Here is an 86,871-nt window from a genome sequence, read left to right on the forward strand (position 1 = left end):
TCACAAAACTACATCTGTACACGAAAATGTGTTTGAGATATAAAGCTCGAAGAGGAAATTAATATACTGACTTTCAAACAAAGGGCAGTGGAGAGCACACGTGCTCTTTATTTATAGAGGAAATATAGTAAAAAAGATGATTCCTGAACAATCTTAGACAATATCAAACATAGAAATCAAGGCTCACCTATACCTTTGCAATGAAGACAAGCTAAGAATGGGTAGCAGGCTCCTCCCGAAACAAAACGCCGCCTTTCTTCCCATAAAACCTGAAGTTCAACTAAATAAATAGTTTTACATCAGAATTGCTACGATTTATCAATGCTAATAGAGGTAAATATAGTCTTTAGGCTATCAGATTTAGGCCAAAAAAAGAGGGTGTCTCAGTGATGAAACATCCTCTTCTTCTTTTATATAAATTCCCAATAATTATCTCAGGCGGTCCAAAGAACGAACCAGCGCTTCATCCGCTCCGATGTTACGAATAGCCAGATAATCCAGAATCAGGCTAACCAGCGGGAAAGAAAGGGCGATCTTCAGGCTCAATGACAAAGGATCAATCCGGCTGTTCAGATTCCAGCAAAAGAAGGCAAACAGGCCATAGAAACCCAACATTAAAATCGCGTTAAATATACAAAGGCGTATTTGAAGGATTCTTTTCTTAAACAGGAAGATCGTCAGAAGAGCCAGCAAAGAGATCACGACTGCCAAAGCAAACAATCCCCATGTAGGATAAATAAGTTCCGGCTGGGCTGCCATCGTACTGACGCCGGTCGCATCAAAAGTAAACAACTGGTCACCCGACTGCAACACGGCAAGCGGCAAGAACAGCAAGGCGGTCGTCAATGCCACTATAACAAGCAAATAAACAGTTTGTATTCTCTGTAACATGATAATTGAAAAATTGAAAATTGAAAACTGAAAATTGAAAAATACAGAGCGCATGGGGCACCCGATAATTTTCAATTCTCAATTCTCAATTTTCAATTCATTATAGGTTATTCTTTTCTTTTGCAGGGTTCTTATGATACACCTTACCATCTTCATACTCCTTAGCTGCGATCAAAGTCGGTTTCGGGAGCTTTTCATAGTAACGTGAAATCTCGATCTGCTCTCTGTTTTCAAAAACTTCTTCCAGATTATCATTATAGGAAGCAAATTCCTGGAGTTTCTTTTCCAGATCCTGTTTCATCTCAACAGAAATCTGATTAGCACGTTTACCAATGATTGCAACAGTTTCATACACATTGCCCGTATCTGCCGACAGCTTCATCATGTCGCGGGTAACTGTATTCGACGGAGCGTTTGTCTTTCTGTAATCCATACTTACTTTATTGATTAGTTGTTTCGTTAATACGTATCTGTTATTCGCTTGCTGGCATAGTCGTAGAACTTCTGAACCTGTTTTACATACTTGCCTTCGGGATACTCGTTCATGTAGTTGTAGTATTCATCCACAACTTCGCGGTAACGTCCCTGCAACTTTTCTTCCACACTCACTATCGCCAGTTCATATTTGGAACGGATGATATAGAACATGAACTCTTCCCTGTACTTTGAATACGGATAGTTCTTAAGTGCGTTTTGCGCGGTAATCACACATGAAAGATAGTTGTTACCCATATAGGTACCCAGGTTGAAATACAACCGGACTGCCAGCAACTCCTTATAGGCGAGCTTTTCCTGCAGTTCGAACATGATGTTCTGGGCTTCCTTGGCCCGTTCGCTTTGCGGGTAATACTCCAAATACAATTGCAACTGGTTAATGGCTTCGTAGGTTTGTGCCTGGTCCAAGCGGGGGTCCGGTGAATCCAGATACAATCCATACCCCGAATAATAACGGGCCAACTCGGTGTACTCGCCTTTCGGATAAGTCGTATAATAGGTATTGAAGTATTGCGAAGCTGTCTGATAGTCTTTTTGGCCGTAATAGCTTTGTGCCAGCAGATACAAAGATTCTTCAGCTTGAGCCCTACCTTTGAACACAGGCACCAATTCATCCAGTAAAGTGGCAGACTTCGAATATTGTTTTGCATTGAAATATTTCTTTGCATACGAATATTTCAACTCGTAGTCTGTACTTTTCAGTATCTTGTTATACTCCCCGCAGGAAGATAACAGAACCGTAATCATCATCAATAAAAATACAACCTTTTTCATTCACATACTTTTAGCGCGCAAAGTTAAAGTTTTCCGACAAATAAACGAAGCGCTTAACGTTAATATTTACAACTTATATAAGTCACTGGCCGCGATAAGCTCCAGTTTATTGGCCTTCAGGACCTCCGCACACTTCTCCACATTGTCGGGACGGATGATCACATTGGCCGCCTCGCCCTGGGAAAAAGCATACATATACTCAATAAATATTCCGGCTGAAGTAATAATATCCATTGCTTTGGCCAATGCTCCCGGCTGATTGGGACAATGCAGGCAAACCACATCGGCCACGCTCACGGCATACAAACGATCGCGCAAGACCTTGATGGCGGTATCCGTATCCGACACGATCAAACGCAAGATACCGAAATCCGAATTTTCAGCAACTGTGAAAGCGGACATGTTTACGCCGGCTTCACCTAATATTTTTGCAACTTCCGTAAAACGGCCTTTCTTATTCTCCAGAAAGATAGATAACTGTTTAATTAACATGGGGGATAAAATTTGATTTATAACTAATTATTTGTGATTGATGATTCTCTCCTATTCCAGTTTACGATTATCGATCACATGCTTGGCCTTACCCATACTCCGCTCGATGCTGCGCGGCTCGACAATCTTTATATCGGGTTGCAAACCGATTACGCTTTGCATACGGTTTGCGATTTTCTTCTTCAAGGCGATCATCTTGTTCATTTCGTCCGAATAACATTCCTGACGCACTTCCACTTGAATCTGGAATGTGTCGGTATTGTTCACGCGATCGACCACAATCAGATAGTGCGGTTCGAATTCCGGCATTTCCAGAATGACCGATTCCACCTGTGACGGGAATACGTTGACACCCCGGATAATCAGCATGTCGTCACTACGTCCGAGAATACGTCCCATACGCACGGCCGTACGGCCGCATTCGCATTTGTCATAGATCAAATGCGTCAAGTCACGCGTACGATAACGGATCATCGGCATCCCTTCTTTTGTCAATGTCGTGAAAACCAACTCTCCGTGCTGTCCCGGTTCAACCGGCTGCAAAGTAACGGGGTCTACAATTTCAGGGAAGAAATGGTCTTCCCATAGATGCGTGCCGTTCTGGCATTCGCACTCGCCCCCGACTCCAGGACCGCAAATCTCCGTCAGCCCGTAAATATCATAAGCCTTGATATTCAACTTGCTTTCCAGTTCCTTACGCATGTTTTCCGTCCAGGGTTCAGCGCCGAAAGCACCGACGCGCAATTTGAATTCTTCCAACGGTATGCCGGATGAGTGAATCGTTTCTGCCAGATACAACGCATAGGAAGGCGTGCAAGCCAACCCCTTAGCCCCGAAATCGTGCATCAACTGAATCTGCTTCTGCGTATTACCGCTGCTCATCGGAATTACCGTCCCGCCGATATTCTCGACCCCGGCGTGTGCTCCCAAGCCTCCGGTAAACAGGCCGTAACCGTATGAAACCTGCACCGAATCATTCTTGGTCAGACCATAAGCGGTCAGACATCGTGCCACCACTTCAGCCCAGATAGACAGATCTTTCCGGGTATAACCGACAACAATAGGCTTTCCCGTCGTTCCGGAAGAAGCGTGCAACCGGACAATCTCGGACATCGGCACGGCCATCAGCCCGAAAGGATAATTGTCCCGCAAGTCCTGTTTAACGGTAAACGGGAGCTTCACTATATCGTCAATAGAATGAATGTCTTCCGGAGTAATCCCCATTTCCTGCATTTTCTTACGGTAGAAAGGAGAATTATGATAAGCGTGTTCAACAACCCGCCTTAAGCGGATACTCTGTAATTTCCGCATTTCCTCGCGGTTCATACATTCGATAGTCTCGTTCCAAATCATGGTATCAGTTCGTTATCTTTTAATGTTAATAGTCTAAATCAGTTGCAAAGTAATAACTTTTTTGCAAAGAAACCTTCTTTTTGGTTCTCCTTTTATACCTCCTCGCGTTTATCTTATCGTTTTCATCCGTCTCCGAACTTGTCAAACAGCGCATGAACCCTTTTTACAGAGACTATTTGTCGCAAAGGTATGACAAAATGAGACATGTTGCCTACGGAAACATTTGCACATCGCCGACAACTTCTTTTCCTTTGCATTTACGAAAATAAACGACTCAATATTTACAACATGAACAAGGCAGAATTAATTCAGGCTATAGCCGATAAGACATCTTTGGAAACGAATATTATAAGGACGGTAATAGATGCATGCGAAGTTGTTTTGATGGAAAACGTCCCGCAGCCATACCTGCAATCACCGGATTTCAAAAAAGCGGATTCATTCGACAATGACAAGGATGTAAAAATAGTCCAGTTTCCTCATCCGGTTACAACAGGACAGCAAACAAACTAATAAACAAAAGCAAAAGTGTTTGCATGCATCCACATCTTGCGGCCTTCTACATCCGGGTGTAGCCACTCCATAGACCCGGATGTTCAGGTCCCATACATCCGGGTGTTCAGCCGGAGATCCTACTACTTCACTACTAATAAGGTACTTATCTGTCACAAATAGCTTATTCGGTTTTGTGATAGATAGTGATAGATGTGTGATAGATGAAAACGCCATCTATCACACATCTCACGCCTTAATTAACAAGGCACACACGTAAAAGTGTGATAGAGTGACAGAGATTTATGAATATCATGGATTCTTCGTCATGGCAATTACCTATTATTATACCATACCGGCCCCGGCCGGTTGCCCATTTCAAACTCCAATGTCTCACCATTCATAATCTGCTCATGGGTAATATAGCTCTTGTCATACGGTTGGCCGTTCAACTTCACAGACTGGATATAGATATTTTCACGGCTTACCGCCGGAGCCAGGACCGTGAAAGTCTTGCCGTTTGCCAGATGCATCTTCACTTCCGGGAATATCGGAGTTCCGATCTCATACTTGCCACTGATCGGATCGACCGGATAGAAGCCCATCGAACTGAATACGAACCAGGCCGACATCTGTCCGCAGTCTTCATTTCCACAAATACCGTCCGGAGCATTCTGATACAGGTCATGCAGGACCTCAGCCACATACTTCTGCGTCTTCCAGGGCTGCCCTACTTTATTATACAAATAAATCACATGATGGCTCGGTTCGTTGCCATGCGCGTATTGCCCGATCATACCGGTACTGAAGATCGGCAGGTCTTCATTCGATTTCGGAACATAGGTGAACATACTGTCCAGTTTCTCAGCGAAACGTTCCTTGCTTCCGACCAGGCCGATCAAGCCGTCCAGATCCTGGGGGACAGACCAGAAATATTGCCAGCCATTGCTTTCACAGATATCTTCGGTATAATCGTCGGGACTGAAGTTTGCGGCGAAGTTCCCTTTCTCGTCACGCGGCTGCATGAAAGAAGTAGCCGGATTGTAAACATTCCGGTAGTTCTGAGCACGCTTGTAGAACTCATCGGCAATCTCTTTCTTGCCCATCTTCTCCGCCATCGTGGCAATGCAATAATCATCGTAGGCATACTCCAATGTCTTGGACAGCGACCAGTTCTCCCATTTCTTCGGGTCACTGTCGGCCGGAACGTATCCTAACTTCTTGTAATCGCCGATTCCCCGGTAATCGTCACGGTTGGCCGTCGCGATGCAGGCCTCAAGCGCTTTTTCCGGATCGAAATTACCGATGCCTTTCAGATAAGCATCCACAATTACGGGAACGGCATGATAGCCGATCATCATATCGGTTTCCCAACCATACAAATTCCATAATGGCAAAGCCCCCTTCTGTTCATAGAATTTCAGGAAGCCTTTGATCATATCGTTTGCGCGTTCCGGTTCGGTATAGGTAAACAGCGGATGGGAAGCGCGATAGGTGTCCCACAGCGAGAAAGTGGAATAGTTCGTCCATCCGTCCGCCTTATGGATCTGCTGATCCGGACCGTAATAGGAACCGTCCACATCACTGTAGATAGTCGGGGCGATCATGGAATGGTACAAAGCAGTGTAGAACTTCACCAGGTCATCGGTATCCGAACTCTTCACCTCTATCTTGGAAAGCTGCTTGTTCCATGACTTGGCAGCCTGCGCCTGATAATAATCGAAATCGTCTTTCGGAACCTCCGCACGCAGGTTCTTGCCTGCTCCTTCCATACTGACGCCGGATATGCCGGTCGTCACCAGGATCTCCTCATCTTTCTCCGTATTGAAATCGAAACGGGCGATATAGGCCGTACCGATCCAGCCGCGATCTTTCGTCGAAATGGAAGTCGTGTCCAGATGATAAGCCGCGAAAGGTTTCGAGAAACGAGTCTCAAAATAAACATGCTGCAAAGGAGACCAGCCCTGCGAGAAGCGATATCCCCGGATCGTCATCGAATCGACCACCTCTATACGCGAATCCAACGTGAAATCCCAGTTCATCGCCTTTTTGAGGTTCAAAAATACGGATGCCTCCGCTTTGGGGAACGTATAACGCTGAATGCCGCAACGTTCGGTCGCGGTCAACTCGACATTAATATTGTAGTCCTGCAACAATACACGGTAATAGCCAGCCGAAGCCGCCTCGTCGTTATGCGAGAAAGTCGAATATATGCCCAAGGGAGCAGGCGCTTCCTTATACGGGCGTGTCACCGGCATGAAAGAGATATCGTACAAATCGCCCGCACCTGTCCCAGACAAATGGGTATGGCTGAAGCCGGCGATAGTCGTGTCGGGATAGAAATAACCGGAAATACGGTCCCACCCGGGAAGCCCGTTGTCCGGGCTCAACTGAACCATTCCGAAAGGGACTTGCGCCCCCGGATAGGTATTACCGGTAAAGTCTGTCCCGATAAAAGGATTTACATATTGTGTATAATCATCCGCCTCCTGTTGTTTTTCGGGCGTGCAGGCTGCTAAAGCCAGCAAGGAGACCGCCAATAAGGATATGTGCCTCATGTTTACATAATGTTTTAGTCTTGCCAAAGATACAAAAAAAGAGACGCACAATAAAAACTGTACGTCTCTTCTATAACTATTTTACGATGCCCGTAGTTTTAGGCCGGTGCGATTTCCGTACTATCTTCATCCTCATCGTCAAGATCATCTTCGGGCGGAGCCTTCTTCACAAAGAGGGCGCTCAGTTCGAACAGCCCGTACAACGGGAAGAACACGATACTTAATGTGAACGGATCGCTGCTCGGAGTAATGAATGCAGCCGCAACAAGCAGTCCGACAATTGCATGCCGTCTATACTTATGGAAGAACGATCGCTTCAGCAAACCGATCTGCGACAGCAGCCACGAAACCAACGGCATTTCAAAGACAATTCCCATCACAAAGATCAGCATCAGGAAATTATCCATATACGAATCCAGAGATACCTGTTCTATGATATTAGAGCTCAATTCATACGTTGCTAAAAAACGCAGTGTCATTGGAAATACCATAAAATATCCGACAGCACATCCGATAAAGAACATGATCGTTCCTAAGAGAAATACCCATCTGACATTTTTCTTCTCATTCTCATACAAAGCCGGACTGATAAATTTCCAGATTTCCCACATCAGATAAGGGAATGTAAGCACAAGAGCCAGCCAGAACGAGGTGGTCATGTGAGTAAAGAACTGAGAAGCCAGTTTGATATTAAAAATCTGCACATGAAAATTATCATTACAGAAGTCCGGCAATACATCAAACCACGGACTGATATTCATCAACCACTGGTTCAACCCGCAAAGCCATCTGTAAAAGATAAAATCAGATGAACAAGGAGCCTCTATCACACGGTGGAATATACCATTTTCCCCCCGCATAAAGGCGAAACTGACTATAGCAAAAACAAAGAGCGCTAAAAAAGAACGGAATAGAGTCCAACGAAGTGCTTCCAGGTGATCCCAGAACGACATTTCTTCTTGTTCTAATTCTGCCATCTTTTACTTCTTATCCGTATCGTCCAGCTTAATGTCGTCTTCTAATCCTTTTACACCGTCTTTGAAGTTCTTCACACCTTTACCGATACCTTTCATCAGTTCAGGTATTTTTTTACCGCCGAAAAGCAACAACACAACAATGGCGATAATGACAATTTCGCCTGTACCTAAGTTTCCAAGAAATAATAATTGATCCATGATATTGTATAAATTAGTCGTTAATATTCCTGTTATCGATGGGGCAAAGATACAATTTGTAATGAATAGTACCCCAATTATTCTAAATTTATTACCTTTGCGCCATCTTAAAAAACTGAAATTAGAAAAAGATTAGAAAAAATGAAAGCGTATGTATTTCCCGGTCAGGGTGCACAGTTTGTCGGAATGGGAAAAGACCTTTATGAAAACAATCCTCTTGCAAAAGAGATGTTCGAGAAGGCCAACGAAATCCTCGGTTTCCGCATCACGGATCTGATGTTCGCCGGAACAGACGAAGATCTGCGTCAGACAAAAGTAACACAGCCTGCCATTTTCTTACACTCAGTCATTCTTGCAAAAACATTAGGTGACCAGTTCAAACCGGATATGACGGCCGGACACTCTTTGGGAGAATTCTCCGCGCTTGTTGCAGCCGGAGCATTGTCTTTCGAAGACGGACTTGTCCTGGTATCCAAACGTGCTATGGCGATGCAGAAAGCCTGCGAAGCCACTCCCTCGACAATGGCTGCCGTTCTGGCATTGCCGGACGAAAAAGTAGAAGAGATCTGCCGGAGCATCGAAGGCGAAGTAGTCGTATGTGCAAACTACAACTGTCCGGGACAGCTTGTCATCTCCGGTTCGGTACCGGGTATCGACGCTGCTTGCGAAAAGATGCTGGCTGCCGGAGCAAAGCGTGCACTGAAACTGAAAGTGGGCGGTGCCTTCCACTCCCCCCTGATGGAACCGGCCCGTGCCGAACTGGCTGCCGCTATCGAAGCGACTCCGATCCACAAACCGGTTTGCCCGGTTTACCAGAATGTAAGTACAAAAGGTGAAACTTGTCCTGAAACAATCAAGGCTAACCTGATCGCCCAGTTGACGGCGCCGGTTCGTTGGACACAGAGCGTTCAGAACATGATCGCCGACGGCGCCGATCATTTCATCGAACTCGGTCCGGGTGCCGTACTTCAGGGATTGGTGAAGAAGATCAACAAGGAGGTGACTACCGAAGGCATGCAATAAGCAGTCAGTATCCTATTCATAATAAAAAGGTTGGCAGATGTTCGATCCGGAACTATCCTGCCAACCTTTTTGATTTATCCGATATGGGATGTATATGCCGTTTTACTTCAGATTCCACCACAAGGCAGTACCGACCACATCCGGTCCGCCGAGCAGTTCGAGGGCTTTGTTATAACCATCAAGGTTGTTCGTCTGGATATTGGCCGGGTAGCGGTAACGCTTCGGATAAAATTCCAGACGGCATTCCTTCGAAGTGGCAACCGTCATCGGAACCTGGTTCAGCGGGTTGTAGTCTTTTTCGACAGCCTGGTTCTCGAAGAAAGGCAAGCCGATACGGCGATGATCGCTCCAAACTTCTTCGGGCAACCAGGGAACCTGGGCAATATATTTCTGCGTGAAGATCTTCGTCATCGCGTCGTTGTTATAGGCGCCGCCCCGGTAGATGGAGTTTTTGGGATAGGTGTACGTCATCGTCTTGTTCTCTTTCGTATAAGGATCGACATAATTTACGGCATAAGGCTTTGCCTCCGTCGTATGGTCGAAATTGACGGATGTCCCGATCCGGTTATACTCGGTGGAAGACAGATACGCCCCTACTTCACTCAACAAGCCGTGATATTCGAAACTGGCAGTCACTCCGTCCTCATAGTTCGATTTGGGAGAACCCGGAACATTCCAACCGCGCACGCCGGCTTCGGCAAGCAGAAAATAGCTTTCCCACGGCCCGAAATAGACACGTTTCTGAGTGCTCATACGGTATTGCTTGGATATGGACGGATAGTTGTAGTTCTTTCCGGTCAGTTCGGTAGCCAAACCGCCTTTCACATCCCATTCGCCGGCCACCCATGTGCCCCAGGTGTATTTAGGGTCGATGGTCAGCATCGGCTTCGTGTTATCGTTCGGATCGAAGAGGGAGACCGGCTTCACTTCGCTGGCCGCCCCGATATAGTCGGAATAGACCACGCCGTCATTCCATCCGACCACGCTGAACAGCTTCGGTGCCCGCGGATCGACATATTGCGGAACACCGTCGAAATAGAATCCGGCGCACGGATCGTTCGTCGTCAATGGGAAATGCTTATAGAGATACAAGCCCATATATGTATGCGGATCCTTCAGATGCGTCTTCAACGAATCAGGCAGCGGGAATTCGTTGTTTCCCAAGCCGACCACGAGATTCTTGAATGTAACGGACATCGCCTGTGCATTCCAGGTACGGGACATGACGCTGGTCAGGTCGCTCCATCCGTCCTTTTCCTGTACACCGGCAAGTTCGGAGAGTGAAGAAATATACCCTTTCGAAGCAGCATCTTCAAACTCACTCTCGGCCAGTTGCGGATTGGCATTCACGATACGCATAGCCAGACGCATACGCAGGGAATTGGCATATTTCTTCCACATATTCACATTTCCGGCATAGAAAGCGTCTTCAGCCGACATCGGCGACATGTCGATCGACGGGTCGAGCGCCGCCTCCGCTTCCTTCAGTTCTTTGAGAATAAAGGTATAGATCGCTTCTACACTGTCGTACTCGCCCGGAACGCCCGAAAAAGCATCCAACGCCGGAATCGGCCCGAACCCGTCAGAGACCTCCGAGTTCAGGTAAGCCCGCCAGATACGCGCCATCTGGATCACATTCTTATAATACGGATAGAGATCGGCTTCGCCATCGGCCACTTTCTTTTCGCCCAGCTGAACGGCTTTAGTCGCCTGGTTCAACCATTTCACGGCGTAGTCGTTGCTCAGGTAGCGCGTGATATAATCATTATTATCCGTACCGATCGTGAAACCGCTTCCCCGGTTGAAACGGGACGCCCGGTTCCAGGTCAGGATAAACATACGTTCGGCGATCTCCGGATTCATCTGGTCGCCGATGATCGAGGCGTTCAGGAACCATTCAGGCTTCACCTTGCTTTCGTCCACCTGGTTAGGATCTTCATTTATCTCCTGAAAATCGTTACAGGAAGAAAACAATGCCGCCATAGAGAATAGGCCTGCTAATATTTTATTTTTTGTATTCATATTATGTTGTTTCTCTTTATATCGTTTACAAAATGATTGCAAATTATCAAAAGCCGGATACGTTCTGTAAGCTTTTTAGAAGCCGACCGTCACATTGAACGTGAACGAACGGCTTGTCGGAGCGGCTCCGTTTTCGAAACCGGTCGCATTCGTGTTGGTTGCCGAAACAGATTCGGGGTCGATGCCCGGCAGGTTGTAATGGATCATCCATACATTGTTGCAGGTAGCAGACAGATTCAGACGCTGGAACGGCGTCTTTTTCAGCATAGCTTTGTTGAACGTATATCCTAAGGTGATGTTACGCAGACGTATATTAGTCGCGTCATACGTGAAGACTTCCGGCAAACCGTAATTGCCGGTCGACCCGATCCGTTCCCAATAGTTCTGGTGGGTGACCGGGACATTGTTTTCCACATATCCCCCGTCTTTCCGGACCACCGTGTTAGGCACGACAAAATCCTGACGTTCGCCGTTCACAACCGTTCCGGCTGCATTCCCCCGGACAAACAAGCTGGAAGCTGTTGCCGAATAGATGTCGCCGCCGATACGGAAGTCGACCAGGAAACTCAGGTTAAACCCTTTATATGAAAAACTGTTCGTCAAACCCAGCATCCAGTCCGGACTTTGGTTCCCCACCTTGCTCTTTTCGGTCGAGATCAGCGGCAGACCGTCGTCTCCCACAATCACCTTGCCATAATGCGGACTGTCCTTGTCCGTCACACGCAGGAAGGTCTGTCCGTATATATCACCGTAATAACTGCCCTGCGCCGCCACGATCTGGATCGCATCCAATGTCTTGATGTCATAAAGCGTCACGCCCGGATACAGGTCGATGATCTTATTGCGGTTCAAGGAGAACTGGGCTGTCGCATTCCAGTTGAATCCCTGCGGGTCGTGGCTCTGGAAGATGGCGCCGTTCAGCGATATTTCCAGACCTTCGTTCTGGATATTACCGGCGTTCACCTTGCGGGAACTATACCCGGCAAACGGGTCGAGCGGCAGGTTCAGCAACTGGCGGGTCGCATTCGTCTTATACCAGGCGAAATCCAGCCCCAAGCGGTTCTGCAGGAAGCGCACGTCGAAACCGGCTTCCCAGGATTTGATCAACTCGCTTCGTACACTCGAGTCAAACAGGATCTGTCCGGGAGCAGCCGTCGTGTTGCCGTTTTCGTCCTTTCCCACCGTGTAATTGTTGTACAGCTGATACGGATCGAGATCATTACCGACTTCCGCATAAGAAGCTCTCACCTTCGCAAAGGTGAACCATTCCGGCATGCTTCCGCCGATCTTGGGCAGCATGTCCGAGATCACGCCGGAGAGGCTGACCGAAGGATAGAAATAAGAGCGGTTGGCTTTAGACATCGTGGACGACCAGTCGTTACGGGCTGTCACATCCAGGAACAGGTAGCCGTCCCAGTTCAGCTGCAACGATCCGTAAAGGGAGTTCATCTTCCGCCGGATCAGCTCGGAGGTTACGGTCGGTTTATTAATACCGTTGTTCAGGGAGAAAAGGTTCGGGACCAGCAATTCGCCGGCCGAAGCGTTCATCTTGTTTCTTTGCTGCATCATCAGGTTACCACCGAATGTCACGAAACCACCCAGGCGGTCCAGCAGGTTGTCTTTGCGTGCGGTGGCCAGGAAACTGTAGTTGTTTTCGTAGAAAGTTTCGGAACCTTCGTTATACAGGCCGCGTGGCGAGGTGTTACCACCGGCATAGACCTTCTCGTTCTTGGTTGTCGTATAATAGTCGGTGCCGCCCCGCAGTTCGATATCGAACCAATCGGTCGGCGCATACTTCAACGATACATTTCCCAAAAGACGGTTACGGGTATCGTTATTCTGGCGGTATTTGGTCACCCAGTACGGGTTTTCCTGCGGGTTCTTGGATGCGTCCCACCAGATCATATTGCCTTCTTCGTCCACGCTGTTCTTAAATTCCTTGACATTCAGGGAGCGAGGCAGGCCGTAGATCGTACTGAACGCATTCGACGGGTTCACACCCTGGATCGGGCGATTGTGGGCATTCATATTGATATAGTTCACCTTGGCATCCACCTTCCATTTCTCCTCCTTATCGAGGAACGTGGTGGCACGCAACGTGATGTTCGTCTTATTCAGCTTCGACTCCGGTGTGATGCCGGCATCATCCGAACGATTGATAGAAGCAAAGACGGAAGTCCCGTTGATATTCTGCTGGAAACTGACGCCTTCGTTAAAAGAGGTCCCGGTATGGAAGAAGGCATCGATATTGTCATATGTCCGAAGAGGCACCTGGCGTCCGAGCCAGTCCGTCACCGTCTGTCCTTCCGCTTTCGGCCCCCAGCTCAAGCGGGACTGGTTGTCGTAAACGCCGACCGAACCTTGTCCGAAGCTGTTTTGCATATCCGGTTTCAGGAAAATAGATTCGGCCGTGATACCGGCATTCACCGTAATCCCCAGACCTTCGTTTTTCCGTCCAGATTTGGTCGTGATCAGAATCACGCCGTTACCGGCACGAGAACCGTAAAGAGCGGCAGCCGAGGCGCCTTTCAGGACCGTCATCGATTCGATGTCTTCGGGGTTGATATCGGAAAGCCCGTTCCCCATATCGGCTCCGGAATTCCCCCAGACATCGTCCACACCGCCTGTGAAGTTATCCATCGGCGTACCGTCCACCACGATCAGCGGCTGATTGCTGCCGGTCAACGAACTGTTACCACGGAGCACGATCTTCGAAGAACCTCCCACCCCGTTGCTGGAGCGGACGATCTGCAAACCGGAAACTTTGCCGGACAGCGAATTGGCCAGATTCGGTTCGCGGGAAGACAACAACTCGTCTCCCTTCAATTCCTGCATGGCATAGCCCAACGCTTTCTTGTCACGCTTCATGCCCAAAGCAGTCACGACTACTTCATCCAGTTTCTGCGTGTCTTCTTCAAGATGTACGGACAATGAGGCTTGTCCTGTATAAGGGATTTCCTGTGTGGCGTAACCGATAAAGGATATTTGGATAATGTCTCCTTTTTTTACCCCATCAAGCGTGAAGTTACCATCCATATCGGTCATTGTCCCGTTGGTGGTTCCTTTTATGACAACAGACGCGCCGGCAACCGGTCCTAAAGCATCTTCGACGACTCCCGTTACTTTTGCATTTTGCTGGGAAATGTCAGTGTTCGGATTACCTGCACTTGAAGCTGCGTATATATTCCCGGAGAAACATAACGAGCTCGCAAGCAAAACCATGCTGACAGGCTTAATTCTTTTCAACATAACTGATGTTTTTTGTTTAATTTATGATACATGTCTTGGCTGAAACCAACGTCTTTTTTGATATATGTAACACAAAAAAAGAGAAGTTGTTTTGTATTTAACTTTTCAAAAAAGAGACTTCTTTTCTATCTTTAAAACTATTTCTCGCATAGGGCGTATTAAAAACAATACCGGATAAGTGGATGGATAAAAAAAACAGCTGTTTTAGATATAACAGTATTTAAGCGTTAAAAACAAAAAATAAAAAAGCAGCCTCTCATTCCCTTCGGCAGGAACAAGAGGCTGCAAAAATACTCTATGTTAACTTAATTGCTACTTTTCAGCAGGCATATTGGGGACTGTCGGCCAATACGGATTTTGATACAACGGAGATTCCGTGCCGCCGCCCGTTATATCGAAATGCTGAATGTTGATCGGAGTCAGATAATGTGCCATCGCCCATTTATATCCATCCTTCGCCAGCGAATTAGCCAATTTTTCATATGGACGAATATATTTGCTGACATCCGGAGAAGACATATTTGATTTTGGATTATCAAGACCGTACACGATCAAAGACTGATTTGTCGTCGGGTCGATATACCAATTCTGCATACTTCCCCAGATCTTCATTCCTTCGATATGATAAGGCGTACTGATCATCTGATCCATGGATCTCCAACGACGCAGATCCATATAGCGTAGTCCTTCGGCCATCAATTCACACCGACGTTCACGACGGATATTATATAATGTCGGATTAACCAATTGTCCGGCAGAATATGCACCCCAGTCGTTTAATGCTTCCTTCGAAACATCTGTTGCGGCAATAGTTTTATTGAAATCCGGATCGACTAATGCACGTTCACGGATAACTCTCCAATACCCTTGTGCGACAGCATCCAATGTTCCATGCAATTCATAATAAGCTTCCATATAATTCAACATGGCTTCCACTCCACGGAAAGTGATGGATCCGGTATAATTAGTACCATTGCCACATTGCTTCTGATCGAAGCTACCCCCCTTACGCAACGCATAACCGGTAGAATAGGCCTTCGCTGCGTCACCAGCCAAAACATTCGGAACAGTCTCGATAGGCTCGGCATGAGTACCCTCTACAGCTTCATACAAGATATTTTTCTGTCCCGGTTCTTTCAGGAAGATTGTCAAACGGGAATCACGGTCTTTACGGACATCGGCAATTGTTTCATCGCCATGATAGCCGCTGCCGGGTGCATAAATAGGCAGACCATTAGCCATCAGGAACCCTTCGACCATGCCTCGAGTCACACCAACCCCATAATCACCACGCTGGGCACCTACGACCACGCAATGGACAATCCCCAGTCCTTGGTTATATTGACGCCATAACATGACTTCCGGATAAGTAGACATATCCTCTGCCGAAAACATATCCATATAAGGATTGGCAGGTTCCGAAGCATCCTGCTGTACCTTGCCCGTATTTTCAACCAACGTAATTCCGTCGGCAACCTGTTTGGCTGCATCGACTGCTAAATTCAGAAAATACTCGATCTCTTTGTCGATATCGCCCGAAGGATACTGATAATTTGCATTATAGGATTTTGCTTTTCCAGGCCATTCGGGTCCGTTCGGGACAAAAGCCGTATTTTTAAAGTATTTCAACCAAGTACCTTCGAACAAAGCGACGCGAGACTTGACCAGCAAAGCAACTTCTTTAGATATACGAGTTCTCTTTCCTGAACTGTTGCCCATCAGCATAATAGCGGAATCCAAATCGGATATTATAAACCGAGCCACCTCATTGCGCGGAGCACGCTGGCTTGCGGCTATCAGGGGTTCCATCTGGTCCGGCAATGTATTACGCACAATCGGGAAATCGCCATAAGTCTGATAACGCTTGAAGTACTCATAAGCACGCAAGAAATAAATTTCCCCGATATACTGGTTTATATTTGCAGCATTACCGACAATAGTCTTTCCCAAAACATTTTCAAGGAAATAATTGCAACTATAGATGAACTTGAATTTGTAGGGATCATCATCAGTCTTCTGGCTCTGCAAAGTCTTCCATTGTCCCGGCAAAAAGCGGTTGTTATAATTCACATAAGCCTGATTATCCGTATGCTGGTCGTCTCCGAACGTACCGTAACTCCAGTTCCCATGTGAAGGCAAAACATCTTTATACAAACCATTTGCATAAGCCTCCAGCTGTGACTCTTCGTTCAGATAGTTCTCCGGTGAAATAGTGGACATCGGAGTCTGGTCCAAATAGTCGTTGCAGGAGCAAAACAAGCCCAATATAGCGACACCTGCAATCTGTTTTAATATATTTATCTGTTTCATCATTATTCCTAATTTATAAAGTTACACTCAAACCAAAAGAAACTGTTTTAGACAAAGGATAAGCATTACCATTATTATCCTTTCCACCACTAACCGTTTCAGGATCAAACATATTAGCCAAAGAAGTACCCGTCCACAGGTTTTCACCAGAGATGAAGAAACGGACCTTATTCAGATAAATTTTATTTGTCAATGTTGAAGGCAATGTATATCCCAGTTGAACGTTTTTCAGACGGATATAAGCCGCATTTTGCAAATAACGAGTCTGTTTTTGCGTGTTTTTAGAATCGTCAAAAACAGGACGCGGATAATAAGAATCCGTATTTACCGCCAAATCATTGGAAGCTTCGGCCCTGAAATAGTCCGCATGTTCTACGAATCCGGTTGAGTGCCAGATGCCCGTACCGCCGACTCCCCAGAAGTAAGCGCTACCTTGCCAGTAATCACGCTTCATCACACCCTGAAAGAAAGCACGAATGTCGAAACCTTTCCAATCGGCATTCAAATCCAAACCGAACTGAAAACGAGGCATGTCGTTACCGATCACCTTCATATCACCATGATCATCCAGTTTATTGCCACCGTTATCAATCTTGCCATCTCCATTCAGATCCTTGTACATGATGTCACCGGCTCCCCAGTTCGAACCCGAACCGATCGCATTCTGTCCGCCGTTAGGCAATGTCGCGAGATGTTGGTTCATTTCATCCTGAGTTTTTGCAATACCGATCGTTTCATATCCCCAAATTTCACCCATTTTACGCCCGGCATTATATTTGTCCAGTGTACCTGTCGGGTTCGGATAACGTGTAATTTCCGTCTGTGCATCGGATAAAATAAACTTCACACCATACCCTAAACCATTTTTCAACCGGTCCTGCCAAGAAATATTCAAGTCGAAACCATAAGTCTTCAAGTCGGTATTATTCGTTTTCGGGACATCCAATCCTAAAATAGCAGGAAGTTCGGGAGCCGGTCCAACCATATTCAATGTTTTACGGGAATAATAATCGAAAGAACCGGTCAAACGATTGTTCAAAGCTCCAAAATCAAAACCGATATTCCAGTTACGGACACGCTCCCATCCCAGTGTGGAACTGATCAAGGCCGGTACAGTCGCAATATTCGGCTTCGCATTATTCTGCAACCAATCGCCACCACTTGCCGTTACTTTCAAGACGCGGTAAGTAGGATACCATTCTGTTGTATTCTGGTTACCCAGTTCACCGTATGATCCACGTAGTTTCAGTGTTCCGACATATTCAGCCCAATCATTCCAGAAGCTTTCGCGTGCAATATTCCAACCCACGGAAAAAGAGGGGAACCAATTCCACCGCTGATCTTCACGGAAACGGGAAGTTCCGTCATAACGCAGGTTTACTTCAGCCAGATAGCGTCCCTGATAGTCATAGTTGATACGTCCGAAGAAACCGGCCGTTGTCCAACGGTAACGAGAACCGTTGACAGAAGGTGTCACCAACCCGCCGTTATAATTTAAACCGCTTGTAATATCTACTTCCGGCAGGGAAGGGACAATGATACCATCACGTTGCAGACCGAACTTTGTCTGTGACATACGTTCACTCTGGAAACCGACCATTCCTTTAAAATTATGACCGGAATCCATGTTATAGGTATATTCGGTATAAGCATTGATATTCATATAATTCTCCTTCAAATAATCCTCATGGACATTCGATCCGGTATCATAAATCACAGGATTTCCATCCACATCGTGATTATATGTATATTGCGCATCCCAATGACGGTTTTCAGATCTGATACGATAATTAAAATCTACATGCGTAATCCAGTTTTTGATCGGTTCCAAAATCAAAGTCGCCTGCTGATATAAGTTATCTGCTTGCGTTTTGTCACGTCCACCATCCCGTAACCCCAATGCCGGAGAAGGAGAAGAATACAAATATCCGTTCTCATCATACAATGGCAGCGTAGGCCATCCTTGACGAGCCAGATTATAATACAAATCGTCTGTCAAATCTGCCGGACGGGCAAAATCAGTGCGTGTAAAACGAGTACTGTAGCTCAACTTAGCCCAATCGGTCATCGTCATATTAATCTTACCTGTCGCGGTATAACGGTCATACGTATCCTCGTTAAATTTCATCAAACCATTTTGATCCAAATAGTTTAAAGACGCGTAATAACTGATCTTTTCGGCACCGCCGCTTATACTGAAATTATGCTCCTGTGAAAAAGCCCAACTACGATATAAGGCGTCATACCAGTCTGTGTTGGCATTACCTTCGTTATACCCGTCCGCCCAATATTTTCCATTCGCAGGAATAGGACTTGTTATCTTTCCTGTCTGATAGTCTTTAATACGCTGCAAATGCTCAGCATCGAAATGCGGGTTCTGCCCTGCATTGATAGCCGCATCATTATAATAAGTGGCAAACGTATAAGAATCCATCTGGTTAGGAGTTTTCACCGGATCATTCCAACGGAAACTATTATTATAGTTAATCACCGGTTTACCAGACTTACCGCTCTTGGTTGTAACCAAAATCACACCGAACGGAGCTCGAGAACCATAAATGGAAGAGGCTGCCGCATCCTTCAGTACTGAAATATTCTCAATGTCCTGAGGATTGATCGTATTGATATCTCCTTCCATTCCATCGATCAATATTAACGGTCCACCGGAAGAGCCTTCGCCAATAGTTGCCGTACCACGAATATTGATATCCGCAGTCTTATCAAGAGCACCACCGGAAGATGAAATTTGCAAGCCCGGTACCAATCCTTGCAAGGCTTGTGTTGCGTTCTGTACAGGACGGGATTCCAACGCTTCCGAATTGACTGTTCCGACAGCACCTGTCAAATTAACTTTTTTCTGAGTACCGAAACCGACGACAACAACTTCATCCAATTTTTGAGTATCTTCTGCTAATTTAACACGAAGAGAAGATTGTCCGGTAAAGGGGATTTCCTGAGTCGTGTAACCGATGAAAGAAATCACGATGATATCCCCTTTTTTTACACCTTCCAATGTAAAATTACCATCCATGTCGGTCATAATACCATTGGTGGTTCCTTTTACAATCACAGACGCTCCGGCAACAGGTCCGAAATCATCTTCTACAATACCTGAACATTTTCCACTCTGTTGGGAAATGTTCGTGCTTTCTCCGACTATAGTCGGTTCGGCCCAAGCGCTTTTAGGGAAAGAAAACGCTCCAGCCAACAAGATTAAGCTGATAGGTCTGATTCTTTTAAACATAATTTGTGTTTTATTAAATTGAAAGTATTACTATGATCTTCATAATAACTTCTTTAATGAAATAAGCAGGTTCATCACGTCTTTGCGTTTTGTGTTCAAAATGATATTAGTTCTAAAAGAACTCTGGTATTTTTTGCCTTGATACGCTTCAATCTTATATTAGTAAGATTTTGAATATTAGCATATTGCGATGATTGCAGATATATTATGTGATAATTACTTAAAATGCATACGTCTTTTTAATTTACTTTTGTTGACAAATTAACTGCAGTTCGACCCTGTTTTTTTATTTATCTATTTTTATGAAGCCACGTATTTTCGATATATATATCATATTGATAAACAGGGAAATATCCGCATAAGCTCAAAAGGACAGAATGTTAAAAAAGAGACTTCTACGTATTATTTTAAGAAAAATAACAGTGTAACTGAAAAATTTTATATCTTTGACACCGATATGAAATGAGCGGAGTTCTTTTAGAACTAAATACAAACACAGATAAACACTATACGCAAAAGCTAAAAAACTCTAACGTTTTGTATACATGATGTAGAAAAGCGATAACAAGCGCCATTTTTTTAATTAAAAGAGCATTCTTTCAATTAAATATAAGACACAAATTATGTTGAAAAATTTTAAACCTATCAGCTTAATCTTGCTGGCAGGTGCCACTTGTTTCCCTGCAAGTATATTTGCAGAAACAATGCCAGCCAAGCAAAGCATGAACATTTCCCAGCAAAGCGGGAAAGTTACGGGCACTGTGGAAGATGATCTGGGCCCCGTTGCCGGAGCGTCAGTCGTAGTGAAAGGAACAACCAATGGAAACATCACCGACATGGATGGTAATTTCACATTGGAAGGTGTAAAAAATGGAGATATTATTCAGATCTCTTTCATTGGTTACACTACTCAGGAGATCAAATATACCGGACAATCCACTCTTCAAATCAAATTAGCGGAAGACACCCAGAAATTGGAAGAAGTCGTAGTCGTTGGTTATGGTGTACAAAAGAAGGTAAACCTGACCGGTGCCGTAGGGATCGCAGACGGCGATGTTTTGGAAGACCGCCCGATCGGTAACATCGCACAAGGTTTACAAGGTGTTGTACCCAACTTGAACATCGACTTTGCCAGCGGTGATCCGACAGCAAGCACCACATTTAATATTCGTGGTACGACGTCCTTGAACGGTGGTTCAGCCTTATTGCTGGTTGACGGTGTGGAAACAGAAGATCTCTCCCTCTTGAACCCACAGGATATCGAAAGCGTATCCGTATTGAAAGATGCCGCTTCGGCTTCCATTTACGGTGCACGTGCAGCATTCGGTGTAGTTTTGATCACAACCAAAAAAGGAAAGAAAGAACAGAAAGTTCAGGTAAACTACAACAACAACCTCTCCTGGTCAAAAGCCTCCCGCCTGCCGGACGGCATTTCTTCCGACAAATGGATTAAAGCCATGAACATAGCAGGAGCCAATTCAGACAGTAAACTATGGTCTCAAGAATTAATCGATGCTGTAGACGCTTACATTGCCGGCACTGGTCCTTCTTCTTTCCCTGCAACAGACGGACAGATCACAGCAGTCGGCGAATGGGCTTATGCAGGTAATACTGACTGGTTTGAAGAAATGTACCAACCTTCATTCATGCAACAGCATAATGCCAGCATTAGCGGAGGTTCGGACAAAAGTACTTATTACGGTTCTATCGGTTATAAAGGACAAGACGGTCTATTACGCCATGGGACAGACGAATACAAACGCATCAACATGACGTTCAACTATTCAACCCAAGTAACCAAATGGTTGGAACTGACTTTCCGTACAAAATACAACCGGAATACATCCAATACACCGGACGTCAAAGACTATATGGGTGAATCGGCCCACTATGAAGTCTATCGTTCATTCCCATGGGTCCCGATGTACACGGCCAATGGCGACTGGGCCGGTATCGGAGGTAGCGGATTCAACTTCAACTATGTCGGCCGTATGGCTCTTGCCGGTCGAGACAAAATGAACTCGGATGATATATGGTACACAGCAGCGTTCAATCTGACTCCGATCGCCGGTTTATCCATAAAAGGAGATTACACCGGTAATAAATACTATGAAAATCAGACAAACAACGTCAAGACACTTTACCAAACCAATCCGGACGGTAGTCAGAGTTCAGTTGCCGGAAGTCCGAACAAATTAACGGAAGCAAGATACAACACGACTTATCAGGCACTCAACATATATGCCGATTATAAAAAATCGTTCAACGATGTACATAATTTCGGTATAATGGTCGGTTACAACCAGGAGAGCAAAAAAACAAATAACTTGTCCGTAACCACCCAGAGTTTGTTCAACAACGACAAACCGATTATCGACCTTGCCAATACGCATAACCTGCCGAATTTCACCGGAACGATCTGGGCTGTACAAGGCGCGTTCTTCCGTTTGAATTACGACTATAAGCAACGTTACCTACTCGAAGTGAACGGCCGTTATGACGGTTCGTCCAAATATGCAAGCGGAGACCGCTGGGGATTCTTCCCTTCCGTATCGGCCGGTTGGCGTATCTCCGAAGAACCGTTCTTCGAACCGGCGCGTAACCTCTTTGACAATTTGAAGTTGAGAGCTTCTTATGGCGGCTTGGGCAACCAGGTGACGGACGGGAACTTCCAATACCTGAGTTATCTGAACAGTAAAACATTAAGTTACCTGATTAACGGACAAATGGCCGGTGCTCTGACAGCTCCGACATTGGCAAGTTCGAACATCACATGGGAAAAAGTTTACACGACCAATGTCGGTTTAGACTGGACCATGCTGAACGGACGCTTGACAGGGTCATTCGACTATTACATCCGCGACACGAAAGACATGGTAGTACGCCGTACATATCCGGCCGTATTAGGGACAACCGGAGGTAAGGAAAATCTTGCCGACATGCGTACGAAAGGTATGGAATTGTCCATCACCTGGAATGACAATATCGAGAATGTAGCCGGCAGCCCATTGAACTATTCCATTGGTGTCGGTATCTCCGATAACACATCCGAGATCACCCGCTATGACAACCCGACAATGAGTTTGAACGAAACTTACTACAAAGGCATGAAGATAGGTGAAATCTGGGGATATGAGACAGAAGGCTTCATCCAAAATGCTGCCGAAGCCGCAGAAATGGCAGATCGCCAGTCATTCATTTCTACGACTTGGATTCCGGGTGACATCAAATATGCCGACCTGAATGGTGACGGTAAGATCAATCAGGGTAATAATCGCGTCGGCGATTCCGGTGACCGCAAAATCATCGGTAACAACACTCCGCGTTACAACTTCAACCTCAATTTAGGCGGCTCATGGAAAGGATTCGATCTTCGCTTGTTCTTCCAGGGAACCATGAAACGTGACATCTGGTTGGACAGCCCGATTTTCTGGGGATACGACGGTATGTGGTCATCCTGCCTGAATGACTACCATGTCGACAATTCCTGGTCGGAAACCAATACGGACGCTTATTATCCCGTTCCTTTATTCGACAGCCAAAAGAGAAGCAAAAAAGTGCAAACCAAATATCTCCAGAACGGCGCTTACATCCGTCTGAAAGATGTGACGTTAAGTTATACAATCCCGAAAACATTGACCAGCCGAATCGGTATCCAGCAACTGAAAGTATATGTCAGCGGCCAAAATCTTTGGGAAGCAACCGGATTGTATAAATATCTGGATCCGGACGTTGTCGGAAGCCGTAACACTTCAACGACAAAGAACGGCACCACCACAACAGTCGGAAGTTTGGCAACAGAAGCCGGCGGACGTGTTTATCCGTTTACCCGCTCCTATTCATTCGGTATTAATGTAACATTTTAAAAAACAAAGAACATGAAAAAGTCAATTATATCACTGTGTGGCTTGCTGTTCTTCGCAGCACAAAGTTGTGACGTACTGGATAAAGATCCTGTCGAATTCGTCAGTACGGAAGAAACTTTTGCAAACGCCACCGAAGAAACGCTGCAATCCTATTGCAACAACTTATATCCCGACTTGCTCAGCGGACATGGAGCTTTCAACGGATACAGTTTCGGAATGCTGGAAGGAGATTTCCAATCAGACAATATTCTGCCGTGGAGTCCTAACAGCGTAGCATTCAGCCAACATTCAATTTCCACAAAAGATGATCAGTGGAAATGGGAAATCATTCGTGCCTGCAATGCATACCTTGAATACTATGAGCTTGCACCGGTTGCCGAAAGCATCAAACAACATTATGCCGGTGAAGTTCTATTTTTCAAATGTATGGATTATTTCAACAAAGTGCGCCGTTTCGGTGATGTACCTTGGTATGACCATGTTCTGATTCCCGGTGATGAAGACTTGTATAAGGCACGAGATTCGCGTACGGTTGTTATGGCCAACGTATTGAAAGACATCAACCAAGCCATCGCTTGGCTACCGACCAAAGCAACAACAGGCGTCAGTCGCGTCAGCAAAGATGCCGCTTTGGCATTGAAAGCTCGCATGTGCTTGTTTGAAGGGACTTACCGCCGCTACCACAACATCGAGGGAGACACGGAATTCCTGCAAGCCGCTTACGACGCAGCCGGCGAACTGATGAAACCGGAATACGGCTATTCGCTGTTCCAAGGCTCCAGCCCCAGCCAGGCATACCACGAGTTATTCATCCAGGCTGATTATGAAAATAACCCGGAAATCATTCTTTCACGTGAATACGACCCGGCACTGGGCGGAGCAAACAACGTTTCCCGCATGATAGGCGTAGGTGAAACTCCTATCGGATTCAGCCGTGACGCTGTCGAAGATTACCTATGTGCAAAAACAGGAAAACCGATCACACTTTGCGGATGCGAAGGCCATACGACCCATACGACGCTGGTAGCCGAACTCAACAACCGCGACCCGCGCCTGCTTCAGACTGTCGACTCTCCGGAAGCGGGAGAACATAGCTATCTGCTAAATGGCAAACGTGCAGGTATCAGCTCTCTGCTGCCGGGACTTTACAATTCATCCACCGGTTATGCAGTTGCTAAATTCTTCAATCCGGCGGAATACTCGACTGTCCACCATCAGGGCACGCTCGATGCTCCTTTGTTCCGTTACGCAGAAATCTTGCTGATTCGTGCCGAAGCCGGTGCCGAATTGGGCTTAGATCCGGAATTGAACAAAACGGTCAATGCCTTGCGCGACCGTGTTGGTTTCACTCATCATTTGACAGCCAATCCTGAACAAGACCCGAAATTGGTGAAAGAATATCCGACTATCAAAGGTTCGAATGCAAACCTGATCCGTGAAATCCGTCGTGAACGCCGTGTAGAACTGATGGCCGAAGGTTATCGCTATTCAGACTTGATGCGTTGGGCTTGCGGTCTGCGCCTGAACGAACCCAAATTAGGTATTATCCCAGATAAAGCGACAAACAGCGATGATCCGACAGCCTACACGGAAGAAGAGTATAAGACTCTTGAAACCCAATTAGGTTTTGTCAATGGAGCACTTGATGTTTACACCAAGCGCGTAACCAATCCGGTTCCGAATTTCATCGAACCTAAAAACTATCTGTTCTCTATTCCGACAGATGAAATCGGTTTGAATCCGAATCTGGTACAGAATCCGGGGTGGGAACTATAAGACCATTTCCATACTGAATATTTCCGGAAGGTCCATTCTTCACAACAGAAGGATGGGCCTTCTTTGTTGGTGGATTACACCTCCCTAATCAGGTTTTTCAAAGTCAGCCTTCACACCTTATAAACAATTCATATACAATAATTTGCTGTGAACCCTGTGAACTTGGAACCGTTTTTTTAAGTCCGGCTCTCCCAAGTTCACAGGGTTCACAGCAATCAGCAGACATATAACAGAAGACTACCACCTTTTTCTAAACGAATAACGACTCTTTTCACAACCGGAAAGCATCGTCGATCACGTCAATAGTCTTCCTCATTCGCCAGATTCCACATATTCAGAAAAGAGGCTTTTGTTATGTCGACAATCTTATCCCAGTTGATCTTTTCCACATGGTCGCCCGGCATATGATAGTCAGGATGGCCGTCCGTATGATACCAGATGACCGGGATATCCAGGAGAGCGAACGAAGCGTTATCGCTCCCTCCTACCGGTTTATCCCACGGACGATAATCAGGCGCTAAATTCAAGCCATATTTCTTGATATCGTTTTTCAGCCAGTCGCCAAACACAGGATGCGCTTCCGTATAGAAATAAACGACATGCGTCGGTCTGGACTCGTCATTATTACGGCCTATCATGTCATAATTCAGATATCCTTTCACCTTATCCATCTCCGGGAATGTCTGCACGAAATATTTGGAGCCTAACAAACCTTTCTCTTCGCCATCCCAGAAAGCGAAAATAACGGTCCGCTCCGGTCGGACACCTGTAGCTAAAAACGCCTTAGCGACCTGCAGGACAGCCGAAACCCCCGAAGCATTGTCGTCGGCCCCGTTATAGATCCGGTCGCCGTCCAGCATCGGGTCAAAGCCGAGATGATCGTAATGGGCACCGATAATCACATATTCGTTCGGGTTCTTACCCTCGATCTTTCCCAGGATGTTGTTCATCGACAGCTTTTGGTGGACACCTTGTTTCAACTTCGCGACCGAATCCGGATGGACCTGGAAACGGCCTTTCTTCTGCCGTTCCTTATTATAGGCCTCGAAGGGTTGGTAATAGGATTCGAACAGAGGCTCAATCCCCATCGTTTTCAAATTAGATACAATATATTCACCGGCAATACGCCCACCACGGAAACCGGCTTCACGACCTTCCAGAGCATCGCTTGCCAGAAAGCCGATATAGGCCTCGGCATTTGCCTTGTTAATGACATCCAGTCCTTTCTTTTCGGGCGACTCGGCCCACAACGCAGCACTTAGTGCAATAGAGACTAAGAATAATCCCGTTTTTCTCATTTCGATATTGTGTTTTACAGATTATAGTTTTTCTATCCGGACAAAGATAAATAAAAAAAGGCCAAACTCCGCTATCACATAAGCGTCGAATGCCTCCTACATTTATCTCTCACCCGTCTTTCTAAAGACTACGGTGAAGAGACTACATCTACAAAATTATTTACTGTTTACTACTCAATTTTTAGAGCTTTCGCTCATTTGGCTCATCAATCTGCGGATCTCAGCATTTACTCGCTGACACATTGAACCATTTCCTACTGACTGATAACGATCAGCCTGATAACGCAACATCGCTAAAGTACGCATACTTTTTTCGTTTTCTCTCATCATCATAATTTTACTCATTTAAGTTCTCCACGCTTGGAGAACGATTAATAATAACTAAACCTAAACTTTCTTTTTCTTTTTGTTTACAGTGCAAAGATAAGTATTTTATTCGAATTTATGCTGTAAAACATACATAATATTTGTCATTTAACCACATTTAGGTTTTGATTAAATACTTTTCGCCTCGATTTATCTAAACGACAGTAGCCAATTCTCCTGTAGTCGAGTCGATTACAAAGCCCCGGACCGTTATGTCTTTCGGGATCAGCGGATGTTTTTGTACTTGGGTCACTGTTTCACGAACGGAACCTTCCGGAGTGTCGAATCCGCGCAACCACGATTTGAAATCAATGCCGCAGTAACGCATCATATCGATATGTTCCGAAGGAATGCCTCGCTTTTTCATCACCTCGATCATCTGTTCGCTGTCCATATGCTTGGCACCGCAATCGGTATGACCGATAATCATGACTTCCTCCACTCCTAATTCGTAAATGGCAACCAGCAGACTCCGGATCACACTTCCGAAAGGATGGGAAATAATCGCCCCTGCATTCTTGATGATCTTGACATCACCGTTCTTTATGCCCAAAGCTGCCGGCAGCAACTCCGTAAGGCGCGTGTCCATACAAGACACAATCGCAATTTTCTTATCAGGATATTTATTGGTGATAAACCGTTCGTATCCTTTATTCTTTACAAATTCACGATTAAATTTCAATAACTCGTCTATCATGCCCTATCTATTTATATATGTAACAGTTCAAAATCAAATAATGTTGAAATGTTTCAACGCATTGTATACGCCGTTCTCGTCGACAGAAGTCGTCACATAACCGGCTGCACTCATCACATCTTCGGCCGCATTTCCCATAGCGACCCCGATCCCTACATGGCCAAGCATCTGGATATCATTGCCACCATCGCCAAAGGCCATACATTCGTCCAGACCGATATGGAAATGTTCGAGCATCTTGTCAATCCCGACCCGTTTACTGCTGCCAAGCGGCACGACATCCGTGAAAAGAGGATTCCACCGCGTGGATTCACAATGGGACAAGACCTTCATAATACGTTTCTCCTGCTCTGCCGTAAAAAAAGCGATCAACTGGTAGACCGTCTTTCCATAGATATCCTCGATCGGACGGATGGGAGGAGCCGGAAAGTTCAACAGATGAAATACATCGTTTACCGCTTTATCCGTATAGTTCATGAAAATCTCGTCTTCCTGCACGAAGGCACAAGGGAACTCGCCTTCCTTTTCCTGGTAACGCACCAAAGCTTCGATATCCTTATCGGGAATGCTGTGCTTATAAATCACATCGTTCTTTCCGGCAAACACATAGCCGCCATTCAAAGTCACATAACCATCGAACTCAAGATCGCCCAGATTGTTAATCGAACGGCGATGGCGACCGGTTGCTATAAATATTTTTATTCCCTTCTTCTTCAACAACTCGATCGCATGAAGGGTGGATTTCGGGACAACATGTGTTTTAAAGCTGACCAATGTTCCATCGATATCAAAAAATACTGCTTTAATCATAACCTGAACTCATTACCTTTTAAAACCTCAACAAAGGTAAGAATAATTACGGATTTCCAAAGATCATATAAAATTTGTATATTTGGACGCTGAAACATTTTATTTGCAAACATGAAAGCACATCTCTACTTATTGACGATACTATTCATATCCGTTCCATCCGTCTTTGCACAGGAAGTCGAAAAAGAAACCGTCCCCGGACAAGAGCCGACTCTGGTCGAACGACTTACGGGAGGAAAAAAAGTGATTGAAAGCGCAGAAATGAATTTCCAGCTTTTTACTTCGGCGAACGCGAATTTCACCGGTTCCGATTTCGACGGCATGAACTTCAAACTGAATCGTGTCCGGCTGGAAATAAAAGGGGATGTATGGAAGAACCTATCTTATCATTACCGGCAGTCGTTCAATAAATATTCGGACCCTTATTCGCTGGACAACCTTTCGTCCTCGCTCGAACTGGCTTATGTCAACCTGAAAGTACATGACAAGTTCGGTTTTACGATCGGTAAACAGTTTGTCAATTTCGGAGGATACGAATATTTTGTCAATTCGATAAAAGTCCGTGAGTTCAGTGAGTTCAACAACCTGCTGACCTGCTATCAGGCAGGTATTTCAGGCAACTGGCAGATCAATCCGGACCATGAACTTTGTTTCCAGATCGTGAACAACCGAAGCGGACAGGATGATGAAATCTATGCGACCGGATTGCCGGAGAACACACGGGAAGCTAAAGTGCCTTTCATGTACACGGTAAACTGGAACAGCTACTATTTCGACCGTGTCCTGCAACTCCGCTACGCTGCTTCCGTGGGACAACAGACCCAAAAACGTTATTCTTATTACTTCACCTGCGGCAACACGATCGAGAAAGGGCCTCTGCTGACCTATCTGGACATCATGTACACCCGGCAGGGATTGGACCAGCACGGCGTTATCAGCCGCCTGCCGGAGACAGCCCGGACCGCCTGCAACACCGAGTATCTATCGGTCATCGCCGATGTCGACTACCGGATTCACCCGCGCTGGAATGTCTACGTGAAAGGCGCTTATGAAACCGGAAGAGTCTACAAGGCGAACGGGCCGTTCGCCAAAGGTATGTACCGCCGTTCCTGGAATGCACAGAGCAGCCTCGAATTTTTCCCGATCAAGAACAGCGATCTTTTCATCTTCCTCCTTTACACATATCGCGGTGTGAAGCTCGAAAAAGCCGCCTTGGATATGGGAGCAATCGATCCCGACACGCACCGTATCTCGTTGGGGCTGGTCTATTCGATTCCGGTATTTTAGGTTGTTTCTAAATTACAATAAATAGACATCATTTATATCCAGTTTGAATTGCAGACCGAGAAACTCAGCAGCTTTCCTGCAAAGTAGCATCCGGCCGGTAAAAATCTCGAAATAGTCCATCACGGCACAGATTTCGGTGTTGATTTTCAAATCGAGGGTAATCGTCTTCAAGTCCGGTTCCAGAATGACTTCCGACTTCTCGGCTGCATAATTAACCCGGTCATGGATATCGAAATTAATCGTGGAACGGTTGCGGACACGGCTACGGCGTACATCCGTCTTATCAGCGATTATCAAAGCGGCAGCAACGGCATTTACGGCAGCAGCCGTCTGTTCGTCATGATTCCCGATAGCAGTAATGACGGCTGCCACATCTTCAGGCGGCATCCCCATCTTATCCAGAATACGGAAAGCCATCATAGCCCCGCTTTGGGCGTGGTCGATGCGGTTCACCACATTGCCTATATCGTGCATGAAACCGGCGATACGGGCCAATTCCACCTCATGCGCATCATATCCTAACTTCTCCAATAAATCCCCTGCGACTTTCGCCACCTTCGTGCAATGGGCAAAACTATGCTCCGTATAGCCGATTGCTTTCAACGACTCGTCCGCTTGTTTGATATAAGTCCGGATCTCTTCGGAATTGCGGACCTCTTCATATGTTACATTCATATTTTTATCTTTACTCTATATACATCAATTAAACACAAGCATATCCCATTTTGTTCTGCCGGAAAACCAGAAGAGCATGAATTTCATGTTTCAAAAGCCTTTTACCGAGCTTTTTAGGGAGAATAAAAAAGCGGAATCCCATCACGAGACTCCGCTTTCTGTTTTATCCGGGTGAAAAAGGATTTCCACCCTTAGATGATCAAAATCAAATTATTCTTCTACGCTCCAATTTTCAGCAGCCATACGTTTGTAGCTACGCAGACGCCATTTGGCGTTTTCTTCAGCGGCAGCAAACAATTCGGCAGCCTCAGCCGGATACTGTTTTGCAACAGATGCGAAACGAACTTCACCTTTCAGGAAGTCCTGGAACTTGCTCCAATCCGGTTCTTTGGAATCCAATGTGAACGGGTTCTTGCCTTCAGCTTCCAATGCAGGATTGTAGCGCCACAAGTGCCAGTAACCACATGCAACAGCTTCTTTTTCTTCAGCCTGAGATTTACCCATGCCTTTCTTCAAACCGTGGTTGATACAAGGAGCATAAGCGATGATCAAAGAAGGACCGTCATAAGCTTCAGCTTCGCGGATAGCCTTCAAGGTCTGAGCCTGGTCGGCACCCATAGCGATCTGGGCTACATAAACGTAACCGTAAGTCGTAGCCATCATACCCAGGTCTTTCTTGCGGACTCTCTTACCGGCAGCAGCAAACTTGGCGATTGCACCGACCGGAGTAGCCTTAGAAGACTGACCACCTGTGTTTGAATAAACTTCAGTGTCCAGAACCAGGATATTCACATTCTTGCCTGAAGCGATCACATGATCCAAACCACCGTAACCGATATCGTAAGAAGCACCGTCACCACCGATAATCCACTGTGAACGTTTTACCAGGAAGTGGCTCAATTCCTTGATCTGAGCGCAAACCGGACAACCGGCAGCGATACCTTCTTCAACGAAAGCAAGGATCTGAGGAGCCAATTCCTTTGTCTTATCGGCATCGTTTTGGTTGGCAACCCATGCAGCAGCAACTTCCTTAGCTTCAGCAGGAGCATGTTCGCCGGCAACGAGCTGGTTCATCAAACCTGTCAAACGTGCACGCATCTTTTCATTAGCCAGTTCCATACCCAGGCCAAATTCACAGAAGTCTTCGAACAGAGAGTTAGCCCATGCAGGACCTTCACCCTTTTCGTTCGTCGTGTAAGGAGTAGAAGGAACAGAACCTGAATAGATAGAAGAACATCCCGTAGCGTTAGCAACCATTTCACGGTCACCGAACAACTGGGAAATCAGTTTTACATACGGAGTTTCACCACAACCGGAGCAAGCGCCGGAGAACTCGAACAACGGAGTAGCGAACTGAGAATTCTTCACGTTAGACTTGATGTCTACCAGACTCTGCTTAGAGCTTACGTTAGCCACACAGTATGTCCAGTTGTCAGCTTCAGCCAACTGGCCTTCCAGCGGAGCCATAGACAACGCCTTGTTGCCCTTGAATCCCGGACAGATATCGGCACAGTTACCGCAGCCCAGACAGTCGAGGACGTCAACCTGCATACGGAACTTCATGCCCTTCATAGTAGCCGGAGCTTTCACATCCAACATCGGGAAGTTTGCACCCTTCTGTTCTTCGTCATTCAGAACGAACGGACGGATAGAAGCATGAGGACAAACATAAGCACACTGGTTACACTGGATACAGTTTGCCTCATTCCAAACCGGAACAAATGCAGCGACACCACGTTTTTCATATTTTGCAGTGCCCTGATGCCATGTACCGTCTTCGATCCCCTTGAAAGCAGAAACCTTCAACAGGTCGCCATCCTGTGCATTGATAGGACGAACCACTTCGTTGATGAATGCAGGATCGTTGTTTACAACCACTTCATCATCCGGCAGGTTAGCCCATGCAGGATCGACAGTCAACTGGTTGTATTCGCCACCACGGTCAACAGCAGCATAGTTCTTGTTTACAACATCTTCACCCTTCTTGCCATAAGACTTCACGATGAATTTCTTCATCTGTTCGATAGCCAGATCAACAGGAATTACACCTGTGATACGGAAGAATGCAGACTGCAGGATGGTATTGGTACGGTTACCCAAACCGATTTCCAATGCGATCTGTGTAGCGTTGATATAATAAACCGTGATATTTTTCTGAGCGAAATAACGTTTTACACGGTTAGGCAGGTGTTTTGCCAATTCTTCGCCATTCCATACTGTGTTCAGCAAGAATGTACCGTTCTCACGCAAACCGCGAGTCACATCGTACATACGCAGGTAAGCCTGAACGTGGCAAGCCACGAAGTTCGGAGTGTTTACCAAATAGGTAGAACGGATCGGATGATCACCGAAGCGCAGGTGAGAACAAGTGAAACCGCCGGATTTCTTAGAGTCGTAAGAGAAATAAGCCTGGCAATATTTATTTGTATTGTCACCGATGATCTTGACAGAGTTCTTGTTGGCACCGACAGTACCGTCTGCGCCCAAACCGTAGAACTTAGCTTCGAACATGCCTTCGCCACCCAATGCGATTTCCTCTTTCTGAGGCAGCGATGTGAAGGTTACGTCATCCACGATACCGATCGTGAACTGGTTCTTCGGCATCGGCAATGCCAGGTTTTCATATACGGAAAGAATCTGGGCAGGCGTTGTATCTTTGGATCCCAGACCATAACGGCCGCCTACGATAACCGGAGCATCTTCCTGTCCATAGAAACAGTCTTTTACATCCAGATACAGAGGTTCGCCTACTGCACCCGGTTCTTTTGTACGGTCCAAAACAGCAATACGCTTAGCAGTCTTAGGAACAGCAGCCAGGAAGTGTTTGGCCGAGAACGGACGATACAAATGAACGGAAACCAAACCAACTTTTTCACCCTTAGCCGTCAAATGGTCGATAGCTTCGCGTGCAGCTTCCGTTACAGAACCCATTGCAATGATGACACGTTCTGCATCTTCTGCTCCGTAATAATCGAACAAACCGTATTTGCGGCCTGTGATCTTGGAGATTTCGTTCATATATTCTTCTACGATAGCAGGAACTGCATCATAGTAAGAGTTGCTTGATTCTCTGTGCTGGAAGAAGTGGTCAGGGTTTTCAGCCATACCGCGTGCAACCGGAGTTTTCGGGTTCAAGGCGCGTGCGCGGAATTCGGCCAGCGCCTTCTGGTCGATCAGCGGAGCCAGGTCTTCATTTTCCAATGCTTCGATCTTCTGGATTTCGTGAGATGTACGGAAACCGTCGAAGAAGTTCATGAACGGAACGCGGGATTTGATCGTAGCCAAGTGGGCAACACCGGCCAAATCCATCACTTCCTGTACAGAACCTTCAGCCAACATGGCGAAACCGGTCTGACGGGCAGACATTACGTCCTGATGGTCACCGAAGATACACAGTGCATGAGAAGCCAATGTACGGGCAGATACATGGAATACGCAAGGCAGCAATTCACCTGCGATCTTGTACATGTTCGGGATCATCAGCAACAAACCCTGAGAAGCCGTGTAAGTCGTAGTCAGTGCACCAGCCTGCAATGAACCGTGAACTGCACCGGCAGCACCACCTTCAGATTGCATTTCCTGCACCATTACAGTTTCGCCGAAAATATTCTTACGTCCGGCAGCAGCCCATTCATCTACATATTCTGCCATTGTAGATGACGGAGTGATGGGGTAAATCGCAGCAACTTCACTGAACATATAGGAGATATGTGCAGCAGCCTGGTTACCATCACAGGTTAAAAATTTCTTCTGTTTTGTCATAGACTCTTACTATTAGTATTTAAAAAGATTTCAATATAAAAAGCCGAAAAGCCAAAGCGGAATCATGTTGTCCTCTCCCACTTCGACCTTATCGATTGCATAATACAGATCAGGATTGTTCTTCACTTTCATGTTTTCTTCAATCCTGAAGTTATACCTTCCATTGACCAGGAAATGTGCGTTCTTCCCCCCCTCATTCAATTTATTGTCCTTCAGGAGCTGGTTGTAAAAGAATGATTCGCGGACAGACTGCATATTCACTTCCATCGGCCGGATGGGATACATCAGATTGGAGTTGTACATATATACTTTAGACGGTTTCTTGGGGAACGCCTCTCCCACCGGATAAAGCATATTCATCAAACGGGCATCGGCCAGATATTTGATATAGTTCATCACGGTGGCCCGCGAAGTCTCTATATCTTTGCTCAACTGGCTCACGTTGGGCGTACAAGGGGCGCTTGTCGCCAACAGGTAAAGCAGCTTGCGCAATTTCGGCAGATAGCTCTGTTCGATTTGTTTTATGTATAACACGTCTACTTCCAACATCATATTCATGGTCTTCAACAGGTTCTCCGAGAAATTGCGTTTCTCCAGAAAGAAGGGATAGAAACCATGATGCAGATAGTCCTGAAAGTATGCCATCGGTTTTCCCACCGAGCAGATACCTTTCGCGATCTCCTGATGGCCCGCCAATATTTCTTCAAATGTATAAGCCGGGAAACGGTTTCCGGACATCAGATTAAAAAATTCCCGGAATGAAAAACCTCGCAGGTTATACGAAACCACCTTGCCTGACAGGTCGGGATTCTCCTCTTTCAACCGCATGACGGAAGAACCCGAAAAGATGATCTTCAAGTCAGTGAAGTTATCGTAACAATAGCGGAGTTCTTTCGACCATCCCGAATATTTGAACACTTGATCGATCAGCAGCACTTTTCCTCCTTTTGCCCTGAACTCAGAAGCAAAATCGACCAACGTACGTTCCGTAAAATAAAAATGATTCAGATTTATGTAAAGACACTCCTTATTGTCCGCGCCAAAATGCTCACGGGCATAATCCAGCAGAAAAGTCGTCTTTCCCACTCCGCGAGAACCCTTAATGCCGATCAACCGGTCATTCCAGTCGATCTCATCCATCAGTCCTCTGCGAACCGGCGAATACAAGTGTTCTACCAGGTATTTATGTGTTTTAAAGAATGCTTCCACCTATATTTATTGCTATATCGGTGGCAAAGTTAGAAAATATTCTATGTTTTGCAATACCGAGATAGCAATTTTATTTATAGTTGATAATTTAAAGTTGGCAGTTGCCATATCAAATGTTTACATTCGCCTTTACAATTGCCAACTTCACAAAGATCCGGATTACTCGATTACCGTTACCCATCCATAGGTGTCGGGTTCGTCGCCATACTGGATAGCACGCAGCTTATTGTATAGCTTTTCACAAACAGGACCCGGCTTGCCGTCTTTTGCTATCACATAAGATTTATCGATATCCAAGTCGTCGATCTGTGAAATCGGAGCGATAACTGCGGCTGTTCCGCATTCGGCAGCTTCGTCGAATGTCGCGATCTCTTCGACCGGAACAGGACGGCGTTCTACCGTCAGGCCCATGTCGGTTGCCAACTGCTGCAAACTCTTGTTCGTGATGGAAGGCAGGATAGAATGGGATTGCGGAGTGATATAGCTGTTACCACGGATTCCGAAGAAGTTGGCCGGACCGCATTCGTCCAGATATTTCTTTTCTTTCGGATCCAGATATAAGACAGCGGCATAGCCCAACTCATGAGCCTTTTCGCCCGCAACGAGGCTGGCGGCATAGTTACCACCGACCTTGATCGTACCGGTTCCCTGAGGGGCGGCACGGTCGTAATCGCGCATGATACATACTTTGGAGGGTTTGAAACCTCCCTTGAAGTACGGTCCCACCGGCGTTACAAACACCATGAACATATATTCGGGAGCCGGCTTCACACCCACCTGGGCGCCCAAACCGATCATCAACGGACGGATATATAAAGCAGCCCCGCTTTCATAAGGCGGCACAAAACGTTCGTTCAGTTTTACGACCTTGCGGACAGCTTCTTCAAACTTCTCAACGGGCAGCTCGGCCATTTTGATACCACGGCTGGAAGATTGCATACGTTTGCCGTTCTCATCCATACGGAACACACGGATCTTGCCGTCCTTCCCTTTGAACGCCTTCAATCCTTCAAACGACTCCTGTCCGTAATGCAAACATGTGGCAGCCATATGAATATTGATGATCTCGGAAGAACTTACTTCCAGTTCGCCCCATTTACCGTCCCGATAGTAACACCTTACATTATAGTCTGTCTTCATATAACCGAATGACAGATCAGACCAATTAATATTTTCCATCTCTTATCGTAATTAGATTATTGACAGGCAAAGGTATTAATAAAAAATGAAAAACAGCAGCCGCCGCCTTATTTAATCCTGCAGGAAAATAATCGCGCAGGTTGTCGCGGTATGCGTGTCATGCGCCAAGTATATTGCCACATTTCCACCTTATTGTATTTCATGCCACAAAAACCATTGGTCCAAATCGAAACTACTACCCCATATAATTCGATTTTCTACCCCATATAATCCGAATTACCCGCAAGGGTAATATTTTTTAATAAACGGTCATTTTCACACAAGATTAAATATCAACAACTTACAACAAATCACATTTCAAGGGGGGGGGATATTGTATTTTTCAACCTCCTTGCCATCCGGTAAAACCGGTAAATTTCTTTTCTCCATAATAAAGAAGAACAACATGGAATTCAAGGCAATATTCGAATAAACAAAGCAAAGTGACAAACTTTACTGTTTTTTTATGTACATTTGTCACCCGAAATAAAAACAATAGCATGAAAGTAATCGATCTGATCAACAGCAGCAAGAACACCGCTTTCTCATTTGAAATACTTCCTCCCTTGAAAGGGAACAGCATACAGAAAGTATATAACGTGATAGACAAACTGGTCGAGTTCGATCCCAAATACATTAATATAACGTCTCATCATAGCGAATATATCTATAAGACCTTGCCGGACGGCAGCTTCCAGAAGGTAAACATCCGCAAACGTCCCGGATCGGTCGCCATCGCTTCGGCCATCCAGAACAAATATGGCGTGACGGCTGTTCCTCATATTATATGTAAAGGATTTACAAAGGATGAAACGGAATATGCACTGATCGACCTGAACTTTTTAGGCGTTTACGACCTGTTGTTGCTCCGCGGGGATGTAAAAACGCTGGAAGCCGGACAAAAAACGGACATATACCACGAACATGCGACCGACCTCCAGCAGCAGGTGAATGACTTCAACAAAGGCATCGCCATAGACGGTTCCACTTTCGAAGCCAATGAAACCCCGTTCTCCTACGGAATGGCTTGCTATCCGGAAAAGCATGAAGAGGCGCCCAATATGGAATCGGATATTTTCTATCTGAAAGAGAAGGTAAAAAACGGGGCGGACTACTTAGTGACACAGATGTTTTTCGACAACGAGAAATATTATGCATTCGTAGACCGTTGCCGGGCGGAAGGCATTACGGTCCCCATCATTCCGGGTATCAAACCGATCGTATTCAAGAACCAGCTTACCGTGCTGCCCAAGATATTCCGTTCGGACATCCCCGAACCGTTTGCAACGGAACTTCGCAAATGCAAGACGGACGAAGAGGCAAAAGCCGTCGGTGTCGAATGGTGCATCCAGCAATGCAAAGACCTGATCGCACACGGCGTTCCGAGCCTGCACTTCTATACGATGATGGCATCGGATAGCGTTTACAAGGTGGCAAAAGAGGTGTATTAAACACGAAAATTTCATTTCATGGGCATGAAACTATATTTTCCTGCCCATGAAACTATGTTTCCATGCCGAAGAAACTATATTTTCAAGCAATCGTAATCTCCCCGATCAGCGAACAATTCAGATGTTCCTTTACCTCATCCGGCGTCATACCGTGCCCGAACAGGAACATCAACTTGGCAACCGCACATTCGGTCGTGCTGTCGTAACCGCTCACCACGCCGGCTTGCAACAATTTGCGGCCGGTTTCATAGCGGTGCATTTCCACACTTCCGGCAAGGCATTGGGTAACATTGACAATGACGATCCCTCGTTCGACCGCATCCTTCAACATTTCCAACAACCAGTCATATCCGGGCGCATTCCCGCTACCGAATGTTTCCATCACGACGCCTTTCAAGCCGGGGATATTCAATATGCTTTCCACGACCAGAGGGGAAATTCCGGGAAATATTTTCAGGATAGCAATATTCCGGTCCAACAGGTAATGCGGTTTCAGCGGTTTCCTGGATACCGGATGGTAAATCTGGGGGATATCATACTTAATCGAAATGCCGGCATGTGCCAGCGGGGGATAATTATAGGAACGGAACGCATTGAAATTATCCGCATTCGTCTTGCTGGTACGGTTGCCGCGCAACAGGTCGTTTTCAAAGAAAATACAGACTTCGGGAACCAGCGGCATGTCGTTTTCACGGGCAGCGGCAATCTCTATCGCCGTAATCAGGTTTTCCTTTCCATCCGTACGAAGCATGCCGATCGGAAGCTGCGAACCGGTCAGGATCACCGGCTTACTCAGGTTTTCCAGCATAAAGCTCAAAGCGGAAGCGGTAAATGCCATCGTATCGGTCCCATGCAGAACGACAAAACCGTCGTAATCATGATAGTGCTCCGCAATGACATGCACGATCTTCATCCATGAATCCGGTCCCATCTCCGATGAATCCATCGGCGGGTCGAACTGGATAGACGATATTTTATATCCGAGATTTTTCAGTTCGGGGACATGCTCCTCCAAATGTTCGAAGTTAAAGGCCTCCAAAGAACCTGTCTCAGGATTTTCTATCATACCGATAGTGCCTCCCGTATATATAATCAGAATAGAAGCGTCTTCCTTGCATACATTCATAATACAATCCGTATTTATGTGATTTCCTTTTTTACGGCGCAAAGATAATAACTATCATTTTGAAATCAAATACTAAGATAAGATAATTTAAATTTATCCAAAAGCCACCACAATAAGAATATATACAAGTAAAAACATTACATTTTGTCAACCGCACAACAAAAATGAAAAAAAGTTTGTTATTGGATAGGGGTTTTTACAAGTATCTTAGTCTTATCGACGGAAGAATAAATTTTACGAAGATGAAATACATACTGTTTATCGCAATGGATCTGGCATTATATCCTTTTTTGCTTGTGCTTTTTATCGGTAAATGCATAAAAGAGAAAATACAGATCGCGCATTAAGATGAGGTTTCTTATTTCCCCGATTATTCGTACCTTTGCTCTATCAACTCAATAAGGAGCAACATGTACTTCAAGGATATTATCGGTCAGGAAGAAATAAAAAGACGACTTATACATTCGGCACAGACAGGTGTCGTCCCGCACGCCCAGCTATTCACGGAACAGGGCGGCGCAGGCGCTTTTCCTCTTGCACTGGCTTACGCACGTTATCTGAACTGCACGAACCGGACGGAGACGGACTCATGCGGGCATTGCCCGTCATGCCTGAAGTACGACGAGTTGGCCCACCCGGACCTTCACTTCGTGTTCCCGATCGTTTCCAAGAAGGAGAAGAAAAAGGACGTCTGCGACGATTACCTCACCGAATGGAGAGGCTTCCTGAAAGACCGCCCCTATTTCGACATAGACGGCTGGCTGGATTATATCGATGCCGGCAACTCGCAAGCTCTGATCTACTCGAAAGAGAGCGACGAGATTATCCGGAAACTGAGCCTCAAGATATACGAAGCGACTTACCGCATCCTGTTGGTCTGGCTACCGGAAAAACTCCACCCGACCTGTGCCAACAAACTCCTGAAGATAATCGAAGAACCTCCCCGGAACACGGTGATCCTGATGGTCTCGGAACTTCCCGATCTGGTTTTAGGGACGATCCTGTCCCGTGCGCAACGTATCAACGTGCGCGGGATTCATCCGGAAGATATCGCCGCCTCCATGATTTCCCGGTTCAACCTGACTCCCGAAGATGCCAAGCATGTCGCCCATCTGGCGAACGGGAGTTATCTGAAAGCGGTCGAGGCTATCAGCCTGGGAGAAGAGAACAAGTTCTACCTGGAACAGTTCAAAGGCATGATGCGCAACTCTTGGGCGCGTAATGTCAGAGGCATGAAAGACATGGCAGACGTGTTGGCAAGTATCGGGCGTGAACGGCAGAAGAACTTCCTTGCTTATTGCCAGCATCTGATACGCGAGAACTTCATGTATCGGTTCCAGTCGCCGGAACTCAATTATATGAATATGGACGAAGCCGGATTTGCCGTGAAGTTCGCCCCTTTCATCAATGAACGGAACGTGATCGACATCATGGACGAACTGGCAAAAGCGGAACGGCACGTGACGCAAAATGTGAATGCGAAGATGGTCTTTTTCGATCTTTCCCTACGGCTTACCGTATTGATAAAACGGTAATCGCCGGATCAGCGGTCACAACTTTTTATTCCGCCAGTTCCCTTTCCAGAGATAGAAGAAAGCGGACAGGATCATCAAATCGTAGACGTGCTCCGTTGTCCAGCAGGCCGCCACATCCGCATGCATCCGGATACCGACCCAAAGTGCATAGAGAACATAGACAAAGATACTTGCCATATCAATCAGCAATGCCGTCTGCGTATTTCCCGTTCCCGACACGCTGAAAAAGAAGATAAAGGCCGGAACCGCAATCAGATAAGAGGAAAGCATCACCCAGAGTGACGACACGGAACCGGCAATCAGATCCGGATTATCCGTGTAGATGCGCAATACCAGTTCCGGAAACAGGGCGATCAGGATACCGAGCGGCAAAACGAAGTAATAGCAAATCCGTATCATACGTCCGCACAATCCCATCACCTGTTCCGGCTTTCCCGCACCGATCAGATTGCTGACCAGCGAACTGGAAGTCGAAGCAAAAGCATTGACAAACATAAACAGAAACGAAGAAATACTTCGCACCACATTCGTAATCGCCAATGGCCGCTCTCCTTGATGCTCCATCACGACAAAGAACACGAACCAGCCTAAAAAAGCAATCCCGTGCTGAATCATAATCCAGATAGAGACACCCAATATTTGCTTCAACATCCGGAAATCCAAACCCGAATACTTAAACAACCCGTATTTCTCATAATCGACTTTCTTCCATGTATAAAGAATGAAGAACAGTACCGAAACAGCCTCGGAGACCGATGAAGCGATCGCGGCTCCGGCAATTCCCAATGCCGGTAATCCGAACTTTCCGAATATCAGGACATAGTTCAGCATTACATTGGTCAACACCATCACGACCGAGTTTATGGTCAGGATCCTTGTCTTTGTGATACCGACATAAAAAGCCCTGAACATAACGGCCACAAAGGAGAAGAAAAAGCCATAGACACGCCAGTCCACATACTTCATCGTAGCCTGGTAGACACCATCGGAACCGATCAGTTTGCGAAGGAAGAGAGGCGAATACAGATGCGAAGCCGTGAACAGCAACGCGGCAAGCAGCAACAGGAAAAACGTCCCCTGCAGGAAGACCGGTCCGATCCGTTTATACTCCTGTGCACCGTTTCGCCGGGCTATCAATACCTGCGCACCGATACTGAAACCGAAGCCGAGCATATAAATCACAAGGTAATAGACTCCCGCCAATGCCGACGCTCCCAACTCGACTTCCCCCACCCGCCCCAAGTAGGCGGTATCGGTCAACCCGATCATGTGCTCCATCAGGAGACTCATCAAAACGGGGAATGTTATTTGCAGAATTTGTTTGTTCGTGAATTGCATATTGCTTGATAAAAAGGGGTGCAAAGATAATAATAAGAATGGATTGCACAATATAACCGGGCGACATTCGTTTTTACAAAAATGAACCGGCATGATGGCCCGTATAATTTATAATGAAATTTCTATGAAAACGAAATTATTGCTGATATTCTCTCTGTCATTTTACCTCTTCAGTTGTAACGGACAGAATTCCCATATCCCGGCGGCTGTCACTTCGGCCGCTCCGGTCAAGATCAACCGTTTCGACAAGGAGCTTTTGAAGCTGGTCGACACGAACGACTCTGCCCTACAAGCCGTGCTTGTCCGAGAATACCCGCAAATGCTCGACGTATTGGGAAAAGGCATCCTGAACATGAAGTCTCCGGCAATGCCCGGTTTCTTCGACAAATTGGTCAACTATTATTCCGAACCGACTTTGAAGGGGTTATACGCCGATGCTGTCCGTCAATATGACGATGTATCCCGGATCGAGCAAGCGCTCGGCAACGGTTTCGCATGGCTGAAGACCTGCTTTCCTTCGATGCAGATCCCGGCCGTCTATATGCACGTTTCCGGCTTCAACCAGAATGTACTGGTCGGCGACAGCCTGTTGTCCATCTCGATTGATAAATATTTAGGCGAGGGATATCCCTTGTACCAGGATTTCTTCTATGATTTCCAGCGCCGGTCAATGACGCCTGAACACATCGTCCCCGATTACCTTGCCGGTTGGCTGATGTCCGAGTATCCGTTTGAAGGAAAAGAAAACGTACTGCTCGACCGGATGATCTATGAAGGCAAAATAAAATATCTGATTCATCAGGCATTTCCCGAATTAAAGCCTGAAATACTCATGGGCTACACGGAAACTTCCTATAACTGGTGCAAGGAGAATGAATCCAACCTGTGGAAGGCTATCATAGAGCGCAAGCATCTTTATACGCCCGACCAGATGACGACAGGTAAATATTTCGATAATGTCCCCGGCACATTCCTGTCAAGCGATGCTCCCGGAAATCTCGGCAGTTGGCTCGGCTGGCAGATTATCGACAAATATATGCGGGAAACGAATTCGACTCCGGAAGCCCTGATGCAAAACAACGATAGCCAGGCCATCCTGACCGAATCGAAATACAAGCCCTAAAGCCTACGGAGGAATATAAAAAAGAAAACCGTCCTATTCTCGCGAACTGGACGGATAACCTAATCTAACTTAATTCTAATACCATGAAAAACACTATATCTTAATAACAGGATCGGAATCAAAAAGTTTAACGGAGCGGTTTATTTTTATTTCTTTCACAAATAATGATCGTGCGAGATCGACAACACCGTTCCTCTATAACTCTTTATAGCCGCTGTTATTATTTCAACACTTCGAATGTCCGGATTGTTCGCCGGTTCGTCTAAAATAAATACATCCGGTGCATTATTTCCGATCATAAGACAATGCCGAAAAGGAACACCTTTGTCTTTTCCTCTCCACTCAACGAATGCACCGGCCGGGAAAATAGCAGATAATCCAAATCCCAGCAGGCAAGTGCCGAAAGGCAACGTTCCTCCACATTCCAGTCGTCATTCAGGGAAGCAAAGTTCTCTATCGAAGTATCACCTGCAAAAAACGCCGACGTTTTGAAACAGGAATTCATTATTGTAATAAACTTCATGCCTCCATGAACGGTTATATATAATAACATAAAATTTAAAAGCTATGGGGTTTTTATGGTATATTATCATAGGTATAGTAGCCGGCTTTCTTGCCGGTAAAATCATGCGGGGCGGTGGCTTCGGAGTAATAATCAATCTGATTTTGGGGATAGTCGGCGGCGTATTGGGCGGCTGGGTATTCGGATTACTCGGAATTGCGGCTTCCGGTATTATCGGCAGCCTGATTACGGCTACGGTCGGAGCCATTCTGGTGTTATGGATCGCTTCGTTGTTTAATAAACGAAATGTAGATTAGTAACAACAGGACATATAGGGCAACGCAAATCCGTTCAATCGGCGAGATTTGCGTTGCCCTGTTCTTTTCTGCTATTTATAGGGAACAGATCCCTATTTCAACACCACCAGCACCCCGACCGGGCCATGCGCACCCAACACAAGCGCCTGTTCGATATCGGCAGTTTTGGACGGACCTGAGATGAAAGCGCCGAAATCGTATGTCATGTTTTCCGTCCGTTTATAGGCCTCGTGCATGTTGTTCACGATCGAACTTCGGTCTATCAGCATGACCAAACTGTTGGAGATGAAATACAATGCCTTATGTTTCACCTGACGGGTAATCCAGACAGCGCCGTTCTCGGCTACACCGAAATGGCCTTCCACGACGGCAAGGTCGGTATTGTCCAACTCGCGGGGATCGTCGAGGTCATCCGGGTTGAAGGTGGCACAGGCAATGCCGGGGAGATTGGAGGCGATACGGGTCGCATCGGGAAAATGCCGGCGGATAATATCGTTGATATCGTCACCGGGTTGCATCAGGACCGCTTTTCCTCCGGCAGCATTCAGGGATTCGGCGAACCGGGCGACTTTATCTTCATAGGTGATGGCATCCAGCGCCAGTTCCGGCATCTCATAACGCTTGCCGGTATGACGGCGTATAGCGGATAATATATCGTTTTTGCTACTCATTGTCGTATTATTTTAAGGGCAAGCCTACCTCGCCCCTATATTATTTTATCTTGTTACTTTTCCACATTTCGTTGAACGACTGCTTGGCAAAGGCTGGCAGTTCACGGCCCTTGCCCCATGCATTCAGAGAGTTGTAGATCATAAAACGAGGCATCTTATTGACTATCGGAGCAAACTTCAAAGCCGTATTGAACAGATTCGGACGTTCCATCAGGAACTTCATGCCGCCGGACATGATCTTTTTTTCCGTACTCGCTTTTCCGATCTTATCCAAGTCCTGGCGCCAGCGGTAGATCTGTTCGCCGAGGTCGATCTTGACCGGACAGACATTGGAGCAAGAGAGGCATAGCGAGCAGGCGGAAACATTGTCCGAATACTTCACCGGATCTTTCAGCATCCCTAAATTGATCCCGATCGGGCCGGGTATAAAATAGGTATAGGAATAACCGCCGCTACGGCGATAGACCGGACAGGTATTCATACACTCGCCGCAACGGATGCAGTTCAGCGTACGGATATGATCGGGACGTGCCAGGATATCGCTCCGCCCGTTATCGACTATGATGATATGGAACTCACCCCCTTCTTTCGGTTTACAATAGTGAGAAGTATAGGAAGTAATCGGCTGCCCCGTGCCGGAGCGTGCCAACAAGCGTGTAAAGATACCAAGCGACTCCCGGTCCGGCACGATCTTCTCCATGCCGAACGTCGCGATGTGGACATTCGGGAAAGAGGTTCCCATATCGGCATTTCCTTCGTTGGTGCAGACTACTATCTCGCCGGTCGAAGCGACTGCAAAGTTAGCTCCCGTCATGGCGACATCGGCTGTCAGGAACTTTTCACGCATATTCTTACGGACGGCATGCGTCAGATAGGTCGGGTCGGAGTTTCCTTTTTCCGTACCTAACACGCGCTCCATCATCTCGCCTACCTCCTGGCGTTTGATGTGGATAGCGGGCATCACGATATGGCTGGGATGAAGTTTCATCCATTGGAGGATACGTTCACCAAGATCGCTCTCGATTATATCGTAGCCTTTTCCAAACAGGTAATCGTTCATGCCGCACTCCTCAGTCAACATGGATTTGCTCTTTATCAGCGTATGCGCCTTGTGCTGTTGCAGGATTTCATCGACGATCGCATTATGTTCCGCCGCATCTTTCGCCCAATGGACGATCGCCCCGTTGGTTGTGGCATTCTTCTCGAACTCCTCCAAAAGGGTATCCAGATGACTGTTCGAATAGAGTTTGATATCACTGGCCAGTTCGCGCAAACGTTCCCATTCGGGAAGCGAATGACTCATTTTATCCCGTTTGGCACGCACCATCCAGAGAGTTTCGTCGTGCCAGGCTTCCTGCTTACGGTTCTCGATGAAGCGGGCAGCTGCTTTTGAATGTTTCGTGCTCATAATCCGGAAGCTAATATTTCAACAATATGAATCGTTTTGATCGGAAGGTTATCACGCCTGATCACGCCTTCCATATGCATCAGGCAGGAACTGTCGGCACCGGTGATGTACTCGGCTCCCGTACTCATGTGATCCTTCACCTTATCTTGTCCCATGCAAACGGACACTTCGGGTTCCTCAACCGCAAACATGCCACCGAAACCGCAACACTCGTCGATACGTTTCGGTTCGAATATCTCGATGCCTTTCACCAAGGAAAGGAGATCGCGCAACTTGGAGTAATACGGGATATTCCGTTCGCTCGGCGAAGAGAGGTGCAATTCGCGCACGCCGTGACAGCTATTGTGGATGCTCACCTTGTGGGGAAATTCGGCTTTCAGTTCCTTGACCTTCACTATATCGTGCAGGAACTCGCAGATATCATAAATCTTCTTGCTGTTCATACACGCATGCCCGGCCTTTTCCAGAATGCCGGGATGATTCTCTTTCACGAAAGCGACGCAACTGGCGGAAGGACCAACCACATAATCGTACGGACGGAACAGTTCTTCCATCCGCAACGCCAATCCCGCCGATTCATGCTCGAACCCGGCATTTGCCATCGGCTGGCCGCAACACGTCTGGTCTAACGGATAATCCACATCCAAGCCGAGACTTTTCAATAATTTATAGGAAGCAACACCAACTTCCGGATATACCGCATTGATATAGCAGGGGATAAATAATCCTATCTTCATATTGGTTTATTTTAATTACCACAAATGTAATAATTATTTTGGTTACTTTTGGCTTGATCCAAAAGTAACGGATCACTTATACTCTTGCCAACTCCGTATCTGAATATCGTCCATGCCCAGGGTACAGAACGCTTCGATAAAGGCGCTTGCCAGACGGGCATTCGTGATGAGCGGAATGTTCAGGTCAATGGCGGCACGGCGGATCTTGTAGCCATTATCCAGCTCACCGGCGGAAAGGTCGCGCGGAATATTCACAACCATGTCGATTTTCCTTTCATGGAGCATGGTGAGTGCTTGCGGTTCCTTGCCTTCCTCGCTCGGCCAGTAAACCTGCGTGCTGGGGATACCGTTCTCTTCAAGAAAACGATGCGTCCCGCCTGTGGCAAAGAGGTTGTAGCCTTTCGAAGCCAGCATCTTGGCGGCATCCAGCATGGCCACTTTCTGTTTTGGCGTACCCGTCGAGAGCAGAATATTCTTTTCCGGGATGCGGAGACCGACAGAGAGCATGCTCTTCAGGACCGCCTCGGAAACATCGTCACCGATACAGCCGACCTCACCCGTCGAAGCCATATCGACTCCCAAGACGGGATCGGCTTTCTGCAAACGGTTGAAGGAGAACTGGGAGGCTTTGATACCTACATAATCCAGGTCGAACTCATTCTTATTCGGTTTTTCGACAGGCAAGCCCAACATGATACGGGTAGCCAGTTCGATAAAGTTTATCTTCAATACTTTGCTGACGAACGGGAAGGAACGACTCGCGCGAAGGTTACATTCGATCACCTTGATTTCGTTGCCTTTCGCCAGATATTGGATGTTGAACGGGCCGGAGATATTCAACTCTTTTGCGATCTGCTTACTGATACGCTTGATGCGACGTACCGTTTCGACATAGAGTTTCTGTGCCGGGAACTGAATGGTCGCATCGCCGGAATGCACACCGGCAAACTCGATATGTTCGGAGATGGCATACATGACGATCTCGCCCTTATCGGCAACCGCATCCATTTCCACTTCCTTGGCATGTTCGATGAACTGGCTGACAACGACCGGATGTTTCTTCGACACGTTGGCCGCCAGTTGCAGGAAGCGTTCGAGTTCCTCTTGGTTGGAGCAGACGTTCATGGCGGCGCCGCTCAGCACATAGCTCGGACGGACTAAGACCGGGAAACCGACCTCGGCCACAAACGCATTGATATCGTCCATCGACGAAAGCTCTTTCCAGCGCGGCTGATCCACCCCGATGCGGTCCAGCATGGCGGAGAACTTCTCGCGGTCCTCGGCGTTGTCGATGCTCTTGGCGGACGTACCTAAGATATTGACATGCTGCTCGTCCAGACGCATCGCCAGGTTGTTCGGGATCTGACCGCCTGTCGAGACAATCACGCCGTGCGGATTTTCCAGTTCGAGGATATCCATAACCCGCTCGAACGTCAGTTCGTCGAAGTAGAGGCGGTCGCACATATCATAGTCGGTCGAAACCGTTTCGGGATTGTAGTTGATCATCACCGAACGCCAGCCCTCCTTGCGGATCGTTTCCAACGCCTGCACACCGCACCAGTCGAACTCAACCGAGCTGCCGATCCGGTAAGCACCGGAACCCAGCACGACGATGGAGCGGTGGTCGCCTAAATACTGCACATCATTTTCCGTACCGCTATAGGTCAGGTACAGGTAATTCGTCTGCGCCGGATATTCGGCAGCCAACGTATCGATCTGCTTCACGACCGGGACGATACCGTGCTCCTTACGGAACTGGCGGACCTGCATCATGCCTTTTTCTATATCGTCTTCGAAGCCGAGGGCACGGGCAATCTGAAAATCAGAGAACCCCTGTACCTTCGCACGCTTTAGAAGAGCAAGGAACGCGGATGACGCGGATTGGGCGGATAAAAGCGGATTTAATTGATTGTGTAACTCCTGCGAAGTCTGCATGATCCCGTAGAGTTTTTGCAGGAACCAACGGTCGATCTTCGTCAAATCGTGTATCTGATCGACGGTATATCCGGCACGGAACGCTTTGGATATAACGAAGATACGGGTATCGGTCGGTTCATGGAGCGCCTTGTCGATGTCAGGGATCACCAACTCCTTATTTTCCACGAAGCCGTGCATGCCCTGCCCGATCATACGCAGGCCTTTCTGGATCGCCTCTTCGAAGGTACGGCCGATCGCCATCACTTCGCCGACGGATTTCATGCTCGAACCCAGTTCACGCGCCACACCGTGAAACTTGCCTAAGTCCCAACGCGGAATCTTGCACACCACATAGTCGAGAGCCGGTTCGAAGAAAGCGCTTGTCGTCTTCGTCACCGAATTTTTCAAGTCGAAAAGACCGTAGCCCAGCCCCAGCTTGGCAGCGACGAAAGCCAGCGGATAGCCGGTTGCCTTGGAGGCCAGCGCGGAAGAACGGGAAAGACGGGCGTTCACCTCGATCACACGGTAGTCTTCGCTTTCAGGATCGAAAGCATACTGCACGTTACATTCGCCCACGATACCGATATGGCGGATGATCCGGATAGCCAGTTCGCGCAGTTTATGATATTCGCTGTTGGTCAGCGTCTGCGATGGGGCGATGACGATGCTCTCACCGGTATGGATGCCTAACGGGTCGAAGTTCTCCATATTACAGACCGTGATGCAATTGTCGAAACGGTCGCGCACCACTTCATATTCCACCTCTTTCCACCCCTTCAAACTCTTTTCCACCAACACCTGGGGAGAGAAAGAAAAGGCTTTCTCAACCAACACGTTCAGTTCCTCTTCATTGTCGCAGAAGCCGGAACCAAGACCGCCCAATGCATAAGCAGCACGGACAATCACCGGATAGCCCAGCCCGGCAGCAGCCCGGCGGGCATCTTCGGCATTCTCCACCGCTTCGCTCCTGATCGTCTTCACACCGATCTCATCAAGTTTGCGGACGAAGAGTTCACGATCCTCCGTATCCATGATCGCCTGTACCGGAGTACCAAGCACACGGACGTTATATTTTTCCAGCACGCCGCTCTGGTAAAGCGCCACACCGCAGTTCAACGCCGTCTGACCGCCGAAAGCAAGCAGGATGCCATCCGGACGTTCCTTGGCAATTACCTTTTCGACGAAGAAGGGGGTAACAGGGAGGAAATAAACGGTATCCGCCACTCCTTCCGAAGTCTGTACCGTAGCGATGTTCGGATTGATAAGCACTGTCCGGATTCCCTCCTCCTTGATGGCTTTCAGTGCCTGGCTGCCTGAATAGTCGAATTCGCCCGCTTCGCCGATCTTGAGGGCGCCGCTTCCGAGTATCAGGACTTTCTTTATATCTTCTTTCATTTTTCGGATTCTTTTATTCGTTAACATATTTTGGCAGGGTGTCTCCGGGTATGCCCGAAGGCCAGCTCTCCTTACGCCCGGAGAAAAGCACCGGGCAGAAGAACTTAGAGCAGCTCTACAAACTTATCGAAGATAAACTCCGTATCAGTCGGTCCGCTGCATGCTTCAGGATGGAACTGAGAAGAGAAGAAAGGCTTCGTCTTATGCCGGATTCCTTCGTTCGTCCCGTCGTTCATATTGACAAAGAGCGGTTCCCAGTCAGCCCCCAACGTATCATTATCCACCGCATAGCCGTGATTCTGGGAAGTGATAAAGCACTTCTCCGTCCCCACCATGCGCACCGGCTGGTTATGGCTGCGGTGACCGTATTTCAGCTTATAGATCGAAGCGCCTCCGGCCTTTGCAAGCAACTGGTTTCCCATGCAAATGCCACAGATCGGTTTGTCTCCTGCAAGAGCCTCGCGAATGTTCCGTACAGCAGCATCGCAAGTATCGGGATCGCCGGGACCGTTCGAAAGGAAAAGCCCGTCATATTCCAGATGATTGAAATCATAGTTCCAGGGAACACGGATCACCGCCACATTCCGTTTCAAGAGGTTACGGATGATATTAGCTTTCACCCCGCAATCGAGAAGCACGACACGCTTCAATTGACTATTGGCAATTGATAATTGGCAATTATCGACTTCAGACAAGGGGTAGGTCCGGCTCGTACCGTCAGGCTGATAAACAATGATGTCTTTACAAGAAACACGGTCTACATAATTGATGCTGCCATAATCCGGCATCCCTTCTTCATTGTCAATTGTCAATTGTCCATTGTCAGTTTCACCGGCACCGCCGATAACGATGCGTCCCATCATCACCCCGTGCTCCCGTATCTTCTTCGTCAACGCACGGGTATCGATACCGGTGATTCCGGGGATCATCTCACGCTTCAGCCAGTCGCCAAGGCTTTCGACAGCATTCCAGTGGCTATATTCTTCGCTATAATCACTCACTATAATCGCCTCTGCATGAATTTTCTCACTCTCCATGTAGGTTGGCAAGCCATTCTCTTCGATAGAGAAAGGAGGCACCCCGTAGTTTCCGACCAGCGGATAAGTCAGAACCATCAGCTGCCCGGCATACGAAGGATCGGTAAGGCTTTCGGGATAACCGGTCATAGCGGTATTGAACACCACCTCGCCGGCCACCGCCTTGTCGAAACCAAAAGAGAAGCCGTGAAACATGCTCCCGTCGTCTAAGACCAATGTTGCAGTTTTTCTTGTCATTCTTATTTAATTTTCAATTTTCCATATTCAATTTCCACAAAGTGGATAAGCGCTTCGTTCACCATTCGTGCGCCGCCCGGTGTCGGATAATCGCCGGAAAAGTACCAGTCGCCCGGATGATCGGGACAAGCGGCATGCAGTCCTTCGAGTGTCTGGTAGACGATCTCCACCTTCGCACGTGTCCCGGCGGGGGTAAGCAGTTCAACCATCTTGGCCGAGATTTCCTCGTCGGTGAAAGGCGTATAAATCTCCTTCACATAGTTCACGATCGTATCGCACGGCACGGCCTGCTGCCGCTTGGCTTTCTTATAAGCATCGAGCAGGACGGATTCCATCCCCCTGTCCACTAAAAGCGCCACGGCAGCCTTGAAGGCGATAAACTCGCTCATGCGGGACATATCGATGCCGTAATAATCCGGATAACGCACCTGGGGAGACGAGCTGACCACCACGATCTTCTTCGGGTTCAGGCGGTCCAGGATACCGATAATGCTCTGCCGGAGTGTCGTACCGCGCACGATACTATCGTCGATCACGACCAGGTTATCCTCGAAAGGCACGATGCTTCCGTACGTGATGTCGTACACATGGGCAGCCAAGTCGTTACGGCTGTTTCCCTCGGCAATAAAGGTACGCAATTTTATATCCTTGATCGCCACTTTTTCGCACCTGACACGCATGGACAAGATTTGTTCCAGCTCTTCCTCCTGAAGCAGGTGGCTACGATCGGCGATCCATTCCTTTTTCTTCTTGTTCAAATATTCGTTCATGCCCTCCTGCAATCCGAAGTAGGCGACCTCCGCCGTATTCGGGATAAAGGAAAAGACCGTATGGTTCAAGTCATTGTCCACAGCTTTCAGGATGGCAGGCACCAGATTTTCCCCCAACCGTTTCCGTTCGCGGTAAATATCCCGGTCGCTTCCACGTGAGAAGTAAATGCGCTCGAACGAGCAGGCCTTATTCTCCTTCGGCTCTACGATCTGCGACGTATGCCAGTCACCTTGCTTGTTGATGATCAGTGCCTCTCCCCTTTTCAGTTCATGTACCTCTTCGGCAGGCACGTTCATGGCCGTCTGGATCACCGGGCGTTCGCTTGCCAGGATCACGATCTCGTCATCGGCATAATAGAACGCCGGACGGATGCCCCAGGGATCGCGCACGCTGAAAGACTCGCCGCTCCCGGTCAGTCCGCAGATCACGAAACCGCCGTCCCACTGCGGGGCACAACGTTTCAGGACATTCGACAGGTCGACATTCGCTTCGATCGCATGGGTGATCTCCATTCCTTTCAGCCCTTCGGCTTCGTACTTCCGGTACAGGCGTTCGACCTCACGGTCCAGACGGTGCCCCACCTGTTCCAGCATGATGAAAGTGTCGGCATAGGCACGCGGATGCTGGCCGATGGCTGTTATCTCTTCAAAAATATCCTGTACGTTAGTAAGATTGAAATTACCGCAAAGAGCAAGGTTCTTGGCTCTCCAGTTGTTACGGCGTAAAAAAGGATGGACATAGGAAATACCGGACTTACCGGTTGTACTGTAACGCAGGTGCCCCATATAAAGCTCTCCTACAAAGGGAAGGTTTGTTTTAGCAAAAAGCGGATCGTTCAGTTTGCCGGGCGGCAAATCCTTGTAATGCTCATGAACGGCTGCGAATATCTCGGTGATGGCTCCTGTGCCTAATGCTCTTTCCCGAAACATATATTCTTCGCCGGGGCTGGCTTCCAACTTGACGCATGCTAAACCGGCTCCTTCCTGACCGCGGTTATGCTGCTTTTCCATCAACAAATAGAGCTTATTGAGCCCATACATCCAGGTTCCATACTTCTGATGATAATATTCCAAAGGCTTCAGTAACCGGACCATGGCGACTCCACACTCGTGTTTAAGTACTTCCATTTGGTTCTATCTTGTTTATTTCGACTGCAAAGATACTTACATTATATTACATAATGTTCATACAAACGAAATTTATTTGACACATTAATAGAAATAATCATTTTATCTGCCATTTAGTTAAATTATTTTATAAAACAATATTCTTTCGACATACCTATCAAATAAAAAGGAAAAGCCCTTTTCCCTCATACGGATCGTAAGAAAGCAAAGGGCTTTTCCTTTATAATCATTATCGGAGCAGTTTTGTTCCGAAGAAACCGGCCTTTATTTCAAACAGGACAAGCGGGCCTTCACCAACACTATTTCCGGTAAAAGCACTTTTATCTCTTCTTCTCCCAGTTTCTTCCAATGCACCACGAAATTAACGCGTGCTTCCTTCGGTTCATATCCTTTGTCCTGCCACTTCCCGATCTCGTTTTTGAAACTGTTTGAGAAACGGACAATTTCCCTATCCGACGAATCGTAACAACCGCCCTCCATCAACCGCAACGGCATGCCGCTTTTCAGATATCCAATCGACTCCTGTCTCCTTGCATCTTTGAAAAAGTCCAACCATACATCGTGATGCGTAAGTAAGAACGGCAAACGTTCCGGCGTCGGATAATAATCCTTATCGAACCGGACAATCTCTTCCTCATTGCCGAAAATTTCAGGATAATAGCTATTCAAATGGATCGATAACCGGTTTTTGGCACGTGTGAGAGCCACGTAAATCTCGCGTTTCTTTTCATCCGTGACAGGCTGGTTATCCTCCAATAAATTCCTATTATCGTTTAAAAGCAGGAAGACGTTGTCAAACTCTTTCCCTTTTGCCTTATGAATCGTAGAGACAATGATAGTTTCTCCCCGAACGGCATAGAAATCTTCCAGCTTTGATTCAAACAGATACGTTTCCCAATCCGAACGATACTTACGGGGATAAAGCTGTTCGAAATTCTGAATGATCCCCCGACAAATCTCCCAAGAGGCCGCCTCACAATATTCATTTTTAATAGTTTGTTTCGCCTCAATCCAACGTGCTTCATCTATCAGATGAACCCTCTCTTGCAATTCTAAAATCCGGTTGAAGAAACGCATTTCATCCATATCGCACAGACGGAAACCGTCATTCGACTGAATCAAATGGACAGGCATACGCTTTTCTTTCAGCAAACAGGCAACCTGTATCGCTTCCTCGTTTGTCTGAGTCAGTACGCAGGTCGTTCCGGTCAAAGGAGTTTCACAAATTTCCTGTACCAATGGCATAACCATATTCGGCGATTGGTACTGGACGATACGGATCTCACCTTCATCCTGATCGTGGGAAATGATCCGTGACTGCTTCATCCTTCCCGGTATAGTTTCCAAGAAACGATTCGCAAACTCGACCAAACGCTTCTTACTCCGGAAATTGATCAGCAAATCATGCGTACGGGCACCGTATTCATCGACCAGCTTTCTCATATATCGGGAATCCGAACGACGGAAACTGTAAATATTCTGGTCGTCGTCACCTACCGCAATCACCTTCAGATCCTCGTTTTTCCGAATAAGCGCCTCCACCAGCGAAAACTCGTCTTCCGTCATATCCTGCGCCTCATCGATCACCAGAACCGTTTTTGTAATGCGGTTTATCTCTACTTCCCCATTGTCTATTTTCTCCACGGCATCGGCAATTACGGAAGACGATTTATCCAAAGAACCTTGCAGCCCCAACAGGTCGAAACAATAAGAATGGAAAGTCTTGATCTCGACATAACCCGCGGCAGCCCCTATCAACTCCTGTAACCTTTGTCTGAATTCGCTCGCAGCGGCACGAGAGAAGGTCAGCATCAAGAGCTGTTCGTGCTTGACATCTTCCTCCAACAACAAGTAAGCCAGTTTATGAACAAGTACACGTGTCTTTCCGCTTCCGGGTCCCGCCATGACGACTATAGAGCCGGGACGGTCATCCTTGACAATCTCCAACTGTGTTTCGGACAATTCCCCCAATAACCGCTGGAGTTTGGTATTCGTCATTTTCCGGTTAATCTCATTCCTCCGTTTACCGGGGAAATATTTTTGGAGGAATGACAAATAATTCAACTGGAAATAGTCGTCAACAAACTCCAATGCATCGCCATTGCCGGAAAGCATTTTCCGTACATATTCGCCGACGATATTGATCTGCTGGATCTTATTGGCATAAAACAGTTCGAGTTTATGATAATCATCCTGTTTATATTGCATCTTATTATTCAGCACCAACCGGTCTATCTGCAGCCGGTTGTATAAAACCAAGAAGCCGCCTTCGATCTGCAAGGCTCCTATCCGCGAAAGATACAGAAGGGTATCTTCGATATCTTCCATCCGGATGACATGGCCGAACAATTGTTTCCGGACATCCTTCTCATACGCCTCTTTCAACTCAAGCACGGAAAACTCGACCAAAACATTTTCGGACTGTTCCTGTTCGCCGGACTGTCTTGTTTTCTCAAACAAATAACGAATGATGAAATCGGACAAGAGATGCCTCCCTTCCGTCAGTTCTTCCAGATCGAGGACCGATCCGGTACGGGCAATCGTGACATGGTTCCGCACATTATCCAGGTATATCCGTTTGATCCAGTTCTTTTCAGACCAAAAATTGAGGAGCCTGCTTAGCTTATCCGGCGAAATATTTTCTTCCGTCTCGATCTCGGCTTCTTCCCGCAGCTCTTTCAGATTGAAAGATTGTTCTTCAGTGGTAAAAACAGACAAGAGATATTCATCAAGACGGTTGTAAAGACGGACTGTTTCGAGCGAACGATTGCTGTTTTCACCTTTTTTTATATAGGCTGTCAGGTCACAAGCATCTGCCAGAATATTTTCTTCCCGCAACAAGCGAATGATCAGCATCACTTCTTGCCGGGATATTCCCAAATGGTCCGAGATATAATCGATACGGGATTCCGGGATCTCGCCATTGGCATGCTTGCGACTTCTCGTCGAAATCAATTTTTTGATGATGCGTATGGCTTCTTCCTCCTGGGTGCCGTTAAAACGCGGAGAGGCTATTATCCTATCGATAGCCTCCTGAGCCGTTTTCGCAAGGATGCTATCGGCAAAAACACACGGATTGTTTTGCCCCCGCCGGATATAACCGGCTTCTTCAAGCGTGGCTATCGCAGTGGTAACACGCGTTTCCACGTCCAGGATATTTTCATCCCAACCGGCTTTGCGGGCAAGTTCGAGAGCAGACAACGAAATCCTGGAAGCGGTAAGTTCTTTAATTGCTTTCCAAACCTGCTGTATCTCTTTAATACGCAGTTTGGTCTGATTGAGCAGATAGAAGTGCTTGTCCAGATCCTCTTCGTTGAAAAGAACGTAACAATCCGCCTCGATTGCTTCGTCACGTCCGGCTCTGCCAGCCTCCTGCACATAATTCTCTAACGAATCCGAGATCTCGTAATGGACCACCAGACCGACATTTTTCTTGTCGACCCCCATCCCAAAAGCAGAAGTAGCGACCATTATCCGGATTTTATTGGCAATGAAATCATTCTGACTGGATGTTTTCATCCGGGTCTCCATCTTCCCGTGAAAAGTGCCGGCCGAAAAACCGTCCAGCTGCAAGCGCATGGCTACTTTGGCTGCCGTACGAGTACGGGATACGTAAACGATAGCCGGACAATCATGTTCTTCAACGATACTCCGCAGCAGTTCATACTTCTCATCTTCATCTTTTACCTTGAAAACCTTGTATTTTAGATTTTTACGGGTACTTCCCGAACAGAATGTTCTAAAGCGTATATTCAGCTTTTCGAAAAAATAGTCTTTGATATCTTCTATTACATTCTGCTTGGCAGTGGCAGTAAAACAGGACACAGGTATCGCTTGCTTCCCTCCTTTTTGTTCCTGTAACAGACGTATAAAATCGCCTATATATAGATAATCCACGCGGAAATCCTGTCCCCAAGCCGAGAAACAGTGCGCCTCGTCAATAACGAAACGAACCACTTTGCGCCCGACCAACAACCGCTCTATTGTTTTCGAACGAAGCGACTCCGGCGATATATACAACAAGGAAACCGATCCTTCTTCCACTCTTTGGATGGCGTGGGCACGTTCCACCGGATCCAACATCCCGTTGATGGTAACAACATCCATGATTTCATTCTTCCACAGGTTATCCACCTGGTCCTTCATCAGGGATTGCAAGGGAGAGATAACGACAGTAAGTCCTTTTATCCGTTTACCGCTCATCAAAGCCGGAAGCTGGAAGGTGATGGATTTTCCTCCGCCTGTCGGAAAAACGGCCAAAAGAGATTCTTCTTTAATCGCAGCCTCCACCGCTTTTTGCTGCAGATCTTCTCCTTCATAAGTACGGAACGAATCATACTTGAAAAAATATTTCAGTCCTTCCTTACTATTGAATGCTCCTTTGCAATAAGCACATTTATTATTTTCACAAGGTGTATCCCGCAAACGATCCATCACCCATCCTACTTTCGGATAATTATGCAATACCCAGAGCGGAATGGCGGAATGGCGATCCCAACAACCTATCAAAGACAGGCAATAAGCTAATTCCACCGGATAAGAGGCTATCAGTTCAGCAAGGGGAGAAGATATACATATTTCTTTATCGAAACGCTTAAGGATAATACCCGGAAAATCATCCGGAATATCCGGCGCATAATCTATGTAATCAAAAAAGCCGCCGAACTCATCCGTATCATGCAATAATCCGTAATAGATCATTTTCCGCATACTGTCCAGGCGCTCAAAAGCGTTTTGTTCTTCCTCGAACAGCACCAACGATTTCAGCGAATCGTTTACCGGGTTATTAGGTTTGCCGGCCTGCAATTTATCATCCTTCAATAGTTGATGATGCTGGTTTTCCGGGAACAGCAACGAGGACAAATAGAGCGTATCAATTATTTTCGGTTGCCGGTAGCCTGCTTTCTCAAACTGAGGTTTCAAATATAAAAGATCATGTTTTAATATATTATGTCCACCTATATAAGGTACCCGATGCAAAAAAAGCAACAGATTTTCAAAGGAATTTTCATGAAAAGGAGTTCTGTCGGACCGGATAGCTCCGATATCCACTACCCGGCAGGTGTTCAGCGTTACTTCCAAATCAACAAAGGTGATGTCTTTCATGGACTATATTTTTGTTTTGTGGCAAAAATACATTTTTTATTTTATCCGGCAATATCCTCTTCTTTTATCTTCAAGGTAACCGCACCAAGAGAATCTTTCTCCGACCATCTTTTTCCATATTGACATTTTGATAACCCAATAAGGGTTTTTGCTATCAGATAGAATGTTAAAAAATATTACCCTTGCGGGTAATTTCCAAAATATGCCCTATTAATTCAAATTAGATGGGATAAGGGTGTCATTTTGATAATAATCTTTTGCCGGAAACGGGAGAAACCGACTCTCCTCCGGACGAAGAAAGACCGGGAGAACGCTAAGACTCTTTTCTCTCGACTAAGAAATCTCACATTTTCATGTTTCCTGTTACAAAAAATACATATATTTGTCTGACATTAAAATTCAAATTATGAAAATTTACTACTTTATTATCACCCTCATTATCTGTTTTTGTGTCCCCCTTCAGGCACAAAACAAAGCGGACAATTTTAAGCAACAGGCACAGAATAGCTTTGAGAACAAAGACTATACGAAAGCCCGCTATCTTTATATCCAAGCGTATAAGGATTATGCAAATGAAGGAAAAATAACGCAGGCAATCGAGTGCGGTACACAGGCGGCATCCCTCTATTACCGTGAGAACTACTATCAGGAAGCGTTCGATCTTTGCCGGCAAATGAGCCAGATAGTGGCGAATCAGGAACAGGCGGAACAAAAGAAACTGTACGACTTGCGTTTTATGATAACAAAAGAGCGCCTGCAGATGTACATCAAGTTGAGAAACGCCGCACAAGCGCAGCTCCAGCTTAACACGCTGGACAACCTGGCCGAAGAATCAGGCAGTCCCGAACTTTCCGAAGAGTTGTTGTACACTAAAACCGATTACTTCTATATCTTCGGACAGAAGAATGAAGGAGATGCAGCATTCAACAAACTCATCAGCCGATACCGGGAGAAAAAGGAATACGGCAAAGTCAGCGAATGCTATCAAAACCTGATCGCGATTGCACGCAAAGCCAACAATACCTCGCTGATGGAGCAGACCTACGAGAAATATATGGTATGGACCGATTCCGTAAAGATGCTTACCGCAGAGGATAAATTGGGCGTCTTGCAACAAAAATACGATGACAGCCTGCAAACGATACAGGAAAAAGACGATCAGCTATCCGCCAAGCAGTATGTCATCGCCGGACTCTGCACGTTGGTCGCCATCCTGATTGCCGCACTGGCATTCCTGGCATTCCTGGTCATGCGTTTCATCATCCTGAACCGGAAGTTGAAGAAGATTATCCGGACGATCACCGAGCACAGCGAGCAACAGACCGGATTCATCCAAAGCATATCGGCGCAGATGGAACCGACGCTGGACGAAATGAGCAAGTCGGTAGCCGGATTGCAGGCCGCCGCACCCGGACAGGCGAAGGCCATACAGGTCCGTGTCGATGCCCTGAAACTGTTCGGGAACCATATACAAGAACTTTCTTCGCTTGAAAACTCCTTGCTGGAGACCTATGAAGCGCAATCTTTTAATGTCAGCTCTTTCTGCGAGAAAGTGATGGAACAGATAAAAAAGGATGTCCGTCCGGGCGTCGAAGTCACCACGGATATCCCGAAGATCGAAATCAAGACAAATGCCGAACAGTTGCAACGCATCTTGCTGCATCTGCTGAGAAATGCGGCGATCTACACGACATCGGGCAAAATCAAGCTGGAATTTAAAAAGAAAGGAGCCCATATCTGCCAGTTTATTGTTACCGACAACGGTCCGGGCATCCCTGCCGAAAAGCAGGAAGTGATCTTCAAGCCCTTTACCGAAATCAAAGACCTGGCCGATGGTGACGGACTGGGATTGCCCATCTGCTCCCTGATCGCTTCGAAGATAAACGGCACACTGTCCATAGACCCCGAATACAAAAAAGGCAGTCGCTTTATTCTGGTATTACAGGTGTAACCTGACACATACATTGCCTGACGCAGGCGAACACGTTTCCCTGCGTCAGGCTACTTCCGGTAAATATCATTCCCTCCTCGCCTTTTACCTTCCTCCCAAACATGCATATCAAAAAAACACGGCACACTTTTACTTTGTTACGATAAAGTAGTAATAACGCTACAAATTATCACATAAACCAACCATTTGCTATCAAATAGGAACAGACCGACTCTTAGAATAAAAAAGCCTCTCTTCATTTGCACGCAATACTATTACATTTTGAAACAATTACCATATATTTGCCAGACATTTTGCTATCAAAAGCAAATATTTCACAAACATAAGGTCAACAAACAATGAAAGAAAGAAGCCATTTGAATAACAAACAAGGTTTATACGATCCGGTTAACGAGCATGACGCTTGCGGCGTAGGATTGGTCGTAAACGTTCACGGCGGCAAATCGCACGACATTGTAGAGTCCGCCCTTAAGGTACTGGAAAACATGCGGCACCGGGGTGCGGAAGGAGCGGATAACAAAACCGGCGACGGTGCAGGCATCCTGCTGCAAATCCCACACGAGTTTATCTTACTGCAAGGCATCCCCGTACCGGAAAAAGGCAAATACGGAACCGGGCTGGTCTTCTTTCCGAAAGACGAGACGCAGCGTTCGGCCATCCTCAGTATCATGATCGAAGAGATCGAAAAGGAAGGGCTGACCTTGATGCATCTGCGCAAAGTTCCTGTCAACACGGACATCTTAGGAAAAGACGCACAAGACACGGAACCGGATATCAAACAGGTGTTCATCACCGGATGCGACGACCGGCAGGTATTGGAACTGAAACTCTACCTCATCCGCAAACGGATCGAGAAGCGGGTGGCGGCATCCGACATACCGGACAGGAAGGATTTCTATGTGGTGTCGCTTTCCACCAAGAGCATCATATATAAAGGTATGCTGGAGTCGATGCAGCTTCGCCACTACTTCCCCGACCTGACCAACCACTACCTGACAAGCGGGCTGGCACTCGTCCACTCCCGTTTCAGCACGAACACATTCCCGACCTGGAGCCTGGCACAACCGTTCCGCCTCCTGGCACACAACGGGGAAATCAACACCATACGGGGCAACCGGGGCTGGATGGAAGCACGCGAAAGCGTCCTGTCCTCTCCCCGCATCCCGAACATAGACGAGATACGCCCGATCATCCAGCCGGGTATGAGCGACAGCGCTTCGCTGGACAACGTGCTGGAGTTCTTCGTGGCGTCCGGCATGAGCCTGCCGCATGCGATGGCGATGCTGGTCCCGGAAAGTTTCAACGAGAAGAACCCGATATCGGAAGATCTGAAGGCGTTCTACGAATACCACTCCATCCTGATGGAACCGTGGGACGGCCCGGCCGCCCTGCTCTTCAGCGACGGACGGTATGCCGGAGGAATGCTCGACCGTAACGGCCTGCGCCCGGCACGCTACCTGATCACGAAAAACGGCATGATGGTCGTGGCATCCGAAGTGGGCGTGATGGACTTCGAGCCGGGTGAGATAGAGGAAAAGGGACGACTGCAACCGGGCAAGATCCTGCTGGTCGATACGGAAGAAGGCAAGATCTATTACGACGGCGAACTGAAAAAGCAGCTTGCCGACGCACAGCCCTACCGCGTCTGGCTGGCAAACAACCGGGTCGAACTGGACGAACTGAAATCCGGGCGCCGCGTCCCGCACACCGTTTCCGGATATGACAGGATGCTACGCACTTTCGGGTACAGCCGCGAAGACATCGAGCGCATCATCACCCCGATGTGTACAGGCAGCGCGGAGCCGGTCGGTTCGATGGGGAACGACACGCCGTTGGCCGTCCTCTCCGAGCGTCCGCAACTGTTGTTCAACTATTTCCGCCAACAGTTCGCACAGGTGACGAACCCGCCGATCGACCCGCTTCGTGAAGAATTGGTCATGAGCCTGACGGAATATATCGGTGCCGTAGGGAGCAACATCCTCATTCCGAACGAGGCACATTGCAAGATGGTACGCCTCGCCCATCCGATACTGACCAACACGCAATTAGATATTCTTTGCAACATCCGCTATAAAGGTTTCAAGTCCGTCAAGCTGCCGATGCTCTTCGAAGTGTCGCGAGGCAGTGAAGGACTGAAAGCCGCCCTCGACCGCCTTTGCAAGCAAGCGGAACAGTCTGTCGCAGACGGCGTGAACTACATCATCCTGAGCGATAAGGACGTGGATGAGACGCATGCACCGATTCCTTCACTCCTTGCCGTCAGCGCCGTGCACCACCACCTGATTTCCGTACAGAAACGGGTACAGACCGCATTGGTGGTGGAGACGGGGGAAATGCGCGAAGTGATGCACGCCGCCCTGCTCTTAGGTTACGGGGCAAGCGCCATCAACCCGTATATGTCGTTCGCCATCCTCCAGGACTTGGTGGACAGGCAGGAGATACAACTCAACTACGAGACGGCGCGCAAGAACTATATCAAAGCGCTTTGCAAAGGCCTGTTCAAGGTCATGAGCAAGATGGGGATCAGTACGATCCGCAGCTATCGAGGCGCCAAGCTGTTTGAGGCAGTCGGCCTTTCGACCCCACTCATCGACACCTATTTCGGCGAGACGACCAGCAGTATAGGCGGTATCCGCCTGCAAGAGATAGCCGCCGACGCCATCGCCCTGCATCATCAGGCTTTCCACGAAACGGCGGACAACTTGACTCTTGAGCATAAAGGGCTATACAGCTTCCGTAAAGACGGTGAGAAACACGCGTGGAACCCGGAGACGATCTCGGCTCTTCAACTGGCAACGCGCCTGGGCAGCTATAAGAAGTTCAAGGAATACACGCATCTCGTAGACGAAAAGGATGCACCGATCTTCCTCCGCGACTTCCTGACCTTCCGGACGGGAAAGCCTGTTCCGGTCGAAGAGGTGGAACCGGCAAGCGAGATCATGAAACGTTTCGTCACGGGAGCCATGAGCTTCGGCTCGATCAGCAAGGAGGCCCACGAGACGATGGCGATGGCGATGAACAAGATACACGGACGCAGCAACACCGGGGAAGGGGGCGAAGATTCCGCCCGCTTCACTCCCCGCGAAGACGGTCTCTCCCTCCGTTCCGCCATCAAACAAGTGGCCTCCGGGCGTTTCGGCGTGACGGCCGAATATTTAGTGAATGCGGACGAGATACAGATCAAAGTCGCCCAAGGCGCAAAGCCGGGCGAAGGCGGACAACTGCCGGGATTCAAGGTTAACGAGGTGATTGCCAAAACGCGTCACTCCATTCCGGGTATCTCGCTGATCTCTCCTCCTCCCCACCATGATATTTACTCGATCGAAGACCTGGCGCAACTGATCTTCGACCTGAAAAACGTCAACCCGCAAGCCGAGATAAGCGTGAAGCTGGTATCGGAAAGCGGCGTCGGGACGATCGCAGCAGGCGTGGCAAAAGCGAAGGCCGACCGCATCGTCATATCGGGTGCCGAAGGGGGGACGGGTGCTTCGCCGATAAGCTCCATCCGCTATGCCGGACTGCCTCCCGAACTGGGATTGTCGGAGACGCAACAGACACTGGTCATAAACAACCTTCGCGGGCAGGTCCGCCTGCAAACCGACGGACAGTTGAAGACCGGACGCGACATCGTCCTGATGGCCCTGTTGGGAGCCGAAGAGTTCGGTTTCGCCACTTCCGCCCTGATCGTGCTGGGCTGCGTGATGATGCGCAAATGCCACATGAACACCTGCCCGGTGGGTGTCGCCACCCAAAACGAGGAACTGCGCAAACGTTTCCACGGCCACCATGAATATTTGGTGAACTTCTTCACCTTCCTTGCCGAAGAGGTCCGGGAATATTTGGCGGAGATGGGCTTCAAGAAGCTGGATGACATCATCGGGCGCACGGATTTGATCGAGCGGCGCCCCTCTACGCCATCTGTGTCCGGCAAATACGCATTGCTCGATTTCTCCAAGTTACTGCACACCCCGGCACAGGCTGCCGCAAATGCCATCCGGCATACGACAGAGCAAGTACATCCGATCGGTCATGTGAAAGATCGCGATATCATCCTGCATGCCATGCCTGCCATCGAGCACCGACAAGAGATTTCTTTGGATTATGCCATAGCCAACACCGACCGCTCGGTAGGCGCCATGCTCTCCGGCGAGATTGCCAGACGATACGGCAACGCAGGACTGCCGGAACATACGCTCAATATCAAATTCAAAGGTTCAGCCGGACAGAGCTTCGGTGCCTTCCTTGCGCACGGTGTCAACTTCCGACTCGAAGGGGAAGCTAACGATTATTTAGGCAAAGGCTTGAGCGGCGGACGCATCAGTGTGATGCCTCCGGTACGGTCGACCTTCGTGGCCGAAAACAACACGATTGCCGGAAACACCCTGATGTACGGGGCGACAAGCGGTGAAGTGTATATCAACGGACGTGTAGGCGAACGTTTCTGCGTGCGCAACTCCGGCGCTATCGCCGTCGTGGAAGGAGTAGGCGACCACTGTTGCGAATATATGACCGGAGGACGCGTGGCGGTCCTCGGACGTACAGGCCGCAACTTCGCCGCCGGCATGAGCGGAGGTGTCGCTTATGTGTGGAACAAGGAAGGGGACTTCGACTACTACTGCAATATGGAGATGGTCGAACTCTCGCTGATCGAAGACAGCACCACACGCAAGGAACTGCACGAGCTGATCCGTAAGCACTACCATTTCACCGGCAGCCACCTCGCCGGCAAGATGCTCGACAACTGGGACAAGTATGCGGATGAGTTCATCCAAATCGTCCCGATCGAATATAAAAAGGTCTTGCAGGAAGAGCAGATGAAGAAGTTGCAGAAGAAAATCGCCGAAATGCAACGCGACTATTAGTGAACAACACGGATGGAAGCCGGAATACGACCGGGGGAGAGACATCTCTCTCATAATTCAGTCTTAAATATAAATTAAAGCATTCATTCACAATGGGAAATCCGAAAGCATTCCTCACCATACACCGGCAAGAAGCCGGATATCGTCCCGTCCACGAACGCATCGACGACTTTAGCGAAGTAGAACAAACGCTCAACAGCAGCGACCGCCGCACACAGGCCTCCCGCTGCATGGACTGCGGCGTACCTTTCTGCCACTGGGCCTGCCCGTTGGGTAACAAACAACCCGAATGGCAAGACCTGCTCTATAAAGGCAAATGGCGCGAAGCCTTCCACGTGTTGGAGCAGACCTGCGACTTCCCGGAGTTTACCGGACGCATCTGCCCCGCCCTCTGTGAGAAAAGCTGTGTGCTGAAACTGAGCTGCGACGAGCCAGTCACGATACGCGAGAACGAAGCAGCCATCGTAGAAGCCGCTTTCCGCGAAGGATACATCCAACCGGTTCGCCCTGTCCGCAACGGCAAGCGGGTAGCCGTGATCGGCAGCGGCCCCGCCGGACTGGCAGCCGCCAACCAACTGAACCGCCGGGGATACGAAGTGACGGTATTCGAGAAGTACGAACTGCCGGGCGGCCTGCTCCGATTCGGCATCCCGAACTTCAAATTAGGGAAGAACATCATCGACCGCCGTATCCGGTTGATGGAACAGGAAGGGATCGTCTTCAAAGTCAACACGATGGTCGGCAGCGAAGTATCCGCCAAAGAGATCGCCTCGACGTTCGATGCCGTCTGTGTCGCCATCGGTTCCGAAGTGCCACGCGACCTTCCCATCGAAGGCCGTAACCTGAAAGGCGTCCATTTCGCCCTCGAACTGCTGTCGCAACAGAATCGCCTCCTCGAAGGCATCGCCATCCCGCCTAAAGACATCATCAACTGCAAGGGCAAGAAAGTCCTCGTTATCGGTGGCGGCGACACGGGAAGCGATTGCGTCGGGACCGCCAACCGCCACAGAGCCGCGAGCGTGACGCAAATCGAAATCATGCCCCAGCCACCCGTCGGACAGAACCCGGCAACGCCCTGGCCCCTCTACCCGCAGGTGCTGAAGACAAGCAGCAGCCACGAAGAGGGATGCGTCCGCCGCTGGAACCTCGCCTCCGTCCGCTTCATCGGCGACAAGAACAGCCTTAAAGGCGTCGAAGTCGAAGAGGTGGAATGGTTACCGGCCAAAGAAGGGAACCGGCCGGAAATGCATAAAACCGGCCGCACGGAAGTGATCGAAGCCGACCTGGCGTTTCTCGCGATGGGCTTCATCCACCCCGAACAGGAGGGCCTCGTCAAAGAACTGTCCCTTGCTGTCGACACACGCGGCAACATCGCCGTCGATCCGGTCACCAACCGGATAGCCGGTACCCACCTCTTCGCTTCCGGCGATGCCGTCAGCGGGGCCAGCCTCGTCGTCCGTGCCATGGCCTCCGGCCGCAAAGCCGCCGCCGCCATCGACCAATATCTCAGAGACAAATAACTTTTAATTATTAATTATCAATTATTAATTCCCATGTGTGGCATTACAGCAATCTTCAACATCCATAGCGGCGCTGCCGACCTTCGTCAACAGGCCCTGAAAATGAGTAAACGCATCCGTCACCGCGGCCCGGACTGGAGCGGCATCTATCAAGGCAAGACCGCCATCCTCGCCCATGAACGCCTCTCCATCGTCGATCCGGCATCCGGAGGCCAACCGCTGAAAAGCAAGGACAGTCAACTTATCCTCACCGTCAACGGCGAGATATACAACCACCGCGAACTCCGCGAACAGTTGAAAGGCGAATATGAATTCCAGACCGGAAGCGACTGCGAAGTCATCCTCGCCCTCTACCGCAAATACGGTGTGGGATGCGTGGAAAAGCTGAGTGGGATCTTCGGGTTCGCCCTCTACGACGAAGCGAACGACTGCTACCTGATCGCCCGCGATCCGATCGGCGTCATTCCCCTCTATATCGGCCACGACGACGAAGGGCATCTCCTCGTATCATCCGAACTGAAAGGGCTCGAAGGTTTCGCGACCGCATACGACCAGTTTCCCCCGGGACACTATTTCTATAGCCGCGATAAGGATTTCACCCGCTGGTACGTCCGCGACTGGATGCAATATGACAATGTCAAAGACAATCCCGCCAATGTAAAGGAACTGCACGATGCTCTCGAAGCGGCCGTACGCCGCCAGTTGATGAGCGACGTGCCCTACGGCGTACTCCTCTCCGGCGGTCTGGACTCGTCCATCACCTCCGCCATAGCCAAAAAATACGCTGCCAAACGTATCGAGACCGAAGGAAAGGCAGATGCATGGTGGCCCCAGCTGCACTCTTTCGCCGTCGGCCTCAAAGGAGCGCCCGACTTAGCGGCAGCCAAGAAAGTGGCTGAGTATATCGGTACTGTCCACCACGAGATCAACTACACGATCGAAGAAGGACTCGATGCCATCCGCGACGTGATCTACTACATCGAGACATACGACGTGACAACCGTCCGCGCCTCAACCCCGATGTACCTGCTGGCCCGTGTAATCAAGTCGATGGGTATCAAGATGGTATTGAGCGGAGAAGGGGCGGACGAGGTGTTCGGAGGTTACCTTTATTTCCACAAAGCCCCGGATGCAAGGGCCTTCCACGAAGAGACCGTCCGCAAACTAAGCAAACTCTATATGTACGACTGCCTCCGGGCCAACAAGAGCTTGTGTGCCTGGGGTGTGGAAGGCCGTGTCCCTTTCCTCGACAAGGAGTTCCTCGATGTTGCCATGCGCCTCAATCCCGAAGCCAAAATGTGTCCCGGTAGCGTGATCGAGAAGAAAATCCTCCGCGAAGCCTTTGCCGAGATGCTCCCCCCGGAAATCGCCTGGCGTCAGAAAGAACAGTTCTCCGACGGCGTCGGCTACAGCTGGATCGACACGCTGAAGAAGGTGACCGCCCAAGCCGTCAGCGACACCGAAATGGCAAACGCCGCCCTGCGCTTCCCGATCAACACGCCGCAAAACAAAGAAGAATACTTCTACCGTACCATCTTCGAAGAACATTTTCCCAGCGAAAGCGCCGCCCGCAGCGTACCGAGCGTCCCCAGCGTCGCCTGCTCCACAGCCGAAGCCCTCGCCTGGGATACTTCCTTCAAAAACATGAACGATCCGAGCGGACGGGCGGTGAAAGGGGTACATGAAGCGGCATACTGACCACAGTATGCCGCTCGGCACGTGCGATTCTTCAAATCAGGACGTAAAAAATTTGATTCTAAATCAAAAATAGTATTTTTGTCACCTCAAAATACGAACAGGATTTTTAAGTTTATGAATATCAAATTAAGGGATAACATCACCGGAGTATTAGGGGTAATCATTAGTTTCATTCTCACAATCGGTTGTACGGACAACAATGATAACAACGGGCCGATAGAAAGTAAATACGGTCTTATTCAAATGTCTGAAAATGATTATAACCCAGACAATACTTCCTATATTTTACAGGATGGCGAACCTGACAGCCTTCTTTTTAACCGCAACCAACGCAGTTTTCGTGTAAACGCTCCTTTACAGGTTTCCATCACCGACAACCAAGAATTCCTTTTCCGTTTTTACTGTCCGAGAGGAATCAATAACGTAATCGTATGGGCAACCATAGAGGGGCATGAAAAGGAATTACGATTTGCGGAATTCACACGAATACAACCTTTCCAAGAATTCCGGACGAAAATTCCTTTTATCAATAAGGATAAAATCTATTATACCCGGCAAGGTGAAGAAGTGATCGTCCCGGCAACTCCCGATATCAAAGCCGGCAACATCAAATTGCGAATTGAGTCTGTCGACCCTGTCTATCAAGGCATGATCAATGTAAAACCTAAATGGAATATCTGGTTCGGCAAATACTCCGGATCCAACTGGGGCAGTTTTGCTCCCCATCTGGCCAGAGAAGCGGTAGCTTTGTCCTTGAACATGGCAGCCATGTTCTCGACTTCCCTGTTCGAACAGGAACTGGACAAATGGAAGGGAAAACTGATCAACAATGGAAACGTTGTCGATATCAACACGTTGAAAAAACAAATCACCAATCATTCAGGATTTTGCTTCGGACGTGTAGTGAACGTAGTGGGACTCGGAGGAGGCAACACCTACGGATTAGGCGAATATGTTTATTTAACCCATTATGCCGACGATGCCAACGGAAGCGACACTCCCTATCACGAGATGGCACACTGCCTGGGCTACGGGCATAGCGGCAATATGACCTATTATCCGGCGGAGGGGGGGTTCCCGACCGTCTGCATGAAAGTCTACTCGCAACTGTCCAGGGAAAAGAAATTACCGGTCTATTCACGCCGCTTCCTTCATACAAGACGAAACAAGAACCTGGTGGAAAACAAAAGTATCTATACCGCTTCTGCCTATATCATCGAAGATCCGGAGTTGGATGCCATAGATGGCGGTCTTAGCATTCCTTTCACAGAAACGGACAAGGCCGGACACGAAGGCTCCCCTCTTTCTTTTACCATTTCCGTACTGGACGTACCGAGAGCAACGGTCGAAACGTTTCAGCCCAAAGCCGTCCACTTGTACCAAAACATACTGTATGTAGCCAACAGCGCTCCCGGCCATTACAGTCTTGAAATCTTCGATGTTTCTTCCGGCATCCGCCATATACGGAGCATCCGAAAATGGACAGACAACGAGACAGAAGAGACATTTGCCGGAGAACCTACCGGGGTAACCCGCTCTTTCAATAAAATATATGTGGCAAACGCAGGAAGTCGTACAGATGTATTCGACGCTTCCACATATGAATTCATAACCTGTATCGGAACCGGGACGTGGGGAGAAGGAAATTTTCAGACTGTCCATGCCTTTGATGTGGTCGCCAGCCAAGGAAGCATCCTGATCCGGGACAAACGCAAACTGGTCGTCGTTCTGGAAAACGACGTGCAACCCGGTACGGCACGAAAAATCCCCGTCTACAGCCGCAGCGCCAACCTGAAAGAGGCTTTCGGGACATACGGAATCGCAATCAACGAAAAAGGGCTCATCTATGCGACCGCCCAAAATACGAAGAAAGTCCATATCTTCGATCCGAAAAACATACGAGAAGGCAACAGCGGTTTCATGTATAACAACGTTTCCCTCGGTTTTGAAAACGCACCCCAATCATTAGCTTTCATCGGTAACCGATTATTCGTAACTCTGCGTGCCAATAGCAAACAGTCCGAGCTATGGGAAATCGACCCGTCCAACGGCAAGCTGTTGCAAAATCTCACCGGCACCCTCACAGAGCCTGAAAAAATAACGGCCTCCCGCCAGACATTGCTGGTAGTAGACCGTGGAACGCAAAGTATCAGAGCGATACCCGCAAAGGATTTATAAAAAATCCTTCCGCATCGGACTGAACGTATCGACCAGGACTCCTGCTTCCAAGCACCGGCAACCGTGCAGGACACCTGGTTTCATATAGACTCCATCGCCTGCACGGACGACCTTCGTCTCGCCATCCGTCGTGAACTCGAACACGCCGCTTGCCACATAAGTCGCCTGCGTATGCGGGTGTGTATGGGGCGTACCGACAGCCCCGGTTTCAAACTTGACCTTAACCATCATCAGGTCGTCATTGTAGGCCATGATCTGGCGAACGACACCTTCGCCGGCATTTTCCCACTTTATTTCGCTCTCATACTGAAAATTATTACTTTCCTTCTCCATCCTATTCTGTTTATATGCAGACAAAAATAGAAATAAATACAGAAACAGGAATAGGATTATCCGTCAAATTGTCCTACTTTTGAGGAATAATATAAATTTATATTCACATGAAAAACAAGATTTCTACCGGGGCGCTCTTCGCCATGCTTCTGCTAATGGTTATGCTTCCCCGAACAGGACATTCACAAGAGATCGATCCCAATGCTTATTACGAGATCGTAAGCAGTAACAATCTGGTTCTCGACAATCAAGACAGCGAAGATGACGGGACACAGATATTCATCAACAACCGCGTGGAGAACCGGATGTCGCAGGTGTGGCAACTGACGACTCCCGGCTATGGGGTCTATAAGATCTGCACGCCCCTTTCCGACAAATGCGTGGACAACAACAACACGAAAGAACCGGGCCCGGTTATCCAGTGGGACAATGGAGCGACCAATATGAACCAGTTCTGGAAACTCACGAAGGTAGGCGAAAACACCTACACGTTCACCAGTATTGCCAACGGGCTGAACCTCGGTATCAGCGACGACGGACAGCCGGGGAAAGCGGCTCTCCAGCTTGCCGCCGATTCGACCAGTGCCAGACAACACTGGACGCTGCGCCGGTCGAATCTCAAAATAGACAAGGAAGCCCTGCGCGGATCGAGCGACAACGATTGGGAGAACGAAACCATCTTTGCCGTTAACAAGGAACCGGGACATGCGACCTACGTGCCTTTCCCTTCCGTCGAGAGCCTGAAAAGTTCGCCCGATTACCGGAAAGCCTGGATCCGCCCGAACTCGCCGCGTTACCAACTGCTGAACGGCAACTGGAAGTTCAACTGGGTGAAACAGCCGTCCGAACGTCCGGTGGACTTCTACAAACCGAACTACGACGTAGCCGGCTGGAAAGAGATACCGGTTCCCTCCAACTGGGAAATGTATGGATACGGTACTCCGATTTATACGAACATCACCTATCCGCACCGCAACAATCCTCCCTTCATACAAGGCAAGAAAGGATATACGATTATGGACGAACCGAACCCGGTAGGCTCCTACCGCCGGGACTTCAACATTCCGGACGACTGGAAAGGGAATGAAATCTTCATCCATTTCGACGGAGTCTACAGTGCGATGTACCTCTGGGTGAACGGGAAGAAAGTCGGTTACAGCCAGGGTGCGAACAACGACGCCGAGTTCAATATCACGAAATATGTAAAGCCGGGCAAGAACGTGCTGGCGGTCGAAGTGTATCGCTGGAGCGACGGCAGCTATCTGGAAGACCAGGATATGTTCCGCCTGAGCGGTATTCATCGGGATGTGTACCTGTTTGCAACTCCGAAGCTACGGTTGCGCGATTACTATCTGACTTCGACTTTCGCCGGTGACGATCTGGGAAAAGCGACATTCAACGTCCGGACGAACGTGATGAATTACGGCAAACCGGTGGACGAAGCAGTTGTCGATATCACGCTGCTGGACCAGGACGGCAAGCAGGTCGCTTTCATATCCGACGTAGTCAAGGATATCAAAAAAGGACAGGAAGCGGTCAACACTGCCAGCGTGGAAGTCAGGAACCCGCACTTATGGTCTGCCGAAACCCCTTACCTCTACACCGTCATCCTGGATCTGAAGGACAAGACCGGGCAGACGCTCGAGGCGATGACAACGCAATTCGGTTTCCGCAAGATCGAGATCAAGGACAAGCGGGTGTATATCAACAACGAACAGGTATTCTTCAAGGGCGCCAACCGCCACGACATCCATCCGCAGCACGGGAAAGCCGTCCCGGTCGAATCGATGATCGAAGATATATTGCTTTTCAAACGCTATAACCTGAACACGATCCGCACCAGCCACTATCCGAACGATGCCAAGATGTATGCGTTGCACGATTATTACGGCATCTACGTGATGGATGAAGCCGACATCGAGTGCCACGGCAACCATTCCATCAGCAACAAGGAAAGCTGGCTGCCCGCCTATGTGGACCGTATGGTTCGCATGATCGAACGGGACAAGAACCATCCGTCCGTCATCTTCTGGTCGATGGGTAACGAATCCGGCGACGGCAAGAACTTCGACACGGTATATAAGGAAGCCCGCAAACTCGACCCGCGTCCGATCCACTATGAAGGAAAGAACCGGATTGCCGATATGGACTCTCGCATGTATCCTTCCATCGAATCGATGAAGGAACAGGACGAGCAAAAAAGCGACAAGCCGTTCTTCCTCTGCGAATATGCACATGCCATGGGCAATGCGATCGGTAACCTCGACGAGTATTGGGATTACATCGAGAATCATTCCTGCCGCATGATAGGCGGTTGTATCTGGGACTGGGTGGACCAGGGTATCAACAAATACGGTGAACTGCCGAACCGTTACTACTTCGGCGGTGGTTTCGGCGACAAGCCGAACGACTTCGATTTCTGCTGTAACGGAATCGTGACTCCCGATCGCCAGGTGACACCGAAATTGATTGAGGTGAAGAAAGTGTACCAATACATCAAATTCAAACCGGTAGACCTGAAGGCGGGTAAAATGAAGTTGGAAAACCGCTATGATTTCCTGAACCTGGATCAGTTCGATTTGCAATGGCAATTGTTAAAAGACGGCCAAGTGGTCGAATCGGGTGTATTACCGTTAGGCAATGTAGCTCCGAACAAAAATATCGAAGTGACGATTCCTTATAAAACAGCTTTGGACGCGGGCAGTGAATACTTCCTCAATCTGTCGGCCCGATTGAAAAAGGATTGTAATTGGGCGAATGCCGGACACGAAGTGGCATCCGAACAATATCCGTTGACCGGTAAGGTGTCTGTAGCTCCTGTCGACAGGACTTTCAACGACACGCTGAAAGTGGAAGAAGAGAAGGGGCAGATCGGTTTCCGGGCTCCGGGATTCTTCGTTGCCTTCAATCCGGAAACAGGAAAGATGATTTCCCTGCGTTATGCCGGCACGGATATGATCTATAATAAGGAAGGATTAGACCTCAACTGGTTCCGTGCGATGGACAACGACAAGCGGGATTATCTGCCGACAGCCATCACGAAACAGGCATTCGACTGGAAACAATCCGATGATAAAAAATCGGTGACTGTTACCACGAGCCATGAAGCCGTCGTAGGCAGCGGAGCGAAAAAAGTGGTACTGCCGTTCGAAGTCACTTATACGGTCTATGCGAGCGGTACGGTCGATGTGGATGCGACTTTCAAAACCGGCAACGACTTCAACCTGCCTCGCCTCGGCCTCCAGATTGCCTTGAACCCGACGCTCGAAATGGTGGAATGGTATGGACGGGGCCCGATCGAGAACTATTGGGACCGCAAGAATGCAGCCTATGTCGGCCTGTACAAGAACACCGTGGCCGGAATGGAAGAAGCCTATGTCCGCGCCCAGTCGATGGGGAACCGCGACGACGTACGCTGGCTGACGCTGAAAAGCCTCGACAACCAAGGCATCCGGATCACGTCTAAAGATCACCTGAACTTCAGTGCGCTCCACTTCACCGATCCGGAACTGTGGGGATTGACTTACGGGCACGACCTCGACAACATCCGCCGTGCCGAAGTGATTCTGAGCCTCGATTGCATCCAGCGCGGTATCGGTAACGGTAGTTGTGGCCCAGGCCCACGTCCGCATTATGAAATAGAAAAGAACAAAGACTATTCATACTCGTTCCGCATAGAGAACGCTAAATAATCATTGGACTTCAGTCCTGTTTCTAAATAAATACATCTGTTGATTATTTAATAGAAATGGGACTGAAGTCCCTACAAAAGCATTACTTTTAGACCACATCAAAAATGAAGAAGATTTTGTTCACCGCAGGGCTTGCTCTACTTGCATGGGGATCGACCAGCATGGCGCAAAGCATGTATTTCAGCAATAGTAAAGAATGGCTCCAAAAGGCGGAAGCCTGCCGGCCGGAACTGAGTTATCAAACCATTTCTCCTGTAAAAGTCGTCCGTTCCGTACAGGATGCAAAAGCCTTTCAAGGTTGGCGGATGGAAGAAGCCGGCGAGACGGACATCCTGTTCAACGAGCCTTTTAAGAAGCACCCTGACATCATACTGGATTTCGGTAACCACTACACCGGTTTCCTGACCTTCTCAATCAAGCCGTCCGGATTAACAGCCGCCGATGCTCCCGTCCGACTCAAATTTACATTTGCAGAAGTACCGGGCGAGTTGAACACTCCGCTCGAACCCTATAAAGGCGGCCTGGCCCGCTCCTGGATACAAGACGAGATCGTTACGATCACGAGCGTTCCCCATGAGATGACCATTCCGCGCCGTCTGGCAGGCCGTTACCTGAAAATCGAATTGCTCGGCATATCCGGCAGCTTCGATTTCGTATTCGACAACCTGACATTTAAGGCACAAACATCGGTCACGAATGAAGCCCCCGCCCTGGCCCAGACAACCGAACCGCTGATACGGGACATCTACAAGGTCGGCCTGAACACCCTGAAAGAATGCATGCAGACGGTCTATGAAGACGGACCGAAACGCGACCGCCGCCTGTGGATCGGCGACCTCTACCTCGAAGCGTTGGCAAATGCCTACACGTTTAAGAACCATGAACTGACGAAACACTGCCTGTACCTGTTAGCAGCATTTGCCAATGACGAAGGTTTGCTGCACGCGACCTTGTTAGAAAAGCCGAAACCACATCCGCAATACGGCACTCACACGCTGGACTATTGCCTCATATATAATGTAGCCCTGCTTGAATACCTGAAGGAAACCGGCGACAAGGAAACGGCCGACGACCTCTGGCCTGTCGCTGTCCGCCAGATCGAAATGGCTCTCCGCCAGTTCTCGCCGGAATGGATTTACGATATGGACAAGCGACCTCAATACTGGCTGGTATTCGATTGGAAAGACGGCTACGACCGGCAAGCATCCATGCAGGGACTGACCATCTTCACCCTACAACAAAGCTATGAACTGGCTAAAATGTTAGGCAAAGTAAAGGAGGCCGGCGAATGGCTGACAATCGCCGACAAGATGAAAAAAGCCGCCCGACAGCACTTCTACGACAAGAAGCGGGGCGTAATGGTCAGCGGCAAAGACAAGCAGGTTTCTTATCTGTCCCAGGTATGGATGATCCTGTCCGGCACGCTGAACAAGAAAGAGGGAGCTAAAGCAATGACGACCGTCATGTCCATGCCCGATGCCTGCTATCCGGGTTGCCCCTATGCCTATCATTATGTAATAGAAGCTCTTCTACAATGTGGAATGTTGCAGGAGGCCCGCAACCTGATTACGGATTACTGGGGCAGTATGGTGAAACGGGGAGCCGATACCTTCTGGGAAGTCTATGACCCGAACAATGACTACCTTTCTCCCTACGGCTTTTTTGTCATCAACAGCTATTGCCATGCCTGGAGCTGTACTCCGGTCTATTTCATCAATAAATATCCGGAAATTTTCCAGAAATAACCTTTTAAAACCCAAAAATTGGTCGGCGCAGGTCGTGCCGGCCACTTTCACCCCCAAAAGCTCACCGCATAGGTCACGCCGACCATTTCCAGTTTTCCAAAAAGCTATCCCGACTTGAGACAGGAATTTGTAAAAGGCAAACTTACAAAAACAAAGATAAAATAGGTATTATAATTACTATTTACAACATAAGACACCCTTATTTGTTATAATCCATCACATACATAATATTTTTACACATCAGGACACTATTTATAGATTTAATATATCAAAACGCCTTATATTTGCATCATAATAAAACAAAAAGATATAATAAGCAAAACAACAGCAATAAAATGACAGAATCAATCAGGTTTACAAAAATGCATGGAGCCGGAAACGACTATATATACGTGAATGCAATGGCTTTTCCGGTCCGGAACCCGGAAGAACTTGCCATCAGGCTGAGTGCTCCTCATACCGGGATCGGCTCGGACGGACTGGTTCTGATAGGTTCGTCGAAAATTGCCGACTTCAGCATGCGTATTTTCAATGCGGACGGTTCCGAAGCCATGATGTGCGGAAATGCCTCCCGTTGTATCGGCAAATATGTATATGACAAGAGATTGACGGACAAAAAAAACGTTACGCTGGAAACATTATCCGGCATCAAGGAATTGCAACTGACCACCCGGCAGCTTTCCGGTTCCCGCGAAGAGGTTACCGAAGTGACGGTCGATATGGGCTGTCCGGTAATAGGTGAAACGACCCTTAAAATAGAAGCCGGAGGCAATTTTTATACAGGAACGGTCGTCTCGATGGGGAATCCGCATCTCGTCATTTTTGTTGAAGATATCACGAATATAAATCTGCCGGTCATCGGACCTTTATTGGAATGCCATCCGCTGTTCCCGAACCGGACGAATGTCGAATTTGTTCAGGTATTAAGTACAAACAAAGTACGGATGAGAGTTTGGGAACGCGGGTCCGGCATTACGCAAGCTTGCGGGACCGGAGCCTGTGCGACAGCCGTAGCAGGCGTGGTACGCGGGAAAACCGGACGGAAAATCAAAGTCGTCATGGATGGAGGCCCCCTCACCATCCGTTGGGACGAAAATTCCGGACATGTCTATATGACCGGTGGAGCGGTCAAGGTATTCGAGGGGGAACTGGAAGTATAAACACAACAAAAAACAATTGATAAAGTATGGCACTGATTAATGAACATTTCCTGAAGCTACAAAACAACTACTTGTTCTCGGACATCGCAAAGAAAGTAAACAGTTTTAAGGTTACCCATCCGAAAGAGAAGATTATCCGCATGGGCATCGGCGATGTTACACAACCGTTAGCCCCTGCCGTCATCGAAGCCATGCACAAGGCGGTCGATGAAATGGCAAGTAAGGACACCTTCCACGGATACGGTCCCGAACAAGGCTATCCGTTCCTGATAGATGCCATCATCAAGAATGATTACGCCAACCGCGGTATCTTTCTTGAACCGGGTGAAGTGTTCGTAAGCGACGGTGCCAAAAGCGACTGTGGAAATATCGGTGACATGCTTCGCCACGATAACAGTATCGGTGTGACAGACCCGGTCTATCCGGTATATATCGACTCGAACGTGATGAGCGGACGAACCGGAACGCTGGAAGACGGTAAATGGAGCGATGTGGTCTACATCCCCTGCACGGAAGCCAACAACTTCGTGCCCGACCTGCCCAGCCGTCGCGTAGACATCATTTACCTCTGCTACCCGAACAACCCGACCGGAACGACGCTCACGAAAGAGGAACTGAAGAAATGGGTGCACTACGCCCTTGCCAACGACTGCCTGATCATGTACGACTCGGCTTATGAGGCCTACATCCAAGATCCCAATATTCCCCACTCGATCTACGAGATCAAGGGGGCGAAGAAGGTGGCGATCGAGTTCCGCAGCTTCTCCAAGACAGCCGGTTTCACAGGTGTGCGTTGCGGTTACACGGTTGTCCCGAAAGAGTTGAACGCCTTTACCCTGGCAGGCGAACGGGTCCCGCTGAACCGGATGTGGAACCGTCGTCAGTGCACGAAGTTCAACGGTACGAGCTACATCACCCAACGGGGTGCCGAAGCAGTTTACAGTCCGGAAGGAAAAACACAGATCAAGAAAACGATCGATTATTATATGACAAACGCCCGTATCATGCGGGAAAACCTCCGGAGCTGCGGTCTGCGGGTATATGGTGGCGAAAACGCCCCTTACATCTGGTTGAAAACACCGGACGGACTCTCCTCCTGGAAGTTTTTTGACAAGCTGCTTTATGAAGTCAATATAGTAGGGACCCCCGGTGTGGGGTTCGGACCCAGCGGCGAGGGTTTTCTCCGCCTCACCGCTTTCGGAGACAGAGACGACACGTTGGAAGCCATGGCCAGGCTGAAGAAGTGGTTGCTCTGAATTAACTGTCGATGCAGAAGGGGGAGAAACTGCGCAAATCCCCTCCCCCTCACATGTCCTGATTGCAAGGAAGCATAGGCAAAGTGTTTAACGGTTATCCAACAGAAAGAACATGATGAAAACAACGACTTTCAAGCGGACGGTTTTGTCCGCTACAGCTCTACTTATGTCCTTTTCGATCAGACTCTTTCTCGTTACCGGTATTCACCCAAGCTATTATTGCTCCCGAACATGACGATGTATTTTTAGTTTTCGGCATATCGCTGTAAACCAGTAATAAAGTTTAGGTTATCAAATAAAAAGAAAAGGAATCGTATAGAAAGGCCCGCCGGGTTTATTGATTTTATAGAATGTTATACCACAACCATCCCTGACTAAGACGGCGAGCGTTCTATACACCTTTTCCACAGTATTAATCCGGGTGAGACATCACCCAAACTCTTTAAGGTTATGAAAAAGATTGAAGCTATTATTCGTAAGACCAAGTTCGAAGAAGTGAAAGAAGCACTTCTCGATGCCGACATCGAATGGTTTTCGTACTACGACGTAAGAGGTGTCGGCAAAGCACGACAGGGACGTATCTACCGCGGCGTGGTCTATGACACGAGTTACATCGAACGTACGCTGATTTCCATCGTCGTCCGAGACAAGAACGTAGAGAAGACAGTGCAAGCTATCATCAAAGCAGCCCAGACAGGCGAGATCGGTGACGGACGCATCTTCGTCATTCCAGTGGAAGATTCCATCCGCATCCGTACTGGGGAACGCGGCGACATAGCACTCTACAATGCGGAACAGGGGAGATAGATAATGTGCCAATTAATATGACAAACTCGATCTTTCCCATTGGCATATTGGTAAATTAATCAATTAAACAAACAATTACAATGGATACTACATATACAATTACAGACTTAGCCCTATCGCTCGATACCGTATGGATGCTGCTTGCAGCCATGTTAGTATTTTTCATGCAACCGGGATTCGCCCTTGTGGAGGCCGGCTTTACCCGGACCAAGAACACGGCGAATATATTGATGAAGAACCTGCTCGATTTCATGCTGGGATCGTTGCTGTTCTGGACCGTTGGTTTCGGTATCATGTTCGGGGCAGGCGGTTTCGTCGGGATGCCTCATTTGTTCAACCTGAATTTCTATCATTCCCAATTGCCGGTCGAAGGATTCCTGATCTTCCAGACGGTATTCTGCGCGACAGCCGCCACAATCGTTTCCGGTGCGATGGCGGAACGGACCAAATTTTCCATGTACCTGGCATATACCATCCTGATCAGCGTGTTGATTTACCCCGTCAGCGGTCACTGGACCTGGGGTGGCGGCTGGTTGATGAACGGTGAAGAGGATAGTTTCATGATAAAAACGTTCGGGACTGTCTTTCACGATTTTGCCGGTTCCACAGTCGTCCATTCTGTAGGCGGATGGGTTGCCTTGGTGGGTGCGGCTATCATCGGACCTCGCATCGGCAAATACGGGAAAGACAAAAAATCACGAGCCATACCCGGCCATAGCCTGACGCTGGCTTGTCTCGGTGTATTCATCCTGTGGTTCGGCTGGTTCGGGTTCAACCCCGGTTCGCAGTTGGCTGCGGCCGGCGAGGGTAACCGTACGGCGATCGCACATATATTCCTGACAACCAACCTGGCAGCCTGTGCCGGTGGATTCACTTCCCTGATCGTTGCCTGGTTGAAGTACAAGAAACCATCTCTGTCTCTGACGCTGAACGGCGTATTGGCCGGATTAGTCGGTATCACTGCCGGTTGCGACCTGGTCTCTCCGGCCGGAGCGGCCATTATCGGCATCATCTGCGGGGCGGTGATGATCTATGCGGTCGACTTTATCGACCATGTCCTGAAGATAGACGATCCGGTAGGCGCCTCTTCCGTGCACGGTGTTTGCGGTTGCCTCGGAACCATCCTGACGGGGCTGTTCGCTACCGAAGAAGGTTTTTTCTACAGCGGCAGCGCAAACTTCCTGCTGGCACAGTTGTTCGGGGCGGTGATAGTAGGCTGCTGGGCTGCCGGAATGGGGTTCGTAGTCTTCAAAGGGCTTGATATCGTACACGGCCTCCGGGTTCCGGCTCGTGTCGAAGAAGAGGGGCTGGACATTTACGAACATGGCGAAACGGCTTACAATAGCTAACGGGAGGTTGTACCTAAATCCCGTTTAATCAATACAAAATATGATCCTGGATCAAGTCCGGGATCACAAAATTTCAATCGACATCTAAAAACAATAAAGATTATGTCAAAGTTAAGATTCAGAGTAGTAGAGACAGCCTTCAAGAAACGGGCTGCAGAAGTACCGGTTCCTGCCGAACGTCCATCCGACTATTTCGGGCAGAACGTATTCAACCGGGCGAAGATGTTCAAATATCTTCCCGAAAAAGCGTACGAACGGATCACGGACTGCATCGACAACGGCGCTCCACTCGATCGAGAAACAGCCGATGCCGTAGCTGCCGGCATGAAAAAATGGGCGATCGAAATGGGAGCCACCCACTACACGCACTGGTTCCACCCGCTGACCGAGGGGACGGCCGAGAAGCATGATGCTTTCGTCGAACACGATGGCAAGGGCGGCATGGTCGAAGAGTTCTCCGGCAAGCTGTTGATCCAGCAGGAACCCGATGCATCCAGTTTTCCGAACGGCGGTATCCGGAACACATTCGAGGCACGCGGTTATTCCGCTTGGGATCCCTCCTCTCCCGCTTTTATCGTAGGCGATACGCTCTGCATCCCGACTGTCTTCATCGCTTATACCGGCGAATCACTGGACTACAAAGCCCCGTTGCTGAAAGCCCTTGAAGCCGTCAACAAGGCTGCCACAGACGTTTGCCACTACTTCAACCCGGATGTAAAGAAAGTGTATGCCTATCTGGGCTGGGAACAGGAATATTTCCTGGTAGACGAAGGCTTGTATGCCGCACGTCCCGACCTGTTACTGACAGGCCGTACGCTGATGGGACACGAGAGTTCAAAGAACCAGCAACTGGAAGACCACTACTTCGGCGCCATCCCGACCCGTGTCATGGAGTTTATGAAGGACCTGGAAATCGAATCGCTCAAATTAGGTATTCCGTTGAAAACACGCCACAATGAAGTGGCCCCGAACCAGTTCGAACTGGCTCCCGTTTTCGAAGAATGCAACCTGGCGAACGATCATAACCTGCTTGTAATGGCTCTGATGCGCAAGATCAGCCGTAAGCATGGCTTCCGTGTCTTACTACACGAAAAACCGTTCAAAGGCGTAAACGGTTCCGGCAAGCACAACAACTGGTCACTGGGAACCGACACAGGCATTCTCCTGATGGCTCCGGGCAAGACACCGGAAGAAAACCTCCGCTTCATCACCTTCATCGTCAATGTGCTGATGGCTGTCTACCACCATAACGGATTATTGAAAGCCAGCATTTCGAGCGCCACCAACGCCCACCGCTTAGGGGCCAACGAGGCACCTCCCGCAATCATTTCCAGCTTCCTCGGAACACAGTTGTCGAAAGTCTTGGAACATCTCGAAAAAAGCGAACCGGAAGACCTGATGCTGGCAGGCAAGCAAGGCATGAAGCTCGACATCGCCCGCATCCCCGAACTGCTGATCGACAATACCGACCGTAACCGTACCTCGCCTTTTGCCTTCACCGGCAATCGCTTCGAATTCCGTGCCGTAGGCTCCGAGGCCAACTGTGCTTCCGCCATGCTCGCCCTGAACGCAGCCGTAGCCGAACAGTTGAAGACATTCAAAACCGAGGTCGATGCAAAAATTGCCGATGGCAAGGAAACATTCGCCGCCATCCTCGAAGTGCTCCGTAAAGACATCAAGGAATGCAAGGCGATCCATTTCGACGGCAACGGCTACAGTGACGAATGGAAAGCCGAAGCGGCCCGTCGTGGCCTGGACTGCGAAACAAGCGTGCCGGTGATCTTCGACAACTACCTGAAAGAAAGCAGCGTCCGGATGTTCGAATCCACCGGTGTCATGACACGTAAGGAACTGGAAGCCCGTAACGAAGTCAAATGGGAAACCTATACGAAGAAAATCCAGATCGAAGCCCGCGTACTCGGCGACTTGGCGATGAATCACATCATCCCGACCGCCACCAGATACCAGACTTCCCTGATCGACAACGTCTACAAGATGAAAGACCTTTTCCCTGCCGATAAGGCTTCCGTCCTTTCATCCCGCAACCTGGAAATCATCGAAGACATCGCCAACCGTACCAACTTCATCAAAGAAAAGGTAGACGAAATGGTGGAAGCCCGCAAAGTCGCCAACAAGATCGAGAGCGAACGCGAGAAAGCAATCGCTTACCACGACAAGATCGTCCCGATGCTGGAAGCCATCCGCTACCACATCGACAAATTAGAACTGGTGGTCGACGACCAGATCTGGACATTACCGAAATACAGGGAACTGTTATTTATCAGATAGTTTTTTGTTGATTGTTTTGTGTTTGCAAGGGGAGCATGCTGCGAAGTATGGCTCCCCTTCTTTTTTATTACAAAGGAATTATATACCTTTGGAGCATAATCAAAAAGAAAAGAGTTTACGCCATGACGGCAATGAAATTGCAACAATGGAAACGATTGCCGTCAGAACCCCGACAAACTCAAAAAACCTATAAGACAAACATAAACGAATATGAACTACGGATTTATAAAAGTTGCCGCCGCCGTACCGCATGTACAGGTAGCGGATTGTTTTTATAATATAGAAAAAATAGAAGGGCTGATGCGGCAAGCATCGGAAAAAGGCGTGCAGATCATCGCTTTCCCCGAACTGTCCGTCACCGGCTATACCTGCCTCGACCTCTTCGCCCAGCAGACGCTGCTCGATGGCGCAGAAGCGGCTTTGCTCAGACTGCTCAACGATACGGCCGACTTGGATATCCTGACCATTGTCGGCGTTCCGCTCCGGACGGAAAACCGGCTGATCAATGCCGCTGTTGTTTTCCAGAAAGGAGTCATACGGGGAGTTGTCCCTAAGACATATTTGCCCAACTACAAAGAATTCCAAGAACAACGCTGGTTCACATCCGCCACGGAACTTCGGGAATCGACGATTTCCATCGGGGAAGAAGAATCTCCAATGGGAAGCCACCTGCTGTTCCGTTCGGGACGGCTGACTGCCGGCATCGAGATATGCGAAGACCTCTGGGTTCCCGTCCCCCCCAGTTCCCTGCTGGCGATGGAAGGAGCCAACATCATCTTCAACCTCTCTGCCAGCAACGAACTGATCGGCAAGCACGCCTACCTGCGTTCGCTGATCTGCCAGCAGTCCGCCCGTTGCATGGCAGGCTATGTCTACGCCTCTTCCGGCTTCGGCGAATCGAGCACCGACCTCGTCTTTGCCGGTAATGGGATCATAGCCGAGAACGGCAACCTGCTTGCCGAATCTCCCCGTTTCACGATGGAAGAACAACTTGTCATCAGTGAGATCGACCTCGACACCTTACAGAACGACCGCCAGGTAAACACCAGTTTCATGTATGGCGCACCCGGACTGCTGAAGAAAGAAACACAAACCATAGATTTCCAGCTCCCGCATCCGGATAGATGCTATCTGACCCGCCCGGTCGACCCGCACCCGTTCACCCCTTCCGGCAATGCGCTGAAAGAACGCTGCGAGGAAATCTTCCAGATACAGGTTGCAGGGCTGGCCAAACGGATCGTCCACGCCCATGCCCGGACAGCCATCATCGGCATATCCGGCGGCCTCGACTCCACCCTGGCACTGCTTGTGACCGCCATGACCTTCGACGCCCTGAAGATGCCGCGCGAACAAATCATCGGTATCACGATGCCCGGCTTCGGCACGACCGACCGCACCTATACCAACGCCTGCGACCTGATCCGCTCCCTTGGTGTCACACTGAAAGAGATCTCGATCAAGGAAGCCTGCCTGCAACATTTCCGCGACATCGACCACGACCCGTCCGTCCACGACGTGACCTACGAAAATAGCCAGGCTCGCGAACGGACCCAACTGCTGATGGACATCGCTAACCGGGAGAACGGCCTCGTGATCGGGACCGGCGACCTCTCCGAACTGGCACTCGGCTGGGCGACCTATAACGGTGACCACATGTCGATGTACGGTGTGAACGGCAGCATCCCGAAAACACTGGTCAAATACTTGGTCGAATGGATCGCCGACAACAAGGTGGACGAATCGTCACGCCTCACCCTGCTGGACATCGTCGACACGCCGATCAGCCCCGAACTGATCCCGGCTGACGAGAACGGCAACATCAAACAAAAGACAGAAGATCTGGTCGGTCCTTACGAACTGCACGACTTCTTCCTCTACCATTTCCTGCGTTTCGGTTCTCATCCGTCCAAAATCTATTTCTTAGCACAGAAAGCATTCTCAGGCCTCTACGACAATGCTACGATCAAGAAATGGCTCTACATCTTTTTCCGCCGCTTCTTCCAACAGCAATTCAAACGCAGTTGCCTGCCGGACGGCCCCAAGGTCGGCTCCGTCAGCCTTTCGCCGCGTGGAGACTGGCGTATGCCGAGCGATGCAGTGTCGCGACTTTGGTTGGAAGAAATAGAACGAATCAAAGTATAGTTACCGGGCCGATTCATCCAGCAAAAATGATTTTATTGGTTTTCATTGTTTTATTGATAGCTATGACCGTTTGGAAATGGTCAATAAAACAATGAAAACCTATTATTTAACGTGAGTTCGATATAATTTGCACCCGGTTTCTTTTCTGTTGAAGAACATGAAAGCAAAATGGTAAAAAGCTGTTTGCTATAGAATAAGCAAAGCAACCGCATCAAAATTTCCCAAGGCTGTGATCTGCATACGAAGTTTTCTGCAAATCATCTGTCACTCTATCACCATGAAGTATATATCCATTGATATTCAAGCGTTATTAGAAGTGATACATGACGTTTTTCTCTATCACTTTTCTATCACTCCTCTATCACTCCTGAAACATGGCATTTTTATCGTATGATTGAAAAACAGCATATTGCCTTCTTTTGCTTTTGAAAAAGCATATAAAACAATCAGACAAACAAATGTAAAAACGAATACAATAGGTGTTAAATCGGCAAAATACGGTTCTTCATTCTACAAAAGCCCTCTCTTTTTTAGCAAGAAACAAGCACATAATCCCGCAAACACCCCCATGTCGCCACCCTTTACACCCGGGTGTACCTGGTCTCTACACCCGGGTGTAAAAAGGGGTAACAGAGGGATGTCCGGCAACTAAAGTACCTTTCCGGACCATGGGAACTACTCGGTTTTACATATTTTATAGTCGTTTTTACATAAAACAATCGAGTGATTTGCAGGAATGAGAATATGGTGCTTGTTGTATGTGTTATTCGCAATATGCTTATATACAGTTTTTTATAAACATAATACATGTTTTCGTACCAAATTACCTGTGATAGGGTAGTGACACTGTTGTGATACTTTAGTGATAGAGAAAACAGGTATGTATCACTACGGAACAAACTGAATATCAATCGGTAAAGATGAATTAGTGATACAGTGACAGAGAAATGGGAAAAACTTGGGTTCTTCGTCATTTTCGGGGCAGCAAAATATGCTAACCGCCTTTATCTATGGACTATGCCAGCTTATTTGAGGGAATAAATATTCATTGTCATAAAATGGAGTTAAAAAAGATGTAGATGTGCATG

General features: G+C 48.2%; 53 protein-coding genes. 22 read left to right on the plus strand and 31 right to left on the minus strand.

Features of this window, described 5'->3' with window-relative positions; genetic code table 11:
• Positions 1 to 429: 429 nt before the first annotated feature.
• The 5 genes from ACW6QF_RS14000 to ACW6QF_RS14020 all read right to left on the minus strand — a co-directional run bounded on the left by ACW6QF_RS14000 (position 430) and on the right by ACW6QF_RS14020 (position 4,005).
• Entirely contained in the window at positions 430 to 891 is a 462-nt protein-coding gene (locus ACW6QF_RS14000; protein WP_298551776.1) for a DUF4293 domain-containing protein, read from the minus strand.
• A gap of 100 nt (positions 892 to 991) precedes the next feature.
• On the minus strand, positions 992 to 1,324 hold the full coding sequence (locus tag ACW6QF_RS14005) for a DNA-directed RNA polymerase subunit omega (protein ID WP_298551774.1): 333 nt from the start codon (positions 1,322 to 1,324) through the stop codon (positions 992 to 994).
• A gap of 26 nt (positions 1,325 to 1,350) precedes the next feature.
• The gene (locus tag ACW6QF_RS14010) at positions 1,351 to 2,160 is read right to left on the minus strand and encodes an outer membrane protein assembly factor BamD (protein WP_298551772.1); all 810 of its coding nucleotides are present in this window, start codon (positions 2,158 to 2,160) and stop codon (positions 1,351 to 1,353) included.
• A gap of 66 nt (positions 2,161 to 2,226) precedes the next feature.
• Entirely contained in the window at positions 2,227 to 2,652 is a 426-nt protein-coding gene (locus ACW6QF_RS14015) for a hypothetical protein (RefSeq protein WP_005639303.1), read from the minus strand.
• Between the two features lie 51 nt (positions 2,653 to 2,703).
• Complete coding sequence (locus ACW6QF_RS14020) at positions 2,704 to 4,005, minus strand: phenylacetate--CoA ligase family protein (RefSeq protein WP_298551768.1); 1,302 nt, start codon at positions 4,003 to 4,005, stop codon at positions 2,704 to 2,706.
• A 288-nt stretch (positions 4,006 to 4,293) separates the two neighbouring features.
• On the opposite strand from ACW6QF_RS14020, the gene ACW6QF_RS14025 reads away from it, so the two are divergent.
• On the plus strand, positions 4,294 to 4,518 hold the full coding sequence (locus ACW6QF_RS14025) for an HU family DNA-binding protein (RefSeq protein WP_298552933.1): 225 nt from the start codon (positions 4,294 to 4,296) through the stop codon (positions 4,516 to 4,518).
• Positions 4,519 to 4,832: 314 nt separating this feature from the next.
• Here the strand turns inward: ACW6QF_RS14025 and ACW6QF_RS14030 are convergent, their stop codons facing one another.
• The 3 genes from ACW6QF_RS14030 to ACW6QF_RS14040 all read right to left on the minus strand — a co-directional run bounded on the left by ACW6QF_RS14030 (position 4,833) and on the right by ACW6QF_RS14040 (position 8,230).
• Complete coding sequence (locus tag ACW6QF_RS14030; RefSeq protein WP_456088277.1) at positions 4,833 to 7,055, minus strand: GH92 family glycosyl hydrolase; 2,223 nt, start codon at positions 7,053 to 7,055, stop codon at positions 4,833 to 4,835.
• A 98-nt stretch (positions 7,056 to 7,153) separates the two neighbouring features.
• Positions 7,154 to 8,032: a twin-arginine translocase subunit TatC gene (tatC, locus tag ACW6QF_RS14035; protein WP_298552931.1), complete on the minus strand. Its 879-nt coding sequence runs from the start codon at positions 8,030 to 8,032 to the stop codon at positions 7,154 to 7,156.
• Positions 8,033 to 8,035: 3 nt separating this feature from the next.
• Positions 8,036 to 8,230, minus strand: a complete 195-nt coding sequence (locus ACW6QF_RS14040) for a Sec-independent protein translocase subunit TatA/TatB (protein WP_075964325.1) — start codon at positions 8,228 to 8,230, stop codon at positions 8,036 to 8,038.
• Positions 8,231 to 8,371: 141 nt separating this feature from the next.
• On the opposite strand from ACW6QF_RS14040, the gene fabD reads away from it, so the two are divergent.
• Positions 8,372 to 9,253: an ACP S-malonyltransferase gene (gene fabD / locus ACW6QF_RS14045; protein ID WP_298552930.1), complete on the plus strand. Its 882-nt coding sequence runs from the start codon at positions 8,372 to 8,374 to the stop codon at positions 9,251 to 9,253.
• A 102-nt stretch (positions 9,254 to 9,355) separates the two neighbouring features.
• Here fabD and ACW6QF_RS14050 read toward each other — a convergent pair whose 3' ends face one another.
• From ACW6QF_RS14050 to ACW6QF_RS14065, 4 genes are all read right to left on the minus strand, one after another.
• The gene (locus ACW6QF_RS14050) at positions 9,356 to 11,275 is read right to left on the minus strand and encodes a SusD/RagB family nutrient-binding outer membrane lipoprotein (protein WP_456088278.1); all 1,920 of its coding nucleotides are present in this window, start codon (positions 11,273 to 11,275) and stop codon (positions 9,356 to 9,358) included.
• A gap of 75 nt (positions 11,276 to 11,350) precedes the next feature.
• Positions 11,351 to 14,524 carry a SusC/RagA family TonB-linked outer membrane protein gene (locus ACW6QF_RS14055; protein WP_298552928.1) on the minus strand — a complete coding sequence of 1,058 codons (3,174 nt, stop codon included), beginning with the start codon at positions 14,522 to 14,524 and terminating at the stop codon, positions 11,351 to 11,353.
• 312 nt (positions 14,525 to 14,836) lie between these two features.
• The gene (locus ACW6QF_RS14060; RefSeq protein WP_298552935.1) at positions 14,837 to 16,834 is read right to left on the minus strand and encodes a RagB/SusD family nutrient uptake outer membrane protein; all 1,998 of its coding nucleotides are present in this window, start codon (positions 16,832 to 16,834) and stop codon (positions 14,837 to 14,839) included.
• 13 nt (positions 16,835 to 16,847) lie between these two features.
• Entirely contained in the window at positions 16,848 to 20,078 is a 3,231-nt protein-coding gene (locus ACW6QF_RS14065) for a SusC/RagA family TonB-linked outer membrane protein (RefSeq protein WP_456088279.1), read from the minus strand.
• A 623-nt stretch (positions 20,079 to 20,701) separates the two neighbouring features.
• On the opposite strand from ACW6QF_RS14065, the gene ACW6QF_RS14070 reads away from it, so the two are divergent.
• Both ACW6QF_RS14070 and ACW6QF_RS14075 read left to right on the plus strand, forming a co-directional pair.
• Complete coding sequence (locus tag ACW6QF_RS14070) at positions 20,702 to 23,944, plus strand: SusC/RagA family TonB-linked outer membrane protein (protein WP_456088280.1); 3,243 nt, start codon at positions 20,702 to 20,704, stop codon at positions 23,942 to 23,944.
• Between the two features lie 12 nt (positions 23,945 to 23,956).
• Positions 23,957 to 25,720, plus strand: coding sequence for a RagB/SusD family nutrient uptake outer membrane protein (locus ACW6QF_RS14075; RefSeq protein ID WP_456088281.1), 1,764 nt, complete (start codon positions 23,957 to 23,959; stop codon positions 25,718 to 25,720).
• 299 nt (positions 25,721 to 26,019) lie between these two features.
• Here ACW6QF_RS14075 and ACW6QF_RS14080 read toward each other — a convergent pair whose 3' ends face one another.
• The 4 genes from ACW6QF_RS14080 to ACW6QF_RS14095 all read right to left on the minus strand — a co-directional run bounded on the left by ACW6QF_RS14080 (position 26,020) and on the right by ACW6QF_RS14095 (position 28,891).
• A complete protein-coding gene (locus ACW6QF_RS14080; protein WP_456088282.1) occupies positions 26,020 to 27,018 on the minus strand; it encodes a M20/M25/M40 family metallo-hydrolase in 999 nt (332 codons plus the stop codon).
• Between the two features lie 174 nt (positions 27,019 to 27,192).
• The gene (locus ACW6QF_RS14085; protein ID WP_008157311.1) at positions 27,193 to 27,351 is read right to left on the minus strand and encodes a hypothetical protein; all 159 of its coding nucleotides are present in this window, start codon (positions 27,349 to 27,351) and stop codon (positions 27,193 to 27,195) included.
• 187 nt (positions 27,352 to 27,538) lie between these two features.
• Positions 27,539 to 28,081 carry a beta-class carbonic anhydrase gene (locus ACW6QF_RS14090; RefSeq protein WP_456088283.1) on the minus strand — a complete coding sequence of 181 codons (543 nt, stop codon included), beginning with the start codon at positions 28,079 to 28,081 and terminating at the stop codon, positions 27,539 to 27,541.
• 33 nt (positions 28,082 to 28,114) lie between these two features.
• Complete coding sequence (locus ACW6QF_RS14095) at positions 28,115 to 28,891, minus strand: Cof-type HAD-IIB family hydrolase (RefSeq protein ID WP_456088284.1); 777 nt, start codon at positions 28,889 to 28,891, stop codon at positions 28,115 to 28,117.
• Between the two features lie 111 nt (positions 28,892 to 29,002).
• On the opposite strand from ACW6QF_RS14095, the gene ACW6QF_RS14100 reads away from it, so the two are divergent.
• Positions 29,003 to 30,178 (plus strand): porin, encoded by a 1,176-nt coding sequence (locus tag ACW6QF_RS14100; protein ID WP_456088285.1) that lies wholly within the window; start codon positions 29,003 to 29,005, stop codon positions 30,176 to 30,178.
• A 12-nt stretch (positions 30,179 to 30,190) separates the two neighbouring features.
• On the opposite strand, the gene ACW6QF_RS14105 is transcribed toward ACW6QF_RS14100, so the two are convergent.
• From ACW6QF_RS14105 to ACW6QF_RS14120, 4 genes are all read right to left on the minus strand, one after another.
• The gene (locus ACW6QF_RS14105; RefSeq protein WP_298552918.1) at positions 30,191 to 30,853 is read right to left on the minus strand and encodes an HD domain-containing protein; all 663 of its coding nucleotides are present in this window, start codon (positions 30,851 to 30,853) and stop codon (positions 30,191 to 30,193) included.
• A 210-nt stretch (positions 30,854 to 31,063) separates the two neighbouring features.
• Positions 31,064 to 34,615 (minus strand): pyruvate:ferredoxin (flavodoxin) oxidoreductase, encoded by a 3,552-nt coding sequence (gene nifJ / locus ACW6QF_RS14110; RefSeq protein WP_456088286.1) that lies wholly within the window; start codon positions 34,613 to 34,615, stop codon positions 31,064 to 31,066.
• Positions 34,616 to 34,645: 30 nt separating this feature from the next.
• Complete coding sequence (locus tag ACW6QF_RS14115; RefSeq protein ID WP_456088287.1) at positions 34,646 to 35,824, minus strand: ATP-binding protein; 1,179 nt, start codon at positions 35,822 to 35,824, stop codon at positions 34,646 to 34,648.
• Between the two features lie 159 nt (positions 35,825 to 35,983).
• Positions 35,984 to 37,003, minus strand: coding sequence for a branched-chain amino acid aminotransferase (locus ACW6QF_RS14120; RefSeq protein ID WP_298552915.1), 1,020 nt, complete (start codon positions 37,001 to 37,003; stop codon positions 35,984 to 35,986).
• A gap of 500 nt (positions 37,004 to 37,503) precedes the next feature.
• Here ACW6QF_RS14120 and metF point away from each other — a divergent pair, with 500 nt between their 5' ends.
• Positions 37,504 to 38,454 carry a methylenetetrahydrofolate reductase [NAD(P)H] gene (gene metF, locus ACW6QF_RS14125; RefSeq protein ID WP_456088288.1) on the plus strand — a complete coding sequence of 317 codons (951 nt, stop codon included), beginning with the start codon at positions 37,504 to 37,506 and terminating at the stop codon, positions 38,452 to 38,454.
• An 82-nt stretch (positions 38,455 to 38,536) separates the two neighbouring features.
• Here metF and ACW6QF_RS14130 read toward each other — a convergent pair whose 3' ends face one another.
• Positions 38,537 to 39,580 carry an asparaginase gene (locus ACW6QF_RS14130; protein WP_298552913.1) on the minus strand — a complete coding sequence of 348 codons (1,044 nt, stop codon included), beginning with the start codon at positions 39,578 to 39,580 and terminating at the stop codon, positions 38,537 to 38,539.
• Between the two features lie 410 nt (positions 39,581 to 39,990).
• On the opposite strand from ACW6QF_RS14130, the gene ACW6QF_RS14135 reads away from it, so the two are divergent.
• Positions 39,991 to 41,115 (plus strand): DNA polymerase III subunit, encoded by a 1,125-nt coding sequence (locus tag ACW6QF_RS14135; RefSeq protein ID WP_456088289.1) that lies wholly within the window; start codon positions 39,991 to 39,993, stop codon positions 41,113 to 41,115.
• A 15-nt stretch (positions 41,116 to 41,130) separates the two neighbouring features.
• Here ACW6QF_RS14135 and ACW6QF_RS14140 read toward each other — a convergent pair whose 3' ends face one another.
• Positions 41,131 to 42,453 carry an MATE family efflux transporter gene (locus tag ACW6QF_RS14140; protein ID WP_456088290.1) on the minus strand — a complete coding sequence of 441 codons (1,323 nt, stop codon included), beginning with the start codon at positions 42,451 to 42,453 and terminating at the stop codon, positions 41,131 to 41,133.
• 124 nt (positions 42,454 to 42,577) lie between these two features.
• On the opposite strand from ACW6QF_RS14140, the gene gldB reads away from it, so the two are divergent.
• Positions 42,578 to 43,576, plus strand: coding sequence for a gliding motility lipoprotein GldB (gene gldB, locus ACW6QF_RS14145; RefSeq protein ID WP_456088291.1), 999 nt, complete (start codon positions 42,578 to 42,580; stop codon positions 43,574 to 43,576).
• 295 nt (positions 43,577 to 43,871) lie between these two features.
• Here the strand turns inward: gldB and ACW6QF_RS14150 are convergent, their stop codons facing one another.
• Complete coding sequence (locus tag ACW6QF_RS14150; RefSeq protein ID WP_456088292.1) at positions 43,872 to 44,129, minus strand: hypothetical protein; 258 nt, start codon at positions 44,127 to 44,129, stop codon at positions 43,872 to 43,874.
• A gap of 14 nt (positions 44,130 to 44,143) precedes the next feature.
• On the opposite strand from ACW6QF_RS14150, the gene ACW6QF_RS14155 reads away from it, so the two are divergent.
• Positions 44,144 to 44,395, plus strand: coding sequence for a GlsB/YeaQ/YmgE family stress response membrane protein (locus ACW6QF_RS14155; protein ID WP_298552908.1), 252 nt, complete (start codon positions 44,144 to 44,146; stop codon positions 44,393 to 44,395).
• A 92-nt stretch (positions 44,396 to 44,487) separates the two neighbouring features.
• On the opposite strand, the gene ACW6QF_RS14160 is transcribed toward ACW6QF_RS14155, so the two are convergent.
• The 7 genes from ACW6QF_RS14160 to ACW6QF_RS14190 all read right to left on the minus strand — a co-directional run bounded on the left by ACW6QF_RS14160 (position 44,488) and on the right by ACW6QF_RS14190 (position 58,801).
• Positions 44,488 to 45,066, minus strand: coding sequence for a LutC/YkgG family protein (locus ACW6QF_RS14160; RefSeq protein ID WP_298552907.1), 579 nt, complete (start codon positions 45,064 to 45,066; stop codon positions 44,488 to 44,490).
• Between the two features lie 40 nt (positions 45,067 to 45,106).
• Positions 45,107 to 46,474: a lactate utilization protein B gene (locus tag ACW6QF_RS14165; RefSeq protein WP_456088293.1), complete on the minus strand. Its 1,368-nt coding sequence runs from the start codon at positions 46,472 to 46,474 to the stop codon at positions 45,107 to 45,109.
• Positions 46,471 to 47,211: a (Fe-S)-binding protein gene (locus tag ACW6QF_RS14170; protein WP_298552905.1), complete on the minus strand. Its 741-nt coding sequence runs from the start codon at positions 47,209 to 47,211 to the stop codon at positions 46,471 to 46,473. The genes ACW6QF_RS14165 and ACW6QF_RS14170 overlap by 4 nt, the downstream gene beginning before the upstream one ends.
• A gap of 72 nt (positions 47,212 to 47,283) precedes the next feature.
• A complete protein-coding gene (gene carB, locus ACW6QF_RS14175) occupies positions 47,284 to 50,523 on the minus strand; it encodes a carbamoyl-phosphate synthase (glutamine-hydrolyzing) large subunit (RefSeq protein ID WP_298552904.1) in 3,240 nt (1,079 codons plus the stop codon).
• 104 nt (positions 50,524 to 50,627) lie between these two features.
• A complete protein-coding gene (carA, locus tag ACW6QF_RS14180) occupies positions 50,628 to 51,797 on the minus strand; it encodes a glutamine-hydrolyzing carbamoyl-phosphate synthase small subunit (protein WP_456088294.1) in 1,170 nt (389 codons plus the stop codon).
• Between the two features lie 2 nt (positions 51,798 to 51,799).
• Positions 51,800 to 53,695, minus strand: coding sequence for an amidophosphoribosyltransferase (locus ACW6QF_RS14185; RefSeq protein WP_456088295.1), 1,896 nt, complete (start codon positions 53,693 to 53,695; stop codon positions 51,800 to 51,802).
• A 264-nt stretch (positions 53,696 to 53,959) separates the two neighbouring features.
• Complete coding sequence (locus ACW6QF_RS14190) at positions 53,960 to 58,801, minus strand: RecQ family ATP-dependent DNA helicase (protein WP_456088296.1); 4,842 nt, start codon at positions 58,799 to 58,801, stop codon at positions 53,960 to 53,962.
• Positions 58,802 to 59,207: 406 nt separating this feature from the next.
• On the opposite strand from ACW6QF_RS14190, the gene ACW6QF_RS14195 reads away from it, so the two are divergent.
• The 5 genes from ACW6QF_RS14195 (at position 59,208) to ACW6QF_RS14215 (ending at position 71,010) form a co-directional block, all read left to right on the plus strand.
• The gene (locus ACW6QF_RS14195; protein ID WP_456088297.1) at positions 59,208 to 60,752 is read left to right on the plus strand and encodes an ATP-binding protein; all 1,545 of its coding nucleotides are present in this window, start codon (positions 59,208 to 59,210) and stop codon (positions 60,750 to 60,752) included.
• Between the two features lie 338 nt (positions 60,753 to 61,090).
• Entirely contained in the window at positions 61,091 to 65,614 is a 4,524-nt protein-coding gene (gene gltB, locus ACW6QF_RS14200) for a glutamate synthase large subunit (protein ID WP_456088298.1), read from the plus strand.
• Positions 65,615 to 65,706: 92 nt separating this feature from the next.
• On the plus strand, positions 65,707 to 67,134 hold the full coding sequence (locus tag ACW6QF_RS14205; RefSeq protein WP_456088299.1) for a glutamate synthase subunit beta: 1,428 nt from the start codon (positions 65,707 to 65,709) through the stop codon (positions 67,132 to 67,134).
• Between the two features lie 33 nt (positions 67,135 to 67,167).
• Positions 67,168 to 68,832, plus strand: a complete 1,665-nt coding sequence (gene asnB / locus ACW6QF_RS14210; RefSeq protein WP_456088300.1) for an asparagine synthase B — start codon at positions 67,168 to 67,170, stop codon at positions 68,830 to 68,832.
• A 114-nt stretch (positions 68,833 to 68,946) separates the two neighbouring features.
• Positions 68,947 to 71,010: a hypothetical protein gene (locus ACW6QF_RS14215; RefSeq protein WP_456088301.1), complete on the plus strand. Its 2,064-nt coding sequence runs from the start codon at positions 68,947 to 68,949 to the stop codon at positions 71,008 to 71,010.
• Here ACW6QF_RS14215 and ACW6QF_RS14220 read toward each other — a convergent pair.
• Positions 71,005 to 71,343 carry a cupin domain-containing protein gene (locus tag ACW6QF_RS14220; RefSeq protein WP_456088302.1) on the minus strand — a complete coding sequence of 113 codons (339 nt, stop codon included), beginning with the start codon at positions 71,341 to 71,343 and terminating at the stop codon, positions 71,005 to 71,007. The two genes, ACW6QF_RS14215 and ACW6QF_RS14220, sit on opposite strands and share 6 nt — an antisense overlap.
• A gap of 107 nt (positions 71,344 to 71,450) precedes the next feature.
• Between ACW6QF_RS14220 and ACW6QF_RS14225 the strand changes: the two genes are divergently transcribed.
• The 8 genes from ACW6QF_RS14225 (at position 71,451) to ACW6QF_RS14260 (ending at position 85,783) form a co-directional block, all read left to right on the plus strand.
• Positions 71,451 to 75,035: a glycoside hydrolase family 2 TIM barrel-domain containing protein gene (locus ACW6QF_RS14225; RefSeq protein WP_456088303.1), complete on the plus strand. Its 3,585-nt coding sequence runs from the start codon at positions 71,451 to 71,453 to the stop codon at positions 75,033 to 75,035.
• Between the two features lie 104 nt (positions 75,036 to 75,139).
• On the plus strand, positions 75,140 to 76,780 hold the full coding sequence (locus ACW6QF_RS14230; RefSeq protein ID WP_456088304.1) for an alpha-L-rhamnosidase-related protein: 1,641 nt from the start codon (positions 75,140 to 75,142) through the stop codon (positions 76,778 to 76,780).
• A 335-nt stretch (positions 76,781 to 77,115) separates the two neighbouring features.
• Entirely contained in the window at positions 77,116 to 77,940 is an 825-nt protein-coding gene (dapF, locus tag ACW6QF_RS14235; RefSeq protein WP_456088305.1) for a diaminopimelate epimerase, read from the plus strand.
• Positions 77,941 to 77,966: 26 nt separating this feature from the next.
• A complete protein-coding gene (locus ACW6QF_RS14240) occupies positions 77,967 to 79,196 on the plus strand; it encodes an LL-diaminopimelate aminotransferase (protein ID WP_456088306.1) in 1,230 nt (409 codons plus the stop codon).
• Between the two features lie 450 nt (positions 79,197 to 79,646).
• The gene (locus ACW6QF_RS14245) at positions 79,647 to 80,003 is read left to right on the plus strand and encodes a P-II family nitrogen regulator (protein WP_298553204.1); all 357 of its coding nucleotides are present in this window, start codon (positions 79,647 to 79,649) and stop codon (positions 80,001 to 80,003) included.
• Positions 80,004 to 80,083: 80 nt separating this feature from the next.
• Positions 80,084 to 81,352: an ammonium transporter gene (locus ACW6QF_RS14250; protein ID WP_456088307.1), complete on the plus strand. Its 1,269-nt coding sequence runs from the start codon at positions 80,084 to 80,086 to the stop codon at positions 81,350 to 81,352.
• Positions 81,353 to 81,454: 102 nt separating this feature from the next.
• Entirely contained in the window at positions 81,455 to 83,641 is a 2,187-nt protein-coding gene (locus ACW6QF_RS14255; protein ID WP_456088308.1) for a glutamine synthetase III family protein, read from the plus strand.
• 210 nt (positions 83,642 to 83,851) lie between these two features.
• Positions 83,852 to 85,783 (plus strand): NAD(+) synthase, encoded by a 1,932-nt coding sequence (locus ACW6QF_RS14260; protein WP_456088309.1) that lies wholly within the window; start codon positions 83,852 to 83,854, stop codon positions 85,781 to 85,783.
• Positions 85,784 to 86,871: the final 1,088 nt, after the last annotated feature.

The organism is Parabacteroides sp., from assembly GCF_977054455.1.

Bases quoted from the DNA above. Each gene is read 5' to 3' on its own strand.
- ACW6QF_RS14000 (WP_298551776.1), bottom strand. From the start codon at position 891: ATGTTACAGAGAATACAAACTGTTTATTTGCTTGTTATAGTGGCATTG.
- ACW6QF_RS14005 (WP_298551774.1), bottom strand. From the start codon at position 1,324: ATGGATTACAGAAAGACAAACGCTCCGTCGAATACAGTTACCCGCGAC.
- ACW6QF_RS14010 (WP_298551772.1), bottom strand. From the start codon at position 2,160: ATGAAAAAGGTTGTATTTTTATTGATGATGATTACGGTTCTGTTATCT.
- ACW6QF_RS14015 (WP_005639303.1), bottom strand. From the start codon at position 2,652: ATGTTAATTAAACAGTTATCTATCTTTCTGGAGAATAAGAAAGGCCGT.
- ACW6QF_RS14020 (WP_298551768.1), bottom strand. From the start codon at position 4,005: ATGATTTGGAACGAGACTATCGAATGTATGAACCGCGAGGAAATGCGG.
- ACW6QF_RS14025 (WP_298552933.1), top strand. From the start codon at position 4,294: ATGAACAAGGCAGAATTAATTCAGGCTATAGCCGATAAGACATCTTTG.
- ACW6QF_RS14030 (WP_456088277.1), bottom strand. From the start codon at position 7,055: ATGAGGCACATATCCTTATTGGCGGTCTCCTTGCTGGCTTTAGCAGCC.
- tatC (WP_298552931.1), bottom strand. From the start codon at position 8,032: ATGGCAGAATTAGAACAAGAAGAAATGTCGTTCTGGGATCACCTGGAA.
- ACW6QF_RS14040 (WP_075964325.1), bottom strand. From the start codon at position 8,230: ATGGATCAATTATTATTTCTTGGAAACTTAGGTACAGGCGAAATTGTC.
- fabD (WP_298552930.1), top strand. From the start codon at position 8,372: ATGAAAGCGTATGTATTTCCCGGTCAGGGTGCACAGTTTGTCGGAATG.
- ACW6QF_RS14050 (WP_456088278.1), bottom strand. From the start codon at position 11,275: ATGAATACAAAAAATAAAATATTAGCAGGCCTATTCTCTATGGCGGCA.
- ACW6QF_RS14055 (WP_298552928.1), bottom strand. From the start codon at position 14,524: ATGTTGAAAAGAATTAAGCCTGTCAGCATGGTTTTGCTTGCGAGCTCG.
- ACW6QF_RS14060 (WP_298552935.1), bottom strand. From the start codon at position 16,834: ATGAAACAGATAAATATATTAAAACAGATTGCAGGTGTCGCTATATTG.
- ACW6QF_RS14065 (WP_456088279.1), bottom strand. From the start codon at position 20,078: ATGTTTAAAAGAATCAGACCTATCAGCTTAATCTTGTTGGCTGGAGCG.
- ACW6QF_RS14070 (WP_456088280.1), top strand. From the start codon at position 20,702: ATGTTGAAAAATTTTAAACCTATCAGCTTAATCTTGCTGGCAGGTGCC.
- ACW6QF_RS14075 (WP_456088281.1), top strand. From the start codon at position 23,957: ATGAAAAAGTCAATTATATCACTGTGTGGCTTGCTGTTCTTCGCAGCA.
- ACW6QF_RS14080 (WP_456088282.1), bottom strand. From the start codon at position 27,018: ATGAGAAAAACGGGATTATTCTTAGTCTCTATTGCACTAAGTGCTGCG.
- ACW6QF_RS14085 (WP_008157311.1), bottom strand. From the start codon at position 27,351: ATGATGATGAGAGAAAACGAAAAAAGTATGCGTACTTTAGCGATGTTG.
- ACW6QF_RS14090 (WP_456088283.1), bottom strand. From the start codon at position 28,081: ATGATAGACGAGTTATTGAAATTTAATCGTGAATTTGTAAAGAATAAA.
- ACW6QF_RS14095 (WP_456088284.1), bottom strand. From the start codon at position 28,891: ATGATTAAAGCAGTATTTTTTGATATCGATGGAACATTGGTCAGCTTT.
- ACW6QF_RS14100 (WP_456088285.1), top strand. From the start codon at position 29,003: ATGAAAGCACATCTCTACTTATTGACGATACTATTCATATCCGTTCCA.
- ACW6QF_RS14105 (WP_298552918.1), bottom strand. From the start codon at position 30,853: ATGAATGTAACATATGAAGAGGTCCGCAATTCCGAAGAGATCCGGACT.
- nifJ (WP_456088286.1), bottom strand. From the start codon at position 34,615: ATGACAAAACAGAAGAAATTTTTAACCTGTGATGGTAACCAGGCTGCT.
- ACW6QF_RS14120 (WP_298552915.1), bottom strand. From the start codon at position 37,003: ATGGAAAATATTAATTGGTCTGATCTGTCATTCGGTTATATGAAGACA.
- metF (WP_456088288.1), top strand. From the start codon at position 37,504: ATGAAAGTAATCGATCTGATCAACAGCAGCAAGAACACCGCTTTCTCA.
- ACW6QF_RS14130 (WP_298552913.1), bottom strand. From the start codon at position 39,580: ATGAATGTATGCAAGGAAGACGCTTCTATTCTGATTATATATACGGGA.
- ACW6QF_RS14135 (WP_456088289.1), top strand. From the start codon at position 39,991: ATGTACTTCAAGGATATTATCGGTCAGGAAGAAATAAAAAGACGACTT.
- ACW6QF_RS14140 (WP_456088290.1), bottom strand. From the start codon at position 42,453: ATGCAATTCACGAACAAACAAATTCTGCAAATAACATTCCCCGTTTTG.
- gldB (WP_456088291.1), top strand. From the start codon at position 42,578: ATGAAAACGAAATTATTGCTGATATTCTCTCTGTCATTTTACCTCTTC.
- ACW6QF_RS14150 (WP_456088292.1), bottom strand. From the start codon at position 44,129: ATGTTATTATATATAACCGTTCATGGAGGCATGAAGTTTATTACAATA.
- ACW6QF_RS14155 (WP_298552908.1), top strand. From the start codon at position 44,144: ATGGGGTTTTTATGGTATATTATCATAGGTATAGTAGCCGGCTTTCTT.
- ACW6QF_RS14160 (WP_298552907.1), bottom strand. From the start codon at position 45,066: ATGAGTAGCAAAAACGATATATTATCCGCTATACGCCGTCATACCGGC.
- ACW6QF_RS14165 (WP_456088293.1), bottom strand. From the start codon at position 46,474: ATGAGCACGAAACATTCAAAAGCAGCTGCCCGCTTCATCGAGAACCGT.
- ACW6QF_RS14170 (WP_298552905.1), bottom strand. From the start codon at position 47,211: ATGAAGATAGGATTATTTATCCCCTGCTATATCAATGCGGTATATCCG.
- carB (WP_298552904.1), bottom strand. From the start codon at position 50,523: ATGAAAGAAGATATAAAGAAAGTCCTGATACTCGGAAGCGGCGCCCTC.
- carA (WP_456088294.1), bottom strand. From the start codon at position 51,797: ATGACAAGAAAAACTGCAACATTGGTCTTAGACGACGGGAGCATGTTT.
- ACW6QF_RS14185 (WP_456088295.1), bottom strand. From the start codon at position 53,695: ATGGAAGTACTTAAACACGAGTGTGGAGTCGCCATGGTCCGGTTACTG.
- ACW6QF_RS14190 (WP_456088296.1), bottom strand. From the start codon at position 58,801: ATGAAAGACATCACCTTTGTTGATTTGGAAGTAACGCTGAACACCTGC.
- ACW6QF_RS14195 (WP_456088297.1), top strand. From the start codon at position 59,208: ATGAAAATTTACTACTTTATTATCACCCTCATTATCTGTTTTTGTGTC.
- gltB (WP_456088298.1), top strand. From the start codon at position 61,091: ATGAAAGAAAGAAGCCATTTGAATAACAAACAAGGTTTATACGATCCG.
- ACW6QF_RS14205 (WP_456088299.1), top strand. From the start codon at position 65,707: ATGGGAAATCCGAAAGCATTCCTCACCATACACCGGCAAGAAGCCGGA.
- asnB (WP_456088300.1), top strand. From the start codon at position 67,168: ATGTGTGGCATTACAGCAATCTTCAACATCCATAGCGGCGCTGCCGAC.
- ACW6QF_RS14215 (WP_456088301.1), top strand. From the start codon at position 68,947: ATGAATATCAAATTAAGGGATAACATCACCGGAGTATTAGGGGTAATC.
- ACW6QF_RS14220 (WP_456088302.1), bottom strand. From the start codon at position 71,343: ATGGAGAAGGAAAGTAATAATTTTCAGTATGAGAGCGAAATAAAGTGG.
- ACW6QF_RS14225 (WP_456088303.1), top strand. From the start codon at position 71,451: ATGAAAAACAAGATTTCTACCGGGGCGCTCTTCGCCATGCTTCTGCTA.
- ACW6QF_RS14230 (WP_456088304.1), top strand. From the start codon at position 75,140: ATGAAGAAGATTTTGTTCACCGCAGGGCTTGCTCTACTTGCATGGGGA.
- dapF (WP_456088305.1), top strand. From the start codon at position 77,116: ATGACAGAATCAATCAGGTTTACAAAAATGCATGGAGCCGGAAACGAC.
- ACW6QF_RS14240 (WP_456088306.1), top strand. From the start codon at position 77,967: ATGGCACTGATTAATGAACATTTCCTGAAGCTACAAAACAACTACTTG.
- ACW6QF_RS14245 (WP_298553204.1), top strand. From the start codon at position 79,647: ATGAAAAAGATTGAAGCTATTATTCGTAAGACCAAGTTCGAAGAAGTG.
- ACW6QF_RS14250 (WP_456088307.1), top strand. From the start codon at position 80,084: ATGGATACTACATATACAATTACAGACTTAGCCCTATCGCTCGATACC.
- ACW6QF_RS14255 (WP_456088308.1), top strand. From the start codon at position 81,455: ATGTCAAAGTTAAGATTCAGAGTAGTAGAGACAGCCTTCAAGAAACGG.
- ACW6QF_RS14260 (WP_456088309.1), top strand. From the start codon at position 83,852: ATGAACTACGGATTTATAAAAGTTGCCGCCGCCGTACCGCATGTACAG.